The organism is Calidifontibacter indicus, assembly GCF_003386865.1.
Taxonomy (GTDB): Bacteria; Actinomycetota; Actinomycetes; order Actinomycetales; family Dermatophilaceae; genus Yimella; species Yimella indica.
This window is the reverse complement of sequence record NZ_QTUA01000001.1, coordinates 2,843,299-2,957,070: the sequence shown is the minus strand read 5'-3', so window position 1 is coordinate 2,957,070 and position 113,772 is coordinate 2,843,299. Positions and strand designations below refer to the sequence as shown.

The following is a 113,772-nucleotide window of genomic DNA, read 5'->3' as shown; positions in this document are numbered from 1 at the left end:
CCACGAGGTCGTCGGGGTGCATCTGGCGCTGTCGCAGTCGGCCGCGACCCTGCGTGAGTCGGCCCGGGGGTGCTGCACGATCGAGGACGCCGGCGACGCCCGCCGGGTCGCCGACAAGCTCGGCATCCCCTTCTACGTGTGGGACATGGCGCAGCGGTTCCGGGAGGACGTCGTCGACGACTTCGTCGCCGAGTACCGTGCCGGCCGCACCCCGAACCCGTGTCTGCGGTGCAACGAACGGATCAAGTTCGCGGCCCTGCTCGACAAGGCGCTCGCGCTCGGGTTCGACGCCGTCGCCACCGGCCACTACGCGCAGATCGTCGAGGGTTCGAACGGTCGCGAACTGCATCGCGCGGTCGACATGGCCAAGGACCAGTCGTACGTGCTCGGCGTGCTCGATGCCGACCAGCTCGCCCACTCCTTCTTCCCGCTCGGCGACACGACCAAGCCCGACATCCGCAAGGAAGCCGCCGAGCGCGGCTTCTCGGTCGCCAAGAAGCCGGACAGCCACGACATCTGCTTCATCGCCGACGGTGACACGCAGGGCTGGCTCACCCAGCGCCTCGGCGCCGAGACCGGCCCGATCGTCGACGAGACCGGTGAGGTCGTGGGGGAGCACGAAGGTGCGTTCGCCTACACGATCGGCCAGCGGCGCGGCCTCGGGCTGAAGGTGCCACGTGCCGACGGGGCGCGGCGTTTCGTGATCGACGTGCAGCCGAAGACGAACACGGTGGTGGTGGGCACCGAGGAACTGCTCGGGGTCGACGAGATCCACGGCTCGCACACGCGCTGGCCCGGACCACCGCCGGTGGGCGAGGTGCGGCTCGGTGCCCAGCTGCGGGCGCACGGCGAGGAGTTCCCCGCGACCGTCACCGCCGAGGGCGACGACGTCGTCGTCCGGCTCGACCGGCGCACCCGCGGGGTCGCCCCCGGCCAGTCGGTGGTGCTCTACGAGAGCACCCGGGTGGTCGGTTCGGCGACGATCACGCGCACGGCCAGGGCTCGCTGAGCCCGAACTTTCCGCTGCCGGAACCGGACCGGCGTCGCGCGCGTCGATACGCTTGGCCCGAGCCGTCACCAAGGGAGAGAGCAAGATGATGAAGCGGTCGTTCGCTGCGTTCGCAGCTGTGGGGATGTCGGTCGTGCTGGCGGCCTGTGGGGGCAGCGACGGGCCGACCGTCGAAGCCGGTCAGCCGTCGACGACGCAGAGCTCCACGTCCACCAGCAGCAGCTCGAGCAGCGACACCACGTCGAGCTCCAGCTCGACCAGCAGCGAGACGTCGACCTCGTCGAGCACCAGCTCCACCACGACCACGACTGCGCCGGTCGACTTCGCGGTGGGCGACTGCCTGCGCAACAAGACCTACGAGAAGGTCGCCTGCACCGACAACCACGAGCTGGAGGTCAGCGCTGTGGTGCCCAACACGCAGTACACCGACGACCTGGTGAAGCGCACGGCGCTGCGCAATTACACCTGCCTCAGCGCCGCCGGCACCTACACCGGTGGTCCGGCGTACGGCACGTTGTGGCTGGGCGACGGCATCACGCCGTCGAAGGACCCGAAGTCGAACGAGCGCATCGCCTGCGTCGTGATGCTGTACAAGAACGACGACAGCGGCGTGCAGTCGATCAACTACTCGGCCAAGGACGCCATCAAGAAGGACGGCTTCGACAAGTACCAGTTCTGCACCAGCTCGCTGCCGAGCGGCGACTCGGTCAAGCTGACCCCCTGCAACGGCCCGCACGTCGCGGAGTCGACCGGCGGTTTCATGACCGGCAAGTTCGGTGACCCCTACCCGGGCCTCGCGAAGAACAACGCCGCGATGTACGCAAAGTGCAAGCCGATCAGCCAGAAGTACCTCGGCACCACCACCCGGACCGACATCATCCCGTCGCAGAACAGTTCGCCGGAGTCGGGCTGGAAGCGGGGCGTCCAGATCACGGCCTGCTTCGTGGAGACCAACGGCACGAAGGTCACCAAGTCGATGAAGGGCATCGGCAACAAGCCGCTCTCCTCGGTGCAGTGAGCACCTATCAGTGATCTGAACCGCAGGGATCCGAACGCCAGGGAACCGAACGGCAGTGGCCGGCCCGCACCGGGCCGGCCACTGCCGTAGTGTCTGGCCGTGACCCAACCGACCTTCAGCGCGATCGGCAGCATGCCGGGCACAGATGTGCGTGACACCGTCCGGATGGTGCGGGATCTTGTGGGGGACAAGGGAATACCGTTCCTGCCCGAGCTTCCTGCGCGTGGTCCGGGGGCAGACATGATCGGTCGCGCCGCGTCGCATCTGGTCGGTCTCGGGGTCGACCTGCAGCCTTCGGGGTGGCGGCTGGCCGACAGTTCGGGCCTCGACGCGCGCCGCGGTGCGGCCTACCTGCGACAGGACCTCGACGAGCTGGCGGAGGCGTTCGACGGCTGGAGCGGCCGGCTCAAGGTGCAGTGGTGCGGCCCGTGGACGTTGGCGGCCTCGCTCGCCCTACCGCGCGGAGAACGGGTGCTCACCGACCCGGGGGCCGCGCGCGATCTCGTGCAGTCGGTGGCCGAATCGGTGCGCGAACACCTGCAGCAGGTGGCCCGACTCGTGCCGGACGCCGAACTCGTCCTGCAATGGGATGAACCCTCGTTGCCGGCGGTGCTCGCCGGTGCGCTGCCCACGGCATCGGGCTTTGGACGTGTGCGCCCGGTCGAACAGGGCGTCGTCGTCGACGGTCTGGAGCACGTGCGAGACGCGGTGGCCGAACTGGTGGTGGCGCAGGTGCTGCACTGCTGCGCACCGAACGTGCCGGTGCCGCTGGTGCGGCGGGTCGACGGGCTCGACCTGGCGATCGACATCTCGTTGGTCAAACCCCGGCAATGGGACGGCATCGCCGAACTCGTCGAGTCGGGCCGCACGCTGTGGGCGGGCGCCCTCGCCACCGACGCGGGTGCGGTGCGGCCGGAGAAGGTCGTCGACCCGCTGCTGAGGTCGTGGCGCGAGATCGGGCTCACCGGGGCCGACCTGCACCGCGTGGTGCTGACCCCGGCCTGTGGCCTGGCGGCCGTCGCGCCGACGAGCGTGCCGGGCCACCTGCGCACGCTGGCGCAGGCCACCGAACTGCTCGGCGAAGCGAGCGAGAGCCTGTCGGCGGGCTGAGGCAGGATGGTCGTCGTGCAGAACGAGACGACCGACGTGCCCGAGCAGGCCCGCCACGAGTGGGCCGAACTGGTCGAGCAGATCAACGACCACCAGTTCGCCTACTACGTTCGCAACGCACCCACGGTCAGCGACGCCGACTACGACACCTTGCTGCGCCGACTCGAGGCGCTGGAGCAGGAGCACCCAACGCTGCGGGTGCCCGAGAGCCCGACCCAGCGGGTCGGTGGCACGTTCAGCACCGAGTTCGCCCCGGTCGACCACCTCGAGCGGATGCTGAGCCTCGACAATGTCTTCGACGAGACCGAACTGCGCGAGTGGCTCGCCCGCGCGCAGCGTGAGGCGGGCGGCGACATCCACTTCCTGTGCGAGCTGAAGATCGATGGGCTGGCGATCAACCTGCTCTACGAGGACGGCGCGCTGGTGCGCGCCGCGACGCGCGGTGATGGTTCGACGGGTGAGGACATCACCCTCAACGCGCGCACCATCGAGGGCATCCCGCATCGGCTGAATGCCACCGGCGATGTCGCGGTGCCGAAGGTCGTCGAGATCCGCGGCGAGGTGTTCCTGCCGGTCGAGGCGTTCGAGCAGCTGAACGCCGACTTGGTCGAGCAGGGCAAGCCGCCCTATGCCAACCCGCGCAACACGGCGTCCGGCTCGCTGCGCCAGAAAGACCCGCGGGTCACCGCGTCGCGCCCGCTGCGGATGTTGGTCCACGGCATCGGTCACCGCGAGGGCCTCACCATCGAGCGGCAGAGCCGGGCGTATGAGTTGCTGCGGGCGTGGGGCCTGCCGGTCACCGACACCGCGAAGGTGGTGTCGAGCCCCGACGAGGTGATCGCGTTCGTCGACTACTACGGCGACCACCGCCACGACGTCGAGCACGAACTCGACGGCATCGTGATCAAGATCGACGAGGTGCCCGCGCAGCGTGCCCTCGGCAACACCTCCCGCGCACCGCGCTGGGCGATCGCGTACAAGTACCCGCCGCAGGAGGTCAACACCAAGCTGCTCGACATCCGGGTCAACGTCGGCCGCACCGGCCGCGTCACCCCGTTCGGGGTGATGGAGCCGGTGAAGGTGGCCGGGTCGACCGTCGAGATGGCCACCCTGCACAACGCGTTCGAGGTGAAACGCAAGGGCGTGCTCATCGGCGACACGGTGGTGTTGCGCAAAGCGGGCGACGTCATCCCGGAGATCGTCGGGCCGGTCGCCGAGTTGCGTGACGGCACCGAGCGCGAGTTCGTGATGCCGACCGAATGCCCTTCCTGCGGAACGACATTGGCATACGAGAAGGAGGGCGACAAAGACATACGTTGCCCCAACTCGCGCGCCTGCCCGGCGCAGCTGAGGGAGCGGATGTTCTCGCTCGCGTCGCGGGGAGCGTTCGACATCGAGGCGATGGGTTGGGAGGCCGCGATCGCGCTCACCGACCCCGACTACGGCCGCCCCGACGACGCCGACCCCGAGGTCGACCCACCGCAGCAGCCGGTGCTCGCCAACGAGGCGGGGCTGTTCGACCTGGTGCCCGACGACCTCGCCGAGGTCATGGTGTGGCGCCGACGCAAGAAGGCCGGTGTCGAGCAGCCGCCCAAACGCGAGCCTTTCTTCTTCACCAAGGCCACCGCGGCCAAGCCGGCCGTTCCCCGGGCCACCACCGGCAAACTGATGGACGAGCTGGAGAAGGCCAAACAGCAGCCGCTGTGGCGGGTGCTGGTCGCCCTGTCGATCCGGCACGTCGGCCCGACGGCTGCGCGGGCGCTGGCCACCGAGTTCGGATCGCTCGAGGCGATCCGCGAGGCCGAGGTGGAGCAACTGTCCGCCACCGAGGGTGTCGGTCCGGTGATCGCCGAGGCCGTGCGCGCCTGGTTCGACGGCGACGGCAGCGACTGGCACCGCGAGATCGTCGAGCGGTGGGCGGCCGCGGGCGTGCGGGTGGCCGACGAACGTGACGAGTCGATCGAGCGTACCCTCGAGGGCCTGACCGTGGTGGTCACCGGGTCGCTCGAAGGATTCACCCGCGACGGCGCCAAGGAAGCGATCATCTCCCGCGGCGGCAAGGCGGCCGGGTCGGTCTCGAAGAAGACCGACTACGTCGTGATCGGGGCCAACGCCGGATCGAAGGCGGCCAAGGCCGAGGAACTCGGTGTGCCGATCCTCGACGAGGACGGTTTCAAACAGCTTCTGGAGAACGGTCCTGCGCAGACGGCTGATTTCGATGACTGACAACGCGATCGGCCTGCAGGACGTCCTGTGCCACATCGACCTCGCTCTCGACGGAATGTGCGCCACGCTCGAAGGACTCGGTGACGACTTGGTCAACGTCCGTCCCGACCTGCCCGGGGCCAACTCGCCGTACGTGCTCGTCCGGCACTGCTGCGGCGTGATGGAGCACTGGGGCGCAACGGAACTGGCCGGTCGCACGACCGGTCGCGACCGCGACGCCGAGTTCACGTCGTCCGGCACCGTCGCCGACCTGGTCGCCCTCGTGCGCTCGCAGCGCGCGCAACTGCACAGCGATCTGGCCGCCTTCGACGGTGAAGCCTCCGCGCTCAGAGCAGGGGAGCGCGACGGCTACACCGCACCCGAACGGGCTGCGGTGGCGACGAAGGGCGGCGTTCTGATGCACATCTACGAGGAGCTTGCCCAGCACCGCGGTCACCTCGACATCACCGCCGACCTCCTGCGCCGGATGCCCGCGACCGACTCGCCGACTTCTCTCTAGTCTGCATTCATGCAGAGTCAGTGGGCGCGCGACGCAGTCGCACATGTCGACCCTCGCTGTGCAGGGGAGCCCCTTGCGAGGCATCACCGCATCACCTTCAACTTTCACCCTGATCGCGGGTTCGGCGGAGTCGAGATCCTCGAAGCGATGCTCGCCGACGGCGAGTACCGCTCCCAGTTCGTCACAGGCACGTCCAACGGCGGATTGACCGCACACATCGGGGGCGACCGGTGGCGTTGGGAGCAGTCGCTGTTCGGCGGCGCCTACGACGAAGCACCGGCAGGAGAGCGTCCGAAGTACGGCGCGTTGAACCACCGGTATCGGACGCTCGGCGGTGCGCCACGATTCGGATCGGCCCATCTTCGGTTGAAGGAACACATGCTCGACCGGGCCACCTTCTGCTTCCCGGACTCTGCGCTGTCGCCCGCGAGGTTCGCCACCGCGCGCCGATTCGGACTCTGGGACGCCGTGACCCATCACGAGGAGTCGATGCAGACCGGCGACAACAACCAGGAAGTCCTGTACGACCCGCTGGACGGTTACGTCGAAGCCCAGGTGCACGGGCGAGTGCTGCTCGATCAGGATGTCGAGGCGCTCGTCCTCGACCCCTGCTTCCGAGCAACTCCCGTCGAAAGGCGGGCACAGGCCCTCGGCCTGCCGATCGAGTGGCACGAGGGCCAGGTGCTGCACACCGACGTCCTGCAACACCAGATCGACTATCGCGGCGGCGAGCCGGTCCGCATCGGCCTGCAGATCGCCGAGCGTGATCTGATCGACGCCCGCATCATCGGCGACGCCGTCAGCACGGGTCGCTTCGAGGTGCAGCCCATGAAGCAGTTGTGGCACCTGACCGCGCAGTGGGGTTCGCCGGCCGGGAGCGCCGACCAGATCCGCAGGCGTGTCGGCGACGTCTGGTAGACCGGCGCCATGCACTTCACCGAGTACGACACCCGGCTCGCCGCGTACGCCGCGGTCGTCGACGACAACGACCGGATCCTGCTGAGCTATTCGAACGGGGAAGGCCGGTTCACGCCGTCCTGGACGATGCCGGGCGGCGGGGTGGAGTTCGACGAGAACATCCCGTCGGCGATCGTGCGGGAGGTCTACGAGGAGACCGGGTTCGCGGTCGAGCTGGGGGAGTTGCTGCTGGTCGACACCTGGTTCCGCGAGGAGGGTGAGCGAGGGCGACCCTTCAAGGCCGTGCGCGTCGTGCACCACGCCCGCATCACCGGCGGCGGCCTCGGCACCGTCGAAGAGGGTGGCAGCACCGACGAAGCCCGGTGGTTCCCGATCGCCGACGTCGCGGGTTTGGAACGGACGGCGCTGGTCGACGTCGTGATCGCCGCGCTACGGGGCGGCCGGCCCGACTGAGACAGCCGCGCCGGCCACCCGCGAAGCATTGGCGCGCCGACTCAGGTGATCGTCACGTGACCGCGGCCGTCCTGTTGACGTGCGGCGACGATGCTGTCGCGACCGGCTTGGCGCTGACCGAGGATCACCGCGAGTTCGTCGGTGCCGACGATGGTCAGCGGCACGATGTCGACCGGACCGGCGGACGTCGTCACCTGCGCCGCGCGTCCGGCAACAGGCATCCCGATGAGCGCGCCCGCGGTGCCCCGCTCGGTGAGCAGCGCGGGTGGGATGTCGGTGCCCTCCAGCGGCAACTCCATCGACGCCACGCCGTACTGCCGCAGGTGGCCACTGATGCCCTGCATTGCGGCGACGTTCTGCGCGAAGTTCTCGATCGCGGCGAACATCCAGCTGCCCCGCAGCGCTTCGAAATCGGCGCCGACCAGCGCGGGCGACTCGATGTAGACCTCGCAGCCGAAGCCCGGGCCGGGGGAGTCGGCGGACGCGTCGGCGAGACCGTCGGACGCGATGATCACGGTGTTCGGGGTGCGCACCACGCGGTAGGCCTGGCGGGTGTTCGGCCAGGCCGGCGCACCCTGGAACATCGGGTTGATCAGGTAGGTGATGACGTCGGGGTCGACCGTGCCGAGCTGCGCCCAGTAGGCGTCGATCTCCCGATGACCGGCGGCCGGCTCACTGTCCCCTCGGCGCTCCTCACCGCCGCCGTGACCGGTGGTCGGCGGCGGAAACGACTGCGCCTCCTGCGCGTTCGTGGGCGCCGCGTCCTGCTGGTCCTTCTTCTTCCGGCCGAACAAACCCATGAAAATCCTCCTGATGTCCCTGCTGCGACCCCAGCCTAGGTCGGCCATGTCGGCGCACGGGCCTACGCTGCGGTGGTGATTTCTCCTGGCGATGACGAGGGCTCGGGCGCCGCTGGTTCCCCGGGGATCGAGCCGGACGACCTCGCCGCCGCCCTGCGCGTGCTCGAACAGTTGCCCGACCTGCCGGCGGGGCACCCCGACATCGAGACCGTCAAGCGTGCCTCGCAGCGCATGTTCAACCGGGTGCGCAAAGCCCGTCGGGCGGCGGCACGCCAGGAGCGGGAGGCACCGCTGCGGGCCGCCGACGACGAAGTGCTCGCCGCGACCGCGACCGGTTCGCCGATGCGTATCGACGACGAGACGAACGGCATCCTGTTGCAGGCGCACGATCCGGGAAGCGTTGCGGGACAACTGAATTTCCCGCGCGGCTGCTACATCTGCCACGCGAAGTACACCCAGGTCGACGCGTTCTACCACTGGCTGTGTCCCGACTGCGCGGCCACATCGCATGCCAAGCGCGACCTGCACACCGACCTGCGCGGCAAGCGCGCCCTGCTCACCGGCGGGCGGGCCAAGATCGGCATGTACATCGCGCTGATGCTGCTGCGCGACGGCGCAGAACTGACGATCACGACCCGGTTCCCGAAGGACGCCGTCCGCCGATTTCGGTCGATGCCCGACGCAGACGACTGGATCGACCGACTCACGATCGTCGGCATCGACCTGCGTGACCCGGCGCAGGTCGCCGCGCTGGCGCAGGAGGTCGCCGACGCCGGGCCGCTCGACATCCTGATCAACAACGCCGCCCAGACCGTGCGCCGCAGCCCCGGCGCCTATTCGCATCTGGTCAACGCCGAAGCTCTTGCGTTGCAAAGCGATTCGCCGTTGCCGAAGCTGATCACCTTCGACCGCACCAGCCAGGCGCACCCCGCGCAACTGGTCGGCTCGTTGGTCACCGACGCGGTCGCCCACCACGGCGACAACGACACGCACGACAGCCACCACGAGGCGGCGGCGCTCGCCGCGGCGCAGTCGGAGCGGGTGCTGCGGGCCGGCAGCGCCAGTCTCGAGGCCTACCTGGCCGGCACCGCCGTCGACGCCGGGGGACTGCTGCCCGACCTGGCCACCAGCAACTCGTGGACGAACACCGTCGACCAGGTCGACCCCTTGGAGTTGCTCGAGGTGCAGCTGTGCAATTCGGTCGCTCCGTTCATCCTGGTGAGCAGGTTGCGCCCGGCGATGAGAGCCGCGGTCGAGGCCGGGGCCCGGCGCGCGTACGTCGTCAACGTGTCGGCGATGGAGGGCCAGTTCGGCCGCCGGTACAAGGGCGCCGGTCACCCGCACACCAACATGGCCAAGGCCGCGCTCAACATGTTGACCCGCACCAGCGCCCAGGAGATGTTCGAGACCGATCGCATCCTGATGACGGCCGTCGACATCGGCTGGATCACCGACGAGCGGCCGCACGACCAGAAGCTGCGCATCGCCGGCGAGGGATGGCACGCCCCGCTCGATCTCGTCGACGGGGCCGCCCGCGTCTACGACCCGATCGTGCAGGGCGAGCAGGGCACCGACCTCTACGGCGTGTTCCTGAAGGACTTCGAGCCGCACCCCTGGTGACCTTCGCTGCGCGAGCGCCCGCCGCGGACCGGAAGCACCCACCGGGGCACTGTCGGCCGCGCCCTAGACTGACCCGCATGTCTTCGCTGTCCCGCGACGAGGTCGCGCACGTCGCCATGCTTGCCCGCATCCAGTTGTCCGACGCCGAGCTGGACAAGCTCGCCGGCCAACTCGACCAGATCGTCGGGTTCGTCGGCCAGGTGAACGACATCGCGGCCGACGACATCCCGCCGATGTCGCACCCGCTGCCGCTCACCAACGTCGCCCGGCCCGACGAGGTGCGTCCGAGCCTCACCCAGCAGGAGGCGCTGTCCGGCGCCCCCGCGTCCGACCTCGGCCGCTTCGAGGTGCCGCGCATCCTCGACGAGGACTGAGCCTGCGCTCCGTTCCGCCCCAGCCAACGACCTGCCCAGACCGTCACGATTGGTTCTGACTTGACCGACATCATCACCTCGACCGCGGCCGAACTGGCCGATGCGCTCGCCCGCAAGGAGCTCAGCGCCGTCGAAGTCACCCAGGCCCACCTCGACCGCATCGCCGCCGTCGACGGCGACGTCCACGCCTTCCTGCACGTCGACGCCGAAGGCGCGCTCGCGGCCGCCCGCGCCATCGACGAGCGCCGCGCCGGTGGCGCCGAACTGCCGACCCTCGCCGGTGTGCCGATCGCCGTCAAGGACGTCGTCGTCACCAAGGGGCAGCCGACCACGGCCGGCTCGAAGATCCTCGAGGGCTGGATCCCGCCGTACGACGCGACCCTGGTGTCGCGGCTGCGCGAGGTCGGCATGCCGATCCTCGGCAAGACCAACATGGACGAGTTCGCAATGGGTTCCTCCACCGAACACTCCGCCTACGGCCCGACCCGCAACCCGTGGGACCTCGACCGCATCCCCGGCGGTTCGGGTGGTGGCTCGGCCGCGGCTGTCGCCGCGTTCGAGGCACCGCTGGCGATCGGCACCGACACCGGCGGCTCGATCCGCCAGCCGGCCGCCGTCACCGGCACGGTCGGCACCAAGCCGACGTACGGCGGGGTGTCGCGCTACGGACTCATCGCCCTCGCCAGCTCGCTCGACCAGGCCGGCCCGTGCACTCGGTCGGTGCTCGACGCCGCTCTGCTGCACGAGGTCATCGGCGGTCACGACCCGCTGGACTCCACCTCGATCGACGCCCCGGTGCCGCCGGTCGTCGAGGCCGCCCGCCGCGGCGAGGTGAAGGGTCTGCGCATCGGCGTCGTCAAGGAGATCTCCGGCGAAGGCTTCGCCCCGCAGGTGAAGGCCCGCTTCGAGGAATCGCTGCAACTGCTGAAGGACGCAGGCGCCGAGATCGTCGAGGTGTCGTGCCCGTCGTTCGTGCAGGGCCTGGCCGCCTACTACCTGATCCTGCCGAGCGAGGCGAGCTCGAACCTCGCAAGGTTCGACGCGATGCGTTACGGCCTGCGGGTCGGCCCGCAGGGGGTCGACGCGCCGTCGGCCGAGCAGGTGATGGCCGCGACCCGCGACGCCGGCTTCGGCGACGAGGTGAAGCGCCGCATCATCCTCGGCACCTACGCGCTCAGCTCCGGCTACTACGACGCCTACTACGGGCAGGCGCAGAAGGTGCGCACGCTCATCGCGCGCGACTTCGCCGCCGCGTTCGAGAAGGCCGACGTGCTGGTCACCCCGACCGCGCCGACCGTCGCGTTCAAGCTGGGCGAGAAGCTCGACGACCCGATGGCGATGTACCTCAACGACGTCGCGACCATCCCGGCCAACCTCGCCGGTGTGCCCGGCCTGTCGTTGCCGAACGGCATCGCCGAAGACGGTCTGCCCTCCGGATTCCAGATCCTCGCACCGGCCATCAAGGACGAGCGGCTCTACGAAGTGGGCTCGGCGCTGGAGCGAATGTTGTTGTCGCAGTGGGGAGCTCCCATCCTGAGCAACGCCCCGCAGCTCGGTACGAAGGAGGGTGCGCGATGAGCGCTCACGTTGACGAAGTCGTCGACTACGACGAGGCGATCGCCGCCTACGACCCGGTGATCGGTCTGGAGGTGCACGTCGAGCTCAACACCAAGACCAAGATGTTCTGCGGCTGCGCCACCGAGTTCGGTGCCGAGCCCAACACGCAGGTCTGCCCGGTCTGCCTCGGCATGCCCGGCGCGCTGCCGGTGGTCAATGCCAAGGCCGTCGAGTCGGCGATCCGCATCGGTCTCGCGCTCAACTGCGAGATCGCGCAGTGGTGCCGGTTCGCCCGGAAGAACTACTTCTACCCGGACATGCCGAAGAACTTCCAGACCAGCCAGTACGACGAGCCGATCGCGTTCAACGGATACCTCGACGTCGAGTTGGAGGACGGCACGGTCTACCGCGTCGACATCGAGCGCGCCCACATGGAGGAGGACACCGGCAAGGCCACCCACGTCGGTGGCGCAACCGGCCGTATCCAGGGCGCGGAGTACTCCCTCATCGACTACAACCGGGCCGGCATTGCGCTGATCGAGATCGTCACCAAGCCGCTCACCGGTGCCGGCGAGCGGGCGCCGGAGATCGCGAAGGCCTACGTCTCGACGTTGCGCGACCTGATCAAGGCGCTCGACGTCAGCGACGTGCGGATGGAGCAGGGCTCGATGCGCTGCGACGCGAACGTCTCGCTGATGAAGAAGGACGCCGACAAGTTCGGCACCCGCACCGAGACCAAGAACGTCAACTCGCTGCGGTCGGTCGAGCGCGCCGTGCGCTACGAGATCAGCCGGCACGCGGCCGTGCTGAACTCCGGTGGCAGCATCCGGCAGGAGACCCGGCACTGGCACGAGGACACCGGCGTCACGACGTCCGGTCGGCCGAAGTCGGACGCCGACGACTACCGCTACTTCCCCGAGCCCGACCTGGTGCCGGTCGCGCCGAGCCGCGAGACGGTGGAGGAACTGCGCGGCACGCTGCCCGAGCCGCCGGCACAGCGCCGCAAGCGGCTGCAGGGGGAGTGGGGCTACTCCGACCTGGAGATGCGCGACGTCATCAACGCCGGTGCGGTCGAACTCATCGAGGAGACCGTTGCCGCCGGTGCCAGCCCTGCCGCTGCTCGCAAGTGGTGGACCGGTGAGCTGGCTCGCCGTGCCAACTCCGAGGGCAAGGGCGTCGAGGACTTCGGCGTCACGCCCGCCCACATCGCCGAACTCGACGGCCTGGTGAAGGCCGGCCGGCTGAACGACTCGATGGCGCGGCAGGTGCTCGACGGTGTGATCGCCGGCGAAGGCACGCCCACCGAGGTCGCCGACGCCCGCGGGCTCGAACTCATGCAGGACGACGGCGCCCTCGAAGCCGCGGTCGACAAGGTGATCGACGCCAACCCGGACGTCGCGCAGAAGGTACGCGACGGCAAGGTGCAGGCCGCCGGCGCCCTCATCGGTCAGGTCATGAAGGAGATGAAGGGTCAGGCCGACGCCGCCAAGGCGCGCGAGCTGATCATCGCCAAGCTCTCCTGAGCCCTGGCCTCGGGCCGAGGCCGTTCGAAGCACCGAGGGAACTCCCGAACCGGAGTTCCCTCGGTGCTTTCGTGCCTTTGGTGGCCGCGAGGGGCGCGGTCGGAGGTCTGAGTAAGGTCGGGCACTGTGACGCCGACAATCGTGAGCCTTCCGCAGCAGGATTGGGTCGACGAGTTGACCGGACTGCCCGACGTCGAACTCGTCGTCTGGGACATGAAGGACGCACCGCCGCGCGACGACATCGAGCTCGTCGTGCCGCCGTACATGAGCAGCCCGAAGCGCCTGACGCGGCTCAGCGAGTTGCCGGGGCTCAAGGCCGTGCAGTTGGCGACCGCCGGCTTCGAGCACGCGCTGCAGTACCTGCCGAAGGGGGTCTCGCTCGCCAACGGACGCGGCATCCACGACACCTCGACCGCGGAACTGGCGATCGGGCTGGCGATCGCGGCGCAGCGCGCCATCCCCGAGTCGGTGCGTGCGCAGGCGGACGGTGAGTGGTTGCAGATCGCGGGTCGCCCCTCGCTGGCCGACCGCAAGGCCCTCATCGTCGGCTACGGATCGATCGGCCGAGCGATCGTGCAGCGGCTGCAGATGCTCGAGGTGGAGTGCACGGTCGTGGCCTCCCGCGCCCGGGCCGGCGACGACCTCGTCGACAGCGTGCACGGCATCGACGAACTGCCGGGGCTGCTGCCGACCGCCGAGGTGGTGTTCCTGATCCTGCCGCTCACCGACGACACCAGGCACCTCGTCGACGAGAAGTTCCTCGCCGCGCTGCCCGACGACGCCCTCGTCGTCAATGTCGCCCGCGGCGGCATCATCGACACCGACGCGCTCGTGCGCGCCTGCGCGAGCGGACGCGTCCGCGCCGCACTCGATGTCACCGACCCCGAGCCGCTCCCGCCGGACCACCCGTTGTGGACGACGTCCGGCGTGCTCATCACCCCGCACGTCGGCGGGGCGACCACCGCGTTCACGCCGCGACTGATCAAGTTGCTGCGCCAAGAGATCCCGCACTTCGTCGAGACCGGCGAGCTGACCAACACCGTCGCCACCGGGGGCTGAGCGGCGGCGCAGTTGGCTGCGTTCCGGATAGTTGGTGGCGAGTCGTGGAGCTCTACCTCCACCACTCGCCACCAACCACACCGATCGCAGCCAACTCCAGCGGGAGTCGAGGACGGTCGGCTCGAGACCCGTCGCCGTGCCGAGCGAGGTTCGATGGAATGCTGACCCCATGACCGCGCAGCGCACGCTCATCCTGATCCGGCACGCCAAGGCAGAACCGCACGGTTCGCGCCCCGACCACGAGCGCGAACTGGCCGAGCGCGGCGTCCGCGACGCCCGCGAGATCGGACGGCGCCTGAAGGCCGACGGACTGCGCGCCGACTTCGTGTGGTGCTCCACCGCGGCCCGCACCCGGGAGACCTGGGCCGCCATCGTCGAGGGTTCGGGCGACGGCGCCCTCGTCGACCACGACCGACGCATCTACGACGCGTCACCGCGCACGCTGCTCGAGGTGCTGCGCGAGACCGACGCCAACATCGGCACCGTCGTGCTCGTCGGCCATGCCCCCGGCGTTCCGGCACTCGCCGCAGCTCTCACCGAAGGCAACGCCACCACCGACTTCGCCGACCACTTCGTGACCAGCGGGGTTGCCGTGCTCGGCGTCGACGTCGAGTGGGCCGACCTCGCGCCGGGCACCGCCGACCTCGTCGCGGCATTCGTCGGACGCGGGTGACGGCTGACTCCGACCCGGCGCGGTCGCGTGACCACCGTCATGTGACCGCGATGTGAGACGACCGTCTCACAATATTGACCCATCTGCGAGTGCGGGCGAAGATCGAGGCGTGGCTCGGATTCTCGTACTTCCCAAGCGCGTCAGCTGACTCGGTCGGCAGACGCGCTCACCCTCACTGCCCCTGACGGGCCGGAGGGTTTTTTCATGCCCGAGGCTCGGGCGAAACCGATCAAGCAGAAGGTGGTTGCCGTGACAGACACGACGGCTCGACCCGGCCCGGTGCCCACACCGGCCCAAGTGGCGTCTCGCGTTCCGCAGGGGGTGCAGGAGGTAGCCGATGTCACGGGTGCCCAGTCGCTCGTCCTCGCGCTCGAGGCCGTGGGGGTCGACACCGTCTTCGGCATCCCGGGCGGCGCGATCCTGCCCGCCTACGACCCGCTGCTCGACTCGGTGAAGGTGCGCCACATCCTGGTGCGCCACGAGCAGGGCGCCGGGCACGCGGCGCAGGGTTATGCGGCGGCCACCGGGAAGGTCGGCGTCTGCATGGCCACCAGTGGTCCGGGCGCGACCAACCTGGTCACCCCGATCGCCGATGCCTACATGGACTCCGTGCCGATGGTGGCGATCACCGGTCAGGTCAACTCCTCCGTCATCGGCACCGACGCCTTCCAGGAAGCCGACATCCGCGGCATCACGATGCCGATCAGCAAGCACAACTACCTCGTCACCGACGCCGCCGAGATCCCGCGGGCGATCGCCGAGGCGTTCCATGTGGCCAGCAGCGGACGCCCGGGTCCGGTGCTCGTCGACATCACCAAGGACGCACTGACCGGGAAGACGACCTTCCACTGGCCGCCGGTCGTCGACCTGCCCGGCTACCGTCCGGTGACCAAGCCGCACCACAAGCAGATCCGCGCCGCGGTCGAGCTCATCCGCGCGGCCAAGAAGCCGGTCTTCTACGTCGGTGGCGGCGTGATCCGGGCCGGCGCCGCGCAGCAGTTGCGTGAGCTCGTCGAGCTCACCGGCATCCCGCTGGTCACCACCTTGATGGCCCGCGGCGCGGTGCCCGACAGCCACGAACTGCACCTGGGCATGCCGGGCATGCACGGCTCGGTGTCGGCCGTGACCGCGCTGCAGAAGTCCGACCTGCTGATCACGCTCGGTGCCCGCTTCGACGACCGGGTGACCGGTCACCTCGAATCGTTCGCGCCGGAGGCCAAGGTCATCCACGCCGACATCGACCCGGCCGAGATCTCCAAGAACCGTGTCGCGGACGTGCCGATCGTGGGCGACTGCAAGGAGGTCATCGGCGACCTGCTCGAGACGCTGCGTCAGGTCGACGGGCCGATCGGCGACTACCAGGCGTGGCGCGAGCGCACCACCACGTGGAAGCAGGAGTTCCCGCTCGGCTACATCGAGCCGGAGGAGGAAGGCGCCCTCGCCCCGCAGTTCGTGCTCGAACGCCTCGGTGCGATCGCCGGCCCGGACGCCACGTACGTCGCGGGTGTCGGCCAGCACCAGATGTGGGCCGCGCAGTTCGTGCAGTACGAGCGCCCCAACTCCTGGATCAACTCCGGTGGCCTCGGCACGATGGGCTTCTCGGTGCCGGCGGCCATGGGCGCCAAGGTTGCCGAACCCGAGCGCACCGTGTGGGCCATCGACGGCGACGGCTGCTTCCAGATGACCAACCAGGAGCTCGCCACCTGCGTCATCAACAAGATCCCGATCAAGGTCGCGATCATCAACAACAGCTCCCTGGGCATGGTGCGCCAGTGGCAGACCCTGTTCTACGGGGAGCGTTACTCCAACACCGACCTGCACACCGCCATCGGCTCGCGGGTGCCCGACTTCGTCAAGCTGGCCGACGCGTACGGCTGTGTCGGGTTGCGCTGCGAGCGTCCGGAGGACGTCGATGCGACGATCAAGCAGGCGATGGAGATCAACGAGGTGCCGGTTGTCATCGACTTCGTTGTCGAGCGCGACGCGATGGTGTGGCCGATGGTGCCCGCCGGTGTCAGCAACGACATGGTGACGATGGCGCGCAGCATGGCGCCGGTGTTCGACCGCGAGGAGGAGGGCGAATGAGCCGCCGGCCGCTGAGCCCCGACACCGTCCGCACGACCTGCGCAAACCGCACGATCCGCATCGACCGAGGAGACAACTGATGGCACGGCACACCCTGTCGGTGCTGGTCGAGAACAAGCCCGGTGTGCTCGCCCGCATCTCCGGCCTCATCTCCCGACGCGGGTTCAACATCGACTCGCTCGCGGTCGGCCCGACCGAGTTCGAGGAGATCTCCCGGATGACCATCGTGGTCGACGTCCAGGAACAGGCCCTCGAGCAGGTCACCAAGCAGCTCAACAAGCTCATCGAGGTGCTCAAGGTCGTCGAGCTCGAGAACGTCGCGTCGGTGCAGCGCGAGCTGGTGCTGATCAAGGTGCGCAGCGACGCTGCGTCCCGCAGTCAGATCCTCGACATCACCACGATGTTCCGCTGCAACGTCGTCGACGTCACCACCGACTCGGTGGTGCTCGAGGCGACCGGCACCCCGGAGAAGCTGGCCGCGCTGCTGGAGGTGCTCGAGCCGTACGGCGTGCGCGAGCTGGTGCAGTCGGGTCTGGTCGCCGTCGGGCGTGGTGGTCGTTCGATCACCGACCGTGCCCGCAAGGTCAGCTGACCTCACGAATTTCAAATACCTGCAATCGAATTCGAACAAGGAGAAGTACTAGTGGCTGCTGAGATGTTTTACGACGAGGACGCCGACCTGTCGGTGATCCAGGGCCGCAAGGTCGCCGTCATCGGATACGGAAGCCAGGGTCACGCGCACGCGCTCAACCTGCGCGACTCCGGTGTCGAGGTCGTCGTCGGCCTGCGCGAGGGTTCGAGCTCGGTCGCCAAGGCCGAGGCCGAGGGCCTCACGGTGCTGCCGGTCGCCGAGGCCGTGAAGCGCTCCGACTTCATCGTCATCCTCGCGCCCGACCAGGTGCAGCGCACGCTGTACAAGAACGACATCGAGCCGAACCTCGTCGACGGGGCCGTGCTGCTGTTCAGCCACGGCTTCAACATCCGGTTCGACTACATCAAGCCGGGTGCCGACAACGACGTGATCATGGTTGCGCCCAAGGGCCCGGGCCACCTGGTGCGTCGCGAGTACGTCGACGGCCGTGGTGTGCCGGTGATCGTCGCCGTCGAGCAGGACGCGTCGGGCAAGGCGTGGGACCTCGCCAAGTCGTACGCCTCCGCGATCGGTGGCCTGCGCGCCGGTGGCATCAAGACCACCTTCACCGAGGAGACCGAGACCGACCTGTTCGGTGAGCAGGCCGTGCTGTGCGGCGGTGCGTCGCAGCTGGTGCAGTACGGCTTCGAGGTGCTGACCGAGGCCGGTTACCAGCCCGAGGTCGCCTACTTCGAGTGCCTGCACGAGCTGAAGCTCATCGTCGACCTCATGGTCGAGGGCGGCATCGCCAAGCAGCGTTGGTCGATCTCCGACACCGCCGAGTACGGCGACTACGTCTCCGGTCCGCGCGTCATCGACCCGCACGTCAAGGAGAACATGAAGGCGGTGCTGGCCGACATCCAGAACGGCGCCTTCGCCAAGCGCTTCATCGACGACCAGGACGCCGGCGCGCCGGAGTTCAAGGCGCTGCGCGAGAAGGGTGCCCAGCACCCGATCGAGGCGACCGGCAAGAAGCTGCGTGGCCTGATGAGCTGGATCAAGGACGGCGCCACCGACGCCGACTACGTCGAGGGCTCGGCCGCGCGCTGAGTGCCTCACCTCCCGTCCCCGGACGGCGCGTCGCACCAGACGCACCGTCCGAGGAATGGGCAAGGGGTTCCCTGGCTCGGCCGACCCGCCCTAACCTCGAACCCGGCCCGAACGGTCGTCGACCACGACCGGGCCACCCACCGCCGAAGCGCGCAACCCCGCCACGGCTGCCACGAATCACACGAATCACCAGGTCGCGCCCAGCACGCGGCCGCACCACCCGAGGGTTGATGAAGATGACCGAAGAGCAGATGGACGCACGCCGCGCACTCCAGGAGTCCATGGACCTGCGCGACTGAGCCCGACTCACTCGAAAGCGGCCCGACAGCTTGTCTGCTGTCGGGCCGCTTCGCGTTGTGCGGCGGAAGGAGTGGCGTCGAAATATGAGACGGTCGTACCACGATGCAAGACGCGACCGTAGGCTCGGCCCATGACCGAGAACTCGAGCGCTGACACGATCAACCTGGCCGTCATCGGCGGCGACGGTATTGGCCCGGAGGTGGTGGCCGAGGGCCTCAAGGTGCTCGACGCCGTGAGCGAGGCGAAGGTCGCCCGCACCGAGTACGACCTCGGTGCGCGCCGTTGGCACGAGACGGGGGAGGCCCTGCCCGAATCGGTGCTGGAGGAACTGCGCGGCCACGACGCGATCCTGCTCGGCGCCATCGGCGACCCGAGCGTGCCGAGCGGTGTGCTCGAGCGTCAGTTGCTGCTGCGCATCCGTTTCGAACTCGACCACCACGTCAACCTGCGTCCGGCCAAGCTCTACCCCGGCGTCCGCAGCCCGCTCGACGTGGCGGCGGTGGCGCCCGACGGCATCGACTTCGTCGTGGTTCGGGAAGGCACCGAGGGGCCCTACACCGGCAACGGCGGCGCGTTGCGCGTCGGCACCCCGAACGAGTTGGCCACGGAGGTCAGCGTCAACACCCGCTTCGGTGCCGAGCGAGTCGTGCGCGACGCCTTCGCCCGCGCCCAGCAGCGCGACCGCAAGAAGCTGACGTTGCTGCACAAGCACAACGTGCTCTCGTTCGCCGGACACCTGTGGCGGCGCACCGTCGAAGAGGTCGGCGCCGAGTTCCCCGACGTCAGCCACGACTACGCGCACATCGACGCGGCCACCATTTACCTGGTCAACGACCCGAGCCGGTTCGACGTCATCGTCACCGACAACCTGTTCGGCGACATCGTCACCGACCTTGCCGCCGCCGTCACCGGTGGCATCGGGCTCGCGGCGTCCGGCAACATCAACCCCTCGCGTGAGACGCCGTCGATGTTCGAGCCGGTGCACGGTTCGGCCCCCGACATCGCCGGCCAGGGCAAGGCCGACCCGACCGCGACCGTGCTGTCGGTGGCGATGCTGCTCGCCCACCTCGGCCGCACCGACGAGGCCGCCCGCATCGAGTCGGCGGTTGCCGCCGACCTCGCCGAGCGTGGCGACGCCGTCCGCAGCACCTGCGAGGTAGGCGACGCGATCGCGGCCCGTCTCTGAGCTCCTTGTCCGAGCTCTCTCGCTCGAAGCTTCCCGCTCGAACACCCGGACGGCCGACCTGCGCTCAGGCGCGGGGGCCGTTCGGCGTAACCTGAATCACACACGTCCCGCCCGGCGGCGCCCATCTGCGCGCGGCCAATCCCAGGAGGATTTCGATGTCCTTGGAGTTCACCCTCGACGAACGCACCGACCGGCTCAGCGATGCCGACCGTGAGGCGATCCTCGACAACCCCGGCTTCGGCAACTACTTCACCGACCACATGGTGCTGGCCACCTGGACGGCCGACGGTGGATGGCATGACGGCAAGGTCAAGGCGTTCGGGCCGATCAGCCTCAGCCCGGCGGCGGCGGTGCTCCACTACGCCCAGGAGATCTTCGAGGGCATGAAGGCCTACCGGCACGCCGACGGCTCGGTCTGGACGTTCCGTCCGGAGGCCAACGCAGCCCGGTTCGCCCGCAGCGCAAAGCGATTGGCTCTGCCGGAGATGAGCGAGGACGACTTCGTCGACTCCCTCAAGGCGCTCCTCGCCGTCGACTCCGCATGGGTTCCCGAGGCCGCGGACGGCGCGGAGACCTCGCTCTACCTGCGCCCGTTCATGTTCGCGTCCGAGGCGTTCCTCGGGGTGCGTCCGGCGCGAGAGGTCACCTACAGCGTGATCGCGTCCCCGGCCGGCGCCTACTTCTCCGGTGGCGTGAAGCCGGTGTCGCTGTGGATCTCCACCGACTATGCGCGTGCCGGCGAAGGTGGCACGGGTGCGGCGAAGTGCGGTGGCAACTACGCCTCGTCGCTGGCCGGTCAGATGGAAGGCCTCGCGGCCGGCTGTGACCAGGCGGTGTTCCTCGACTCCTCGACCCACACCTACATCGAAGAGCTCGGCGGCATGAACCTCTTCTTCGTCTACAAGGACGGCCGCATCGTCACCCCCGAACTCACCGGCACCATCCTCGAGGGCGTCACGCGCAGCTCGATCCTGGAGCTCGCCAAAGACCTCGGCCTCGAGCCGGAGGAGCGCCGCGTGCCGATCCAGGAGTGGAAGGACGCCGCTGCGTCGGGTGAGCTCGCCGAGGTGTTCGCGTGCGGCACGGCCGCCGTGGTCACTCCCGTCGGTGAGCTCAAGTGGGACGGCGGCTCGTGCGACCACCGCCGCGAGGGACACTCCGACGAGATCGCGCTCAAGATCCGCAAGACGCTGCTCGACATCCAGTACGGCCGGGCCGAGGACAAGCACGGCTGGATGACGCGACTGGCGTAGTTCGCTCGAGCTTGGTGGGCCGGCCTTTGCGGAGTGGCCCTCGCTGCGCCGCCCCAGTGAAGGATTGCTGCTGTCATGGCAGCAGTGATCTTTCACTGGAGCCGGTTGCGGTTGGCTGTGGTCGCCCGTGATGTTGCTCAGGCGGCGTGGGTGCCGGTGGCTTGGTAGTGCCAGGTGACGCTGGTGACGGTGGCGGTGCCGGCGAGGTGGTCGCGGTGGGCGATGCGGTGGTGGGTGTCGCACAACAGGGCGCTGTTGGTGAGGGATGTTTCGCCACCTAGATACCAGGGGATCAGGTGGTGGACTTCGCACATGACGGGTGGTCGGTCGCAGCCGGCGTAGGTGCAGTGTTTGTCACGGTGGATCACCGCGCGTCGTAGTTCGTTGTCGACGAGTCTTCGTTTGCGTCCGACGTTCAGGGGTTGGTTCTTGGACCCGAGGACTATCGGCAGGATGTCTGCGTCGCAGGCGAGTTGTCGGACGGTGTCGGGGGTGACGCCGGTGCCGGTGTCGGTGGTGCCGAGTCCGGCGAGTAGTCCGGCGAGGACGAGGAAGTCGATGGTGACCACGAGGGTGGCACTGCCGCGGTGTGTGATCTCTGGATCGTTGTTGACGGCGGCGGCGCCGAGGCCGAGGAGGAGCAGGAACGCATCGGCGCGGCGTTTGCCGGGGGTGCGGGGGTCGGGTTCCCCGGTTTTCTGGGAGTTGCCGTCTTGGTCGGGGGTGTGTCGGTGGTGCGGGTCGTCGCAACACGCGGATTTCGGGGACGGTGCGGCCAGTGATTGGACGCCGTGGATGAGGGCTTCGGCGTGGTCGGGTGACAGGTCGGCGGTGAACCGGACCATCCCACCGGGCAAATCCGACCAGGACAACGATTCGACTTTCTGGAGGGCGTCTTCGTTCTCGTCGAGCACCTCGTCGCCGTACTCGGCCAGGATCCGTTTGGTCAGTTCCCGCACGGTTTTGGCGCCGGCGCCGGGGCCCAACGTGAGCAACCAGCCGTAGATTTCGTCCCGGCTCGCTTTCGGCAGGACGGCTTTGATCTTGTCGATGGTGTCCAGGCAGGTTTTCCCGATCGTGGTGTTCACCCGCCCGGAGGTCACCGCGTCCGCCAATGCCTGGTTCAACGGGGAGCGGGCAGCTTCGGCGAGCTTCGCGATCCGGGACGCGTGCGACGGCTCCAGACCCGACCGCCACGACTCTGCTTCGTCAGTGGCGGGGTCGCCGGCCCGGTCGTCGGCCTCGTCACTGGCATTGCCCCCGACCCCCGCCGCGCCTTCACTGGTGGCGGTTTCGTCCAGTGGCACCAGCGGACCGGCCACGGACCAGGACTCGGCACCGAGCAACGCGTCCGCACTCTCGCCGGTGGACAGTCGGCGCACCCATTGGGTCGCGTCCGCAGCGGTGGACCGGTACACGACCCCTCGGTCGATCGCGTCACTGGTCACGGCGACCATCGTCGCTTCCGACTGTTGATGAACGAGCGCGAGCGACCTCATGACGGAAGTCAGTTCGGTGTCGGTCAGGTTGCCGGTCAACCGCGCCAACCGGGATACGGCGGCCACCGCGTCGGACACCAGCGCGGCACAGGCGGCGGCTTCCCCCGGATACGAGTCGTACAACGCCTGATCGCGAGGCTGGTCGAGAGACTCCTCGCCAGCGTGCTGATCACGCTGCTGGTCGACGTGCTGATCGCTGCCTTCGTCTGGGGTCATGTCCGGATTCACCCGTTACCGTCTTTGATGGGCCTTGAAGCAAGGCCCCTGGTCGCCGGCCCCGGCATGACTGATCACCCCTGTCGCTTGCATGATCCGGGAGGTGTTGTCACCGGGTGCTGGTGGCGCTGGTGGACCGCTGATAGGGACCGGGCCGCCCGAACGCCTGGGTAGGTCTCTTCGTAACGTGGATGTCGGCTTCCTGCGCCTGATCTGGTGACCAGCCGCTCGGACGCACGAGGAGGGGACCATGTCCCGACCTGACTACGCGGTGTACATCGGGCTCGATGTCGGCAAACAGGCGCACCACGCCTGCGCGCTGAACGTCGATGGCACACGGCTGCACGACAAACCGTTGCCCCAAGACGAGTCGTCGCTGCGTGGCCTGCTGACCGAACTCGGCACGCACGGTCGCCTGCTGGTCGTGGTCGATCAACCCGCAACGATCGGCGCGCTGCCCGTCGCGGTCGCCCGAGCCATGGGTATCGATGTGGCCTATCTGCCCGGGCTGGCGATGCGCCGTATCGCCGACCTGCACCCCGGCAACGCCAAGACCGACGCAAGGGACGCGTACGTCATCGCCGAAGCTGCCCGGTCGATGCCGCACGCCCTGCGACGGGTTGATGTCGGCGACGACACCCTGGCCGACCTGGAAGTCATCGTCGGCTTCGATGACGACCTGGCCGGGCAGGTCACCGCGCAAGCAAACCGGATCAGAGGCCTTCTGACACAAGTGAACCCAGCCCTCGAACGTGTCCTCGGCCCACGCATCCAACACCCGGCAGTCCTCGAACTCCTGACCCGCTTCGGTGGCCCGACCGGCCTGCGCGCGGCCGGCCGGCGACGTCTGCTCGCCGTCGCCAAACCCCGCGCGCCCCGCTCCTACCAACGCCTCGTCGACGACATCCAGACAGCGCTCACCGAGCAGACCGTCACCGTCCCTGGCACCCGTGCCGCCGAGCTGGTCCTGCCCAAACTCGCGACCGGACTGGCGCGCCTGCTGCACGACCGGGACGAGCTGGGAACCCAACTGGAGGACATGCTCGATGCCCACCCTCTTGCCGCGGTCCTGACCTCGATGCCCGGCATCGGCGTCAGGACCGGCGCACGGATCCTGCTCGAAGTCGGCGACGGTTCGAGCTTCCCCACCTCCGGCCACCTCGCCGCGTACGCCGGCCTCGCACCCGTCACCCGCCGATCCGGCACCTCGATCCGCGGTGAGCACCCCGCCCGAGGCGGCAACAAGCACCTCAAACGAGCGATGTTCCTCGCCGCGTTCGCCGCACTGCACGACCCGACCTCGCGGGCGTACTACGACCGCAAACGCGGCCAAGGCAAGAAGCACAACGCCGCCCTCATCTGCCTCGCCCGACGACGCTGCGACGTGCTGTACGCGATGCTTCGCGACGGAACCCTCTACCAACAGAAAACCCCAGCCGCCGCTTGACGAAGACCATAGGGACACCTCCCCAGGTGTGCCGCGCGGAATACCTCAACCGTACACCCGTTCGAACCCTGAAACAAGACTTAGCACCACGAATTCGACTGAAACACAGAAGAATTCGATACCCGTCGGTATCCACAGCCCCCTCGTTGAGTCGATTCATCCACAGGCCAACGCAGGCTCGGTAGGCGGCTGTGGATGGTTGGGACGCGTCCTTTCCTCGCGGGCCTCAACCGATGCGATGGGCCGGCTTCGAGGCGGCACGTTCCTCGGCCCGCAGGGATGGCGGCCGGCCCCGAGACTCATCCGGCGCGCAGGCGCCCGGAACGCAGGGTCGAAATATGAGATGTCGAGCCCACAGGCTGGACAGCCCACCGCGAGGCGGGCCACCATGTCGACATGGCAAAGAAGATGACACCGGTCACCACCGGACTCATTATTTGCTAGCGCGTCGAGCCCGGCTCGACGCGCAACCTCCCGTTACCCCGGGAGGTTTTTCGTTTGCCGGGCCACCCGCCACCCGGAAGCGAAGCGGAGAGCCGGGGCTCGGCCAGACCACCAAGCCCTGAACGCACACCGACAAGGACCGACGATGAGCGCCTTCCACGTCTACGACACCACCCTGCGGGACGGTGCCCAACAGGAGGGCCTGAACCTCTCCGTCGCCGACAAGCTCACGATCGCCGGCTTCCTCGACGACCTCGGTGTGGGCTACATCGAGGGCGGGTGGCCGGGCGCCAACCCGAAGGACACCGAGTTCTTCCGGCGGGCGGCGGCCGGTGAGCTGCGCATGCAGAACGCGGTGCTCGCCGCCTTCGGGTCGACCCGTCGGGCGAATGCCGTCGCTGCCGACGACCCGCAGGTGCGCGCTCTGATCGACGCCCGGGCGCCGGTGGTCACGATCGTCGCGAAGTCGCACATCCGCCACGTGCACGAGGCATTGCACACCACCGCCGACGAAAACCTCGCCATGGTGCAGGACACCGTCGAAACCCTTGTGCGAGAAGGGCGCCGGGTGTTCGTCGACGCCGAGCACTTCTTCGATGGCTACCTCGCCGACCCGGCGTACGCCGTCGACGTGATCCGTGCTGCGAGCGAGGCCGGCGCCGAGGTCGTCGCACTCTGCGACACCAACGGCGGCATGCTGCCCAGCCAGGTCTCGGACGTCGTCGCCAAGGTCTTCGACGCCACCGACGTCGGCCTCGGCATCCACTGCCACAACGACACCGGGTGTGCGGTCGCCAACTCGGTTGCCGCCGTCCAGGCCGGCGCCATGCACGTGCAGGGCACGGTCAACGGTTACGGCGAACGCACCGGCAACGCCGACCTGATCACGGTGGCGAGCAACGTCCAACTCAAGCTCGGGCGCGAGGTGATCGACCCTGATCGGCTCCGGAACGCGCTGCACCTCAGCCACGCGATCAGCGAGGTCACCAATATCGCCCCCTACGGGCGGCAGCCGTACGTCGGTGCGAGCGCGTTCGCGCACAAGGCCGGGCTGCACGCCTCGGCGCTGCGGGTCGACCCCGATCTCTACCAGCACATCGATCCCGCTCTGGTCGGCAACTCGATGCGAACTCTGGTGTCGGACATGGCCGGTCGCGCCAGCATCGAACTCAAGGGCAAGGAACTCGGTTACGACCTCACCGACCGCCCGGAGCTTCTCGCCCGCGTGGTCGAGCGGGTGAAGGGCATGGAGCAGGACGGCTGGACCTTCGACGCCGCGGACGCATCCTTCGAACTCCTGTTGGTGGAGGAGGTGGACGGCGCCCGACCGCGCTACTTCGAGACCGAGTCGTGGCGGTGCATCACCGACTCGTTCTCCGAGGACAGCCCGGCCCTCGCCGAGGCCACCGTCAAGCTCACCGCGGCGGGTGAGCGGCAGGTTGCCACGGGGGAGGGCAACGGCCCGGTGAATGCCCTCGACCACGCATTGCGCAAGGCGCTCAGTGCGACCTACCCCGACCTCGCCGGGTTCGAGCTCATCGACTTCCGGGTGCGCATCCTCGACGCCACCCAGGGCACCGACGCGACCACCCGCGTGCTCATCGAAACCACTGACGGAGAACGCATCTGGAGCACGATCGGGGTCGCGCCGAACATGGTGCACGCCAGTTGGATCGCGCTCACCGACTCGTTCACCTACGGCCTGATGAAGCGTGGGATCGAGCCGCAGTCGGCGGGTTAGGTCAGCATGCCGCGGTGGCGCTAGCATCTGCTCAGGTTCGCGCCGAGGGGGCGCGTCGCAAGGGGATCGAAAACATGGGCTACAGGGCCGCATTCGTCGTGTTCGTCGCATTCGTGCTGGCTGGCTGTTCCGGCGCCGACACCACCGGTTCGAGCACGACGTCATCGACGACCTCCGCCTCGACCACCTCCTCGTCGAGCAGCACGTCGACAGTCAGCACATCTGCGTCGCCGACCTCGACGGGCACGTCGTCGACTGCTCCGTCATCGAGTTCCGTTACGCCGACGGCGACTGCCTCGTCGACCACGCGCAAGCCGGTCGCCACGTCGGCGCAGCGAACGACATCCGCTCCGACACGGACGGCGCAGGTGAAGTCGGAGCGTTGTTACTGGTACGAGAGCACCGAGACGTACGCGTGCACGCCGTCGGAACGTGCTTCAAACCGGATCTTGATGCAGCAGATGCTCGGGCCGACGACTATGTATACGAGGCAGACCTGCACCAACGGGACCCTGGAGGCGTATGCGAGGTACGAGTGCATGGCCATGTTCGACACGTTCAGGGGACAGACGCCGCCCTCGCGCAGGCAGTGCGCTGCGCCGACGACGCATGCCCTGTGGGAGACCTGCACTCGTGTCTACGGATACGACCAGACTGGGCCCGAGCCGGGCGTTCCGACGCCTGCTCAGTGCCTCAACCCGCAGTCTCACGCGCAGTACGAACAGTGCGTGAGCCTCTACAGTGCCAGTCGGACCGGTCGTGATCCGGACACGCCACCGAACGCCGTCCACCCGCAGATCTGCTGGAGTTGGGCACAAGGCACACTCGACTACGAGCTGACTGCCGCGCAGCAGCAGTACTGCCGGGACAACCCCTGAGCGGCCCTAAGCGCGGTCGACTTCGGCGATCAGCGGGTCGGCAACCTGCTCCACCACCTCGAGCAATCGCACCCGCAACGGGCGGGCTCGCTCGGCGAACTCCCGCTGCGCGCGCACGTACTCGGCCTTGCCCTCGGGGGTCTCGACCTGCACCGGATCGTGACCCAGCGCGCTGACGTCGTACGGCGATGCGCGCATGTCGAGTACCCGCACCTCGCGGGCGAGTTCGAAGAAGTCCATCACGAGGTCGCTCGAGACGACCGGGGAGAGTTTGTGGGCCCACTTGTAGAGGTCCATCCCGGCGTGCAGGCACCCGGGCTGCTCGAAGTCGGGCTGTGAATCCCGTTGCAGTGCAGCGCTGTTGCGGGGAACAGCCGGTGGGGTGAAGAAACGGTAGGCGTCGAAGTGGGTGCACCGCAGCTCGTGCGCCTCGACCACGGCATCCGTGCCCCGGTGTCCGAGACGCAGGGGGAGTTGGGTGTGTCGGATCTCCTCGGGCGTCGTGCGGTAGGCCATCGCCCACTCGTGCATTCCGAAGCAGGACAGCAGCATCGGCCGGTCGAGGGTGGCGCGCAGCACCCGTCGTGCCGCGTCGAACACGGGACGGCGGCGGGCCAGGAAGTGCTCGACGTCGACAGACGCCAGGCCGTCGACCACGCGATAGAACGGCCATCGGGCGCGCTCGTCGGCCCCGGCCAGCTGGGCGTCCGCGCCCGGGTGCCACACCCGCAGCTGCGAGGGCTTGTAAGTGTAGTACTGGAACAGGAAGTCGTCGATCGGGTGCTTGAGTCCGCGGTCGCGGCGGTGGATGTGATCGGCGACGGCGTCGTCGACGCGCTGCTCGTGCGCCGCGGCGCGGGCGCGCCAGAGCGGTTCGTCGAGCAGGTGGGCCATGCCACGCACGGTAATGGACGTAGCCGAGGCCGCATCGCAGCCTCCTCGCGCGGGCTTCGGCTGGGAAGTTGCTGAGGCCGCAGCCGAATCCGGCTGCTCGCCCACCCGGAAGTGGCAGAGTGATATGGATCGCATCCCTGCTCGTGAGGAGACCACCATGAAGCGCACCCTCGCCGTCGTCGGCGCGGCAGCACTCGTGTGCAGCCTGGGCGCCGCGCCCGCCCGTGCGGGCGCCGACAACCCACACGCAGCGTCCGGAAGCTATGTGGCACTGGGGGATTCGCTCGCGGCCGGCTACCAGCCGGGGCTCGGCGACAACAAGACCGGAGGCTACGTCGGCGGCGTGTACGCCAACCTGCGCAGCAAGTACCGAGGCGCGAAGCTGGTCAACCTGGCGTGCAGCGGCGAGACCACCACGACGATGGTGGGCGGCGGACGGTGCGACTATCCGGGCGGCGCCACCCAACTGCAGACGGCGGTCGACACGATCAAGGCCGAGAAGGGGAAGGTGCGTCTGATCACGCTCGACATCGGGGCGAACGACGTGCAGACCTGCGTTGCCCGCGCCGGTGCGATCGACGCGGCCTGTCTGCAGGCCGGCATGGTCGCGGTCGCCAACAACACCAAGCGCATCGTCAACGACCTGCGTGCGGCGGCCGGCCCCAAGACCCAGATCGTGCTGCTCAACTACTACAACCCGTTCCTGGTGTTCTGGCTCACCGGCAACCAGCCGCTGGCCCAGGTGTCGGTGCAGTTGCAGGCGCAACTGAGCGGGCTCATCGCGCAGGCCGCCGCTTCGGGTGATGCGAAGGTCGCCGACGTGGCCACGGCGTTCCGCAGCACCGACTGGACCCCGACGGCGTCCGGTGTGCCGACGAATGTCGCCGCGATCTGCGCGCTGACGTGGATGTGCAGCAAGACCGACATCCACGCGAACGACGCCGGCTACGTGTTGATGGCCTCCACCGTGAACCCGCTGGTGGTGGGCCCGATCCGTCCGGCGACGGCGTCAGTAGGCTGAGTGGGTGCGAATCTGCCGATACACAGATGGTGAAGACCCCTTCTTCGGACTGGTCGACGGTGCGGGCGAGAAGATCGCCCAGATCAGCGGCGACCCCCTCTACACCAAGATCGAACTGACGGGCGTCACGACGACCGTCGCCGACGTGCGTCTGCTGGCGCCGGTCATCCCGCGCTCGAAGGTGATCGGCATCGGCCGCAACTACGCCGAGCACGCCCGGGAGATGAACAACGAGGTGCCCGAGGAACCGATGATGTTCCTCATCCCCAACACCGCCGTCATCGGCCCGGACGACCCGGTCGTCATGCCGCCGCAGTCCGAGCGGGTCGACTACGAGGGCGAACTCGCGGTGATCATCGGACGCATGTGCCGCGACGTCTCACCCGAAGACGCAGCGAAGTCGATCTTCGGTTACACCTGCGCCAACGACGTGACCGCGCGCGACCTGCAGAAGAAGGACGGCCAGTGGGCACGGGCCAAGGGCTTCGACACCTTCTGCCCGCTCGGGCCGTGGATCGAGACCGACCTCGACACCTCCGACCTGCGTCTGCGCACGCTGGTCGACGGTGACGTCGCGCAGGACGGCACGACGGCCGACATGGTCCACGACATCCCCAAGCTGATCTCGTACGCCTCGCAGGCCTTCACCTTGCTGCCCGGCGACGTGATCCTCACCGGCACGCCCGAGGGCGTCGGCCCGGTGCAGCCGGGGCAGCGGGTGTCGGTCGAGGTGCAGGACATCGGCACGCTCACCAACCCGTACGTGCGTCACTGACGCGGGACGGTTCCATCACCTCACGGTGTGAGGGGATCCACGACGCGTCGGTACATTTCGCCGTTCCGGTGGGCCTACCCTGGATCGGTGTCTGATGCACCGATCGGAATCTTCGACAGCGGCTACGGCGGGTTGACCGTCGCCCGCGCGGTGCTCGACCAGTTGCCGCACGAGTCCATCGCCTACCTGGGCGACACGGCCCGTGCGCCATACGGTCCGCGTCCGATCGCGCAGACGCGCGAGTTTGCGTTGCAGTGCCTCGACCGGCTCGTCGCACACGGCGTGAAGGCGCTCGTCATCGCGTGCAACACCGCCTCTGCGGCGGTCTTGCACGACGCGCGCGAGCGATACGACGTGCCGCTGGTCGAGGTCATCCGACCCGCTGTCCGGCGTGCCGTCCGGGCCACCCGCAACGACCGGGTCGGTGTCATCTCCACCAAGGGCACCCATCAGTCGGGTGCCTACCTGGACGCGTTCGCCGCCGCCCCGCAGCTGGACGTCCACTCCCAGCCGTGTCCGCGCTTCGTAGAGTTCGTCGAAGCCGGCATCACCGGCGGCCCGGAACTGCTCGAGGTGGCCCGTGAGTATCTCGCGCCGCTGCAGGAGAGGGACGTCGACACGGTCGTGCTCGGCTGCACCCACTACCCGCTGCTGACCGGCGTCATCTCCTACGTGATGGGTGACGGGGTGACCCTCGTGTCGTCCGCCGAGGAGACCGCCAAGGACGTTTACAAGGTGCTCGCCGACCGCGACCTGCTCGCCCCGCCCGCTCAGGGGATGCCCGGTCTGTCGTTCACCACCACCGGAGATCCTGAGGAGTTCCGCCGCTTGTCCAAGAGATTCCTGGGCCTGCCGCCCGAGTTCGACGACGTCTTCGAGAACAACTTCCGACATGTGGGGGTGGGTGCATGAAGCTCACGATCATCGGCTGTTCCGGCTCGTTCGCCGGACCGACCTCACCGGCGTCGTCCTACCTGGTGCAGGCCGAGCACGAGGGCCGCACCTGGAACCTCGTGCTCGACATGGGGCCTGGGTCGCTCGGCGTGCTGCAGAAGTACATCGAGTTGGACGCGATCGATGCGATCGTGATCAGCCATCTGCACCCCGACCACTGCCTCGACCTCACCGGACTGTTCGTCGTCACCAAGTACCACCCCACGCGTGGCCCGTTGCCGAGCGTGCCGGTCTACGGCCCGCAGGACACCGGTGCCCGGATGTCGCGAGCCAACGGTGTCACGCTCTCCGAAGCGGCCGACCCGCACGGGATGGACTCGGAGTTCGACTTCCGCACGGTGCGGTCGGGCCGCACCTTCACGGTCGGGCCGTTCACCATCACCCCTCACCGGGTCAACCACCCGGTCGAAGCGTTCGGCTTCCGGGTCGAGGCCGACGGCAAGGTGCTCACCTACACCGGCGACACCGACGCGACGCCCGCGCTGCTGCCGCTCATGGCGGACGCCGACCTGGTGCTCGCCGACGCGGCGTTCTGCGAGGTGCGTGACACCGTGCGCGACATCCATCTGACCGGCAAGCGGGCGGCCGAGGCGGCGCTCGCCGCGGGCGGGGTGAAGCGGCTGATGCTGACCCACATCCCGTCGTGGAACGACCCGCAGGAATGCCGCGCGCAAGCCGCCGAACTGTGGCCGGGTGAGGTCGAACTCGCCGAGCCGGAAGGCGTTTACGAGCTCTGAGCCTCGGGCGCCCCGTGCCGGACGCAGTGGGCAAGCGCGATCAAGTGTGACCACATGAGCACGAAGCCCTCACGCGTGCCTTCGCATGCAGCTCCGGTCGCGCCCCGCCTGAGGCGGCCGACCGCGGCGGATCGCGCCGGTCATAGGCTGAGCCGCATGACCGACGCAACCCGCCACGACGGCCGCGCCAACGACCAACTCCGCGACATCAAGATCACCCGCAACTGGCTCGACCACGCCGAAGGCAGCGTGCTCGTCGAGTTCGGCAAGACCCGAGTGCTCGTCGCCGCCTCGTTCACCGAGGGCGTGCCGCGCTGGCTCAAGGGCAAGGGCACCGGCTGGGTCACCGCCGAGTACGAGATGCTGCCGCGCTCGACCAACACCCGCTCCGACCGCGAGTCGCGCAAGGGCCGCGTCGGCGGCCGCACGCACGAGATCTCCCGTCTCATCGGACGTTCGCTGCGCGCGATCATCGACACGAAAGCGTTGGGGGAGAACACGATCGTGCTCGACTGCGACGTGCTCCAGGCCGACGGCGGCACCCGGACGGCGTCCATCACCGGTGCTTATGTCGCCCTTGTCGACACGATCGAGGACGCCCGCGCCCGCGGGCTGATCCCGAAGAACGCGCAGCCGCTCACCGGTTCGATCGCCGCGATCAGCGTCGGCGTCGTGAACGGCACACCGGTGCTCGACCTCGACTACCCGGAGGACTCCACCGCCGAGACCGACATGAACGTCGTGATGACCGGGGCGGGCGGTTTCGTCGAGGTGCAGGGCACCGCCGAGGGTGCGCCGTTCGACCGTGACGAGCTCAACGCGCTGCTCGACCTCGCCGCCAAGGGCATCGGCGATCTCACCCGGATGCAGACCGAGGCGCTCGAGGCGCCGGCCCGCGAGCGGCAGCGCTAGTGGCCGACACCCTGGTGCTCGCCACCCGCAACGCCGGCAAGATCGCCGACCTGCAGGGCCTTGTCGACGCCGAACCGGCGCTCGACGGCCTGCGGGTGCGCGGGGTGGGTGAGTTCTCCGAGTTGGACGACGTCGCCGAGACCGGCGTGACCTTCGTCGAGAACGCCACGCTCAAGGCGAAGTACGTCACCGAGCGGCTCGGGCTGCCGGCCGTCGCCGACGACTCCGGGCTCGCCGTCGACGTGCTGGGCGGGTGCCCGGGCGTCTTCAGCGCGCGCTGGGCCGGCACGCACGGCGACGACCAGGCCAACATCGACCTGCTGCTCGCGCAGACCGCCGACGTGCCGGTCGACAAGCTGATCGCGCGGTTCGAGTGCTCGGTGGTGCTCGCTATGCCGGACGGCGCGCTGCACTCCGCGACCGGCACCGTGGAGGGCCGGCTCACCCGCGAGCAGCGAGGCGACAACGGCTTCGGCTACGACCCGATCTTCGAACTGCCCGACGGCCGCACCTTCGCGCAGTACACCCGCGAGGAGAAGAACGCCGTCAGCCACCGCGGCCAGGCGTTCCGGGCGTTGGTACCGACGATCGTCCGACTGTTCACCTGAGCTCGAACCCACACGAAGACCCGCACCGATTCGGTGCGGGTCTTCGTGTGGGTGCGGCCGATGAGATTCGAACTCACACTGTCAGGTACCTAAAACCTGTGCCTCCTGCCAGTTGGGCTACGGCCGCGTGCCACCCAGCTTAGGCGTCACCAGCTTCCGCCCCTCGCGCGGACCGCCGCCGCGAGAAAGTCGGACATTGGGAGTGGCAGTTCGGACAGAGACACCGAAGATTCTCGATAGAGTTGTTCAGGGGGTCGCCGTCGATGTGATCAACCTGCAGCTGAAGCGGTGCCCCGTTCCAGGAGGGTCCCAACGAACAGTTGGTACACAACGGGTCGACGCCGGCCTTGGCCATCGCGACCCGAAGGCGCTCACCGTTTACCCGGGGGGACCCCGGTGGACGACGCCGTAGTAGTTCGAGCGGATCGCCGCGAGTCGTCAACTCGAGTTGGCGGCGTCGCCGAGTGAAGTGCGATGTGTCGATCTGGTACTCGCGCAGCCGCCGACTGATCAGAGCATGCGTGCCACTCGCGATCGGCAGGTCCAGTGCCCGGAGCACGTCAGTGACCGAGTCCGCATCCAGCACCGCGGCCGTGAGAACTTCGCGCGTGTACTTCCGTCGGCTCATGGCATGACGCTAGGACCGACCACTGACACACGATCAGGCCAGGCCGAGGCCCTTCTTCAAGGACGCGACGTGACCGGTGGCCTTGACGTTGTACTTCGCCAGCTCGACCTTGCCCTCGGGGTCGACCACGATCGTCGAGCGGATCACACCGACGACGGTCTTGCCGTAGAGCTTCTTCTCTCCGTAGGCGCCGTAGGCCTCGAGCACCGACTTGTCCTCGTCCGACAGCAGCGGGTAGGTCAGCGACTCCTTCTCGACGAACTTCTCCAGCTTGCTGACCGGGTCGGGGGAGATGCCGACGACGTCGTAGCCGGCCTCGGCCAGACCGGCCAGGCTGTCACGGAAGTCGCAGGCCTCCTTGGTGCAGCCGGGGGTCATCGCGGCGGGGTAGAAGAAGATCACCAGGTGGCGTCCGCGGTAGTCGGACAGCGATACCTCGCCACCCTCGTTCGAAAGCAAGGTGAAGTCGGGTGCGGGCTCGGAAACGGTGAGGCGGCTCATGTGATCCTCCGTGTGATCGTCCAGGTACTCGTCCATGGCTTACTGGCGGGTCGGTCTGCGTTATCGTCTCAGTCAGTCCACGAACCACAAGGAGTGACCCATGGCCGACAAGCCGGCACCGAAGAACGCCAAGGAGATCGAAGCCGAGCTCCAGGCGTCCCGTCAGCGTCTGGCAAGCACCATCGACGAGCTCGCATTCCGCGCGCAGCCCAAGGAGGTCGCCAAGCGGCAGGTCGAGTCGGTGAAGCTCAAGGCCAACGACCTCGCCCGCAGCTCCGACGGTGAGGTTGCCGGGGAGAAGGTCGGCGCGATCGTCGGTGGCGCGGGTGTGGCGTTGCTGCTGCTCGGCCTCCTGCGTCGCGCGCGTGGTTGACGGGAGCACTCTTCCGATCCGGATGCTGCACGACCGTCTGCTGGTCAAGGCGGACGGTGACGGCGGCGAGCGCCGCTCCGGCGGCGGCATCGTGATCCCCGCGACCGCGGCGATGGGCAAGCGGCTCGCCTGGGCGGAGGTCGTCTCGGTCGGTCAGCACGTGCGTCAGGTGCAGCTCGGCGACCGGGTGTTGTACGACCCGGAGGACAGGGCCGAGGTCGAACTCCAGTCGCACACATACATATTGCTGCGCGAGCGGGATCTGCACGCGGTCGCTGCGCAACGGGTCGACGACGGGTCCACCGGGCTCTACCTGTAGCGAATAGCGCGTCATCGAGCGGCATTCCGAGGTCCGTTGTCGCTGTTCGAAATACGATGGCGGGCGCTAGAAAGTGTTCGTCATCAACGCCACGGTCAGCCCCTCGCGCTCCCCGAATTCCGCCTCCCGCTCTCCCTGATACCGCTTGATGGCCACCGAGTCGTGCCATGGCCAGCCGCGTTCCTCTCGGCGTCGTTGATGTAGTCGTGGAAGACCCGTTTCAGCTGCGCGTCACAATCGCATCACGATCGTGCAGCACCGATTGCAAAGCTGGACGATACGAGCGACCTTTTTCCGGCGCGCCGCAATGCGTGGTGGCAAAGGCTAGGGGGTGGGAATGCATTCTGTGCCAGCGATAGGAGGCGGAGTTGGCATACGGATATGGGCGTCTTTCGCGGCGCATACTATAACGCGTCGCTGAAGGTGGGGTAGGAGATGCGAATTCGGTCGGCTGCGTTCACTTCAGGTGCATTGATCTGCATGCTGGCGCTTGCGGCTGGATGCAGCAGCACACCGCCTAAGTCTCAAAATCCCGGCGAGACGGTTATGGAGCCATGGTTTACGGCTTCAAATACCTCCATGCCGGCTTCGCCGGAGGAGTTGGATCGCCGGTACTCGGTGCTCAGGGGCGCGTCTCCTGATGTCTTTGACGGTAGATTCCTGACCGCCTCGGGGCAAATGGTCGTGCTCATGATCGGTGAAAGTCCAACGGATTTCTCCGGGGCATCACGCATGGGTTTGGTTCCAAGGCGAACGGACGTGGGGGAGACGGCGCTGAAGAAGGTGCAGGATGATCTTGAGAGCACCTGGAAGAAGAATTCTGATCCTGCGATTCTCTCGATCGGATTGGCGTTGCAGGACGGCTGTGTCGCAGTCCGATACGACCCAAATGTCCCATCGTCCTGGGTCGCGAGTTTGAAGGCAAAGTCCCACGTCTGCGTGATCGCGACCACGAGCACGCTTGCCAAGGAATGAGGGCTGTGCGGACCATTTCTAGTGGCCCGCGTTAGAGAGTCTTCCGTGAGGCGCACATGTGTGAGCGCCGAATCGCCCATGGCGCGAGCACCTGCTCGCAGCGGTCGTTCGCTCACTGACGCTGGCTCACCTCGTCGCGCGCGTCGACGAACGCCCGCACGCAGGTGCGCACGTCGTCCTCGGAGTGCGCCGCCGACAACTGCACGCGGATGCGCGCCTTGCCCTTCGGCACCACCGGATAGCTGAACGGGATGACGTAGACGCCGCGGGCGAGCATCGCGGCGGCGATCTGCGCGGCCTGGCGAGCGCCGTCGTCGCCGGGGAACATCACCGGGGTGATCGGGTGGCTGCCGGGCAGCAACTCGAATCCGGCGTCGGTCATGAGCGTGCGGAACAACTCGGAGTTGGCGCGCAGCTTGGCGCGCCCCTCGTCGAAGGTGCGGGCGAGCTCGAGGGCCTTGCGTGACCCCGCCACCACCGACGGTGCGACGGCATTCGAGAACAGGTAGGGGCGGGCCCGCTGGCGCAGCAGGTCGACGATCTCCTGGTGGGCGGCGACATAACCACCGGACGCGCCGCCGAGCGCCTTGCCGAGGGTGCCGGTGACGATGTCGACCCGGTCGAGCACACCGCAGTGCTCATGGGTGCCGCGACCGTTCTCGCCGACGAACCCGACGGCGTGCGAGTCGTCGACCAGCACCATCGCCCCGAACTCCTCGGCGAGGTCGCAGATCTGCTCCAACGGCGCGTAGTAGCCGTCCATCGAGAACACGCCGTCGGTGACGATCACCTTGCGCCGGGCCCCTGAGGCAGCCTCCAACTGGGCGCGCAGGTCGGCCATGTCGGCGTTCTTGTAACGGAAGCGCTGCGCCTTCGACAACCGGATGCCGTCGATCAGCGAGGCGTGGTTGAGCTCGTCGGAGATGATCGCGTCCTGCGCCTCGAAGAGCACCTCGAAGACGCCGCCGTTCGCGTCGAAGCACGAGGAGAACAGGATCGCGTCGTCGGTGCCGGTGAACTGGGCGATCTCGCGCTCGAGGTCGCGGTGCTGGCTCTGCGTGCCGCAGATGAACCGCACGCTCGCCATGCCGAAACCCCACTCGTCCAACGCATCTCGTGCGGCGGCGACGATGTCGGGGTGGTCGGCCAGGCCGAGGTAGTTGTTGGCGCAGAAGTTCAGCGCGTCACCGGCGGTGGTCGCCACGTGGGCCGACTGCGGGGTGGTCAGTTCGCGCTCGTGTTTGGTGAGCCCGGCCTCGTCGATCTCGGCGAGAGTGGCCGCCAGTTCGTCCTTGAACCCGTACATTGCCTCAGCTCCAATCCATGATGACCTTGCCGCAGTCGCCCGACCGGGCGGCGGCGAAGGCGTCCTGCCATTGTTCGGCCGGGAAGCGGTGGGTGATCACCGATTCGACCGCGCGCTTGAGTTCGGGGGAGGTCGACAGCATGGCGCTCATCGCGTACCAGGTGTCGTACATCTCCCGACCGTAGATGCCCTTGATGGTCAGCATGTGGGTGATGACCCGGCCCCAGTTGACCGAGAAGTCGTCGCCGGGCAGACCGAGCATCGCGATGCGTCCGCCGTGGTTCATGTTGTCGATCATCTCGGCCATCGCGGTCGGGTTGCCCGACATCTCCAGGCCGATGTCGAAGCCTTCCCGCATGCCGAGGTCGCGTTGCACATCGGCGATGCGCTGCTGAGCCACGTTGACGACGCGGTCGGCGCCGGCACCACGGGCGAGGTCGAGTCGGTAGTCGGAGACATCGGTCACCACGACGTGGCGTGCGCCGACGTGCTTGGCGATCGCGGCGGCCATCACCCCGATCGGCCCGGCGCCGGTGATGAGCACGTCCTCGCCCGCCATCGGGAACGACAACGCGGTGTGGGTGGCGTTGCCGAACGGGTCGAAGACCGCACCGAGGTCGGGGCTGATGTCGTCGGGCTGCACCCACACGTTCGACGCGGGGATGACGACGTAGTCGGCGAAGGCGCCGTCGCGGTCGACGCCGACACTGCTGGTGCGGATGCACAATTGGCGGCGTCCGGCGCGGCAGTTGCGACACTCGTTGCAGACGACGTGACCTTCACCGGACGCGCGTTGTCCGACCTTCACGGCGGTGACATCGGGGGCGATCTCGACGACCTCGCCGTAGAACTCGTGCCCGATCACCAACGGCGGGCGGACGGTGGACGCGGCCCAGTCGTCCCACTGCTCCAGGTGCAGGTCGGTGCCGCACAAGCCGGCCCGCAGCACCTTGATCTTCACCTCGCCGGCACCGACCTCGGGTTCGGCGACATCGATGAGTTCCAGACCTGGACCCGGGTGGGTCTTCGCAAGTGCTCGCACGTCCGATCATCTTGCCAGATGGACACGGTCACGCCGTGACGGAAGTCATCAACGGGCGGGCGCCTCAGTCGAGGGCAGCCCGCGACAGGTGCAGGTAGGCGTCGGTCGACATGGTGAGCACCGGCTTGCCGTCGGCGTTGCGCAGTTCACCGTCGGTGCGCACCAGCGCCCGGTTGCGGTCGGGTTCGGGGCTCAGTTCGACGATTCGCACCGAGCCGGTCAACCGGTCGCCGGGGCGCACGGGCCGCAGGAAGCGGACCTCGGGCAGGCCGCGTCCGGCGATCGCGGCCCAGTGCGTGCTGTCGACGTAGAGCCTGTGGTAGATCGCCATCGTGTGCAGCCCGCTGGCGATGAGGCCGCCGTACGGACCTGCCGCCGCAGCGTCGACATCGAGGTGAAACCACTGCGGATCCCACGACCGCGCGAACTCGAGGATCTCCGCATCGGTGACCTCGTGCGTCCCGAAGGTGACCACGTCGCCGACCGCGAGGTCCTCTGCCAGCTTCAATCCGTCGAGATTCACCAAGGCCGTCCTCCGCATGGTTCTCAACGAGAAGCCCCCGTCCGAGGACGGGGGCTTCTCGACTGGTGCGCCATCAGGGACTCGAACCCCAAACCCGCTGATTAAGAGTCAGCTGCTCTGCCAATTGAGCTAATGGCGCAACGAGGAAGAACATTACCGCACGGTCTGCGGAAGTGCGAAATCGGTTGGGGTGCGGCGTCCGTCACGTCCGGCGCCGCGGCGCAGTCCGCAGCAAATCGCAGGTCGCGACCCGCCCGAAGCCACCGTCCACCGCCCCGGAAGGGGAGGATGATCGGTAGGTTCACCAGTCAGTAGCAAGCTTCATTGTCCAAGATTCGAAGGACCCGAAACTCATGACCGTCCTGTACGACGAAGCGATCGACCGGCCGTTCGACGAGCCGCCCGAGTCACCCGCCAAGCCCGACTGGAAGGTCGCGTTCTCCCGCGCCCGCTCGAAGTTCTCCCAGGACGGCGGCACCGACGTCGCGGCGGCACTCACCTACTACGCGATGCAGTCGCTGTTCCCCGGCCTCATCGCGGTCATCTCGCTGCTGAACATCTTCGGCAACGGCAAGGAGACGACGCGCAAACTGGTCGAGTCGATCGGCCGGATCATCGGCAAGAGCCCGAAGGATCTCAGCGCCGTCACGAGCTTCATCGACAACGTGCAGGCGACCCCCGGCGGTGGCGTCGCCCTGATCGTCGGTATCGGTGGTGCGCTGTGGTCGGCGTCCGGTTATGTCGGTGCGTTCAGTCGTGCACTCAACCGGATCTACGCGGTCGAGGAGGGGCGCTCCTTCGTCAAGCTCAAGGGCACCCTGCTGCTGGTGACTGCCACCGAGATCGTGCTCATCGTGCTGGTGATGCTGTCGCTCGTGGTCAGCGGTGGCGTTGCCAAGGAGGTCGGTGACGCGATCGGGCTGGGTGACACCGCCGTGCAGGTCTGGGACCTCGTGAAGTGGCCGTTCGTGGCGCTCGTGGTCATCGGCATCATCTCGATGCTCTACCGCACGACCCCGAACGTGCGACGTGCCAAGGGCAACCGGCTGTTCAGCTCCGGTGCGATGGTCGGCTTCGTCGTCTGGGTGCTCGCCTCGCTCGCCCTGGTCGCATACGTCGGCTTCACCCAGGGCGCCAGCTACCAGAAGACCTACGGTGCCTTCGCCGCCGCGATCATCCTGTTGCTGTGGCTCTGGATCACCAACATCGCGCTGCTGTTCGGTGCCGAGCTCGACGCCGAGCTGCTGCGCACCCGTCAGCTGAAGTCGGGCTTGCCGGCCGAACGGCTCATCCTGCTGCCGGCCCGCGACACCGACGGCATCGACAAGAAGATCGCCAAGGACGAGAAGCTGGTCGAGGACGCCATCGAGCTGCGGGTCGACTCGACCACCGCCGCCGACGCGGTGGCCGGACGCGGTGGTGCCGAGACCAGCGCGGCCCGCGAGTTCGGCCTCGCGATGGGTCCGGGCCAGCACGGCAAGATCGGCAACGAGTCGGCTCCCGTGCTGCGTGAGCCCGCCGGTGGCAGCCGCGAGCGCGCGCTTTCCTCTTCGGACGCGTCCTCGGATGCTGTCGCCGCGCAGGTGCTCGCGGCGCGCGAGGAGCGCCTGCAGGACGCGCTCGTCGAGGCCGAGCAGGCGCGCAAGGTGCGTGCCCGCAAGGCGGCGCAGGAGGCGAAGATCAAGCAGAAGGAAGCCGCCAAGGCCAAGAAGGCCGCCGCCGAGCAGAAGGCACGCGAGGAGGCGGTGCCGTTGAGCAGCAAATGGGACGCGGTCGACGCCGTCCGCGCGCAGTACGCGCCGACGCCGAGTGCGGAGCGCGACGAGATCCTCGCCGAGCGCGAGTCGCGGCGACAGGCATTCCGCGCCGAGCGGGCCGCGAAGGCGGTCAAGGCGCGCGAGGAAGAGCTGGAGCAGAAGGCGCTCGAGCCGACCCCGGAGTCGCGGGCCTACGAGCTCGGGCGTCACGAGGGGCCGGCGAAGGCCCCCGCGGAGCCGAGCCCGCTGGCGAAGGAGATCGAAGCCGAGCGCGAGCAGCGCCGCAACGAGTGGTACGCGGCGCGCGGCCTCTGAGCCGCCGAGCGACACGACGAAGGCCCCGGAGCACAACTCCGGGGCCTTCGGCTTGGGGTGAGTGACGGGACTTGAACCCGCGACATCCGCGACCACAACGCGACGCTCTACCAGCTGAGCTACACCCACCAAGACTGCCCTTGTGCAGGGCAGCGCGGACTATCGTACCTGCTCCGGAGCAGTGCTCATGACCACCCCGGCGGCAGGCGCCGTGTCCGGCGTCCGCGCACGGTCAGCACGCGGTCGGTGCACGTCAGTCCGAGACGACGTGCTTGTCAGCGATGGCCTTGGCCGCCTTGGAGTCGGGGCCGGGCTGCGGCACGAAGACGGCCTCGCGGTAGTAGCGCAGTTCGGCGATCGACTCGGTGATGTCGGCGAGGGCGCGGTGGCCGCCACCCTTCTTCGGAGCGTTGAAGTAGACCCGCGGGTACCAGCGGCGCGACAGTTCCTTGATCGAGGAGACGTCGATGATGCGGTAGTGCAGGTGCTCGATGAGCTGCGGCATGTCACGGGCGAGGAACGCGCGGTCGGTGCCCACCGAGTTGCCGCCGAGCGGCCACTTGCCGGCCTCCGGCGCGTGCTGGCGCACGTACTTCAGCACCTTGGCTTCGGCGTCGGCCATCGTGAGGCCGCCGTCCAGCTCCTCCAGCAGCCCGCTGGTGGTGTGCATCTCGCGCACGAAGTCGTTCATCTGCTCCAGAGCGGCCGGCTCGGGCTTGATGAGCACATCGATGCCGTCGTCGACCTGGTTCAGATCGAAGTCGGTGATCAGCACCGCCACCTCGATGAGTGCGTCGTTGTCCAGGTCGAGCCCGGTCATCTCGCAGTCGATCCAAACGATGCGGTCGTTGTTCATCTTGACGTCAGCCACGTCGTTCACCCTAGAGCCGTCGAGCCGCGGACGTCGGTAGGGTCGGCGTTCATGGGGATCCAGCCGAACAGCGTCCGCACGCTCTCGCGCGCTGAGCTCGCCCGGGTGACCGGGCAGCGGTCCCTGCTGCGCCGCTCGATCGGGTGGGCGGTCGGCCTCGTGTTCTTCGGCCTGTGCCTCGCGGTCGTTCTCGCCAGCGTGCAGGCCCAGTCGGGTGCCACCGCGACCGTGCTGGGCATCGCGGCATCGGTGGTGGTGCTCGGCATCGTGGTGCCGGTCTTCCTCTGGCTCGACCGGTTCGAACCCGAACCCAAGGGCATGTTGTTGTTCGCCTTCTTGTGGGGCGCGTGCGTCGCCACGCTCGGAGCGGCCCTGCTCAACGAGGTCGGCGGCTACCTGCTCGGCGCCACCGGCGAGTCGGATCCGTTGGTGGCGATCCTCGTCGCGCCGCCGGTCGAGGAAAGCCTCAAGGGCTTCGCGCTGCTCCTGCTCCTGGTCTTCCGGCGTCGCGAGATCGACGGCGTGCTCGACGGGATGGTCTACGCCGGACTGTGCGCGGCCGGGTTCGCGTTCGTCGAGGACATCGTCTACCTCGCCAACGGGTACGCCGACTCCGGTGAGCAGGGACTGGTCGGCACCTTCGTGGTGCGCGTGTTGATGAGCCCCTTTGCGCACCCCATGTTCACGATCTGTACGGGGATCGGCATCGGTATCGCAGCCACCTCACCGGGATTCTTGATGCGGGTCGTGCCGCCCCTGGTCGGGCTCGCCTGCGCGATCGTGCTGCACGCGGGGTGGAACGCGTTGGCGATCCTGTCCGAGCAGGGCTGGCTGGTGGCGTACGTGTTGCTGCAGGTGCCGCTGTTCTGTGCATTCGTCGCGCTCCTGCTCGTCGCTCGCCGACGTGAGTCGGCCAAGATCGGTGAGCAGTTGTCGGCGTACGTCGACACCGCCTGGCTGTCACCGCCGGAGGTGCGGATGCTCGCCTCGATGGGGGAGCGCCGGTATGCCCGGGCATGGGCGAAGGCGCACGGTGGCAGTCAGTTGCGCCGACAGATGGTGCAGTTCCAAGACGTCGCAGGCGAACTGGCGATGTTGCGTGCACGGATGACGCGCGGCGACGTCGGCCACGACTCGCGGGCCCGCGAGCAACTGCTGCTCGAAGCGCTGTGGGTGCTGCGTCGGCCCTTCCTCGGCACCGCGCTCTACCGCGGCGTCGAGTGGGCGCCGATCGGTCGCCGTACGCCGGGCCTGGGCTGATCGCGCGCCGTCGACCCGCGGCTAGACTGGCCCGTCGTTGCCCCCTTAGCTCAGCTGGATAGAGCAAGGGCCTTCTAATCCCTAGGTCGCAGGTTCGAGTCCTGCAGGGGGCGCTCTGACCTGCATGTTTGTCCGAAAGCGGGGAGGCTCGGAAGGGCCATCACCCATTTACGTCCCCACTTTGGTTTGACAGCTCCCGAGGTGAGGGGGACGGGCGTACGTCTTGGGGGCGCTCAGGCGCGCGCCGTCCGCTCCCTGGCCCCGGATTGGACGCCGCGGTAAGGCTGCACTAACCTCCACTCGACTTAGGCAATCCTTGCCTGAGTGCGAGCTGTGGAGGTGCTCCGTGCTGAGCAACTACCTGATCGGGCTGCGCGAGGGCCTCGAGGCGACCCTCGTGGTCGTCATCCTCGTGGCCTACCTGGTGAAGTCCGACCGCCGTCACTTGTTGCCCCGCATCTGGGCCGGCGTCGCAGCCGCGGTGCTGGTCTCGCTGGCCTTCGGCGCCGCGCTCACCTTCGGCCCGCGCGGGCTGACCTTCGAGGCACAGGAGGCCATCGGTGGCACCCTGTCGATCGTCGCTGTCGGCTTCGTCACCTGGATGATCTTCTGGATGGCGCGCTCGGCCCGAGGCCTGTCGGCCGAACTCAAGGGTGCGGTCGACCGGGCCGCCGACGCCTCCCGCTACTCGATGGTCGTCGTCGCGATGCTCGCCGTCGGCCGCGAGGGCCTGGAGACCGCGTTGTTCATCTGGGCGGCCACCCAGGCTGCCGCCACCGAGAACGGTTCCACCACAGCGCCGCTCACCGGCGCGCTGCTCGGTCTGCTCACGGCCGTCGCCCTCGGCTACCTGATGTACAAGGGCACGCTGAAACTCAACCTGTCGAAGTTCTTCATGTGGACCGGCGCCTTCCTGATCCTGGTGGCCGGCGGGGTGCTCTCCTACGGCATCCACGACCTGCAGGAAGCCGGCATCCTGCCCGGTCTGCACGCGGTCGCCTTCGATGTCAGCGGCACGATCCGTCCGACCTCGTTCATCGGCACCCTGCTCAAGGGCACCTTCAACTTCTCGCCGGTGACCACCTGGTTCGAGGCGATCGCCTGGGTCGCCTACGTGGTGCCCGTCATGACCATCTTCTTGCTCAAGGTGACCGGCGGCGGCAAGAACGCCGCCCCGTCGGCGCCGTCCACCTCCTTGAAAGTCGCCGCATGAACCGTCGCCTCAGCCTGCTGCTCGCCGGCCCCGTCATCGCCGGCACGACCCTCGTGGGGTGCACCAGCAACAGCCCCTCCGGTGCCGGCAACGGCGAACTCACGGTCACCTCGACCGCGACCGAATGCCAGGTGTCGGCGAACAGCGCGCCGTCGGGCACCGTCGTGTTCAAGGTGAAGAACACCGGCAACGAGGTGACCGAGTTCTACCTGCTCGCCAGTGACGGGCTGCGCATCGTCGGCGAGATCGAGAACATCACCCCGCAGTTGACCCGCGACCTCGTCGTGCAGGTGCCGCCGGGCAAGTACTACACCTCCTGCAAGCCGGGCATGGTCGGCAACGGCGTCCAGGCGGCGTTCACCGTGACCGACTCGGGCAAGAAGTTGGAGGCGACCGGTGACGACAAGGCGCTGATCACCACCGCCACCGGCCTTTACGCCAGCTACGTCAAGGACCAGACCGACAAGCTGCTGTCGGGCACCGAGTCGTTCGTGAAGGCCTACAAGGCAGGCGATTTCGACAAGGCGCGCGCGCTCTACGCACCAACCCGGATCTACTGGGAGCGCATCGAGACCGTCGCCGAGAGCTTCGGCGACCTCGACCCGAGCATGGACGCACGGGAGGCCGACCTCGAGCCCGGGCAGAAGTGGACCGGCTGGCACAAGATCGAGAAGGACCTCTGGCCGCCGAAGACCGGCTACACCGCGCTCACCGCCGCCGAACGCAACTCCGTCGCCGACCAGTTGCTCAAGGACACCCGCACGCTCCACTCGCGCACCCGCACCCAGACCTACACCGTCGACGGGATGGGCAACGGCTCGAAGGGGCTGCTCGACGAGGTCGCGACCGGCAAGGTCACCGGCGAGGAGGAGACCTGGTCGCACACCGACCTGTGGGATTTCCAGGGCAATGTCGACGGGGCGAAGGTCGCGTTCGAGAACCTGCGGCCGATCCTCACCAAGAAGGATCCAGCCCTCGAGACCTCGGTCGCGACCAAGTTCACGGCCCTGCAGAAGGTGCTCGACAAGCACCGCAAGGGCGACGGCTTCAAGCTGTACACCGAGCTGAGCAAGACCGAGATCAAGGAGCTCTCCGACGCCGTCAACGCACTCTCCGAGCCGCTGTCGAAGGTGACCGCGGCGGTGCTCAAGTGACGTCCGAATCGGACGGTGTGACAACCGAATCCGGCGAAGAGGCCGGACCCCGGGACGCCCGTCGCAGCGGCACCAGTCGGCGCCGGATGCTCGGCCTCACCGGTGCGGGCGCAGCACTGGGTGTGGCCGGGTTCGCCGGTGGGTTCGCGACCCGTGCGGCGACGGCCGACGACACGACACCGCCGGCGAAGTACCCGTTCTTCGGCGCCCACCAGGCCGGCATCGCAACGCCCGCCCAGGACCGCCTGCACTTCGCCGCGTTCGACGTCACGACCACCGACCGGCAGGAGTTGGTGACTCTTCTGCGGGCGTGGTCGATGGCTGCCGCCAGGATGACCGCAGGTGAGTCGGCGAGCGCCGAGGAGACGTCGTACGACGCCCCGCCGGCCGACACCGGTGAGGCCGACGGGCTGCCGGCGTCGGGCCTGACGATCACCATCGGGTTCGGTCCCGGGCTGTTCCGGGACGCGTCCGGCAAGGACCGCTTCGGCATCGCCGCGCGCGCGCCCAAGGCGCTGCGCACCCTGCCGCACTTCCCGGGTGACAACCTCGACGCCGCGCGGTCCGGGGGAGACCTGTGCATCCAGGCCTGTGCCGACGACCCGCAGGTGGCGGTGCATGCGGTGCGCAACCTCGCCCGCATCGGCTTCGGCACGGTCGCCTTGCGCTGGAGCCAACTCGGCTTCGGGCGCACCTCGTCGACCTCGACCAGTCAGGCGACCCCGCGCAATCTGTTCGGTTTCAAGGACGGCACCGCCAACCTGAAAGCCGAAGACCCCGACCTGCTCGACAAGCACGTGTGGGTGGCGCGTGGCGACGACTCGGGCGCCGAATGGCTCGCCGGGGGCAGCTACCTGGTGGCGCGCCGGATCAACATGCAGATCGAGACGTGGGACCGCACCTCGCTGCGCGAGCAGGAGACCAATATCGGTCGCGACCGGGCGAACGGCGCCCCGCTGTCGGGTGGCACCGAGTTCAGTGCGGTCGACTTCGCGATGAAGGGTCGTGGCGGCACGCCGATCATCGACCCTCGCTCCCACGTGCGGCTGGCCCACCCGAGCACCAACGGTGGGGTGCAGATGCTGCGCCGCGGCTACAACTTCACCGACGGATCGAATGCGCTGGGTCGGATCGACGCGGGCTTGTTCTTCATCGCGTTCGTGCGCAACCCCGACACGCACTACATCCCGATGCAGACCCGACTGGCCAGCCAGGATCGGCTCCAGGAATACCTGCAGCACACCGGTTCCGGGCTCTTCGCGGTGCCGCCCGGAGCCGACGAAGGATCCTACGTCGGTGCGTCATTGTTCGAGGGGCGCTGACCTTAGACTCCTACCCGTGAGTCCTGCCCCCGACGCCTCCCGCCTGCCGACCGCGCTCGACGGTCTGCGAGTTGCTGTCGAAGGCACCCGTTTTCCGTTGGAGACGCCCAACGCCGCGGCCGCCCGCAGTGGCCGGGGCGAGCTGCTGAATCAGCTGCGTGACTACATCATTCCGCGCGCCAACTCCCTCGATGCGCCGCTGCTGGCTGTCGTCGGAGGCTCGACCGGTGCCGGGAAGTCGACCCTGGTCAACTCGATCGTGGGGGAGACGGTCACCACCCCGGGCGTGCTGCGTCCGACGACGCGTGCCTCGACGTTGATCCACAACCCGGCCGACGAACGCTGGTTCACCGGCCACCGCATCCTGCCCGAGCTGGCCCGGTTGACCGGCGAGTCGGCCGGTGCGCACGACCCGAACACCTTGCGTCTGGTCAGCAGCGCGTCCGTGCCCGCGGGGCTCGCGCTGCTCGACGCGCCCGACATCGACTCGGTCGTGTCGGCCAACCGCGACCTCGCGCGGCAGTTGCTGAGCGCCGCCGACCTCTGGATCTTCGTCACCACCGCCACGCGCTACGCCGACGCCGTGCCCTGGGAACTGCTGCAGCAGGCGATCAAGCGCGGCACCTCAGTGGCCGTCGTGCTCGACCGGGTGCCGATGGACGTCATGGAGGAGGTGCGCGCCGACCTCGCCGAAATGCTTGCGCGGCAGGGCCTTGGCCAATCACCGGTGTTCGCGGTGGCCGAGTCGAAGCTGTCGAAGAGCGGAATGCTGCCGGTGAGCGAGGTGACCCGCATCCGCGGCTGGTTGGGCTCGCTGGCGGCCGACGCGCTGGCCCGCAGCATCGTCATCCGCCGCACCCTCGACGGTGCGCTCGACTCCCTCGACTCCCGGGCCCGTGTGCTCACCGAGGCCGTGCGCGAACAACAGACCATCGCCCACGAACTGCAGGAGGCGCCGCGCACCGCCTACACGGCGGCGCACCAGGCCGTGCAGGAAGGCATGCAGGACGGCTCCCTCCTGCGCGGCGAGGTGCTGGCCCGCTGGCAGGAGTTCGTCGGCACCGGCGAACTGCTGCGGCAGCTCGAAGCGGGTGTCGGTCGGATGCGCGATCGTGTCGTGTCGGCGCTACGCGGACGCGGCCGGGCCGAGCCCGCCGAGAACCTCGGCGAGGCGCTGCACACCGGCGTCGCGGCCCTGCTCGTGTCGCACGCGGAGACCGCCGCGATCACGTCGGCGCGCGCCTGGCGGGCGACGCCCGGTGGTGCGCGGCTCGTCGAGCAACATCGCGAACTGGCAACGGCCTCACCCGATTTCGGCGCGCGGGTCGAGCGTGCCGTGCGTGACTGGCAGAGTGACGTCATGGAGTTGGTGCGTCAGGAGGCAGGTTCGCGCCGCACCACTGCCCGCTTCCTCGCCTTCGGCGTCAACGGCATCGCCGTGATGCTCATGCTCATCACCTTCTCGGCGACCGCCGGCATCACCGGCGCCGAGGTCGGTATCGCCGGTGGCTCGGCGGTGCTCGCCCAGCGCCTGCTCGAAGCGATCTTCGGTGATCAGGCGGTGCGCACGCTGAGCGTGAAGGCCCGCAAGATGTTGATGGAACGCGCCGACGCGCTGTTCTCGGCCGAGCAGGAGCGGTACACCCAGGTGCTCGCCGAGGTCGTCGGTGACACCTCGGTGCCCGACCGGCTCACCCCGGCGCTCGCGGCAGTGAAGGCGGCGCGATGAGTCCCGATCTGTTCAAGCGCAAGGCGTCGAAGGCCGGCGCCGTGAGCAACGAGGCACTGCAGGAGCGCGGCAAGGCACTGGCCGAGGCGATCGAGCAGGGCGGCGACCGGCTGCCCGCGGCCAACGTGGCCGTCGCTCGTGACCTCGACCGCAAGGTCGCCGAGCGCAGCGACATCGCCGGCGGGCGCACCGTGGTCGCGCTCGCCGGTGCCACCGGAAGCGGCAAGTCCAGCCTGTTCAATGCCCTTGTGGGAGAGCCGGTTTCCCGCATCGGTGCGCGACGTCCCACCACCTCGAAGGCGGCTGCTGCGGTGTGGGGCGAGGAGGCGTCCGGCCCGTTGCTCGACTGGGTGGGCGTCGGTGCTCGGCATCAGGTGCCGCTCGTGGCCCGCAGCACCGAACAGCTCGACGGGCTGGTGCTGCTCGACCTGCCCGACTTCGACTCCAATGTGTCGGCGCACCGCACCGAGGCCGACCGGGTGCTCAAACTGTCCGACGTCTTCATCTGGGTGACCGACCCGCAGAAGTACGCCGACGCGGTGCTGCACGACGACTACATCCGCACGATGGCGCAGCACGCCGCGGTGACCATCGTCGTGCTCAACCAGATCGACCGGCTCTCCCGCGAGGACGCGCGCGCCTGCGTGGCCGACCTTGAGCAGTTGTTGCAGCGTGACGGGCTGACCGGGGTGCGCGTGTTGCCGACATCGGCCGCGCGCGGCATCGGCCTCGACGCGCTGCGCGCCGAACTGGCCGGTGTGGTGTCGCATCGCAATGCCGCGAACCAGCGGCTGGCCGCCGATCTGCGCACGCAGGCGTTGGAGTTGCGCCGACACGTCGGCGACACCGAACCCGACCTCGGCAAACGGGCCGGCGCCGAACTCACTGACGCGTTGGCGAAGGCCGCCGCGGTTCCGGTCGTCGGCCACGCGGTCGAGCGTGACTACCGCATGCGCGCCGGGATGCACGGTGGTTGGCCGTTCACCCGGTGGGCCAACAAGTTGCGTCCGGCGCCGCTGTCGCGGCTGGGCCTCGACAAGGTGGCCTCGCAGCTGACCCGTTCGGAGGGGCAGCGGGCGCTCGGACGTTCGTCGTTGCCCCCGGCCTCGCCGGCGGCGCTCGCGGCGGTCGATCTCGCCACCCGGCGGCTGGGTGAGCAGGCCGCCGAGGGGCTTCCGCAGCCGTGGGCCGACGCCGTCTACGACGCGGCCACCCCGCACGACGACGACCTGCGCGACAGCCTCGACCAGGCCGTACTCGGCACCCCGCTGCGGGACAAGGACCCGTTCTGGTGGCCGCTGTTCTCGGCGCTGCAGTGGCTGTTCGCCGCGATCGCGCTGGTTGGCCTCGGGTGGCTGTTGGTGCTCGCCGGCCTGGGCTTCGCGCAGATCCACGTCGACGTGCCGAACTGGGGTTGGATCCCGATCCCGTTGCTGCTGTTGGTCGGTGGGTTGCTGCTCGGCTTGTTGCTCGCCTTGCTGTCACGCGTGCTTGCCGCCCGCGGTGGCCGCCGGCGCAGGGAAGCGGCCGAACGGCGGTTGCGCGACGCGGTCGAGCAGGTCGGACGCGACAAGCTGGTCGCCCCGGTGCGTGAGGTGCTCGGTCAGCACCGCGCGACCCGCGAGGCGCTCGAGCGCGCCGCCCGCTGATAGGTCGTCCCGGTTTCCCCAGCCCACCTGCAGACCCGCCGTCGTCCACAACCGGACGGCGGCGGGTTTCGCGTATTCGCCGACCGGCGCACCCTCTGGTCAGGCCACCGTCCCGGTGGCCGGGACGCATTCAACAGGAGGCAGCAACATGGGCAGCTCGATCATCACGATCACCGGCAACGTCACCGCCGACCCGCAGGTGCACGAGTTCGACACCGGCACCCGCAAGTCGAAGTTCTCGGTGGCCTGCACCCCCTCGGTGCGCGACCGCAACACCGGTGAATACCGCGACGGCACCACCACCTTCTACGACGTGGAGTGCTGGAACCGGCTCGCGCACAACGCCACCGTGTCGCTGCACAAGGGCGACCCGGTCGTCGTGACCGGCCGGCTCAGCGTCGAGACCTGGCAGGGTCAGGACGGTGGGCGGCGTCAGAGCGTCATTATCACCGCCAGCGCCGTCGGGCACGACCTGGCCCGCGGCACCGCGCTGTTCGAGCGACAGCAACAGGCGCCGGTGCAGTCGGCACCCGACGACGGTGCCGACTTCTCGGGCCCGAGCCCGGCGTCCGGTGGTGTGGTGGCCGAGGACGAGGAGCCCGCCGCCTGAGCCTGCTGTCTGGGCCCGCTGTCTGGGCCCCGGGGCGGGCGGGGCCGCCGATTGGGAGAGGGGCACCGCCCACCGATAGCCTGGCGCGCATGGCTGAGTTCATCTACACCATGACCAAGGCGCGCAAGGCCGTCGGCGACAAGGTCATCCTCGACGACGTGAGCATGTCGTTCTTCCCCGGCGCCAAGATCGGCGTCGTCGGGCCGAACGGCGCCGGAAAGTCGACGATCCTCAAGATCATGGCCGGGATCGACCAGCCGTCCAACGGTGAAGCCCGCCTGTCCCCGGGTTACAGCGTCGGCATCCTGTTGCAGGAGCCGCCGCTGAACGAGGAGAAGGACGTCAGGGGCAACGTCGAGGAGGGCATGGGTCAGATCAAGCGCGACCTCGACCGCTTCAACGAGATCTCCGAGGAGATGGCGCAGCCCGACGCTGACTTCGACGCTCTCATGGAGGAGATGGGCAAGCTCCAGGAGAAGATCGACAACGCCGATGCGTGGGACCTCGACTCCCAGATCGAGCAGGCGATGGACGCGCTGCGCTGCCCCCCGGGAGACGCCGACGTCACCGTGCTCTCCGGCGGTGAGCGCCGCCGCGTGGCCCTGTGCAAGCTGCTGCTCAGCAAGCCCGACCTGCTGCTGCTCGACGAACCGACCAACCACCTCGACGCCGAGTCGGTCACCTGGCTCGAGCAGCACCTCGAGAGCTACCACGGCGCCGTCCTGGCCGTCACCCACGACCGGTACTTCCTCGACAACGTCGCCCAGTGGATCTGTGAGGTCGACCGCGGACGCCTGTACCCCTACGAGGGCAACTACTCCACCTACCTGGAGAAGAAGCAGGAACGTCTGCAGGTGCAGGGCAAGAAGGACGCCAAGCTCGCCAAGCGCCTGAAGAACGAGCTCGAGTGGGTGCGTTCGAACGCCAAGGCCCGCCAGACCAAGAGCAAGGCCCGTCTGGCCCGTTACGAGGAAATGGCGGCCGAGGCCGACCGCACCCGCAAGCTCGACTTCGAGGAGATCCAGATCCCGCCGGGCCCGCGTCTGGGTTCGCAGGTGATCGAGGTCAAGAACCTCAAGAAGGGCTTCGGCGACCGCACGCTCATCGACGACCTGTCGTTCACGTTGCCGCGCAACGGCATCGTCGGTGTCATCGGCCCGAACGGTGTCGGCAAGACCACGCTGTTCAAGACCATCGTCGGCCTCGAGGAGCCCGACAGCGGTGAGGTCAAGATCGGTGACACGGTCAAGATCTCCTACGTCGACCAGACCCGTGGCGGCATCGACTCGGAGAAGACACTGTGGGAGGTCGTCTCCGACGGGCTCGACCACATCCAGGTCGGTCAGGTCGAGATCCCGTCCCGCGCCTACGTCTCGCAGTTCGGCTTCAAGGGGCCCGACCAGCAGAAGAAGGCCGGCGTGCTCTCCGGTGGTGAGCGCAACCGCCTCAACCTGGCGCTGACCCTCAAGCAGGGCGGCAACCTGCTGCTGCTCGACGAGCCGACCAACGACCTCGACGTCGAAACCCTCGGTTCGCTGGAGAACGCACTGCTCGACTTCCCGGGCTGCGCTGTGGTCATCAGCCACGACCGGTGGTTCCTCGACCGCGTCGCGACGCACATCCTCGCCTACGAAGGCGACGACGAGAACCCCGCCAAGTGGTACTGGTTCGAGGGCAACTTCGCCGCCTACGAGGAGAACAAGGTGGAGCGGCTCGGTCCCGACGCCGCGCGTCCGCACCGCGTCACCTACCGCAAACTCACCCGCGACTGATCGACGTCGCAGCGCCAGACGCCCCGCAACCGGTTCGCCGGTGGCGGGGCGTTCCCGTTCGCATGACATAGGTTCGGCCACATGCGACTTCCGATCGGTGCCAGCGACGTCACTCCCAGCGGGGGCACCGTGACCCTCATCGGACGCCGAGCGGAGGGCTGGCAGCAGGTCGGTCCGCGGATGTCACTCGAGGAGGCGCTCGCGGTCATCGGTTCGCACCGGCCGAGCGACCTACCCGGCGCCACACCGCGGGAAGCCGGCAACGCGCCGTACCTCGAGCCCGGCGCAGAGATCACTTGGCACTACCAACGCAGCATCGACACCGCTCGGGTCGTGCGCGACGACGAACGTGGGCTGGTCGCGTGGATCCCTTCCGGCTCCGCCCGGCTCGGTGCCACGCCGGCGACCGGCGGTCATGTGCGCGACGTCGAGTTGGCCGAGCGGTTCCGCACGCCCTGGGTGATGCAGGAATCGACGTGGCACGGATCGGGCGTGCTGCGGGTAGCCCCGACGAGGCGTCCGTGGTCGGTGTGGTTCTTCCGCGACAGCAACGGGGACTACTCCGGCACGTATGTCAATCTCGAACTGCCGCACCGGCGTCCGGGGGAGGGCGACCCGATGCCGTTGCGCACCCACACCTGCGACCTCGTGCTCGACGTGTGGATGGATGCGGAGCCCGCGGGTGACGAGGACGTCTGGTTGAAGGATGCGGACGAGCTCGACGCCGCGGTCGAACAGCTCCGGTACACCGGCCGGCAACGCGACGCGGTGCGCGCCCTGGCCGACCACGCCTGCCGCGAACTGTTCCGCGACTGGGCGTGGCCGATGGACGAGGGCTGGCAGCAGTGGCAGCCGACCCCCGAGCTGGATACACCGATTACGTTGCCCGACAACGAGATTGTCGCCTGGGCGGGGGCTCGGCACGGTGTCGACAGCCTCGACGGCTGACCTACTCCAAGCCGTCGAAGTTGGACGGATCGCGAGTGGGTCGTCGAAGCCGATCCGTGATTGCGGCCACGCCCTCGAGATCGAGGTGATGAAATTCGGTCAAGCGTCGTGGAGCCGCTCCAACACGGCTGCAAGATTGATGGTTCACCCGAGCCCGTCGAATGACGGTGGGTAGACCACTCGCCCGCGCAAGGTCACGTCGTCCGGGTTGTAGGTCGACAGCAGCGCCACCTGCGCCGCTGCGCGCGGCGCCCAGTCGGGCAGTGGCAACGACAGCCCATGGTCGCCGGCGAACTCGAAGCCGCGCGCGCCGTAGTAGTCGGGGCTGCCTTCGAGCACCACGAGAGGTTCGCCCGCCCGGTCGGCCGCCGCCAGCGCATGCTCTATCAGCGCCGTGCCCGCGCCCGAGCGTTGACGATCAGGTGCGACCGCCAGCGGAGAGAGCATCACGATCTCCCGCTCCCCGCCCTCGCCGCGCACCATGCAGCCGTCGATCATCACGTGGCCGACGACCTCGCCGCTATCGGCGGCGACGAACGACAGTTCGGGGCGGTACTCGTCCGACGCACGGATGCGCTCGACGAGGTCGGCCTCGGTGTCGCTGCCGAACGCCGCCGCGACCACTCGTCGGACGGCGGGAAAGTCGCTCGCGCGCTCCGGCCGGATCTCCAAGCCCATCTCGGGATCGTCTCGGCTGCGCGCGGCTTCAGCAAGCCGTTTCAGCGGGCTGTTCAGCCGAGCGCGTCCGCGACCGGGGTGTCGCCGTCGTTGAACGGCAGATCGGCACCGATGGTCGACGGGTGGTCGACGGCCGCGACGATCACCTGTGCCACCGCCTCGCGGGACGCCGAACGACCCTCCGTGGGGTTGAGGTCGATGCCGCGGGCCGGTTCCAAAGTCAGTGAGCTCGGCATGACGATGGTCCAGTCAAGTCCACTGGATCGCAGGTGGGTGTCTGCAGCGGCCTTCGCCTCCGCGTAGGCGAAGAACGAGTTGTCTTCCGGCACACCGTGGTCGGGCTTGGCGCCGAGGTAGGACACCATCACGTAACGCTTGATGCCGGCGGCCTTCGCCGCGTCCATCGAACGGATCGCGGCATCGCGGTCGACGGCGTAGGTGCGGTCGGGCTTGCCGCCACCGGCACCGGCCGACCAGACGACGACGTCGTGGTCGCCCAGCAACTGCGTGAGCGCCTCGGTGTCCATCGTCTCGACGTCGGCCACCACCGGGGTCGCACCGGTTGCCTCGATGTCAGCGCGGTGGTCGGGGTTTCGGATGATCGCGCTCACCGAGTGTCCGGCGTCGACCAGGAGCGGTTCGGCGAGCAAAGCGACCTTGCCGTGTCCGCCGATCAGAGCGATGCGTGCCATGAGGTTCCTTCCGTTGCGGGAATGTCCTTCCTTTGGTCCAACGCACGTGCGCGGGAGAAATTCCGTCAGCTCAGCGCCCTCAGCGGTGACGCAGTCGGTGCTCGAGGCCCGCCCGCACCGACGGCCATTCGTGCGCCATCACCGAGTAGACGACCGTGTCCCGCAGCGCACCGTTCGACTCCAGTCGGTCGGCCCGCAGCACACCGTCGAGCCGCGCGCCGAGACGCTCGATCGCCGAGCGTGACTGCTGATTCGACCAACTCGTCTCGTAGCGCACGGCCTTGCAGCCGAGCGCCTCGAAGGCATGCGTCATGAGCAGCAGCTTCGACTCGGGGTTGGTGCCGGTGCCGTGGGTCGACTCGCGGTTCCAGGTGTAGCCGATCGAGACCCGAGGCACGTCGGCGCGAATGTCGTAGAACGACGTCATGCCGAGCACCACGTCGTCCGACTGGCGAATCGCGGTGAACGGCAGCATGTTTCCCTGCGCCTGCAAGTCGAGGCGTTGCTCGATGGCCGTCTCGACCCCCTCGATGGTGGGAGCCGAGGTGTACCAGCGGTCCCACATCCGACCGTCCTGGGTGGCCTCGACCAGCCCGTCGTGGTGCTCGCGTGAGAGCGGTTCGAGACGCACGAGACGACCGATCAGCGTGGGTGTGGTGAGGTCCATGCCGGCAAGTCTGGCAACCGAGAGTTTGCGTGGTCGAGCCTGTTCGGCGCGTGTCGCGCAAACTTTCGGTGGGCGTCAGTCGAGGTCCTTGACCCGGATCATGCCTTCCTGGGCGACGGTGCAGATCAGGGTGCCGTCGAGGCTGAACATCTTGCCGATGCCCAGGCCGCGTCCACCGGACGCGGACGGCGACTCCTGCTGGTAGAGCAGCCACTCGTCGACGCGCCCGGGCCGGTGGAACCACATCGAGTGATCGAGGCTCGCCGGACGCAGCCGGCGGTCCGCCCACACCAGACCGTGCCGCCGCAGGTTCGACTCCAGGATCGTGTAGTCGGAGGAGTAGGCCATGACCGCCGCGTGAATCAACGGATCGTCCGGCAACGCACCGGCGGTCTTCATCCACACGTTCTGGCTGGCGTTGTGCTGTCGACCGGGACGGAAGAATAGTGCGCCTTCAACCGTCCGGACGTCGACGGCGCGGCTGCGCCAGTGGTCGGCGACCGGGTGGTCGATGCCCTCGAGTTCCTCGGCGGTGGTGCGCACGCGGTCGGGGTCGGGGACGGCGGGCATCTGCGCCTGGTGTTCGAGCCCGGGAGCCGGCACCTGGAAGGAGAGCGTCGCCGACAGGAGCGTCTTGCCCTCCTGCATCGCGTAGACCCGGCGCACCGAGAAGGAGTTGCCGTCGCGCAGGTTCTCGACCGCGAAGTTGATCGGTTGGAACGAGTCGCCGGGACGGATGAAATAGGCGTGCAGGGAGTGGACATCGCGTTCGCCCAACTCGGGGTTGCCGCGCACGGACAGCCCGGCCGCCATCAGCGACTGCGCGAGCACCTGCCCGCCGAACGCCCGCTTCTGCGGCGTCTCCTGGCTGCGCCCGACGAACATCTCGAGTTCGTGGGTGTGCTCGGAGTCGGGGTCCATGGCCGCATCGAGCGGTCCGAACCGGGTCTTGCCCTGCGGCTCGAGGTTGAGCACATCGAGGAGGTCGACGACCGGGTCGCGATCTGCGTCGGCGGTGGACGCGGTGGGGTCCTGGGAGTTCACCCGGCAGACTCTATCGATCGGCCCCGCGTCACGTCCCGAGCCGCGGACGGGATGATGGACACATGCCGAAACGCCCGTATTACCTCGATGTGCCGCTGCGCTGGTCCGACATGGACGCCAATCGGCACGTGAACAACGTCCAGTTCCTGCGCCTGCTGGAGGAAGCCCGCGTGCTCGGCATGCGCGAGTGGTTCGGCGACCTCGGCCACGACAAGCAGCCGCTGCTGGTGGCCCGCAGCGAGATCGACTACCTGCAGCAGTTGCCCTACCGTGGCCCGCTGATCACGGTCGCGATGTGGTGTTCGCGCATCGCCGGTGCGTCGTTCGACCTGTCGTACGAGGTGCTGTCGTCCCGTGACGACGACGCCGTGGTCTATGCGCGCTCCGAAAGCACGCTCGTCACCTTCGACGTGGAAACCCAACGGCCGCAACGCATCACAGCCGAGACGCGGGCCGACCTGGAGCGCTACTTCGCCGACCCGGTGCCGATGAAGCGCCGCACCCGATGACCGAACTCCGACTCGAGGACGACCGCGCCGCCGCCGACTTCGCCACCTTCGTCGGTCGTGCGCTGCGGGTGAACCCCGACGGCGCACTGCGGCTGCAGGCGGCGGGGGAGGTGCTCGCCTGCTGGGTCGAGGTGTTGCCCGGACGCGGGTTGATGCACTCCGGTCTCGCGCTCGCGCTGCGCGTGCAGCGACTGGCCGCACCCGCCGCTCTCGACACCGCCGTCGCGCTCGTGGCCCTGCGTGACCGCATCGCGCGCGGCATCACCGACACGATTCCCGTTCCGCCGCAGGAGGTTTCGGCTCCGTGGCTGGCGATCAGTCCGCCGCGCTCAGGCTGGGAGCCCGCGGCAACGGTCACCGTCGAGCGGTTGCGGGAAGCGGCCCGGATGGGTGTGCTCGAGGTGGCCGACGGCACGCCGGACGGCGCCGGTGCGGCCGCCGTCGCGGCCCTGCGACAGCGGGTGTGGTCGCGGCCGGTCGACGAGGTGGTACCCGCCGGCGCCGCATTCGCTGCCGACGCCCTCGGGTTCCTGGTGGGTGAGGCGGCCCAGGTGCACCGTGTCGGCCCCTGGACCCGCCTCAGCACGCCGGCCGGCTACGTCCTCACCCGCTGAAACCTCGTCGGGCTGTTCGGGCCGTTCGCCGTCCGGCCGGTGTGCCGGACGGCGCGACGTCGCGTCAGACGGTGAACCAGACCGCGGTGTCGGTCGGCAGGGTGGTGTCGACGTCAGGCTCGCTGGCAACGAGAACCGTTGCGCCCGAGGGGATCTCGACCGGTTCGGCGCCGAAGTTGACGAGCACCTGGGTAGTGCCGGCGCGCGTCTCGACCCGCGCGGCGAGCACGTCGGCGCCCTCGTCGAGCACGCTGAGTGCGCCCTCGCCGAGGTCGCGCTCCTTGCGAATGCGCAACAGCTCGCGGTAGAGCTCCAGCGTCGAACCCGCCACGCCCTCTTGCTGGTCGACGGCGAGGTCGCCGTAGACGGTCGGCTGCGGCAGCCAGGCGTTGCCGGTGCGGTTGAACCCGAAGGCCGGCTCGTCCTTGCTCCACGGCAGCGGCACCCGGCACCCGTCGCGACCGAGTTCCTTGCCGTGTGTGCGGGCGAATGTCGGGTCCTGGCGGACGGCGTCGGGCATCGTCGTGTGGTCGGGCAGGCCGAGCTCCTCGCCCTGGTAGAGGTAAGCACCTCCGGGCAGCGCGAGCATCAGGGTCGTCGCGGCGCGGGCGCGGCGCAGACCCGCCACCGCGTCGGGCTGCGCGTCGTCGGCGCCGATTCCGTTCGGTCGCGGGGTGCCGATCGGCAGGCCGAGGCGGCTGGCGTGACGCACCACGTCGTGGTTGCTGAGCACCCAGGTGGTCGGCGCGCCGACCTTGTCGTTCGCGGCGTACGACGACGCGATGACCTCACGCAGATCCGTTGCCCGCCAGGGGGTTTGCAGGAAGTCGAAGTTGAAGGCCTGGTGGAACTCGTCGTCCCGCACGAAGAGCGCGGCGCGCTCCGGCGGGTCGACCCACGCCTCGGCGCACATCGCGCGGTCGTTCGCCGCGTCGCCCGTGGTGTTGTACGAGTCGAGGATCTTGCGCCAGCCGCGGTAGATCTCGTGCACACCGTCCTGATCCCACATCGGCGGGTGCTGCTTGTCGAGGTCGGTGAGGTCGAGCATGTTCATCGCGCCGGTCCAGTCGGGCAGGCCCGCCTCCTTGATGAGGCCGTGTGCGACGTCGACCCGGAAACCGTCGACCCCGAGGTCGAGCCAGAACCGCAGCACCGACTCGAACTCCGCGCGCACCGCCGGGTTCTCCCAGTTGAAGTCGGGCTGCTTCGGGTCGAACAGGTGCAGATACCACTGGCCCGGCGTGCCGTCGGCCTCGGTGACGCGGGTCCAGGCCGGGCCGCCGAAGACGCTCTGCCAGTTGTTCGGCGGCTGCGAACCGTCGTCACCCTTGCCCTCACGGAACATGTAGAGGTCGCGCTCGGGGGAGCCCGGCGCGGCGGCGAGGGCCGCCTTGAACCATTCGTGCTCGTCGGACGAGTGGTTCGGCACGAGGTCGACGATCACTCGGATGCCGAGCGAGTGAGCCTGGGAGACAAGGGTTTTCGCGTCATCGAGCGCGCCGAACAGCGGGTCGATGTCGCGGTAGTCGGCCACGTCGTAGCCGGCGTCGGCCTGAGGCGAGGTGTAGAAGGGCGACAGCCACACCGCGTCGACACCGAGGTTGCGCAGGTACGGAAGGTGCGCGGTGATGCCGGGCAGGTCACCGACGCCGTCACCCGACGCGTCCGCCCACGAACGCGGGTAGATCTGGTAGATCACCGCGCTGCGCCACCAGGCGGAGTCGGGGGATCCGCGGTGCAGGAGAGTGCCGTCGGCGGACAGGTCGAGTTCTGCGGAAGTCACGGTCGACAAGTCTCCGCCTTGCGGGCGGCCGGACACAAATCCGGCCGTCGACGAGAACCCCTGGTCACGCGTGGGTCACGGTGTGGTGGTGCTAGTGGGGGCGGCGGAGCCTGGCATGACCGCCACCTCCACGACCCAGTTCCCGCGGTTGTCCTTGGCGTCGACCACGACCGTGATCGGCACGCCGGCCTTCGCGTCGACCGTCTTCCCGAACACGATGGTCAACCCGGGCTTCCAGACCGGAGACCAACCGTCGGTGGCCGCTGCGGGAACGCCGGCAATTGTGTCGGCGCCGTCGACACGCGCACGGAACTGGCCCACCGAACCCGATGTCAGGTTCACGAACAAGCTGAGCTTTCCCGAGGTCTGCGGTGTGATCGTGACAGATGTCGTGCCCGCGGCGTTCCCGTGCCCGTTGGCCGTTATCACGTCGGCGGACGGCGTCGGCGGCGGTTGTTCTTCGACGTTGACCGTTGTGGTCGGGGTGGGAAAGGTGCCCCACTTCGCGGGCACGTAGATACCGACAGGTACCTTCGCGCGGATCTTGCCGTCCGCTGAGATCAGGCCGACCCGCGACGTGGAGAGCTCGAGCGATGAGACCACAGGGCCGAACGCAGGCTGCTGCAGTTCGGGCTCGTCCGCGGAGTAGCAGCCTGTGCGCCCGGCACCGTCCCCTGTCACCAGCATCGCCGTGTCGATCATTCCGGTGCCGGTCGTGAGCATGTCGTCGCACGAGAACACTGCGAAAGCTCCCGCACTCGTCCTGGCGCGAAGGTCGGTGATCATCGACGCCGTCGGCGCTTGCTCGTGGGGGTCTCCGGAATGTGTCGCTACCTCCTGCACTCCGATCAGTCTGTAGCCGCCGACGAACAACGGTAGGTGCGCGCCGGCCTTCTTCACCTGTTCGGCCGGGGTGAGCGTCTGCTCCGGCCACACGTGGTTCACACCGACGGCCGCGCCGACGGCGAGCACCCCGGCGGCGACAGCGGCCACCAAGCGGGTGCGCCCGCGTCGGCGGTCGGCCCGCACCCGGTCGCGTACGCCGGCGAGCATGGCTTCGCTGTTCGGCACGCGCACCTCGTCGACGTACGCGTCCATCGCGTCGCGCAGATCCTGAGTCGTGAGAGTCATCGGCGGCCTCCTTCGGACGTCGCGGCGAGGTGGGGACTGATCCGCAGCGCCGAGAGGGCGCGCGAGGTGTGCGACTTGACCGTGCCGACGGAGATGCCGAGGGTGCGGGCGGTCTGCTCCTCGGTGTAATCTTGGTAGTAGCGCAACACCACAACCGCTCGCTGCTGGCGGGGGAGACGGGCGAGCGCGTCGATCAGTCCGGCGCGGGTATCAAGCCGATCGCCGTCGTCGAGCGGCCGCTCGGGAAGCTCGTCGGTCGGCACCTCGCCGCGCCACTTCCGCCGCCACCCCGAGGCGAACTCGTTGACGAGTATCCGCCGGACGTACGCCTCCGGCTGGTCGGCCCGGTGCCAGTTCTGCCATGCCTTGGCGAGGGCGGTCTGTACGAGATCTTCGGCGGCGGCGTGATCGTGCGTGAGCAGCATCGCGGTGCGATGCAGCGAGCCGCCGCGGGCTCGCACGAACTCGGTGAAGCCGTCGGGTTCACCTCGGGTCGAAGCGATCATGTCTACGGGACGACCTGGGTGCCGCAGATGGTTGTCACGACCCGCGAAGGGGCTCGGTTCAGAGCTGCGTCAGGTCGGGACGCTGGTCGTCGCCCGGCGCGTTCACCATCGAGTACGCGGCGCGGGTCAGGTAGTCGCGCAGCAGGTCGTCCAGCGACTTCTCCAGGCCGATCGTGTCGACCGCGTTCATCATGTGCAGCAGCCAGCGGTCGCGCTGCGCGGGAGTCACGACGAACGGCATGTGCCGCATCCGCAGGCGCGGGTGGCCGCGCTCCTGGGAGTACGTGGTCGGGCCACCCCAGTACTGCTCCAGGAACATCCGCAGCCGACGCTCAGCAGGGCCGAGGTCTTCCTCGGGGTACATGGCGCGCAGATCGGGGTCGTCGGCCACGCCCAGGTAGAACTCGTGCACCAGCTTCTCGAAGGTGGCGGCACCGCCCATGAGCTCGTAGTACGTCGTCTGCTCGGTCACTCGGCCAGTCTCGCAAACCGTCCGTCCGGCGTCCGAACCGCCCACAAACGCTGCACCTCCCTCCGCAGACGCTGTTGCGTGCAGACGCTGCTGCTGCAACGGCAGCGGCTGCCGGGAAGCGCAGCGTTTGCGGGAGGGGAGTTGCGGGGGAGGGGTCGGGTCAGATGCCGGCGCCGGCCGAATACGGCGGGAGGGCCGGACCGCGGATGCCGGCCCCGTCGAGGGCGACCTTGGCGCGCTCACGCAGTTCGCGTGACAACGCGTACTGCTCGCCGGGTGCGGTCTTGGCGATGATCCGCAGCGTGACCACACCGCCCGCGACCGACTCGACACCGGCCACCTCGGGTTCGGCGAGCAGGACGTTCTTCCACGGCTCGTCGTCGTCGATGGCGGCGGTCACCGTGCGCAGCACGCCGAGCGCCCGCTCGACCGATTGGTCGTAGGCGATCGGGATGTCGATCAGGGCGACCGACCAGCCCTGCGACCTGTTGCCGATGCGGATGATCTCGCCGTTGCGCACGTACCAAACGACGCCGGACGCGTCCCGCAGCCGGGTGACCCGCAGGGTGACCTCCTCGACGGTGCCGATCGCCTCACCCGTGTCGATGACGTCGCCCACGCCGTACTGGTCCTCCATGATCATGAAGATTCCGGAGAGGAAGTCCTTCACCAGCGACTGCGCGCCGAAACCGAGGGCCACGCCACCGACGCCGGCCGAGGCCAACAACGGAGCCAGCGGCACCCCGAGTTCGGCCATGATCGTCAGCGCGGCGATGGTGAAGATGACCACGGTGGTGATCGAGCGCAGCAACGACCCCACGGTCGCGGCGCGCTGCTTGCGTCGTTCGTTGTCGAGGCCGGCCGCCTGGCGGATCACCCGCGTCGCGCGCCCGCCGGAGGAGTCGCGCTCGGCGGATCGCTGCTCCATCATCGTGGTGACCTTGCGGATCGCGCGATGCACCAGCCATCGCGCGAGCAATGCCACCACCACGATGCCGGCGATCATCAACGGCCGGCCGAGCAGCTTGTCCCAGACGGTTTCCGAGCCGGTGTCCGGCGCGAGCAACTCGAGCATGCGGGTCAGTCTCGCAGGGCAGCGGCCCACGCCTCGAAGACCCTTCGGAACGTGCGAAACTTGCGGCCATGTCCGACGCGCCTTCCAGCCCGCTCATCGATCTCGCCCGCGCCTACGGCGTGGCCACCGACTACTGGGACTGGAAGGGCAATCACGTGATGGTGTCGGCCGACACCATCAGCACCGTGCTCAGCGTGTTCGGGGTCGAGGCCGACGACGAGCAGTCGGCGCGGGCCGCTCTCGCAGCGCGCGAACTCGAGCCGTGGCGCCGGGTGCTGCCGCGCGCGGTGGTGCTGCGCGAGGGCTGGACGCCGTGGGTGGCGCTGCACGCGCCGCAGGGTGCTCCGGTGACGGCGAAGCTCGTGCTGGAGAACGGCCGCACCCGCGACGTCACCGTCGTCGACCGTTACGTCGAGCCCCGGGAGGTCGACGGCGACCTCGTGGCGGAGACCACGATCGAACTGCCCGGCGACCTGCCGCTGGGGTATCACGAGCTCGTCGTCACCGTGGGTGCGGTGGTCGAGGAGCCGGCGCAGGTCGCCGAAGCGGCCGACGCCTCCGACGCCTCCGGCGCGGACGACGCCTCCGACGCCTCCGGCGCGGACGACGCCTCCGACGCGGACGACTCCGGTGAGGAGAACGCCGCGCACGTTCCCGGCACCGTCTCGGCCCCCACCGAGAAGCCGGAAACCGTCGAATCACCCTCCACGGCAAGCGGATCCACGGTGGAGGCGGATGCTGCAGAGGTCGAACATCGCGCGCCGGTGATCGTCACCCCGGAGAAGCTGGCGTTACCGAAGGCCCTGCAGGACGACCGGGTGTGGGGTCTGATGACCCAGCTCTACACCGTGCGGTCGGAGCGCTCGTGGGGCATCGGCGACGCCGCCGACCTCGCCGAGCTCGGCACCTGGGGTGCTCGCCAGGGCGCCGACTTCGTGCTCATCAACCCGGTGCACGCGGCCGAGCCGGTCGCCACGATGGAGCCGTCGCCCTACCTGCCGACGTCGCGCCGGTTCGTCAACCCGATGTACATCCGGGTCGAGGAGGTGCCGGAGATCGGCTACCTGTCCGCGGCCGAACACCAGTTGGTGGAGTGGCACAGCGACGATGCCCGCCGGCTCAACAAGCTCGCCCAGCTCGACCGTGACGGTTCGTGGGAAGCGAAGCGGGCCGCGCTGCGGATGATCTTCCGCACCGAGCGCACCCACCGTCGCGCCCGCGACTTCGAGGAGTTCATGGCCCGCGAGGGGCAGGGCCTGATCGACTTCGCGACCTGGTCGGCGATCGTCGTCGACCGCGGATTGCCCTGGGAGACATGGCCGCAGGAGTTGCGTGACCCGCGCAGCGAAGCCGTCGCGAAGGAACGGGAGCGGCTCGCCGACGAGGTGGAGTTCCAGTGCTGGCTGCAGTGGATCGTGCAGTCGCAACTGGCCGACGCACAGCGTGAACTCCTCGCCGCGGGCATGGGCGTCGGTGTCGTGCACGACCTCGCGGTGGGTGTGCACCCCGGCGGTGCGGACGCGTGGGCCCTCGGTGACGTGCTCGCCCACCAGGTGAGCGTGGGCGCGCCGCCAGACGACTACAACCAGATGGGTCAGGACTGGAGCCAACCGCCGTGGCGGCCCGACCGTCTGGCCGAGCTCGGGTACGCGCCGTTCCGCGACATGCTGCGCACCGGGTTGCGGATGGCGGGCGGCCTGCGCGTCGACCACATCCTCGGGTTGTTCCGGCTGTGGTGGGTGCCCCGGGGGGAGTCTGCGAAGAACGGCACCTACGTGCGCTACGACCACGAGGCGATGGTCGGCATCCTCGCGCTCGAGGCGCACCGCGCCGGCGCGGTGATCATCGGCGAAGACCTCGGCACGGTCGAGGACTGGGTGCGCGACTACCTGCTCGAGCGCGGGCTGCTCGGCACCTCGATCCTGTGGTTCGAGCGCAAGGACGGCTCGGCGCCGCGGGCGCCGGAGACCTACCGGTCGCTGTGTCTGGCGAGCGTGACCACCCACGACCTGCCGCCGACCGCCGGCTACCTGCAGGGCGAACATATCGCGGTGCGGCACGAACTCGGTCTGCTGACCCGTCCGTTGGAGGAGGAGATCGCCGAGGACGACGCCCAACGGGAGGCCGTGCTCTCGGCGTTGCGTGAGCGCGGACTGCTCAAGGCGAACGCGGGCATCGAGGAACAGGTCGACGCGCTGCACAAGTACCTTGCGTGGGCTCCGAGCAAGATGCTCGGCGTCTCGGTCAACGACCTCGTCGGGGACGTGCGCACGATCAACCAGCCGGGCACCGACGAGGAATACCCCAACTGGCGGCTGCCGCTGGCCGACGGCAACCACAAGCTGGTGACCCTCGACGAGGTGATGATCAGCCGCCGGGCCAAGCGCCTCATCCGCTGCGTCAACCGCCGCGACGCCGGACCGGCCGTCTAGGTCTGCGCACGACGAAGCCCCCGCTCCGAACCGGAGCGGGGGCTTCGTCGTGAAGGGCGGCGACTCAGGAGGCGTCGAAGGCCTGCGCTGTCAGTGCCCGAGCGACGTCGTCGCGGTGCTCGGTGACCACGCGCACCAGCCCTGCAGAGGCAGAACCGTTGTCCTGCAACCACTTCTCGCAGCCGGTCAGCAGCTCGGTCGACGCCAGCCGCACCGGGAACGCCAGCTGGGCGATGGACTGCCCGATGTGGAAGGTGCGGGTGCTCCACATGTCGGTGAGCATCGCGAAGTACTTGTCGACGTACGGCGTGAGCAAGGCGTTGTCGTGCACCCGCTGGAACCCGATGCCGACCTCCTCGATGGTCTGGTTCGCCAGGTCGGGGGTGTCGACGAGCAAGGTCCACGCGGCGGCCTTCGCCTCCGCGGTCGGCACGGCCGCCCGTGCGCAGGCAGCCTTCTCCTTGCCGGTGGCGGTCGCGTCGCGCTCCTGCTCGGCCGCGATCTCCGCTTCGCCGGCGACGCCGCCGGTGACCAGGGCGATGAGCAGGTTCCAGCGCAGGTCCTGGCCGACGACGAGCCCCTCGAAGGTCTCCTCGCCGGTGAACAGGCCCTGGATCAGCGCGAGGTCGTCGTCGGACGACGCGAAGGTCGCGAACGCCTCGGTGAGCTGCAGTTGCGCGTCCGATCCCGGCTCGGCCGCCGTGGCCGCGGCGCGCAGCGAGGCGGTGACGTGGGCGCGGATCTCCTCGCGCGCCGCCGGGTCGATGTAGAGCGCGGTCAGCTGGCGCAGCAGGTTGAGCATCATGCGCAGGATGCCGGCGTGCGTCTCGGCGCCCAGCAGCACCTGCACCACCGACACCAGCTCGCGGCCGCGCATCTGTGCGTCGCGGGTCATGTCCCACAGCGCGCCGAGCACGAGTGCGCGGGGGAGTGACCCGAAGCCGTCCGGACGCTCGACGATCGCGGCCAGCGACGCCTCGTCGAGACGGATCTTGCAGTAGGCGAGGTCGTCGTCGTTGACCAGCACGACGCCGGGGTGCTTGCTGCCGACGAGTTCGTCGACCGAGGTCGACGGGCCGTCGACGTCGACCTCGATCCGCTTCACCCGCACCCACGAATCTGCCTGGCGCTCATAGCAACCCACGGCGAGACGGTGCGGGCGCAGGGTCGGCAGCTGCTCCGTCGCGGTCTGCTCGATGCTGAAGGAAGTGATCGTGCCATCGGCGTCGACCTCGACCTTCGGGGTCAGGGTGTTGACGCCCGCGGTCTCCAGCCAAGCCGCCGACCACGCGTCGAGGTCGCGGCCCGATGCGTCGGCCAGCTCACCGAGCAGCTGGGGCAGGGTGGTGTTGCCCCACGCGTACTTCGCGAAGTAGCTGCGCAAACCCTGCACGAACGCCTCGCGCCCGACGTACGCGACGAGCTGCTTGAGCACGGAGGCGCCCTTGGCGTAGGTGATGCCGTCGAAGTTCGACTCGACGTCCTCCAGGTCGCGGATCTCGGCGACGATCGGGTGGGTCGAGCTGAGTTGGTCCTGGTTGTAGGCCCAGGTCTTCTCCAGGATCGAGAAGGTCGTCCACGCCTCGGCCCACTCGGTGGCCTCGGCCTGGCACACGGTGGAAGCCCACTCGGCGAACGACTCGTTCAGCCAGAGGTCGTTCCACCACTGCATCGTCACCAGGTCGCCGAACCACATGTGCGCCAGTTCGTGCAGGATCGTCAGCGCGCGGCGCTCGACCTTCGCGTCGGAGACCTTCGACCGGAAGATGTAGATCTCGTTGATCGTGACGCAGCCGGCGTTCTCCATCGCCCCCATGTTGTATTCGGGGGTGAAGATCTGGTCGTACTTCTCGAACGGGTACTCGCAGTCGAACTCCTTCTCGAAGAAGTCGAATCCGCGCTTGGTGCAGTCGAACACGTTGTCGGCGTCGAGGTACTCGCGCAGCGAGCGACGGCAGTAGAGCGCCAGCGGCACCTCGCCGCGGCGGGTGGTGACGCTGTCGCGCACGACGTCGTAGGGGCCGGCCACCAGCGCGGTGATGTACGACGACATGACCGGTGTGGCCGAGAACTTCCAGGTGGCGGTCGGGCGCTCATTGCCGGACGGGTCGGTCCAGACCTGCGACGACTCCACCGGCTCGGGGGTCGGCTGGTTGGACACGACCTGCCAGTGCGCGGGAGCGGTCACGGTGAACGCGAAGGTCGCCTTCAGGTCGGGCTGGTCGAAGACCGCGAACATGCGGCGGCAATCGGCGACCTCGAACTGGGAGTACAGGTAGACCTCGGAGTCGACCGGGTCGACGAACCGGTGCAGACCCTCGCCGGTGTTCATGTAGGTGCCGGTGCCGGTGACGACCAACTGGTTGTCGCCGGCCTTGAGCGACAACGGGATCCGTGCACCGTCGTAGCCTCCGGCGTCGATGCTCTCGCCGTTGAGCTCGAGGGAGGACACGGTGCCGCCGACGAAGTCGATGAAGGTGTCGGCGTCGTGCGCGGCGTTGAACCGCACGGATGTGACCGACCCGAATGTCGCCGCGTCGGTGGTCAGATCGAGGCTCACGTCGTAGGACGCGACATCGACGAGTCCCGAGCGGGACTCCGCCTCGGTGCGGGTCAGGTTGGTGGTCGACACCTGGTCTCCTTCGTGGGGATCGCGCACGCACCATCGGTCGGTCTCGTGCGCAGCCATGCTGCCACGCAACGCCTCGACGGCTTTGGCAGGATGGGCACGTGACTGACAACAACGCCTCGAACGGCGGCCGCTCGGCGGCAGAGATGTTCTTCGATCCGATGTGCCCGTGGGCATGGATGACCTCCCGCTGGATGATGGAGGTGGAGAAGGTGCGCGACGTCGACGTGACCTGGTCGGTCATGTCGTTGAGTGTGCTCAACGAGGGCCGTGACGTGCCGCAGAGCTACCGCGACATGCTCGACCGCGGCTGGTTGCCGGTGCGCACCGTGATCGCCGCCGAGCAGTCGGTGCCCGAGGCCGAGCGCAACACCGTCCGCAAGAAGTTGTACGACGCCATGGGTCGGCGCATTCACCTCCAGGAGCGTGGCCGTACCGGTGACGAACTGCGTGAGATCTGCGTCGAGGCGCTCGCCGAGGCCGGACTGCCTGCCGAACTCATCGAGCAGGCGCAGAACGTTCCGGGTGACGACATCGACACCCGGCTGCGCGAGTCGCACCAGCGTGCGATCGACCTGGTCGGTGACGACGTGGGCACGCCCGTGGTGTCCTTCCAAGATGTCGCCTTCTTCGGTCCGGTCGTCACCCCGGCGCCGAAGGGCGAGGCCGCCGGCCGCCTGTTCGACGGCTGCTTGCTCGTCGCCGGCACCCCCGGCTTCTACGAGCTCAAGCGCAGCCGCAGCGCTGACCCCGACTTCAGCTGAGGTATCACGACAATGCGAGTTCACATCGGTGGCGACCACGCCGCCTACGAGATGCAGCGCGGCCTGGTCGACTGGCTGGCCGAGCAGGGATACGACGTCGTTGACCACGGACCCAAGGAGTACGACGAGCTCGACGACTACCCGGTCTTCGTGCTGCGTGCCGCCGAGGCGGTCGCTGCCGAACCGGGTTCGCTCGGCGTGGTGCTGGGCGGCTCCGGCAACGGTGAGCAGATGGCTGCGAACAAGGTGAAGGGCATCCGTGCTGCGCTCTGTTACTCCACCGAGTTGGCGCAGCTCGCCCGGGAGCACAACGACGCGCAGATCATCTCCCTCGGCGGGCGTTTCCACACCCAGGAGCAGGCTCAGGCGATGGTGAAGGTCTTCCTCGAGACGCCGTTCTCCGGAGTCGAGCGACACCAGCGTCGGCTCGACATGGTGTCGACCTATGAGCAGGACGGCACACTTCCGGCGTCCTGAACCCTTGCGGTCCGCCCGCAGGAGTGCTATCGGTCGCCGGCTGAAACGGCGAAGGATACGCCCCGCCGGGTGAAAAGTGGGGTTTGAAGGTAAGAAGTTGGTCAAGTTCCTTTGGCGTTACCGATCGGTACCTATAGCGTTGCCGGTATGGGGATCGAACAGCCGTTGCCGCACGGGCTCTTCGCTCGGCGTGCCCGATGGCTCGCCGAGCCGGCTGATCGTGTCGTAGGCCGCACGACGGCCGTCCCTCGCATCGGCGTCATCGCCGCGGGAGCGCTCGTTCTGGCGAGTTCTGTTCTGGTCGGCATCTTCGTCGTCCGACCGAGCCTCAGTTACGCGTTGTTCGTGCCGCTGGTCGCGGCGGCCGGTCTGCTGCTGCGCGGCCGGCTGATGGCGACGGTGCTCGCCTACATCTGCGTGTCCTTCGTGGTGGTGTCGGTCGTGCTGCACACCGGTGAGTTGAGTGATCGCGTCGTGTCGAGTGCGCTGGCGCTCGGGGCGACGGTTGCGATCGTCGCGCTCATCAACCGGTTGTGGGGCCGCCCCGGTGGGGTGACCCAGGAGGTCGCCGCGAACATGCTGACCGACCTGCGGCGCCGGCACGCCGTACAGACCCACATGCCGACCCTGCCTGCGCAGTGGACGCTCGACACCGCCGTCCTGCCCGCGCACGGCGAGGCCCTCTGCGGCGACGTCGTGGTGGGTTGTGAGGTGAAGGGCATCTTCAACGCCGCCGTGCTGGACGTCTCGGGCAAGGGCTTGACCGCGGCGTCGCGTGCGGTGCTGTTGGGCGGTGCCGTGTCGGGTCTGCTGGGTGCTCTCGAACCCAACCGGGTGCTCCCTGCGACCAACGACTACCTGGTGCGCCAGGGGTGGACCGACGGTTTCGCGACCGCGACCCATGTCGCGGTCGATCTGGAGTCGGGTGCCTTCTGCCTCGGCTCGGCCGGCCACCCGGCGGCCGTGCAGTTCCACGCGGGCACCGGACGCTGGGAGCCGTTGCGCACCGGCGCCGGGGTGGTGCTCGGCATCCTGGAGGACCTCAACGAGGCCGACTACCCGCGTCTAGAAGGTCGACTCGACCGCGGTGACGTGTTGGTGCTCTACAGCGACGGTGTCGTCGAGCACAAGGACGTCGACATCTCCCAGGGCATCGACCGCATGCTGGGTGTCGCCGACCGCGAGATCACGGCCTGCCTCGACGGCTCCGCCCGTCGTATCTGCGAAATGGCCCGCGCCGGCGAGTCTGACGACCGCACCGTCGTCGTCCTCAAACGAAACTGACCGTCGGTCACCGCAGCCGACCGGGGAGTCCGTGCCCGGCATCGAGGTGCGATAGGCGACCAACACGATCACCCGCCCGCAGCGCAAGCGGACTATGTGAGATCTGCCGGAGAGTCGGCACGGCCGACCGGGCGAGCCTGCGAGCCCGGGAAGGCCGGGACGGCCGGAGGGAGTCGAACGATGAACATAGGGCCGCAGGCCCGGCGTCGGGGTAGCCGGATTCGAACCGGCGGCCTTCCGCTCCCAAAGCGGACGCGCTACCAAGCTGCGCCATACCCCGTGGTGGTGTCTGCGACCGGCCCGTTTTGGGCGCTGTCGGCAGAGTAGGTAGGCTAACCCCTCGGTACATCACGCCGGACGTCGGGCCACCCTGTCGCTCGCGCGTGCTGAGCCGTGCGGGCGTAGCTCAATGGTAGAGCCTCAGTCTTCCAAACTGATTACGCGAGTTCGATTCTCGTCGCCCGCTCCAGCAAGTGCGGAACCGATTCCCAACCTTTTGGAGTGCCTGTAGTGAAGAGCGCCGTCGAGACCCTCAACCCGACCCGGGTCAAGCTGACCGTCGAGGTGCCGTTCGAGGAGCTCAAGCCGAGCTTGGACGCCGCGTACGCCGCGATCGGCAACCAGGTGCAGATCCCCGGTTTCCGTAAGGGCAAGGTGCCGGCTCGCATCATCGAGCAGCGTTTCGGCCGTGGCGCGGTCGTCAGCGAGGCGATCAACGAGGCGCTGCCGGAGTTCTACGGTCAGGCGATCGAGGAGAACGACCTGCAGCCGCTGGGTCAGCCGGAGGTCGACATCACCGGTGCGCCGACCGAGGGCGACGACCCGCTGGTCTTCACCGCCGAGGTCGATGTGCGTCCGGAGTTCGACCTGCCGGAGTTCGGCGACATCAAGATCGAGGTCGACCCGCTGAAGGTCACCGACGAGGACGTCGATGCCGAGGTCAGCGCGCTGCGTGAGCGTTTCGGCACCTTGAAGACCGTCGAGCGCGCGGCGAAGTCGGGCGACTTCGTCACCGTCGACCTCACCGCCACCATCGGCGACGAGGAGATCGACTCGGTCGAGGGCATCTCCTACGAGATCGGTTCGGGCAACATGCTCCCGGGCATGGACGAGGCGCTCGAGGGCCTGTCGCTCGATGAGTCGAAGACCTTCACAGCGCCGTTGGCCGGTGGCGAGCACGAGGGCGAGGACGCCGACTGCGTCATCACGCTGCGTAGCGTCAAGGAGCGCGAGCTGCCCGAGCTCGACGACGACTTCGCCCAGCTGGCGTCGGAGCACGACACGATGGACGAGCTGCGCGCGCAGCTGACCACCCAAGCGGAGACCACCAAGCGTTTCCAGCAGGGTGTGCAGGCTCGCGACAAGGTGCTCGACCACCTGCTCGACAACGTCGAGATCCCGCTGCCGGAGAAGATCATCGAGGCCGAGGTGCACAGCCACCTCGAGGCCGAGGGTCGCCTGGAGGACGACGAGCACCGCGCGGAGGTCGACGAGTCGACCCGCAAGGCCCTGAAGTCGCAGCTGCTGCTCGACAAGATCGTCGCTCAGGACGAGGTGCAGGTCTCGCAGGAGGAGCTCATCGAGTACCTCATCATGCAGGCGCAGCAGTACGGCATGGACCCGAACACCTTCGCGCAGGCGCTCGACCAGCAGGGTCAGGTGCCGCAGGTGCTGTCCGAGGTGGCCCGCCGCAAGGCGCTGGCCTCGGTGCTGGAGAAGGTGCAGGTTGTCGACACCGACGGCAACACCGTCGACCTGAACCAGGAGATGGAGCTCGAGGGCGACGAGGCGTCGGACGACGACGAGGCTCCCGCCGCTGACGCGACGGACGAGGCCGCGACCGACGAGGCCGCGACCGAGGAAGCTTCCACCGAAGAGGCCTGATCGGCCTCCCCACGGGGACACGTGCGAAAGGCGTCCGGGCAACTGCCCGGGCGCCTTTCGCCGTCCGGGCAAGGGCCCGCATCAGGACCGTCTCGGGGACGCCGGCGGGTGCCTCTTCCGCTGACGGCGAACATCGGTCCGGGTCGGGACGAAACCCTCGGTGGCTGACGTTAGGGTCAAATGGAAGCGGACACCAGCGTCCGCACGCGAACGACAGATGGAGTCACGATGACGGAGCGCAGTAACGCGCCGGTCGGCATGGCCACCCAGCCGGTGGCCGGCCTCGACGATCAGATCTACAACCGCCTGCTCAAGGAGCGCATCATCTTCCTGGGCTCGGACGTCCGCGACGACAACGCGAACGCCATCTGCGCGCAGCTGCTGCTGCTCGCCGCCGAAGACCCGGAGAAGGACATCTGGCTGTACATCAACAGCCCGGGTGGTTCGGTCACCGCGGGCATGGCGATCTACGACACGATGAACTGGATCCCCAACGACGTCGCCACCGTGGCCATGGGCCTCGCCGCGTCGATGGGTCAGTTCCTGCTGTCCGCCGGTGCGAAGGGCAAGCGTTACGCCACCCCGCACGCGCGGATCATGATGCACCAGCCGTCCGGCGGCATCGGCGGCACCGCGTCCGACATCAAGACGCAGGCCGAACTGCTGCTCGGCATGAAGAAGGAGCTCGCGCAGCTCATCGCCGACCACACCGGCCAGACCGCGGAGCAGATCGAGCGCGACTCCGACCGCGACCGCTGGTTCTCGGCCAAGGAAGCCCAGGAGTACGGCTTCGTCGACCACGTCTTCGAGCGTTCCACCGACGCTCCGGGTGAGGTGCAGGCATGACGTACCCGTTGAATCCGTTGGGAGCACAGATGAATTCCACCCGCACCCCGGGCGGCCTGCAGGTGCCGAGCAGCCGCTACATCCTGCCGCAGTTCGAGGAGCGCACGTCCTACGGGATGAAGCGGTCCGACCCCTACAACAAGCTGTTCGAAGACCGCATCATCTTCCTCGGTGTGCAGGTCGACGACGCGTCGGCCGACGACATCATCGCGCAGCTGATCGTGCTGGAGTCGCAAGACCCCGACCGCGACATCCTCATGTACATCAACAGCCCGGGTGGTTCGTTCACCGCGCTGACCGCGATCTACGACACGATGCAGTACATCCAGCCCGATGTGCAGACCTTCGTGATCGGCCAGGCCGCCTCCGCCGCAGCCGTGCTGCTCGGCGCCGGCGCCAACGGCAAGCGGTTCGCGCTGCCGAACGCCCGCATCCTGATCCACCAGCCGGCGATGGAGGGTTCGGGCGGCACCGCCTCCGACCTCGAGATCACCGCGAACGAGATCTTCCGGATGCGCGCCTGGTTGGAGGAGACCATCGCCAACCACACCGGCCGCACCAAGGAGCAGGTCGAGAAGGACATCGAGCGCGACAAGATCCTCACCGCCGCCGAGGCCAAGGAGTACGGCCTCATCGACGAGGTGCTGTCCTCCCGCAAGGCGAGCCTTCAGAACTGACGGCTCCTTCGCGGTTCGGGCCCCCGGCAGGCGCTTCGCTTCTGCCGGGGGCCCGACGCGTCCCGCCGTCGTGAGCCTTCCAGCGTGGTCGGCTCGGATGCCACCACCGGCAGTGCGGCTCGGGTCGTGGCTGGCGCTTCGCTTCTGCCGGGGGCCTGACGCGTCCCGCCGTCGTGAGCCTTCCAGCGTGGTCGGCTCGGGTGCCACCAGCGGCAGTGCGGCTCGGGTCGTGGTGGCGCTTCGCTTCGGATGGCACCAGCGGCAGTGCGGCTCGGGTCGTGGTGGCGCTTCGCTTCTGCCAGGGCCCGACGGGGTCCCGCCGCGTGACGGCTGGAGCGGTTGCGGCGCGGATTTCAGCCCTCGGCGTACTGGCGTGACTCGCCGCCCGACACCGGGGTTCAATAAGAGTGGTTGTCGCACGTCGGGGGTAACGTCGGCGCAGTCACCCAGCAACGTAGGGAAGAGGGAAGTCGAGTGGCACGTATGGGAGAGAGCAGCGATCTGCTGAAGTGCTCGTTCTGCGGGAAGAGCCAGAAGCAGGTCAAGAAGCTCATCGCCGGTCCGGGTGTCTACATCTGCGACGAGTGCATCGACCTCTGCAACGAGATCATCGAGGAAGAGCTCGCCGAGACCAGTGAGCTGGGGTTGGAGAAGCTGCCCAAGCCGAAGGAGATCTTCGAGTTCCTCGACCAGTACGTCATCGGGCAGAGCAACGCCAAGCGTTCGCTCGCGGTGGCCGTCTACAACCACTACAAGCGCATCCAGGCCGCCGAGCAGGCGCCGAAGAAGGACGCCGACGGCGTCGAGATCGCCAAGAGCAACATCCTGCTGATCGGCCCGACCGGCTGCGGCAAGACCTACCTGGCGCAGACCCTCGCCCGCATGCTCAACGTGCCGTTCGCGATCGCCGACGCGACCGCGCTGACCGAGGCCGGTTATGTCGGTGAAGACGTCGAGAACATCCTGCTCAAGCTGATCCAGGCCGCCGACTTCGATGTGAAGAAGGCCGAGACCGGCATCATCTACATCGACGAAATCGACAAGGTCGCCCGCAAGAGCGAAAACCCGTCGATCACCCGTGACGTCTCCGGTGAGGGCGTGCAGCAGGCGCTGCTGAAGATCCTCGAGGGCACCAGCGCGTCGGTGCCGCCGCAGGGTGGCCGCAAGCACCCGCACCAGGAGTTCATCCAGATCGACACCACCAACGTGCTGTTCATCGTCGGTGGCGCGTTCGCCGGCCTGGAGAAGATCATCGAGGCCCGTTCCGGCCGGCAGGGTCTGGGCTTCGGCTCCGAGCTGCGCCAGGCCAGCGACCCGATGGCCAGCTTCGGCGAGGTCGTGCCCGAAGACCTGATGAAGTTCGGACTCATCCCCGAGTTCATCGGTCGCCTGCCGGTGATCACCACCGTCGAACCGATCGACCGCGAGGGCCTGGTCTCGATCCTCACCGAGCCGCGCAACGCCCTGGTGAAGCAGTACCAGAAGATGTTCGAGATCGACGGCGTGGAACTCGAGTTCACGCCCGACGCGGTCGAGGCCATCGCCGACCAGGCCACCCTGCGCGGCACCGGCGCCCGCGGCCTGCGCGCGATCATGGAGGAGGTGCTCCTCCCGGTGATGTTCGACGCGCCCAGCGACGACGACATCGCCCGGGTCGTGGTCACCCGTGAGGTCGTGCTCGACAACGTGTTGCCGACGGTCGTCCGGCGCGATACCCGCAAGCGCGCCCCGCGCAAGGAGAGCGCCTGACGCCCACCCGTCCCAGACAGACCGACAGCCCCCGCGAACCAGGTTCGCGGGGGCTGTCGGCTTCGGTGTGTGGGACGGCTACTCGAAGTAGACGGCCACCCGGCGCCCACGCGTGTGGAGCACCTCGACGTCGACCTCGTACACCTCGCAGAGCACGTCCGGTTCGATGATGAGCTCGGGGGTTCCCTGAGCCAACACCCGTCCGTCGCGCATGGCGATGATCTCGTCGCAGTAGGCCGCCGCGATGTTGATGTCGTGCAGCACCACGACCACGGTCTTGCCGAAGTCGTGCACCAACGACCGCAGCCGCTGCATCATCGCGACCGAGTGCTTGATGTCGAGGTTGTTCAACGGTTCGTCCAGCAGGATGTGCGGGGTGTCCTGGGCGAGCACCATCGCGATGAACGCACGCTGCCGCTGACCGCCGGAGAGCTGGTCGAGGTAACGGTCGCGCAGGTCGACCAGGTCGGCGAACCGGATCGCCTCCTCGACCTGGCGATGATCGTCGGCACCGAGCCGTCCCTTGGAGTGCGGGAAGCGCCCGAAGCGCACCAGGTCGGCGACGGTGAGGCGCGCGGTCAGGTGGTTCTCCTGGCGCAGCACCGCCACCACCTTGCTCACCTCGCAGTTCGCGGTGCGGTGGACGTCGAGGCCGCCGACCAGGGCGCTGCCCGACGTCGGCTTGAGCAGCCGTCCGGCCACCGACAGCATCGTCGACTTGCCGGCGCCGTTCGGCCCGACGAGCGCGGTCAGCCGACCGTCGGGGATGCGCAGGGACGGGACGTCGAGCACCGTCGCCGTGTCGTATCGGACAGTGACGTCCCGGAGTTCGATCACAGTCGCACTCTCCTCATGAGCAGGAAGATGAAGTAGGCGCCGCCGACCAGGTTGATGACAACCGACAGGGGAGCGGCGAAGTCGAGCACCCGGCTGACCAGCAGTTGCCCGAGCACCGTGGCGATGGCACCGACGAGCAGCGCCCCGAGCAGCAACGGTCCGTGGCGTGGTGTGCCCACCACCTGGCGGGCGACATTGGCGACGATGAGTCCGAGGAAGGTCATCGGGCCGACGAGCGCGGTCGAGCTCGCCACCAGCACGGTGATCAGCGCCAGCGTCGAGCCGACGACCACGCGATCGGGCAACCCCAGGCCGATGGCCCGCTCCGCGCCGAGGTTCAACAGGTCGAGGTATCGCACCAGCGGGATGCAGCAGGCGATCGCGGCCGCGGTGAGCAGCGCGGTCACCATCAGCACCGACTCGTCGGCCGTGCTGAACGAGGCGAACATGATGTCCTGCACGGTCAGGAAGTCGGTCGGCGAGAGCATCCGCGACGCGAACGACCCCAGCGACGAGAACAGCGCGCTGCAGACCATGCCGATGAGCACCATCACGACCAGGTTGCGTCCCGAGACCTTCAACAGCAGACCGAAGATCAGCACGCCGAAGACACACAGGGCTCCCGCGTTCATCACGGTCGTCGTGACCGGCGACATACCGGCCAGGGTGTCGCTGCCGAACAGCAAGACGATGAGCGTGCCGAGCAGCACGTACAGCGCGTCGAAGCCCATCACGCCAGGGGTGAGCAGCGGTGAGCCGGCGAGGGTCTGGAACAGGATCGCCGACACGCCGCAGGAGGCGCCGGCGATCACGAGGGTGAGCAGTTGCCGGCGGCGCAGGTCGAGCGCGTACGAGCTCGCGTTCGACAGGTCCCAGAACTGGTAGATCGCCACCGCGGCGACCGCGACCGCCGCGAGCACGAGCAGACCGGTGCGGACGCGACGGCGCCGGGCGCGCTCGAAGTCGGTCTCGACGGGCACCGCGGCGGTGTCGTCGACGGGGCGGGTGGTCGCAACGGTCATCGCAGATCACCCCGTGCAGCGCGCAGGATCAGCACGATGAAGACGGCCGCCCCGATGATGCCGGCGATCGTGGCGAAGGGCACCTCGTAGGGGTAGCGCACGAGGCGTCCGAGCAGGTCGCAGGCGACGACGAAACCGGCCCCGGCCAGTGCCGTGATCGGCAGCACCCGGCGCACATTGTCGCCGAGCATCATCGACACGATGTTCGGCACGATCAGGCCGAGGAACGGTATCGCGCCCACCACCACGACGACCAACGCGGCCATCATCGATACCACGACGAGTCCGACGTACAACACGCTGCGGTACTTCACGCCGAGGTTGGTGGCGACGTCCTCGCCCATGCCGACGACCGTGAACCGGTCGGCGAACAGGTAGCCGATGGCGCCGACGGCCAACACCAGATACAGGGGTTCGTAGGTGCCCTCACGCAGGGAGGATCCGGCGCCGGTCGTCCAGAGTTCCAGCATCTGCATCAGATCGGCCTGGTAGGCCAGGTAGGCGCCGATCGCTCCCAGCACCCCGCCGTACATCATGCCGACGAGCGCCACGGTGAGCGTGTCGGCGCGACGCAAGGTCTGCAGCAGACACAGGAAGCCGATCGTGCCGAGCACGGCCGCCCCGATGGCGAAACCGATCTGAGGCAGCAGGCCGGCCGACGGCACCAGCACCGCGCACGCGATGACGCCGAGCACCGCGGCCTCGACCGTGCCCGACGTGCTCGGGGAGACGAACCGGTTGCCGGTGATCCGCTGCATGATGAGGCCGGCGACGGCCATGGCCGCCCCCGCCAACAACAGCGCGACCAGCCGCGGGATACGGGAGATCCGCAGGATCTCCCACTGCGCGGCGTCCGGACTGAACACGTCGAGTGGCCCGACGCCCGCGACGCCGACACCGAGCGAGAGCACGCTGAGCGCGACGACGGTGACGGCCGCGATCGCCACCACCGGCGGGCGGCGCCGACGACCGGACGCCGGACCGCCGCTGTTCTCCTGCACGTGGTCGTGCGGGTGCTCCTCCTGGTACTCCTCCGGGCGCTCCTCCGGGCGCTCGGCCGGATACTCCTGGCTGCGCGCGGCGGTGCTCGCCGGCGAACTCACAGCACCTTGGCGAGGTCGTTCGCGGCAGCGATGTACGACAGCGGGGTGTCGGTGGCGAGGTACCAGGAGAAGCCGTCGACGGTCGAGATCTTCTTGTTCTTGGCGGCGTCGGTCTTGTTGACCAGCCCCGAGTTGAGCACGTCGAGGGCCGGCTTGGCCGACTCACCGATGGTGCGGCTGCGGTCGAGCACCAGCACGCGGCTCGGGTTGTACTTCAGGAAGAATTCCTGGTTGATCTCGTCACCGTGCCCGCCGTCGCTCTTCAGTGGGGCATTGACCGGCTTGAACCCGAAGTCGGTCCACACGGTGCCGAAGCGCGAGCCCGGACCGTAGGCCCCGACCTTGCTGCCCGAGACCTGCACGAACATCGTCGTGCCACCGGCGTTCGTCGCCTTGGTGCGCACATCGCCGATCGCCTTGTTCATCGACGCGAGGTGGGTGTCGGCCTGGCTCGACTTGCCCCAGATCGAGGCGAGCGTCTTGTACTGGTCGGAGACGGCGGACAGGTGCTTGGTCGCGTCGTCCTCACGCACCGACATGTCGATGACGTTGGGGGAGATCTTGGTCATCTCCTTGAGTACCTTCGCGTTGCCGGAACGGCCACCGATGATGATCAGGTCGGGTTCGAGCTCGGCGATCGCCTCGTAGTCGGGTTCGAACAACGTGCCGACCGTCTTCACCGACTTCAGTGCGGCCATGTCGGCCGGAAGCTCCCCGCTCGCCTTGGGCAGCGCCGCGATCGGCACCCCGAGCTGGGTGAGGCTGCGCGCCACGCTCCAGTCGAGCACCACGACCTTGCCGGGGTTGGCGGCAACCTTCACCGAGCGGCCCTGGGCGTCCTTCACGGTGACCGGACCGGTGGCCTGCGCCGCCGCACCGGAGGTGGACGCGGACGAGCCGTTCGAGGTGGAGGAGCTGTTCGAAGAATCGGACGAACCGCAGGCGGCGAGGCCGAGGGCGAGCGCCGCGGTGAGTGCGACGGTGCGGGTCGGGCGGGCGAGAGCAACGGGCACGATGAAACCTTCCGAGGTGGCTGTAAGGGGAGGCTAAGTTAACTTAGGAGCGCCTAACGACTTTCTCCCGGGTGGGTATCACCGATCGGGACGGCGCACCGATTCGCTGAAGACGACGGTGACCGCAGCGAGCACGACGAGGGCCACCGGCACCGGCCACCACGGGCCGTCGAGAGCCACCGATCGGACGGCGAGCACGAGCGATCCGGCGACCGCGCAGCCCCCTGCGACCAGCGCGGTGCGGCGCAGCCAGCGCACGGCGAGTGCGCGCGGGACGGGTGCGCTGTCGGGGCCCGACGCGACCAAGGTGACGGCGCTGTGCAGAGCCAGGAGGCAGGTGGCGGCGGGAACGCTCCACCAACTCACCCGATCGGTGGCACCCCACCACTCCAGGGCCAGCAGCGCGAGCAACATCACTTCGGTGGCGCCGTCGGTGCGTGCGGCGAGGCCCACGGTGGCCACCAACACCAGCGCGAACACGAACCAGGACGGGTCGCCCGCAGCGACCGCGCACACGTGGAAGCCGACCACGGCGGCGGCTGCCACCAGCAGCACGCGCAATCGTGTCGGGTCGATGCGCACCAGCCGGTCGAGTCGCGGAAGGAGCGTCATCGCCGCCGCTCCCGCGCCGGCGAACGGCGGCCGAGCACCTGCAGCGCCGCATCGAGGCTGCCGGGCCCGCGCCAGGGGGTGATCGGCACACCGCGCAGGGACAGCCCGTCGATGTCCATCTGCCGTTCGAGGGCCCGGATCCGCCACGCCATCCGGTCGACCAGATCTTCGTCGAGGTGGTCGGGTTCCATTGGGAGACAGTCGATCACGACGACGGGCAGACCGCGCCGCGACAGGTCGGCGGCCACCGCCGTGCCGAGTTCGGTGAGCAGGGTGGTGACGAGGAAGACGGTCGCGCCGGGGGAGACCCGCAGCCGCACCCGGTCGGCGTGGGCGTCCGAGGATCGCCCGACCCGCACCCGGCTGAGCACGTCGAGAATGCTGTGCTGCTGACGTGCGCCCAGGGAGACCGGCACGTGCCGCAGCGAGCCGGTGCCGATCACGTCGAGGCCGACGCGGTCGCCGCGGCCGAGGAAATAGTGCGCGAGCGACGCGCAGGCTCGCAGGCCCAGGTCGAGCGAACTGTCGGTGTCACCGTGCCCCCGACGTCGATCGACCCGTCGAGCACGAGCACGATCTCCGCGTCCTGCTCGGCGTAGCTGGTGCGCACATGCAGTTGCCCGGTGCGGGTGGTGACCGGCCAATGGATCGTGCGCAGCTTGTCGCCGGCTCGGAAGGCGCGGATGTCGGCGAACTCGGTGCCGTCGCCCGTGCGTCTGCTGCGGTTGGACCCGACTAGACCGATCGGGTGCGGCACCGGCGCGCGGCCGCTGAACCGGTCGACCCGGGGTAGCGCGTGCAGGTCGCTGCCGGGCAGGTGCACCGGCCCCCACACGTACGCCGCCCAGGGCGAGGCGGCGACGATCTCGACCGAGCCGGTCTGGGCGGGGCCCCAGCGGCGCAACGCGAAGGTCAGATCGATGCGGTCGGTGGCGGAGGTCGGCATCGAGGTCTGCGCGGGGCGTCCGCCGTCCCAGACGACCCCGGGAGTCGGCTCGACGACCGCATGCCACTGTTCCGCACCGGCGGCGTCGTGCAGCGTTGCGGTCCACGCGACCGATTCCTGTTCGGTGGGTGTGCGGTTGCCGAGCCGAACCCGCACCGCCGGATCTCCTGTCGGACGGGTCGCGAAGGCCCACGCGGTGACGACGATCAACGGCAGCGCCAACACCAGGAGGTCGGCTCGCGCGGTGATCACGGCCAGGGTGCACAGGCCCACCGCGGCGGCGGCCGCAGCAAGCATGGTCGGCCCGGGCACCCACGAGTTCGCTGTGTCTCCCGGGTCTCCCGTGCCGATTTCCGGGTCGTCAGGTGCCATGAAGCGCCTGCGGTGCGGGCACGGTGTCGAGCAGCGCACGGACGACGCCGGCGCCGGCGACGTTCGCCATCCAGAGCTCGGGTTTGACGGTGACGCGATGGCCGAGCACCGCGACCGCGACCCGCTTGACGTCTTCCGGGCTGACGAAGTCGCGTCCGCGGATCACCGCGATCGCACGGGCGAGGAGCATCAGCGCGAGCGAGCCGCGCGGCGAGGCGCCGAGCATGAGCTGCGGGTGTGACCGCGTGGCCGTGGTCAGGTCAACGCAGTACTTCTGCACGCTGGTCTCCACCGCGACCTGCTCGACGACCTGCTGCATCGCCAGCAGGCCGGTCGCATCGGTGACGGCGGGCAGCTCGACGGCCTCCTGACGGCGCGCGATGCGCCGCTGCAGGACGTCCAATTCCTGTTCCGCAGAGGGATATCCGAAGGAGACCCGGGCGAGGAAACGGTCGAGTTGCGCTTCGGGCAGCGGGTAGGTGCCCTCGTACTCGACCGGGTTGGCCGTGGCGATCACATGGAAGGGCTCGGGCAGCGCGAAGGTGTGTCCTTCGATCGTCACCTGGCGTTCCTGCATCGCCTCCAACAGCGCGGCCTGGGTCTTCGGTGGCGTGCGGTTGACCTCGTCCGCGAGCAGGAGCCCGGTGAAGACCGGACCGTGCCGGAACGCGAACTCGCCCTTCGCCTGGTCGTAGATGTAGGCGCCGGTGAGGTCGGCCGGCAGGAGATCGGGGGTGAACTGAGCGCGCTTGAACTCCAGCCCGAGCGACTGGGCGAGCGATCTCGCCGCCAGTGTCTTGCCCAGGCCGGGGTTGTCCTCCAGCAGCACGTGACCACCGGCCAGCACCGCCGCCAGGACGAGTTCGAGGGACGCACGCTTGCCGACCACCACCTGCTCGACCTGGTCGAGCACGCGCGCGGCAGTCTCGGTCGTCGTCGCAATGTCGGTCACAGAGTCTCGATGCGTCGGATCAGATCGTCCAACCGGTGTTGGTCGATCGGGGGTGGTGTTGTCGCACAAAGGTATTCGGAAAGGTCTGGGTCGAGGTGCCGGGCGAGCACGGTGCGGTCCTCCGGGTCGAGCACGATGCCGAGGTGCTGACCGGTGCGATGGGCGGCGACGGCACGCAGGGTGCGTTGCAGGGTGGCGGCGGAGGTGCGGACGGGTTCGCCGTGGCGTCCCCGCGTGGTGTCGTCGACGATGCGGCGCAGCAACGACCGGCGGGGGTCTTGCACCGTGCGGCTGCGTGCGTCGGCGGGCGGGTCGGTCGGCATCGACATCGCCCACGCGGGTCCGGTGTCGGCAGCCAGTCCGAGCAGCGCGGTCGCCACGAGGGCGAGGGCGACATCGACCGCCAACCGGGTGTGCATGCCGACCAGACCGGCGATCCACCACAAGGCCGCCGCGAGCACGACCGCGCGTAGCAGTCGGACACCCCAGCGGCGCACGGGCTCAGGCATGGGAAACCGCCGCATCCGGCAGCGACCGCCTGATGGCGGTCAGCGCTGCGAGCGCCGCCGCACGGTCGTCCTCGGTCAGATCGTGGGTGGAGAACCGCGCTTCGCGGTACAACGCGGCCAGGCGACTCACCGAAGCGCGGTCGACCGACAACTCGTCGAGCAACCGGACGGTGAGCTCGGCCGACGTCTCGCTCGGCCGGGGCTCGACGCCGGCCGCGCGGGCGGCGTCCTGCAGGCCCACCCAGCACCGGATGATCGCGTTGTCCGGGGTGCCGACCGACAGGTCGGTGAGCGAGTGTTCGACCGACTCCGCGACGAGCGTGGCCAGCGGCGGGGCGAGCGCCACCGGAGGCGTGTGCAGCCGGCGATGCCGCAGACCGATGGCCCGCACGAGCGCGACGACCAGCCAACAGGTTGCGGCGAGAGCAACTACCGCACAACCGAACACGAACAGTCGGGTCAGGTCGGGGCCGTACCCGCTCAGATCGGGGACCGGGACCGTTGGGGCCTGACCCGCACCCGGTAGAGGAGTCGACGTCGTGGTGGGCGACGGGGAGGGGCGTACCGGCGGGGTGACGTCGGTGTAGGTGACCAGTGCCGGACGTCGGTACACCACGGCGACCGCCGCAGCCATGACGACCACCGCGGTCACCGCGACGACATTCGTCACTCGAGCGCGATCGCCGGCTACAGCACCGGCTCCCGGCTCCACCTCGTCACCCCCGCATCGTCGCGCGACCCTACTCGTTGTCGGGAGCCGGGCATCAGCTCTTCGGCGGCGGCGGGATCAGCTGCGCGTCACGCACCTCGAAGGCGTCGGCATCGGCGTACGCCAGCCCGGTCACCTTGCCGGCGGCGCGCAGGTCGGCCTCGCCGCTACGCACCCGGTCGAGCGTTTCGGCCGGACCGGCGAAGGTGATCGAGCTGACCTCGGCACGCATGCCGAGCTTGGCGTCGGACTTCGCCTTGCGCACACCCGCCAGCGCCGCGCCGACGGCGTCGAGCACCGCGGAATCACCTGCGGCCGAAGACAATTCGTCGACCGACGGCCACGCGGCCTTGTGCACCGAACCCTGCTTGAACCACGACCACACCTCCTCGGCCGAGTAGCACAGCACCGGCGCGAGCAGACGCAGCTGCACATCGAGGGCCAGCCGCAGGGCAGCCCGCGCGGAGGCAGCTGCCTCGGGTGCGACCGGGTTGTCACGACCGCCGTAGGCGCGGTCCTTCACCAGCTCGATGTAGTCGTCGCAGAAGGTCCAGAAGAAGGTCTCGGTCACGTCGAGCGCGCGGGCGTAGTCCCACGCCTCGTACGCCCGGGTGGCCTGCTCCACAACCTGCGCGAGACCGGCGATCATCGCGCGGTCGAGCGGCTCGGTGATCGCCTCGACGCCGCCGACGGGTTCACCCTCGGTGCCCATCGTCAGCGCGAACTTGCTCGCGTTGAGCAGCTTCATCGCGAGGCGGCGGCCGATCTTGATCTGCTGCGGGTCGTCGACGGTGTCGGTGCCCGGGCGCGCGATGGCGGCCCAGTAGCGCACGGCGTCGGTGCCGTTGGCCTCGAGCATGTCGCTCGGGGTGGTGGCGTTGCCCTTCGACTTCGACATCTTCTTGCGGTCGGGGTCGAGGATCCAGCCGTTGATGTAGGCGTCGGTCCACGGCGCACTGCCGTGTTCGTAGTGGGCGCGCACCACAGTGGCGAACAGCCAGGTGCGGATGATGTCGTGCCCCTGCGGACGCATGTTCATCGGGAAGATCTTGGCGAACAGCTCCGGGTCGTTCTTGCCGAGCGGATCGGCCGCCACCGGCCACCCGGCCGCGATCTGCGGCGAGAGCGACGACGTCGCCCAGGTGTCCATGATGTCGGTGTCGGCGGTGAACCCACCCGGCTGGTCGCGCTGTTCCTCGGTGTAGCCGTCCGGCACCTCGCTGGTGGGGTCGACCGGCAGCCGCGACTCCTCGGCGAGCAGCGGGTCGTCGTGCACGACCTCGCCCTGCTCGTCGAGGCGGTACCAGACCGGGAACTGCACACCGAAGAAGCGCTGCCGGCTGATCAACCAGTCGCCGTTGAGCCCGGTGATCCAGTTGGTGTAGCGGCTGCGCATGAACGTCGGGTGGAAGTCGATCTCCTGGCCGCGGGCCACGAGGTCGTCGCGCAACTGCTCGCTGCGGCCGCCGTTGCGGATGTACCACTGGCGGCTGGTGACGATCTCCAGCGGCTTGTCACCCTTCTCGAAGAAGTTCGCCTTGCGCTGGGTCTTCACCGGTTCGCCGACCAGGTCGCCCGACTCGCGCAGCGCGGCGACGATCGCCTCGCGCGCCGAGTGCACGGTCTTGGTCGCGAGCTCTTCGGTGTAGAGCTGCTCGCCCGGGCCGCCCGCGATCCACTCCGGTAGATCGCCGGTGATGCGGCCGTTGCGGGTGATGATCGAGCGGATCGGCAACTGCAGCTCGCGCCACCACTGCACGTCGGTGAGGTCACCGAAGGTGCAGCACATCGCGATGCCGGCGCCCTTGTCGGGCTCGGCCGCCGGGTGGGCGAGCACCGGGATCTCCACGCCGAACAGCGGCGAGGTGACCGTGCTGCCGATCAGCGGCTGGTAACGCTCGTCGTCCGGGTGGGCGATGAGCGCCACGACGGCCGGGATGAGCTCGGGGCGGGTGGTCTCGATCTCGACGGTGGAGCCGTCGGGCTTGTGGAAGCTGACCTTGTGGAAGGCGCCCGGGTAGTCGCGGGCCTCGAGCTCGGCCTGGGCTACCGCGGTCTGGAAGGTGACGTCCCACAGCCCCGGCGCCTCCGCCTGGTAGGCCTCACCGCGGGCCAGGTTGCGCAGGAAGGCCTGCTGGGCGACGGCCCGGGAGCGGTCGTCGATGGTGCGGTACTGCACGTTCCAGTCGATGGAGAGCCCGAGCCGGCGGAAGGTGTCCTCGAAGGCCACCTCGTCGATCGCGGTGAGCTTCTCGCACAGCTCGATGAAGTTGGCGCGCCCGACCGGCTTCTGGTCGGCGGCCTTCACCGACTTGCCCTCCGCGCCCTCGGTCGGCGGGGTGAAGTCGGGGTCGTAGGGCAGGGTCGCGTCGCCGCGCACGCCGTAGTAGTTCTGCACCCGACGCTCGGTCGGCAGGCCGTTGTCGTCCCAACCGATCGGGTAGAACACCTCCTTGCCGGTCATCCGGTGGTAGCGCGCCAGGCAGTCGGCCTGGGTGTAACCGAAGACGTGGCCGAGGTGGAGTGCGCCGCTGGCCGTGGGCGGGGGAGTGTCGACCGCGAAGATCTGCTCACGCGGCAACTGCATCGCACGCTCGCGGTCGAACGCGTAGGTGTCCTGCTCACGCCATACCTGTCCCCACTTGTCCTCCAAGCCGTCGACGGTGGGCTTGTCCGGGACCTGGATAGCGGGGGTACTGGCGTCAGTCATGGCGCCTATGTTCCCATCCCGCCAGGGGTGGTTTCACCCGGGTTTGCGCGAGTGCCGGGAGTGTGGACCCCTGTACCGCCGGGCGCGCTGGTTAGCATGTGGCGCATGACGATCACCGTGCAGCGCTTCCTCGACTCCTACGCGCCCGACCCGGACGTCCGGGTGCCCGGTCGCGCGTTCCTGGAGTACGCAGCAGCGAACGCCCCGGCCGAACTCGTCGAACTCTGGACCCGGCACGGCCTCGGTTTCTACGGCCAGCAGCGTCTCGCCCTCGTCGACCCGGCGCAGTGGTCGCCCGTGCTGCAGCGCTGGCTCGGCAGCGACGTCCGCAGTTTCCCCTTCGCGGTCACCAGCTTCGGCCACGTCTACCACGTCCAGGGCGACGGGCCGGTGCAGTGCCTCGACCCGCACTTCCTCACCAACAACTTCGTCGCTCCCGATGTCGTCGGTTTCTTCAACGACCACCTGCCGAGCCCGCAGTCGCACCTGTCCGACCTCGAGGGTCCGCGCGGCGGGGCCCGTGCCAAGTTCGGTGACCTCGCCGAGGGTGAGATCTACTGTTTCGACCTGCCGCTGTCGCTCGGCGGTCAGGTCGCACCAGACGCGCTCGCGAAGGCCGCTGGCATCGAGAAACTGATCGAGATCCACGAACAGACCGCGGCCCGTCGCTGACACGAGCACGAAGAAAGACCGCCGCCGCGCACGAGCGTGGCGGCGGTCTTCGTGAGCTGCGACCGCACGCCTACCGCAGGAACCAGTCGGTGGTCCACTTGTCGGTGCGCGAGTCGCGGTAGTCGTTCCAGATCGATACCCGCAGGTAGGTGCGTCCGTACCAGCTCTCGGTGCGCACCCACACCGTGCGGGTGGCGAAGCCCTGGTCGTAGAAAGCCGTCGACCAGCCGTCGCTGCGCAGGGTCAACTTGCGTGAACCCCAGGCACAGTCGGTCGGATAGCACTTGCCCCACAGTTGCACGTACCGGGCGACGCCGTACGTCGTCGAGCAGATGTTGCCGTTGCAGACCGTCTGGGTGTCGTCGCCGCAGTAGACGCGGGTTCTCGTGATCGATTGCGTCGCCGAGTCGCTGTTGTACCAGGTGCCGTCGAGCGGGCTGGTGGTGCACAGACCGGCGTGCGCCGGCGGTGCCGCACCGAAACCGACACCGATGAGCCCGAGGCTCAACAGCATTGGCGCGAGGAGCAACGGGACGATACGACGGGTGGCGGATGTCTGCATGACGGTTCCTTCCGTGGACGGCTGCGAGGTGGCTGGGTGCGCCTCATGTAGGGGAGCCGCCCGGACCCTCGCTGATACCGCCCGTCGCAATGCGGTTGCCGGGCAGCCGCGGCAGCCGCGTAGACTGAACACACAGCGTCTGAGCCGTCATCAGCGGCGAGCTTCCGGAAGAACAGCGGTCACCGCCGCCCAGTAGAACCGGACGGGACGAGCCCGTCACAGCTCACGATCGAGCGGCCACACCCTTCGCACCGAAGGGCGGGGCAAGCGAGGTGGTACCGCGGTGCCGTCGGAAGTCCGGCGTCGTCGTCCTCGAACCCGACGGACGAACGACCCGCGAAGGAAGCCGCGATGACCTACCCCAAGGTTGATCTCACCGCACCCGCCGAGCAGCAGGCTGCCGGCGTCTCGTCGACCCCGAACTTTCCGGCGATCGAGCAGGCGGTGCTGCGTTACTGGGACGCCGACGGCACCTTCCGTGCGTCCGTCGCCCAGCGTGACGCGGGCGTCGACGGGGCCAACGAGTTCGTGTTCTACGACGGTCCGCCGTTCGCGAACGGTCTGCCGCACTACGGCCACCTGCTCACCGGCTACGTCAAGGACATCGTGCCGCGGTTCCAAACGATGCGCGGCAAGAAGGTCGAGCGCCGCTTCGGTTGGGACACCCACGGCCTGCCCGCCGAGCTCGAGGCGATGCGCCAACTCGGGCTGAAGACCAAGGACGAGATCCTCGAGATGGGGATCGACAAGTTCAACGCGGCCGCCCGCGCGTCGGTGCTGAAGTACACCGGCGAATGGGAGGCCTACGTCAACCGGATGGGTCGCTGGGTCGACTTCGAGAACGACTACAAGACCCTCAACGCGACCTTCATGGAGTCGGTGCTGTGGGTCTTCAAGCAGCTCTACGACAAGGGCTTGGCCTACCAGGGCTTCCGGGTGCTGCCGTACTGCTGGAACGACGAGACCCCGCTGTCGAACCACGAGCTGCGGATGGACGACGACGTCTACCAGATGCGGCAAGACCCGGCTGTGACCGTCGGGTTCCGTTGCGACAGTGGTGAACTCGAAGGTGCGCTCTTCCTGATCTGGACCACGACGCCGTGGACGCTGCCGAGCAACCTCGCGGTGATGGTGCACCCCGACATCGATTACGTCGTCGTGGAGTCGGATGTCACCGGCAGCACCGAGCGCTACGTGATCGCCGAGCCGCGGGTGCAGGCGTACGCCAAGGAACTCTTCGGTGACGCCAAGGCCGACTGGTCGGACAAGGTGGTGCGCCGGCTGAAGGGCCGCGAGATGTTCGGCGCCACCTACACGCCGCCGTTCTCCTACTACCTCGGCCACGAGAACTCCTTCCGGGTCGTCGAGGCCGACTTCGTCACCACCACCGATGGCACCGGGCTGGTGCACAGCGCCGGCGCCTTCGGTGAGGACGACATGATGGTCACCGACCGCGAGGGCATGGCCCCGGTGATCCCGGTCGGCCCGAACGGCCGGTTCACCTACCCGGTGGGCGAATACGAAGGCATGCAGGTCTTCGATGCCAACCCGCACATCATCGACCACCTCAAGGCGGCCACGCGGGGCGAGGGCGCGAGCGGCTCGGTCAGCCCCGGCACCGTCCTGCTGCGTCGAGAGACCTACGACCACAGCTACCCGCACTGCTGGCGCTGCCGTAACCCGCTGATCTACATGGCGGTCTCGTCGTGGTTCGTCTCGGTCACCGAGTTCAAGGACAAGATGCTGGCGAACAACCAGCAGATCAACTGGGTGCCGGGCAACGTCAAGGACGGCCAGTTCGGCAAGTGGTTGGAGAACGCCCGCGACTGGTCGATCTCGCGAAACCGCTTCTGGGGCAGCCCGATCCCGATCTGGAAGTCCGACGACCCGCAGTACCCGCGGATCGACGTCTACGGCTCGTTCGCCGAGTTGGAGCGCGACTTCGGCCGGGTGCCGACCAACGCCGACGGCGAACCCGACCTGCACCGTCCGTACATCGACGAGCTCACCCGGCCCAACCCCGACGACCCCACCGGCAAGTCGACGATGCGCCGCGTCGAGGACGTCATGGACGTCTGGTTCGACTCCGGCTCGATGCCGTACGGCCAGGTGCACTACCCGTTCGAGAACGCGCAGTGGTTCGAGCACCACTACCCGGCCGACTTCATCGTCGAGTACATCGGTCAGACCCGCGGCTGGTTCTACACGCTGCACGTGCTGGCCAGCGCGCTGTTCGACCGTCCCGCCTTCGAGAACGTCATCTGCCACGGCATCGTGCTCGGCTCCGACGGGCAGAAGATGAGCAAGTCGCTGCGCAACTACCCCGACGTCAACGAGGTCTTCGACCGCGACGGTGCGGACGCGATGCGGTGGTTCCTCATGTCGTCGTCGATTCTGCGCGGCGGCAACCTCATCGTTTCCGAGGAAGGCATCCGCGGCGGCGTGCGTCAGGTGATGCTGCCGCTGTGGAGCAGTTGGTACTTCTTCAGCCTGTACGCGAACGCGGCCGGTTACGAGGCGAAGTGGTCGACCGCGTCACAGAACGTGCTCGACCGGTATCTGCTGGCCAAGACCCGTGACCTGGTCACGCAGGTCACCGCCTACCTCGACGAATACGACGTGGCGAGCGCGTGCGAGGCCACCGCCGGCTTCGCCGACGTGCTCACCAACTGGTACATCCGTCGCTCCCGCGACCGGTTCTGGTCGGTGGGCAAGGACGGCGACAACGGTGCCGACACCGAGGCCTTCGACACGCTCTACACGGTGTTGGAGACCCTCACCCGGGTCGCGGCGCCGCTGCTTCCCTTCACGGCCGAGCAGGTCTGGCGCGGCCTGACCGGCGGACGTTCGGTGCACCTCGCCGACTACCCGGTCGCCGACGACCTGCCGGCCGACGACGCGCTGGTCACCGCGATGGACCGCGTGCGCGCGGTCTGCTCAACGACCTCGAGTCTGCGCAAGGCCGAGGGACTGCGGGTGCGTCTGCCGCTCGGCGGACTCACCGTGGTCGTGCCGGACGCCGCCGCGGTGCAGCCGTTCGCCGACCTGATCGCCGATGAGGTCAACGTCAAGAAGGTCGACCTCGTCGACCTCGCGTCGGCCGCGGAGGAAGACTTCGGTCTCACCCGCCGGCTCACCGTCAACGCGCGTGCGGCCGGTCCGCGGCTCGGCAAGGACGTGCAGCTCGCGATCAAGGGCAGCAAGTCGGGCGACTGGTCGGTGGCCGACGACGGCACTGTCACCAGTGGCGGACTCGCCCTCGTCGAGGGCGAGTACACGCTCGAAACCGTTGTCGCGCAAGGGGAGTCGGGATCGACCGCACCGGCGAAGCTGCCCGGTGGCGGGTTCGTCGTGCTCGACACCGAGGTGACCGACGCGCTGCGCGCAGAGGGCGTCGCCCGCGACGTCATCCGCGGCATCCAGCAGGCGCGCCGCGACGCCGCGCTCGACGTGAGCGACCGGATCAGCGTCGCGATCGTCGGGGACGAACCGGTTTGGCAGGCGGTGCTGGAGCACCAGGGCTTGATCATGGGCGAGACGCTCGCGGTGCAACTCGGTGCCGCCGGTGGCGACCAGGTGTTGCCGGGTGCGACCCCGATGACGCTCTCCGACGGGCTGAGTGCGAATGTCGCGCTGAAGAAGGTGGAGCCGCGATGACGGGTTCGCCGACGGTGGTGCTGCGCCAAGCGACCGGCGACGACCTGCACGCGGTGCTCGAGGTCGGGCGGCGCACGTGGCCTGCCACCTACGCGCCGATCGCCGGCAAGGACTACGTGGCGATGGGCCTGGCGAAGTGGTGGACCGAGGAAGCGACCATCCCCGCGATCCGGGCGGGTCGGGTGCTGGTCACCGAGGTCGACGGTGCGGTCGTCGGGATGGTCTCGTTCTCGCCGCAGGACGGCCACTTCATGATCTGGAAGCTGTACGTGCTGCCTGAGTTCCACGGGCAGGGTCTCGGCCACCGGTTGCTCACCGCAGCCATCAACCGGGCCCACGCCGAGGAGTTCGCCGACGTGCGGTTGTCCTACCTGGTCGGCAACGACCACGCCGGGGAGTTCTACCGCCGGCACGGTTTCATCGAATACGACCGGGAGCACGGCGGGTCGGGCATGCCCGACTCGGTCTGGATCCGCAAGCCGCTGCGCGATGAGCCGCAGCAGGAGGAGAAGGCATGAGCCCCCGTCCGGACGCCGCCCAGGTGGAGGCCGCTCGCAAGCTCGAGGTGCACCGCCGGGTGCGCGAGATCGAGGCCGAGATCCTCGCCCGCACTCCCGAGAACAACCCCGAGCCCTCGCTCGACCGGGTGGCCGAGTGCATGAGTCTGCTGGGCGACCCGCAGCACAACTTCCCGTTGATCCACCTCACCGGCACCAACGGCAAGACCACCACCACCCGCATCATCGAGCGCATCCTGCGCGAGATGGGACTGTCGACCGGGCGGTTCACCTCCCCGCACCTGCACGATATGCGCGAGCGGATCTCGTTGAACGGCAACCCGATCGAACCCGAGAGGCTGATCGACGTCTACGACGACGTGCTGCCCTTCATCGAGATGGTCGACCAGCGTTCGCAGGCCGAGGGCGGCCCGCGGATGACCTACTTCGAGGTGATGGTCGTGCTGGCCTACGCCGCGTTCTCCGACGCGCCGGTCGACGTCGCGATCGTCGAGGTCGGCCTCGGCGGGGTGTGGGACGCCACCAACGTCGCCGACGGCAAGGTGGCCGTCGTGACGCCCATCTCGATCGACCACCAACGTCTGCTCGGCAACACGGTCGAGGACATCGCCGGTGAGAAGCGCGGCATCATCAAGCCCGACGCGATCGCGATCGTCGGACGCCAGGTGCCCGAGGCCGACGAGATCCTGCGCCTGCACGCGCAGGAGGTCGGCGCCCGACTCGAACGCGAGGACGACGCCTTCGGGGTCACCGAGCGCGACACCGCGGTCGGCGGCCAGCAGATCACCGTCCGCGGGTTGACGGGGGAGTACGCCGACCTGTTCCTGCCGCTGTTCGGTGAGCACCAGGCGCACAACGCCGCGATGGCGATCGCCGCCGTCGAGGCGTTCGTCGGCGGTGGCGAGCAGCCGCTCGACCGGGACGTGCTGCAGACGGCGCTCGCTGAGGTGACCTCGCCCGGACGGCTGGAGATCGTGCGGCGCTCGCCCACGGTCGTCGTCGACGCGGCACACAACGCGGGCGGAGTGGAAGCGCTGCGCGCGGCGCTCAACGACTCGTTCACCTTCACCCGACTCATCGGCCTCATCGCGATCATGGGCGACAAGGACGCCGAGTCAATGCTCGAGGCGCTCGAGCCGGTGCTCGACGAGGTCGTGATCACCCGCAACTCCTCGCCGCGCTCGATGAGCGTGGGCGAGCTCGGCGAACTCGCCACCGAGGTGTTCGGGGCCGACCGGGTGCACGTCGAGCCGCACCTCGTGGAGGCCATCGACAAGGCCGCCGCACTGGCCGACGAGCAGGGTGGCGTCGGCGGCGGCGTGCTCGCCACCGGATCGGTCGTCACCGCGGCCGACGTCCGCGCAGCACTCGGGGTGACGACCACGTGAAAGACCTCATCTACTACGGCGTCGGGGAGAAGATGACCCGGCGCTTCGCCGCGATCGTCGTCGGTTCGCAGTCGCTGGTGGTGTTCTTCGGTGCCCTGGTCGCCTTCGCGATCGCCAAGGCGAAGGACGACTCCTCGCACACCGCCTACCTGGTGGTCGGGTGCGTGCTGGCGCTGCTGTGTATCGTCGCGGCTGGAGCGATGCGCCGACCATGGGGCGTCACTCTCGGCTGGGCGATCCAGATCGCCACTCTCGCAGCGACATTCATCGTGCCGATGATGTTCTTCGTCGGTTTGGTGTTCGGCGCGCTGTGGATCACCGCCCTCGTGCAGGGCGCCAAGATGGACCGACTGACCCGCGAATTCTCCGGAGCCGCCCAGTGAACTTCTTCCAAGCCGTCGTGCTCGGCCTCGTGCAGGGCCTGACCGAGTTCCTGCCGATCTCGTCATCGGCCCACCAACTCATCGTCAGCCGACTGTTCTTCGACAACGACGGCGGCGGCGCCGCGTTCACCGCGGTCACCCAGCTCGGCACCGAGACCGCGGTGCTCGTCTACTTCTGGCGCGACATCGTCCGCATCGTCAAGGCGTGGGCGCTGTCGCTCGTCGGCAAGGTGCCGCGCAGCGACCCCGACGCCAGGATGGGCTGGTGGGTGATCATCGGCACCATCCCGATCGGCGTGCTCGGCGTGGTGCTGAAGGACGCGATCCACGGTCCGGTGCGCAACCTGTGGGTCACCGCGACGATGTTGCTGGTGTTCGCACTGATCATCGCGGTCGCCGACTCGACCGCCAGTCAGCGCAAGACGCTCAACGATCTGAACGCGGCCGACGGCGTGAAGTTCGGTCTGTTCCAGGCCTGCGCGCTCATCCCGGGTGTCTCCCGCTCCGGCGGCACCATCGCCGGTGGTCTGTTCATGGGATACCGCCGTGAGGACGCCGCCCGCTACTCCTTCCTGCTGGCCGTGCCGGCCGTGCTCGCGTCCGGTTTCTTCGAACTGCTCGACATCGCCGGCAAACCCAACCCGGACGGCTGGACGCCGATCGTCATCGCCACCGTGTTGGCGGGCATCGTCGGCTACGCGGTCATCGCCTGGCTGATGCGCTACATCTCGACCCACGACTTCAAGCCGTTCGTGTTCTACCGGATCGCGCTCGCGGTGATCCTGTTCGCGCTGCTCGGCTTCGGTGTCATCGACAGCGGGGCACCCACCGCCTAGCCGTACCCAGCCCACTCACACCCCGCACGCACACCCCGCAGCGTTTGCGTTGGGGGCGGTGTTAGCGTTGGGGGCGGTGGCCTAGGCTCTGCATCGTGAGCGCGCAGATCGAACGGACCCTGGTCATCGTCAAGCCCGACGGCTACTCCCGTGGACTCACCGGGGAGGTGCTGCGCCGCATCGAAGCCAAGGGCTACACGCTGGCCGAGTTGCAGGTCATCAGCCCCGACCGTGAGCGCCTCGCGAAGCACTACGCCGAGCACGAGGGCAAGCCCTTCTACGAGCCGCTGGTCGACTTCATGAGCAGCGGCCCCGCGGTCTTCGCGATCGTCGAGGGACACCGTTGCATCGAGGGCTTCCGCGCCCTGGCCGGCGCGACCGACCCGACCGCGGCGCTGCCGGGCACCATCCGGGGCGACCTCGGCCGCGACTGGGGCCTGCCGGTGCAGCAGAACATCGTGCACGGCTCCGACTCGCCGGAGTCGGCCGAGCGTGAGATCAACATCTGGTTCGCGGGCTGATCGTCTGATCGGCCGGCCATAGTCGCACCGCGGGCGCCGCTGAGCCCCGGTTCGTCGGGCGGCGCGTCGGCGATGCGGTGCGATGGTCGCGCTAGGAAGCGGCCGCCTGGTCGCGACTCGCGGCCAGGTCGTCGAGTCCGGCGATCGCCTTCTCCAGCAGGGTCGCAAGCTGCTCGCGCTGCGGGCCGGTGAGGCGGGACAGCACATCCGACTCCAGCAGGTCGCTCTCGCGGACCACCTGTCGGAAGGTCTCCCAACCGGCGGCCGTGAGCGTGACCAGCACGCGGGTGCGGTTGCTCGGGTCGGGGGTGCGATCGATGAGGCCGCGCTCGGCCATCTTGTCGAGGCGGTGGGTCATCGACGACGGTGCCACCGCGACCACTTCGGCCAGCTGTGACGGCGTGGTCGTGGTGTCGCGCGGACGCAGGGCGAGGTTGGACAGCACCGACCACTCACCGGTGGTGAGGCCCACGTCGGACAGCGCGAACCCGTACCACTGCGACAGTTTGCGGGTGAGGCCCTGCACCGCGGTGATGACCCGCTGCACCTGCTCGTTGCCGCCCGCTTCGACGTATGCGGCGACCTCGGCCTCGTACTCCTGACGGACCGACTTACGTTTCGATTTGGAAGGACTCATTGCCTCCAGTGTGCCACCGTCAGGGGTCGGAACGGTCGCGACCACCAGGAGACGGCAACTGATCTACGATCACCGGGTGACCCGTCGACTGCTGCCTACCGGGCGTGACCTCGCAGTCGATCTGGGCACCGCGAACACCCTCGTGTACGAGCGCGGACGCGGCGTCGTGCTCGACGAGCCGTCCGCCGTCGCGCTCGAGGTCGGCACCGGACGACTCATCGCCGCCGGCGCGAAGGCGCGCGAGATGCTCGGCCGCACACCCGGCCACGTCGACGTCACCCGTCCGCTGCGCGACGGTGTCATCAACGACGCCGACGTCGCCGAGCGGATGCTGCGTTACTTCATCGCCCAGGTGCACCCGTCCCGGCTGCTGCGACCCCGCATGGTGGTGTGCGTGCCCAGCGAGGTGACCGGGGTCGAGCGCCGCGCACTGGAGGACGCCGCGACCCGAGCCGGCGCGCGCCGGGTCTACGTGATCGAGGAGGCGATGGCGGCCGCACTGGGTGCCGACCTGCCGGTCGAGGAGGCCACCGCGAGCATGGTCGTCGACGTCGGCGGCGGCACCAGCGACGTCGCGGTGATCAGCCTCGGCGGCATCGTGCAGGCCCGATCGATCCGGGTCGGCGGCGACGAGATCGACGAGGCGATCGTCGCCTTCGTGAAGAACGAGTACGCACTGCTGCTGGGGGAGCGCAGCAGCGAGGACATCAAGGTGCAGATCGGGTCGGCCTTCCCGTTGCGCGAGGAACTGTCGATGCGGGTGCGCGGACGCGACCTGGTCAGCGGGCTGCCGAAGACGGTCACCGTCACCTCCCAGGAGGTGCGCCGGGCGATCGACGCCCCACTGTTGCAGATCTGCGAACTGGTGCGCGCGACCCTCGACGTCTGCCCGCCCGAACTCGCCGGCGACGTGCTCGACCACGGCATCATGCTCACCGGCGGCGGGTCACTGCTGCGGGGCGTCGACGCCCGGCTGCGGCACGAACTCGGGGTGCCGGTGCGGATCGCCGAGGAGCCGCTGCGCGCGGTGGCCCGAGGGGCGGGACGATGTGTCGAGGAGTTCGGCACCCTGCAACGAGTTTTGGTAGACAGCAAGAGGTACTGAGCAAAAGTACTGAGCAGAAGTACTGACCCGTGCGCCCACCCGGAATGCGCGCGGTCGGCTGAGGAAGGATGTCCCGATGAGCAACTCCCGCGCCTACGAACTGGACCGCGCCCACGTCTTTCACTCGTGGTCGGCCCAGCGCAAGATCAGCCCGATGGTGGTCGACCGCGCCGAGGGCTCCCACCTGTGGGACGACCAGGGCAACCGCTACCTCGACTTCACCTCCCAGTTGGTCTACACCAACATCGGCCACCAGCACCCCAAGGTGGTCAAGGCGATCCAGGACCAGGCCGCGAAGCTGTGCACGATCGCCCCGGCCCACGCCAACGCCGAACGCTCCGAGGCGGCCCGGTTGATCGCCGAGATCTCGCCCGAGGGCATGGAGTACACCTTCTTCACCAACGCCGGCGCCGAGGCGATCGAGCACGCGATCCGGATGGCCCGCCTGCACACCGGCAAGATCAAGGTGCTCACCCGCTACCGCAGCTACCACGGCGGCACCCAGACCGCGCTCAACGCGACCGGCGACCCGCGCCGTTGGGCCAGCGACTACGGCAACGCCGGCATCGTCCACTTCCGCGGACCGTTCCTCTACCGCTCGGAGTTCCACGCGACCACCGAGCAGCAGGAGTGCGAGCGGGCACTGGCGCACCTGCGCAGCACCATCGAACTCGAGGGCCCCTCGACGATCGCCGCCATCCTGCTGGAGACCATCCCGGGCACCGCCGGGATCATGCCCCCGCCGCCCGGCTACCTCAAGGGGGTGCGCGAGTTGTGCGACGAATTCGGTCTCGTCTACATCGCCGACGAGGTGATGGCCGGGTTCGGTCGCACCGGTGAATGGCTGGCGCTCGACGCCCACGACGTGGTGCCCGACCTCGTGACCTTCGCCAAGGGCGTCACCTCGGGTTATGTGCCGCTCGGCGGCGTCATGGTCGGGCCGACGGTGTTCGAGTCGTTCGCCGAGAAGCCCTACCCGGGCGGCCTCACCTACTCCGGCCACCCGCTGGCCGCCGCGGCCGCGATCGCGACGATCGGTGCGATGCGCGAGGAGGGCATGGTCGAGAACGCCGCGCGCGTCGGCCGCGACATCATCGGGCCGACCCTGACCAAGATGGCCGACGACCACGCCTGTCTCGGCGAGGTGCGCGGCGTCGGTGCGTTCTGGGCGCTGGAACTGGTGCGCGACAAGGAAACCCGCGAACCCCTCGCGCCGTACGGCGGGTCGAGCCCGGCGATGGACGCGGTGGTGGCCGAGTGCAAGAAGAACGGCCTGCTGCCGTTCGTCAACTACAACCGCATCCACGTCGTGCCCGCGCTCAACATTCCTGACGACCAGTTGCAGGAGGGTCTGCAGATCCTCGACGCGGCACTCGCGGTCGGGGACGCCCAGGCCAAGGGCTGACCCATGGCGCTCCGGCCACACACCCGACGGCGGGTGCTCGCCGTCGGGTTGGCCGGATGTCTGTTGGCGGTCGTCGTCGACCAGGCGGCGCCCGGTGCCACGGCACCGGTGCGGCGGGTCGCCGCAGAGGTGTTCTCACCCGCCCAGTCGGCGTTGTCCGGCGGCGACGACGCGAACAGCCTTGCTCGGCAACGTGATTCCGCGCTCCGCGATGCGGGTGACTCCCGTGCGAACGCGGCGACGCTCAGTGCCCTGCGGACCTTGCTCGGGTCGGCACCGGCCGACGGACGCCGGTTCGTGGCGGCGCGCGTCATCGGCTACACCACGGGCACCACGGCGGGCACGGTGCAGCAGGTGACGATCGACGCCGGATCGGCGGACGGCATCCGCACCAACCTGACCGTGATCGCCACCGACGGACTCGTCGGACGCACGGTCGCGGTCAGCACCCACTCGGCGACGGTGCAGTTGCTCACCGACCCGGACAGCGCGGTCGGGGTGCGGGTCGGTGCACCCGGAATGCTCGCGTCGGTGTCGGCGAAGGTGCCCGCCGGGCTGCCCACCCGCGATCCCGGGCGCCTCACGCTCCGGATCGCCGGCACCACCCAGGCGAAGGTCGGCGACCGCGCGACCACCCTCGGCAGCATCGACCAGACGCCGTACGTGTCGGGCGTGCCGGTCGGCACGGTGGTATCCGTCGACCCCGACCGTGGCCAGGGTGCGCCCACCGCGGTGCTGCGGCCCGCGGTCGACGTCAGCCGGCTCGACCTCGTCGGGGTGGTGCTGCCCGGTGACCGGCAGACCCGTCCGACGGTGCAGGGCACCCGGTGACGTCGCGGTGACCTCGTTGATCCCCGCACGGTTGACCGTCGTGCGGACGCTGGAACTGCTGCTTGCGGTGTTGCTGACCGTCACCGTGCTGCCCCGTTGGGGTGTGCCGGTCGATCTCGTGCTGGTGCTCGTCGTCGCGGTCGGGTTGCGCGCCGGCACCCAGGTGGGCGCGTTGTTCGGGCTCGTCGCCGGGCTGCTGGTCGACGTCGTGCCGCCGGGGTCGGTGCCGCTCGGGGCGACCGCGCTGGTCTACGCCGCGATCGGCGCGGGCGCGGGCGTGCTGCATCGTTCGGTGCGGGCGTCGGTGCTGCTGCCGGCAGCATGCCTGCTGCTCGCCGCGGCCGCCGTGCAACTGGTGCGGCTCGGCGTGGCGGCGTCGGCGCGGCAGGGGTTCGACCTCGGTCACGCGGCCGCCCTCGTGGTGTTGACCGCCGTCGTCGGCGCGCTGCTCGTGCCTCCGGTGATGCGGCTGGAACACCACCTCGTTGCCAGGGGGATGGTGTGATTCGGCGGCGCGGCGGCATCGAGTATCCCGACGGCCACCGTCCGGCCGGGCGGGCGCCGTACCCCACCCGCATCTGGGCGCTGCTGCTCGTCGCCGTGCTGGTGTTCGGGGTGCTCGCCGGACGGCTCTTCCAACTGCAGGTGGTCGACGGCCCCCAGATGCGGCAGGCCGCCGAGCGCATCAACACCCGCACGATCACCGTGCCGGCCACCCGCGGTCGCATCCTCGCTGTCGACGGCACCCCGCTGGTCACCAACGGGTCGACCGCCATGCTGACGATCGACCCCACGGTGCTGGCCGACAGCAAGGACGGCGGCCGCGCGCTGCTGACCCGGGTGCAGCAACTCGTCGGCGGCGACGTGGAACAGATGCTGGCCCGCACCCGGGCCTGCGGCACGGCGGGCGCACCGCCGGCCCCCGTCTGCTTCTCCGGGAGCCCGGTCGAACCGATCCCGGTGCTCGGCGACGTCGATCCCGGGCTGGCGATGACCTTGCTCGAACGCCCCGAGGACTTCCCTGGCATCGCCGTCCAGCAGGTGCAGGTGCGCCGCTTCCCGGCGCCGTCGGCGGTCAACGCGGCACAGGTGATCGGCTACCTTGGCCGCACGAACAGCGATGACCTGCAACGCAATCCGTCACTGACCGCCGCCGACGTCATCGGGCGCAGCGGCCTCGAACTCAGTCAGGACAAGGCGTTGCGTGGCACCGCCGGTGAGACGGTGCTTGCCGTCGACGCCCGCGGGTTGCCGGTGAGCACGGTGAGCACCCGGCCCCCGACGTCCGGACGCGATGTCGTCACCCACCTCGACCTGCCGGTGCAGCGGGCCGCCGAGTCGGCGCTGTCGGACACGATCGCCCGGTTGCGGGCCGCGAAGCGTCCGACGACCGGGGGAGCGGCACTGGTGCTCGACGCATCGAGCGGCGCCGTCGTGGCGATGGCCAGCAACCCCAGCTACGACCCCCTGGTCTGGACCGGCGGCATCAGCTCGGCCGACTACGCCCGCCTCACCGCACCCTCGGCGAACAACCCGTTGATGAACCGGGCGATCGCGCAACTGCAACCCCCGGCGTCGACCTTCAAGGCGGTGAGCCTGCCGGCCGCGATCGCCACCGGCATCGATCCGAAGGGGCACTACCAGTGCTCGTCGTCGGTCACCGTCGGCAGCCGGGTCTTCAAGAACTACGAGTCGGCGGCGTTCGGATCGATCGACCTGCCCACCGCGCTCGAGGTCTCCTGCGACACCGTCTTCTACCGCTGGGCCTACGCCCGGTGGATCGCCGAGGGCGGCATCAAGGCCGACGCATCCACCCCGAACCCGTTCACCGACACCGCCGTCTCGTTCGGCTTCGGCAAACCCACCGGCATCGACCTACCGGGCGAGGCAGCCGGCAACGTGCCCGGGCGCCAGTGGAAGGTGAATCAGTGGAACGCGATGAAGGCCACCACCTGCCGCCGTGCGACAACCGGCTACCCCGAGGTGAAGGACAAGGCGCAGGCCGACTACTTCAAGCAGTTGGCGGTCGAGAACTGCCGGTACGGCTACCAGTGGCAGGCCGGTGACGCCGTCAACCTCTCGATCGGTCAGGGCGACATGCTCGTCAGCCCGCTGCAACTGGCGGTAGCGTACGCCGCCGTCGCCAACGGCGGAACGCTCTGGCAGCCGCAGGTGGTCGCGGCCACCCGCACCGCCGACGGTTCCTCCCGCACCGCCGTCACCCCGCACCGCACCGGCACCGTGTCGATGCCTGCCGAGGCTCGTCCGGTGCTGCTTGACGGCCTGCGGCGCGTGGTCACCGAACCGGCCGGCACCGCGCACGCGGGCTTTGCGACCTTCCCCGCCGACTACCCGGTCTCGGGCAAGACCGGCACCGGCGAGGTCTACGGCAAGGACGCCACCGCATGGTTCGCGTCGTACGGACCCAAGCTGCCCAGCGGCAAGCAGTACGTCGTCGTCGTGATGATCGAACAGGGCGGCCTCGCCGCATCGGCCGCGGTGCCCGCCGCCCGGCAGATCTGGGACGTGCTGCGCACCCGGCCGTGACCTCCCGGTCCCGACGCCTACCCATCTCACACCCACCGGACGCATGTCGGGGGCGCCCGGCGCGCGGCGTAGAGTGACCGGCGTATCCGCGGAGGGAAAGCCGGTCGAAGTCCGGCGCTGACCCGCAACCGTAGGCCCGAGAGGGCGAGCCGGAACGCCGACGCGGAGACGAGCTCACTCCCCGTCGAGGTCTACGGGCGGAGCGTCGGACCCCACCAGGACCGGCTCCCGCACGCCGGCCGTCCTGGAAGGATCACCATGACCCTCAACACCACCGCCCGCGCGGGTCTCGCGGGCACTGCCGCGCTCGCCGCCCTTGCCCTGGCCGGCACGTCGACCGCTCAGGCCGCGACCACCCCCGAGGTCGGTGTCGCGTCCTACCTCGTCTCGCAGCTCGCTGCCGGCGGACACCACCTGTCCACCACCTTCGACGGCACCCCGTACGCCGACTACGGCCTCACCAACGACGCGATCCTCGCGCTCGCCACGACCGGCGCCGGGCAGACCGAGATGGGCCGTGCCGCCGACTACATGGTCGCGAACGGCAGCGCCTACTACGGTGCCGGTGCCGAGCGCTACAGCGGGTCGCTGGCCAAGCAGATCGTCATGCTCAAGGCCACCGGACGCTCGACCGGCGCACTGGTCACTGACCTGCGCGGCCTCGAGGCGGCGAACGGGCGATTCTCCGACAAGTCCGAGTACGGCGACTACTCCAACAACCTGTCCCAGTCGTGGGCGCTCATCGCGCTCAAGCGCTCGGGCGTGAACCCTTCGGCCAATGCCATCGCCTTCCTGAAGTCCCAGCAGTGCACCGACGGCGGGTTCAAGCTCAACCCCGGCGACACCGGCTGCGCCAGCGACCCGGACGCGACCTCCTTCGCGGTGCAGGCGCTCGCAGCCGTGGGCGACAGTGCTGCCGCCACCCGCGGTGCCGACTACCTCGCCGGGAAGCAGCAGGCGTCCGGTGGTGTGGGCGGCGGCTCGACCACCTCCGCCGTGAACAGCAACAGCACCGGCCTGGCCGCCGTCGCCTTCTCGGTGACCGGCAAGTCGGCCAACGCCGCTCGTGCGACCGCGTTCGTGAAGTCGCTGCAGTTCGGCTGCGACGCGCCGGCGCCGTTGCGCGGCGCCATCGCCTACGACCGTGCGACCTACACCACCAAGTTGGCCGCGGGGGCACCCGGTGACCAGGAGAACCGCAGCACCGTGCAGGCGGCGTTCGGGCTCACCCTGCAGCCGTACGTGTCGGTGACCGCGCACGGCGCCGCGACCGCGGCCGTCGACTGCAGCACGACTACCAGCAGCAGCACGTCGAGCACCTCGGCGTCCACCACGTCGTCCACATCGTCCTCGTCAGCGTCCACCACGTCTCCCACCACGTCGGTGGCCGCTTCGTCGACCTCGACCGTGACCGGCCCGGCGGTCGTCACCGACGGCCCGACCGGTGACGGGGGAGCCGACCTCGGCGTGCTGGCCGGGGCCGTGGCGCTCATCGCCACCGTCGGCGCAGGGGCTGGAGCCTATGGCCGCCGTCGCAAGTGATCGTCGCCCGGCGCGCGCCGGGAGCACCGCGCTGAGGCTGTTCGTCGCGCTCGGGCTGGCCCTGGGGTTCGTCGGACTCGTCGGCTTCGTGCAGGCACCGTCGAGCCAGGCAGCCGGTTGCACCGGCAGCACGGGTGTCTCGGTGGTCGTGCAATTCCCCGGTGGCGGCATCGCCACCGGATGCGCTCCAGGGAGTTACTCCAGCGCGCTGCAGGCGACGCAGGCCGCCGGGTTCCAGACCACCCGAGCCGCCCGGGAAGCGGGCTACTTCGTGTGCCGGATCAGTGGGCAGCCGGCCAGTGATCCGTGCCAGCGCGCGGCGCCGAGCACTGCCTACTGGGCCGTCTTCAGTGGCCGTCCGGGCAGTGGCTGGACCTACTCCCAGATGGGTGCGGCCTCGATGCCTGCGCCGCAGGGCAGCAGCGTCGGCTGGCGGTTCGGATCGGGCGCTGCGCCCGGCATCGCGCCGATCACCCCGACCAAGCCGTCCGCGACGAGCACGACGAGCGCCACGAGCACGACACGGCCGACGAGCACGAGCCCGCGGCCCAGCTCCACCTCGACGTGTCCGAGTTCGACTGCGGCGCACCCGAGTTCGACGGCCGCCCGGCCGTCGTCGACGGCGCCCGGCTCGTCCTCGACGGCACCTCGTTCGGGCACCGCTGGTTCGGTGCCCACGTCGGGATCGAGCGCAGGGTCCGGGTCGGCATCGGCCGCTGGGTCGAAGAAGGCCGGCGCGACCTCGTCCACCTCGTCGAGTACGGCTACCGGTTCGTCGTCGCAGAACCGGTCGCAGGATCCGTCGTCGCAGACCTCGGCCTCAGCTGACGCCTCGACGAACGCCTCGACGACCGGTGTCCCGACGGGCACCGATGTCGCCGTCGCGCAGCCCGACAACAACGGCGGCGGTGGCGGCACCAACCTCGGCCTGGTCGCCGGCGGTGGGGCCGTGGCGCTGCTCGGTGCAGGCGCCGTCATCGCCTGGTTCCGCCGTCGTCCGCAGGACTGATCGGGGAGTGGTCGCAGGCAGTACCGGAGGATGGGCGCCCCGCTTCGTGCACCCTGGGGCGTGGTGGCTGTGGGCGTGTTGCCTCGGTGCCGCCGCCACCCAGACCACCAATCCGATGCTGCTTCTGCTCGCGCTCGGCGCGGTCGTCTTCGTGGTGGTCAACCGTCGTCCCAATGCACCGTGGGCTCGGTCGTTCCGGATGTACCTCTACCTCGGCGTGTTCGTCGTGGTCAGCCGGGTGCTCCTGTTCGTGCTCGTCGGCGCCAAGACCGGGCCGACCGTGCTGGTGCGGCTGCCGGCGGTCGACCTTCCCTCGTGGGCTGCCGGCATCCAGTTGCTCGGGCCGATCGCCGTGGAAGACCTGGCCGCGGCGGCGAGCGAGGGCCTGCGATTGGCCACGATGATCACGTGCTTCGGCGCGGCCAACGTGCTCGCCAACCCGCGACGGCTGCTGCGGTCGCTGCCGGCCGCGGTGCGTGACGTCGGCACGGCCGTCGTCATCGCCCTGACCGTGGTGCCGCAGCTGGCCGAGAGCGCGGTGCGGGTGCGGCGCGCGCGGCAGCTGCGGGGGAGCACCGCGTCGGGTTTGCGCGGCGTGCCGCAGATCGCGCTGCCGGTGCTGCAGGACACCCTCGACCGGTCGTTGCTGCTGGCCGCCTCGATGGATGCGCGGGGCTTCGGCAACCGGGCCGAGACCACCCGCCGCGACAGTATCCTGATGGGGGCGCTGTCGCTCGGTGGACTGATGGCGTTGTGTGTCGGGTTGTACGGACTGCTCGGCGAATCGACCTCCGCCGACGGCGAACAGACCGGCACACCGGTGTGGATCGGACGCGGATTCGTCGTACTCGGTCTGCTGCTGGGGGCGCTCGGGCTCTGGTGGGGCGGACGGAAGGTGCCGTACTCGGTCTACCGGCCCGACCCGTGGGGCACCGCGGAATCCCTCGTTGCGTTGTGCGGGGTGGCCGCCTTCGTGCTGGTGCTCGAGGCTCTGCGCGACGATCCCATCGCGGCCTCGTTGGTCGTCGACCCCACCGTCCAGGTGCCGCACGTGCCGTTGCTCGCGGTGGTGGCCTTGCTGGTCGCGGCACTTCCCGGGCTCATCACGCCGGCCCTGCCCGCCACACCGAAACGCGCAGCGCGCGCCAGAGCTTTCGAGGAGAGCGCCGGATGAGTTGGGCCGCAATCAAATTCCAGAACGTCACGATCACCTACTCGGGCGAGGACCGCCCGGCGGTGCGCGACGTGACCTTCGAGCTGGAACAGGGCGAGCTCGCCGTGCTCGTCGGGCGGACGGGTGCGGGCAAGTCGACCGTGCTCGGCGCGATCAACGGGCTGGTGCCGCACTTCACCGGTGGCACCCTCACCGGCCATGTGCGGGTGCACGGGCGCGATACCCGCGATCACCTGCCGCGGCAGATGGCAGATCTCGTGGGCTACGTCGGGCAGGACCCGCTGGCCGGGTTCGTCACCGACACCGTCGAGGAGGAACTCGCCTACGGGATGGAGCAGTTCGGCATCGAGCCGCAGGTGATGCGCAAGCGGGTCGAGGAGACACTCGACCTGCTGGGCATCGCCGACCTGCGCAACATGCCGTTGCGTGACCTGTCCGGCGGGCAGCAGCAACGCGTCGCGATCGGCAGCGTGCTCACCCTGCAGCCCCAGGTGCTCGTGCTCGACGAACCGACCTCGGCGCTCGACCCGACCGGGGCCGAGGACGTGCTCGCCACCATCACCCGGCTGGTGCATGACCTGTCGGTCACCGTCGTTATGGCCGAGCACCGCATCGAGCGGGTGCTGCAGTACGCCGACACTCTCATCCATGTCACCCGCGACGGGTTGGTCGAGGTCGGTGAACCGGCGTCGATCATGCAGCACGCGAGCGTCGCACCCCCGGTGGTCGAACTCGGGCGTGACCAGGGGTGGACGCCACTGCCGCTGTCGGTGCGAGACGCGCGGCGGCGCGCCCGCCCGCTGCAGCAGGAACTCGCCGCCCGCGAGGTCCCTTCCCCGAGCCCTGCGCAGAGCCCGACAGTCGAAGGCCCGACCGTCCTGAGCGCGCACGGGGTGCGGGTCACGTACGGCGACTTCACCGCCGTCCGCGACGTCGACCTCGAGCTGCGGGGCGGGGTCGTCACCGCGCTGATGGGTCGCAACGGGTCGGGCAAGTCGTCGCTGATGTGGGCGCTGCAGGGCGCCGGGAAGCTCAAGGCCGGCGCCGTGCGGGTCGGCGACGTCGAACCGCGCACGCTCGCCGCGCCGCAGCGCCGCACCGTCGTCGGGATGGTGCCGCAGACCGCCGCCGACCTGCTCTACCTGGAGTCGGTGGCCGCCGAATGCGCCCAGGCCGACAAGGAGAGTGAGGCCGAGCCGGGCACCTGTCTGCGGTTGTTACGCGAGATGGTGCCCGACATCGTGCTCGACCGGCACCCGCGTGACCTGTCCGAAGGGCAACGGTTGTCGGTGGTGCTCGCGATCCAGCTGACCGCGCGGCCGCAGGTGGTGCTGCTCGACGAACCGACCCGCGGCCTCGACTACGCCGCGAAAGCCGCGCTACGAAACACGTTGCGGCAGTGCGCAGCTCGCGGCCAGGCGGTGCTCGTGTCGAGTCACGACGTCGAGTTCGTCGCGCAGACCGCCGACGAGGTCGTGTTCATGGCCGACGGCGACGTCGTCTCCACCGGGTCGACGGCCCGGGTGCTGTTGGGGTCACCGGCGTTCGCGCCCCAGGTCGCGAAGATCCTGGCGCCGCTGCCGTTGCTGACGGTCGACGCCGTCCGCGCACTGCGAGGGGCGCCCGCGTGAGGTCAGGTGCGGCGATCCCGCTCAAGCCGCGGTCGGCGCTGGCGATCGCGCTGGTGTCGGTCGTCGGTGTCGTCGGGTTCGCCTGGCCGTTGTTCGTCGACGCGTCGTCGTCGATGGCAGGCAGCCATCGCAGTGATGCGCCGTTCCTGTTCGCGCTCATGTTGCCGCTGCTGCTCATGGTGGTGCTCGCCGAACTGTCCGACGGTGGCATCGACTCCAAGGCCATTGCGATGCTCGGGGTGCTCTCCGCGGTCGATGCGATGCTGCGTCCGCTGGGTGCGGGCACCGGCGGCATCGAGGTGATGTTCTTCCTGCTCGTGCTTGCCGGACGCGTGTTCGGCGCCGGGTTCGGGTTCGTGCTGGGCTGCACGAGCATGTTCGCCTCGGCGGTGCTGACGGCGGGGATCGGCCCGTGGCTGCCGTTCCAGATGCTCGGGGCCGGTTGGGTGGCACTGGGCGCCGGGCTGTTGCCGCCGGTGCGCGGCAAGATCGAGATCGCGCTCCTCGCCGGCTACGGAGCACTGGCCGGGCTGCTCTACGGGTGGGTGCTCAACTTCTGGTTCTGGCCGCTCGGCACCGCGGGGGAGCCCGCCATCTCGGTGGTGCCCGGCGGACCCATTCTGACCAACCTGCAGCACTTCTTCGCGTTCAACCTGGCCACCTCGCTCGGCTGGGACATCGGGCGCGCGATCACCACCCTCGTCCTCATCCTGCTCACCGGCCGACCGATCCTGCTCACGCTGCGGCGGGCGTCGCGCAAGGCCGCGTTCGGTGCGGCCCCGACCACCTGAGCGGAACGGGCCGGGTGGCGGCGAGCGTGGTCGAGAGCGTGACCGGTAGGGCGGCCAAGAGGGGTGCGGGCATTCGAGTAGCGTGCAGCCACCGGCTGGACGGCGGCTGGATTAGGGCGAAACCGCGGACCGCTGGTACCTTTGTCAGTGCCGTCCGAACGGCCGCGGATCCAATCGCCCTGGTGAACAAGCCCAGGTGCGCCGCGCAACAAGATGACGAAAGGGAGTCGCCCAACCATGCCGCTCACCACCGCCCGTAAGGCCGAGATCGTTGCCGAGTACGGCACCAGCAAGGGCGACACCGGTTCGCCCGAGGTGCAGGTCGCACTGCTCACCGAGCGCATTCGCGAGCTCACCGAGCACGCCCGTCAGCACCCGCACGACCACCACAGCCGTCGTGGTCTGCTGCTCCTGGTGGGTCAGCGCAAGCGTCTGCTGCGTTACCTCGAAGACATCGACGTGGAGCGTTACCGCTCGCTGATCAAGCGTCTGGGCCTGCGCCGATAATCAAAGACTTACGACCGAAGGCGGTCCACCAACGGGTGGGTCGCCTTTCGGCGTAGGAGGCGCCGCCCCACAAGGGTGGGCGGCACCACCACAGAAGGAAACCCGTTCGCACACAACGACGATGTGCGACGAGATTTGAGAAGAACAGGAGGGCCCAATGGAGGGTCCAGAAATCACGTTCGCCGAAGCCACCATCGACAACGGCAAGTTCGGCACCCGCACCGTCCGGTTCGAGACCGGACGCCTCGCCAAGCAGGCCGCTGGAGCAGTGCTCTGCTACCTCGACGACGAGACCACCCTGCTGTCGACCACCGCGGCCGGCAAGCAACCGAAAGACCAGTTCGACTTCTTCCCGCTGACGGTCGACGTCGAGGAGCGCATGTACGCCGCGGGCAAGATCCCCGGCAGCTTCTTCCGTCGTGAGGGCCGCCCGTCCACCGACGCGATCCTCACCTGCCGTCTGATCGACCGCCCGCTGCGCCCGGCCTTCGTCAAGGGTCTGCGCAACGAGGTGCAGGTCGTCATCACCGTCCTGTCCCTGAACCCCGACCACCAGTACGACGTGCTGGCGATCAACGGTGCCTCGGCCTCGACCCAGATCTCGGGTCTGCCGTTCTCCGGCCCGATCGGTGCCACCCGCGTGTCGCTGATCGACGGCCAGTGGGTCGCGTTCCCCAACTTCTCCGACATCGAGCGTTCGACCTTCGACATGGTCGTCGCCGGTCGTGTCGTCGGTGACGACGTCGCGATCATGATGGTCGAGGCCGAGTCGACCGAGTCGACCTGGGATCTCGTGAAGCACCAGGGTGCGCAGGCGCCGACCGAAGAGGTCGTCGCTCAGGGCCTGGAAGCCTCGAAGAAGTTCATCCGCGTGCTGTGCGAAGCGCAGGCGGAGCTGGCTTCCAAGGCTGCCAAGGAGGTGCAGGAGTTCCCGCTGTTCCTGGACTACCAGGACGACGCGTACACCGCCGTCGAGCAGGCCGGTTCGACCGACACCGCCGCCGCGCTGCAGATCGCGGACAAGCAGGAGCGCGAGGGTCGCCTCGACGAGATCAAGGAGTCGCTCAAGGCCGACCTGGCCGGCGGGGGACGCCCGCTGGAGGGCCGCGACAAGGAGGTCTCCGCGGCGTTCCGTTCGCTGCAGAAGAAGCTCGTGCGTGAGCGCATCCTGCGCGACAAGGTGCGCATCGACGGCCGCGGTCTGCGCGACATCCGTGCGCTGTCCGCCGAGGTCGAGGTGCTCCCGCGGGTGCACGGTTCGGCCATCTTCGAGCGCGGCGAGACCCAGATCATGGGCGTCACCACGCTGAACATGCTGCGCATGGAGCAGCAGCTGGACACCCTGTCGCCGGTGACCCGCAAGCGCTACATGCACAACTACAACTTCCCGCCGTACTCGACCGGTGAGACCGGCCGCGTGGGTTCGCCCAAGCGCCGCGAGATCGGTCACGGCGCCCTGGCCGAGCGCGCGCTCATGCCGGTGCTGCCCACCCGCGAGGAGTTCCCGTACGCGATCCGTCAGGTGTCCGAGGCGCTCGGCTCCAACGGTTCGACGTCGATGGGTTCGGTCTGCGCGTCCACCCTCGCCCTGCTGAACGCCGGTGTGCCGCTGCGCGCCCCGGTCGCCGGCATCGCGATGGGTCTGGTCTCCGCGGAGGTCGACGGTGAGGTGCAGTACGCCGCACTGACCGACATCCTCGGCGCCGAGGACGCCTTCGGCGACATGGACTTCAAGGTCGCCGGCACCAAGGAGTTCGTCACCGCCATCCAGCTCGACACCAAGCTCGACGGCATCCCCGCCGACGTGCTCGCCGGCGCGCTGACCCAGGCCCGTGACGCCCGCCTGCACATCCTCGACGTGATGAACGAGGCGATCGACGCTCCCGACGAGATGTCGCCGTACGCCCCGCGCGTCATCGCGGTGAAGATCCCGGTCGACAAGATCGGTGAGGTCATCGGCCCGAAGGGCAAGATGATCAACCAGATCCAGGAGGACACCGGCGCGGACCTCTCGATCGAGGACGACGGCACCGTCTACATCGGTGCCACCGACGGTCCGTCGGCCGAGGCCGCCCGCGCCGCGGTCAACGCGATCGCCAACCCGCAGATGCCCGAGGTCGGCGAGCGCTTCCTCGGCACCGTGGTGAAGACGACCACCTTCGGTGCGTTCGTATCGCTGCTGCCGGGCAAGGACGGCCTGCTGCACATCTCCGAGGTGCGCAAGCTGGTCGGCGGCAAGCGGATCGACGCCGTCGAGGACGTCCTGAAGATCGGCCAGAAGGTGCAGGTCGAGCTCAAGGAGATCGACCCGCGCGGCAAGCTGTCGCTGGCTGTGGTGGAGGAGGCCGGCAGCGGTGACGCCGACGCCAAGGCCGAGGCTCCGGCCGCCACCGGCCCGGTCGCCGAGGCTCCGGCCTCGGAAGCTGCCGGTTCGGACGCCGCCGTCGACGCCTCGGACGACGAGGTGCTGGGTGACAACCACGCCGATGCCGAGGGCGAGGGTGGCGAGCGTCGCCGTCGTCGTCGCGGTGGTCGCGGTCGCGGCCGCAAGAACGGTGAAGGGGAGGGCGGCAACGCCGACGAGGGTTCGGACTCCGACTCCGAGTGACTGTCCGCTCAACCGGCGAGGGCCGTCGATCCGCAAGGATCGGCGGCCCTCGCTGTATGCGGGCTACGTGGTGAGCACGTAGCTTCCCGGCGCGTCCATGATCGGCGGGAACTTCTCGGAGCCGACCTCGGTGCCGAGCACGGTCACCCCTCGCGGCTGCGCCAATTTGTTGCCTAACACAAGGCTTGTCCAAGTGGCCGTCACCCTTCTCGACGACTGAGCAATCGGCCAGGGATGCGCCGAGTGGGAACAGACGCAGCCCCTAAGTAGTTGACGTGTCCATGAACGGTTTCGGATTCTTGAGCTTCGGCCACTACGGCTTCCAGGGCTATGGAGCTCGCGAGATGCTGCAACAGGCGGTCGAGCTGTCGGTCGGTGCCGATGAGCTCGGGATCAACGGTGCGTACTTCCGGGTGCACCACTTCGCGAAGCAGGCGGCGTCGCCGATGCCGCTGTTGAGCGCAATTGCCGCGCGTACCAAGCACATCGAGGTGGGCACCGGTGTCATCGACATGCGCTACGAGAACCCGCTTCATCTCGCCGAGGAGGCTGCCGCACTCGATCTGCTGTCCGACGGCAGGGTCGCGCTCGGCGTGAGCCGGGGGTCACCGGAGCCCGCGCTGCGCGGCTGGGAGGCGTTCGGCTACACCGGTTCGACCGACCCCCGCGGCGCCGACATCGCGCGTCCGAAGTTCGATCGCTTCCTCGACGCCGTCCGCGGTGTGCCGCTGGCCGAGGCGGACCCGGCGCAGTTCGGGTCCTCGCAGAAGCTCCGGGTCGAGCCGCACTCGCCCGGGCTCGCCGACCGTGTCTGGTGGGGTGCGGGCAGCCGCGACACCGCCGTGGCCGCCGCGCGTATGGGTGTCAACCTGATGAGCTCGACGCTGCTGACCGAGGCGACCGGCCAGGCCTTCGGCGACCTTCAAGCAGAACAGATCCAGGTCTTCCGCGACGCCTGGAAGGAAGCCGGGCACCAGCGCACTCCACGAGTTTCGGTGAGCCGCAGCGTCTTCCCGATCATGAACAGCCAGGACCAGATGTACTTCGGACTGCGGTCCGGCGACAGCGCCGACCAGATCGGTGTCATCGACGGATTCCGCTCGACGTTCGGTAAGACCTACGCGGCAGAGCCGGACGAGTTGGTGGAGCAGTTGCGCGACGACGCCGCCGTCATGGAGGCCGACACGCTGATGCTGACCATCCCCGCGCAACTGGGTGTGGAGTACAACCTGCACATCCTCGGGTCGTTCGCGGAGCATGTCGCGCCGGGCCTGGGCTGGAAGCCCAACACGCAGGGGCCGGTCGTCGGAAACCCGATCGACTGAGCAACCGAGAACAGTCGAAGGGCCGCACCACCGGTGGTGGTGCGGCCCTTCGACGTGCGGTGGACGGCGATCACTCGCCGCCGAAGGATGCCCCGCAGGTCGTGTACGCGGTGAAGATGTCGCCGCCGTACGCGTCGAAGAGGTGGTCGATGCCCTTCCCGTTGGACATCAGCCCCTTGTTCGGGTTGTTCTCGGCCAGCGTGTTCTTGCCGGCGACGTGGATGGTGAACGACGACGGGTTGCCGCTGGCAGCCCACCACGCCTTGATGCAGTCGGCCTGCGTCTGCGTGATGGTCCCGGTCTCCACGTCGCCCTGGACGGCATCGGCCACGGCGAGCGTGAACCACGCGTTGGAGTTGGCGCCGGCGCTGGCATTGCCCTGGGCCGACCGGCTTGCGTTGAAGCATTCGTGCGCCCATGCGCTGCCGCTGCTGCCCAGAAGTAACCCGGTGCCCACGACGAGCCCGATGCCGGTGCGGCGCAGCTTGTGATCGAACATGAGTTTCCCCTCCGCGATGTGACGGTTTCCCCTGCCCTTCGAGGTTGACACGAGCCATCCGTCCGGGTGTGCGGAACCGGAGAAATTCGTTCCGCCGACGTTTCTCCACAGCCCCTCGCCGCCGAGAACTTCCTCCTGTGGAAACCGGCATTCCCTTGCGTCGACGTCCATGGTGGTGCCTCACCGATGGCGGGAGGCCAGCACATGACGCACCAGGTCCGGCACCAGATCAGGCACGAGACGAGGCGTCCGGGCAGGCCCAGAGCGAGGCTCGAGACCGTGACAGCCGCCACGGCGCTCGCCGTCGCGCTCGCGGGCTGCGGGGGAGCGGCCACTTCGACCAGCACCTCTCGGTCGAGCGTTGCCCCGCCGACCACGTCCGCCGGGTCGGCGACCACGACACCGGTGACCCCGACATCCGTGACAGCGGCGACGACAGGTGTGACGCCGTCACAACTGACCGAACTGTTCAGCGACTACGACCGCCGCAACAACCCTGCTCTCGCCAAAGCCAATCGGGACGACCCGAGCGGCTGGGCCACCGCCGATGACGGCCCGGTGCTCGCCTCCGATCTGTTCAGCACCGCGCTGCGCAAGGCGATGAAGGAGTCGGGCACGAAGGTCGACTCCAGCCCTGCCTGGTACCACCGGCCGGTCGCGTCCGTCGGCGGGGCCGAGAACGCCGACGGGTTGGGGCCGTGGGTGCTCGCGCGGGTGCGCAGCGACGTTCCCGGAGACGACGAGCCGGGGCGCGACGAGGAGTACTTGCGCGTGATGACCGGTGGCTCGGGTACACGAGGCTGGAAGATGTTCGCGTCGCTGCGGCGCGACACACTCGTTCCGGTCCCGGCCGACCTGCCGGCCGGGGCGGACGTGCGGCTGACACCGGAGCAACGGCAAAAGCTTGCGAACACCGCGTCGGAGGTTGTGTATGCGCTGGGCAACGGGAACGTCGACGCGTTCGGTCAGGCGAACGCGATCGTCGACCTGCGCACCGCGGGAATCGAGACCGATTCACGCCCGGACCTGAACGGTCGGATCAGCTACCAGTGCTGGGGGTGGGGTGATCGGACGCGCCAGAATGCTGCCTCGGCTGTGCTCGTCGGCACCCCGGCGCTGCGCTCCCAACGTGCGGTCGGCGCAACCGTCGCACTCCTGACCCTCGACTGCGACTGGACCACCAGCGGGT

At 68.8% G+C, this 113,772-nt stretch carries 107 protein-coding genes and 6 tRNA genes (2 of these 113 cut by a window edge); 73 read left to right on the top strand and 40 right to left on the bottom strand.

The genetic code is table 11. The annotated features are described in order from the left end of the window. From mnmA to DFJ65_RS14000, 7 genes are all read left to right on the top strand, one after another. Window positions 1-1,009, top strand: the 3' portion of a protein-coding gene (gene mnmA, locus DFJ65_RS14030) for a tRNA 2-thiouridine(34) synthase MnmA (protein WP_115923545.1). Its footprint begins 71 nt before the window's first position; the window shows 1,009 of its 1,080 coding nt (coding positions 72-1,080); its start codon lies off the left edge, out of view; its stop codon occupies window positions 1,007-1,009. An 85-nt stretch (window positions 1,010-1,094) separates the two neighbouring features. After that, the gene (locus tag DFJ65_RS14025) at window positions 1,095-2,027 is read left to right on the top strand and encodes a septum formation family protein (RefSeq protein WP_147301406.1); all 933 of its coding nucleotides are present in this window, start codon (window positions 1,095-1,097) and stop codon (window positions 2,025-2,027) included. A 99-nt stretch (window positions 2,028-2,126) separates the two neighbouring features. Beyond that, window positions 2,127-3,137, top strand: coding sequence for a uroporphyrinogen decarboxylase/cobalamine-independent methonine synthase family protein (locus DFJ65_RS14020; protein ID WP_147301405.1), 1,011 nt, complete (start codon window positions 2,127-2,129; stop codon window positions 3,135-3,137). A gap of 6 nt (window positions 3,138-3,143) precedes the next feature. Continuing rightward, entirely contained in the window at window positions 3,144-5,363 is a 2,220-nt protein-coding gene (gene ligA / locus DFJ65_RS14015) for an NAD-dependent DNA ligase LigA (protein WP_115923542.1), read from the top strand. Continuing rightward, entirely contained in the window at window positions 5,356-5,862 is a 507-nt protein-coding gene (locus DFJ65_RS14010; RefSeq protein WP_115923541.1) for a mycothiol transferase, read from the top strand. Before ligA ends, DFJ65_RS14010 begins: the two co-directional genes overlap by 8 nt. A gap of 9 nt (window positions 5,863-5,871) precedes the next feature. Beyond that, window positions 5,872-6,780, top strand: coding sequence for a DUF3626 domain-containing protein (locus tag DFJ65_RS14005; RefSeq protein WP_115923540.1), 909 nt, complete (start codon window positions 5,872-5,874; stop codon window positions 6,778-6,780). Between the two features lie 9 nt (window positions 6,781-6,789). Beyond that, window positions 6,790-7,233, top strand: coding sequence for an NUDIX hydrolase (locus DFJ65_RS14000; protein ID WP_115923539.1), 444 nt, complete (start codon window positions 6,790-6,792; stop codon window positions 7,231-7,233). Window positions 7,234-7,274: 41 nt separating this feature from the next. On the opposite strand, the gene DFJ65_RS13995 is transcribed toward DFJ65_RS14000, so the two are convergent. After that, window positions 7,275-8,033 (bottom strand): hypothetical protein, encoded by a 759-nt coding sequence (locus DFJ65_RS13995; RefSeq protein ID WP_115923538.1) that lies wholly within the window; start codon window positions 8,031-8,033, stop codon window positions 7,275-7,277. Between the two features lie 75 nt (window positions 8,034-8,108). On the opposite strand from DFJ65_RS13995, the gene DFJ65_RS13990 reads away from it, so the two are divergent. The 11 genes from DFJ65_RS13990 (at window position 8,109) to DFJ65_RS13940 (ending at window position 21,344) form a co-directional block, all read left to right on the top strand. Then, complete coding sequence (locus DFJ65_RS13990; protein WP_245950287.1) at window positions 8,109-9,653, top strand: SDR family NAD(P)-dependent oxidoreductase; 1,545 nt, start codon at window positions 8,109-8,111, stop codon at window positions 9,651-9,653. A gap of 77 nt (window positions 9,654-9,730) precedes the next feature. Next, entirely contained in the window at window positions 9,731-10,027 is a 297-nt protein-coding gene (gatC, locus tag DFJ65_RS13985) for an Asp-tRNA(Asn)/Glu-tRNA(Gln) amidotransferase subunit GatC (RefSeq protein ID WP_115923537.1), read from the top strand. A gap of 60 nt (window positions 10,028-10,087) precedes the next feature. Then, window positions 10,088-11,605 carry an Asp-tRNA(Asn)/Glu-tRNA(Gln) amidotransferase subunit GatA gene (gene gatA, locus DFJ65_RS13980; RefSeq protein ID WP_115923536.1) on the top strand — a complete coding sequence of 506 codons (1,518 nt, stop codon included), beginning with the start codon at window positions 10,088-10,090 and terminating at the stop codon, window positions 11,603-11,605. Beyond that, on the top strand, window positions 11,602-13,107 hold the full coding sequence (gene gatB / locus DFJ65_RS13975; RefSeq protein WP_115923535.1) for an Asp-tRNA(Asn)/Glu-tRNA(Gln) amidotransferase subunit GatB: 1,506 nt from the start codon (window positions 11,602-11,604) through the stop codon (window positions 13,105-13,107). Before gatA ends, gatB begins: the two co-directional genes overlap by 4 nt. Window positions 13,108-13,233: 126 nt before the next feature. Beyond that, the gene (locus DFJ65_RS13970; RefSeq protein WP_245950285.1) at window positions 13,234-14,166 is read left to right on the top strand and encodes a 2-hydroxyacid dehydrogenase; all 933 of its coding nucleotides are present in this window, start codon (window positions 13,234-13,236) and stop codon (window positions 14,164-14,166) included. 169 nt (window positions 14,167-14,335) lie between these two features. Beyond that, entirely contained in the window at window positions 14,336-14,839 is a 504-nt protein-coding gene (locus DFJ65_RS13965) for a SixA phosphatase family protein (protein WP_115923534.1), read from the top strand. 204 nt (window positions 14,840-15,043) lie between these two features. Continuing rightward, the gene (locus DFJ65_RS13960) at window positions 15,044-16,924 is read left to right on the top strand and encodes an acetolactate synthase large subunit (RefSeq protein WP_115923533.1); all 1,881 of its coding nucleotides are present in this window, start codon (window positions 15,044-15,046) and stop codon (window positions 16,922-16,924) included. Window positions 16,925-17,003: 79 nt separating this feature from the next. Further along, window positions 17,004-17,516 carry an acetolactate synthase small subunit gene (ilvN, locus tag DFJ65_RS13955; RefSeq protein WP_115923532.1) on the top strand — a complete coding sequence of 171 codons (513 nt, stop codon included), beginning with the start codon at window positions 17,004-17,006 and terminating at the stop codon, window positions 17,514-17,516. Between the two features lie 63 nt (window positions 17,517-17,579). Further along, window positions 17,580-18,605, top strand: a complete 1,026-nt coding sequence (gene ilvC / locus DFJ65_RS13950) for a ketol-acid reductoisomerase (RefSeq protein WP_115923531.1) — start codon at window positions 17,580-17,582, stop codon at window positions 18,603-18,605. Between the two features lie 430 nt (window positions 18,606-19,035). After that, the gene (locus tag DFJ65_RS13945) at window positions 19,036-20,091 is read left to right on the top strand and encodes a 3-isopropylmalate dehydrogenase (protein WP_115923530.1); all 1,056 of its coding nucleotides are present in this window, start codon (window positions 19,036-19,038) and stop codon (window positions 20,089-20,091) included. 155 nt (window positions 20,092-20,246) lie between these two features. Further along, window positions 20,247-21,344, top strand: coding sequence for a branched-chain amino acid aminotransferase (locus DFJ65_RS13940; RefSeq protein ID WP_115923529.1), 1,098 nt, complete (start codon window positions 20,247-20,249; stop codon window positions 21,342-21,344). Window positions 21,345-21,481: 137 nt separating this feature from the next. On the opposite strand, the gene DFJ65_RS13935 is transcribed toward DFJ65_RS13940, so the two are convergent. Next, window positions 21,482-23,059 carry an HNH endonuclease signature motif containing protein gene (locus DFJ65_RS13935; RefSeq protein WP_115923528.1) on the bottom strand — a complete coding sequence of 526 codons (1,578 nt, stop codon included), beginning with the start codon at window positions 23,057-23,059 and terminating at the stop codon, window positions 21,482-21,484. Window positions 23,060-23,309: 250 nt separating this feature from the next. On the opposite strand from DFJ65_RS13935, the gene DFJ65_RS13930 reads away from it, so the two are divergent. Beyond that, the gene (locus DFJ65_RS13930; protein ID WP_115921497.1) at window positions 23,310-24,506 is read left to right on the top strand and encodes an IS110 family RNA-guided transposase; all 1,197 of its coding nucleotides are present in this window, start codon (window positions 23,310-23,312) and stop codon (window positions 24,504-24,506) included. A 589-nt stretch (window positions 24,507-25,095) separates the two neighbouring features. Further along, window positions 25,096-26,691 carry a citramalate synthase gene (gene cimA, locus DFJ65_RS13925; protein WP_115923527.1) on the top strand — a complete coding sequence of 532 codons (1,596 nt, stop codon included), beginning with the start codon at window positions 25,096-25,098 and terminating at the stop codon, window positions 26,689-26,691. A 79-nt stretch (window positions 26,692-26,770) separates the two neighbouring features. Here cimA and DFJ65_RS13920 read toward each other — a convergent pair whose 3' ends face one another. Both DFJ65_RS13920 and DFJ65_RS17550 read right to left on the bottom strand, forming a co-directional pair. Next, on the bottom strand, window positions 26,771-27,016 hold the full coding sequence (locus DFJ65_RS13920) for a hypothetical protein (RefSeq protein WP_115923526.1): 246 nt from the start codon (window positions 27,014-27,016) through the stop codon (window positions 26,771-26,773). A 60-nt stretch (window positions 27,017-27,076) separates the two neighbouring features. Beyond that, the gene (locus DFJ65_RS17550; protein ID WP_170144101.1) at window positions 27,077-27,238 is read right to left on the bottom strand and encodes a hypothetical protein; all 162 of its coding nucleotides are present in this window, start codon (window positions 27,236-27,238) and stop codon (window positions 27,077-27,079) included. Window positions 27,239-27,419: 181 nt separating this feature from the next. Between DFJ65_RS17550 and DFJ65_RS17545 the strand changes: the two genes are divergently transcribed. Next, the gene (locus tag DFJ65_RS17545; RefSeq protein ID WP_170144100.1) at window positions 27,420-27,569 is read left to right on the top strand and encodes a hypothetical protein; all 150 of its coding nucleotides are present in this window, start codon (window positions 27,420-27,422) and stop codon (window positions 27,567-27,569) included. Between the two features lie 6 nt (window positions 27,570-27,575). Here DFJ65_RS17545 and DFJ65_RS13910 read toward each other — a convergent pair whose 3' ends face one another. After that, entirely contained in the window at window positions 27,576-28,463 is an 888-nt protein-coding gene (locus tag DFJ65_RS13910; RefSeq protein WP_115923524.1) for a 3-methyladenine DNA glycosylase, read from the bottom strand. A 157-nt stretch (window positions 28,464-28,620) separates the two neighbouring features. Here DFJ65_RS13910 and DFJ65_RS13905 point away from each other — a divergent pair, with 157 nt between their 5' ends. From DFJ65_RS13905 to rdgB, 6 genes are all read left to right on the top strand, one after another. Beyond that, window positions 28,621-29,484: an SGNH/GDSL hydrolase family protein gene (locus DFJ65_RS13905; protein ID WP_170144099.1), complete on the top strand. Its 864-nt coding sequence runs from the start codon at window positions 28,621-28,623 to the stop codon at window positions 29,482-29,484. 4 nt (window positions 29,485-29,488) lie between these two features. Then, window positions 29,489-30,259, top strand: a complete 771-nt coding sequence (locus DFJ65_RS13900; RefSeq protein ID WP_115923522.1) for a fumarylacetoacetate hydrolase family protein — start codon at window positions 29,489-29,491, stop codon at window positions 30,257-30,259. An 87-nt stretch (window positions 30,260-30,346) separates the two neighbouring features. Next, window positions 30,347-31,171, top strand: a complete 825-nt coding sequence (gene murI / locus DFJ65_RS13895) for a glutamate racemase (RefSeq protein ID WP_115923521.1) — start codon at window positions 30,347-30,349, stop codon at window positions 31,169-31,171. Beyond that, the gene (locus DFJ65_RS13890) at window positions 31,168-31,950 is read left to right on the top strand and encodes an MBL fold metallo-hydrolase (protein ID WP_115923520.1); all 783 of its coding nucleotides are present in this window, start codon (window positions 31,168-31,170) and stop codon (window positions 31,948-31,950) included. The genes murI and DFJ65_RS13890 overlap by 4 nt, the downstream gene beginning before the upstream one ends. A gap of 156 nt (window positions 31,951-32,106) precedes the next feature. After that, window positions 32,107-32,862, top strand: coding sequence for a ribonuclease PH (gene rph / locus DFJ65_RS13885; protein WP_115923519.1), 756 nt, complete (start codon window positions 32,107-32,109; stop codon window positions 32,860-32,862). After that, the gene (gene rdgB / locus DFJ65_RS13880) at window positions 32,862-33,470 is read left to right on the top strand and encodes an RdgB/HAM1 family non-canonical purine NTP pyrophosphatase (protein WP_115923518.1); all 609 of its coding nucleotides are present in this window, start codon (window positions 32,862-32,864) and stop codon (window positions 33,468-33,470) included. The genes rph and rdgB overlap by 1 nt, the downstream gene beginning before the upstream one ends. A 52-nt stretch (window positions 33,471-33,522) precedes the next feature. Here the strand turns inward: rdgB and DFJ65_RS13875 are convergent. The 3 genes from DFJ65_RS13875 to bcp all read right to left on the bottom strand — a co-directional run bounded on the left by DFJ65_RS13875 (window position 33,523) and on the right by bcp (window position 34,599). Then, window positions 33,523-33,597, bottom strand: a tRNA-Leu gene (locus tag DFJ65_RS13875). A gap of 12 nt (window positions 33,598-33,609) precedes the next feature. Further along, entirely contained in the window at window positions 33,610-33,825 is a 216-nt protein-coding gene (locus tag DFJ65_RS18505; protein ID WP_425453030.1) for an HNH endonuclease, read from the bottom strand. Window positions 33,826-34,131: 306 nt separating this feature from the next. Further along, a complete protein-coding gene (gene bcp, locus DFJ65_RS13865; protein WP_115924333.1) occupies window positions 34,132-34,599 on the bottom strand; it encodes a thioredoxin-dependent thiol peroxidase in 468 nt (155 codons plus the stop codon). A 100-nt stretch (window positions 34,600-34,699) separates the two neighbouring features. On the opposite strand from bcp, the gene DFJ65_RS13860 reads away from it, so the two are divergent. The 3 genes from DFJ65_RS13860 (at window position 34,700) to DFJ65_RS13850 (ending at window position 36,266) form a co-directional block, all read left to right on the top strand. After that, window positions 34,700-34,972, top strand: coding sequence for a DUF3618 domain-containing protein (locus DFJ65_RS13860; protein WP_115923516.1), 273 nt, complete (start codon window positions 34,700-34,702; stop codon window positions 34,970-34,972). 22 nt (window positions 34,973-34,994) lie between these two features. Then, a complete protein-coding gene (locus tag DFJ65_RS13855) occupies window positions 34,995-35,291 on the top strand; it encodes a GroES family chaperonin (protein ID WP_115923515.1) in 297 nt (98 codons plus the stop codon). A 480-nt stretch (window positions 35,292-35,771) separates the two neighbouring features. Beyond that, on the top strand, window positions 35,772-36,266 hold the full coding sequence (locus tag DFJ65_RS13850; RefSeq protein WP_147301404.1) for a hypothetical protein: 495 nt from the start codon (window positions 35,772-35,774) through the stop codon (window positions 36,264-36,266). 112 nt (window positions 36,267-36,378) lie between these two features. Here DFJ65_RS13850 and DFJ65_RS13845 read toward each other — a convergent pair whose 3' ends face one another. The 4 genes from DFJ65_RS13845 to DFJ65_RS13830 form a co-directional block, all read right to left on the bottom strand. Further along, on the bottom strand, window positions 36,379-37,572 hold the full coding sequence (locus DFJ65_RS13845) for a glycine C-acetyltransferase (protein ID WP_115923513.1): 1,194 nt from the start codon (window positions 37,570-37,572) through the stop codon (window positions 36,379-36,381). A 4-nt stretch (window positions 37,573-37,576) separates the two neighbouring features. Further along, complete coding sequence (gene tdh, locus DFJ65_RS13840; protein ID WP_115923512.1) at window positions 37,577-38,614, bottom strand: L-threonine 3-dehydrogenase; 1,038 nt, start codon at window positions 38,612-38,614, stop codon at window positions 37,577-37,579. 64 nt (window positions 38,615-38,678) lie between these two features. Then, window positions 38,679-39,137: a MaoC/PaaZ C-terminal domain-containing protein gene (locus DFJ65_RS13835; protein WP_211308450.1), complete on the bottom strand. Its 459-nt coding sequence runs from the start codon at window positions 39,135-39,137 to the stop codon at window positions 38,679-38,681. Between the two features lie 63 nt (window positions 39,138-39,200). Next, window positions 39,201-39,276: transfer RNA gene (locus tag DFJ65_RS13830), tRNA-Lys, on the bottom strand. Window positions 39,277-39,490: 214 nt separating this feature from the next. On the opposite strand from DFJ65_RS13830, the gene DFJ65_RS13825 reads away from it, so the two are divergent. Continuing rightward, window positions 39,491-41,209: a YihY/virulence factor BrkB family protein gene (locus tag DFJ65_RS13825; protein ID WP_115923510.1), complete on the top strand. Its 1,719-nt coding sequence runs from the start codon at window positions 39,491-39,493 to the stop codon at window positions 41,207-41,209. 53 nt (window positions 41,210-41,262) lie between these two features. Here DFJ65_RS13825 and DFJ65_RS13820 read toward each other — a convergent pair. Both DFJ65_RS13820 and orn read right to left on the bottom strand, forming a co-directional pair. Further along, window positions 41,263-41,338: transfer RNA gene (locus DFJ65_RS13820), tRNA-His, on the bottom strand. A gap of 124 nt (window positions 41,339-41,462) precedes the next feature. Then, a complete protein-coding gene (orn, locus tag DFJ65_RS13815; protein ID WP_115924332.1) occupies window positions 41,463-42,065 on the bottom strand; it encodes an oligoribonuclease in 603 nt (200 codons plus the stop codon). A gap of 66 nt (window positions 42,066-42,131) precedes the next feature. Here orn and DFJ65_RS13810 point away from each other — a divergent pair, with 66 nt between their 5' ends. The 10 genes from DFJ65_RS13810 (at window position 42,132) to DFJ65_RS13765 (ending at window position 53,737) form a co-directional block, all read left to right on the top strand. Further along, complete coding sequence (locus DFJ65_RS13810) at window positions 42,132-43,340, top strand: PrsW family intramembrane metalloprotease (RefSeq protein ID WP_115923509.1); 1,209 nt, start codon at window positions 42,132-42,134, stop codon at window positions 43,338-43,340. Window positions 43,341-43,379: 39 nt separating this feature from the next. Then, window positions 43,380-43,453: transfer RNA gene (locus DFJ65_RS13805), tRNA-Arg, on the top strand. Between the two features lie 233 nt (window positions 43,454-43,686). Continuing rightward, window positions 43,687-44,553, top strand: a complete 867-nt coding sequence (gene efeU, locus DFJ65_RS13800; protein WP_115923508.1) for an iron uptake transporter permease EfeU — start codon at window positions 43,687-43,689, stop codon at window positions 44,551-44,553. Further along, window positions 44,550-45,707, top strand: coding sequence for an iron uptake system protein EfeO (gene efeO / locus DFJ65_RS13795; protein ID WP_115923507.1), 1,158 nt, complete (start codon window positions 44,550-44,552; stop codon window positions 45,705-45,707). Before efeU ends, efeO begins: the two co-directional genes overlap by 4 nt. 86 nt (window positions 45,708-45,793) lie before the next feature. After that, window positions 45,794-47,029, top strand: coding sequence for an iron uptake transporter deferrochelatase/peroxidase subunit (gene efeB / locus DFJ65_RS13790; RefSeq protein ID WP_115924331.1), 1,236 nt, complete (start codon window positions 45,794-45,796; stop codon window positions 47,027-47,029). Window positions 47,030-47,045: 16 nt separating this feature from the next. Beyond that, window positions 47,046-48,758: a dynamin family protein gene (locus tag DFJ65_RS13785; RefSeq protein WP_115923506.1), complete on the top strand. Its 1,713-nt coding sequence runs from the start codon at window positions 47,046-47,048 to the stop codon at window positions 48,756-48,758. Beyond that, window positions 48,755-50,407: a GTPase family protein gene (locus DFJ65_RS13780; RefSeq protein WP_115923505.1), complete on the top strand. Its 1,653-nt coding sequence runs from the start codon at window positions 48,755-48,757 to the stop codon at window positions 50,405-50,407. The genes DFJ65_RS13785 and DFJ65_RS13780 overlap by 4 nt, the downstream gene beginning before the upstream one ends. A gap of 148 nt (window positions 50,408-50,555) precedes the next feature. Then, complete coding sequence (locus DFJ65_RS13775) at window positions 50,556-51,017, top strand: single-stranded DNA-binding protein (RefSeq protein ID WP_115923504.1); 462 nt, start codon at window positions 50,556-50,558, stop codon at window positions 51,015-51,017. An 89-nt stretch (window positions 51,018-51,106) separates the two neighbouring features. Then, window positions 51,107-52,789: an energy-dependent translational throttle protein EttA gene (ettA, locus tag DFJ65_RS13770; RefSeq protein ID WP_115923503.1), complete on the top strand. Its 1,683-nt coding sequence runs from the start codon at window positions 51,107-51,109 to the stop codon at window positions 52,787-52,789. Window positions 52,790-52,870: 81 nt separating this feature from the next. Continuing rightward, window positions 52,871-53,737 carry a DUF402 domain-containing protein gene (locus DFJ65_RS13765; protein WP_115923502.1) on the top strand — a complete coding sequence of 289 codons (867 nt, stop codon included), beginning with the start codon at window positions 52,871-52,873 and terminating at the stop codon, window positions 53,735-53,737. A gap of 144 nt (window positions 53,738-53,881) precedes the next feature. Here DFJ65_RS13765 and DFJ65_RS13760 read toward each other — a convergent pair whose 3' ends face one another. From DFJ65_RS13760 to DFJ65_RS13745, 4 genes are all read right to left on the bottom strand, one after another. Further along, window positions 53,882-54,415 carry a GNAT family N-acetyltransferase gene (locus DFJ65_RS13760; protein WP_115923501.1) on the bottom strand — a complete coding sequence of 178 codons (534 nt, stop codon included), beginning with the start codon at window positions 54,413-54,415 and terminating at the stop codon, window positions 53,882-53,884. A gap of 53 nt (window positions 54,416-54,468) precedes the next feature. Beyond that, a complete protein-coding gene (locus tag DFJ65_RS13755) occupies window positions 54,469-55,107 on the bottom strand; it encodes an NAD(P)H-binding protein (RefSeq protein ID WP_115923500.1) in 639 nt (212 codons plus the stop codon). A 79-nt stretch (window positions 55,108-55,186) separates the two neighbouring features. Beyond that, window positions 55,187-55,774, bottom strand: coding sequence for a GNAT family N-acetyltransferase (locus DFJ65_RS13750; protein WP_115923499.1), 588 nt, complete (start codon window positions 55,772-55,774; stop codon window positions 55,187-55,189). Between the two features lie 75 nt (window positions 55,775-55,849). After that, a complete protein-coding gene (locus DFJ65_RS13745; RefSeq protein ID WP_245950281.1) occupies window positions 55,850-56,818 on the bottom strand; it encodes an acyl-CoA thioesterase in 969 nt (322 codons plus the stop codon). Window positions 56,819-56,880: 62 nt separating this feature from the next. Here DFJ65_RS13745 and DFJ65_RS13740 point away from each other — a divergent pair, with 62 nt between their 5' ends. Further along, window positions 56,881-57,327, top strand: a complete 447-nt coding sequence (locus DFJ65_RS13740; RefSeq protein WP_115923498.1) for an acyl-CoA thioesterase — start codon at window positions 56,881-56,883, stop codon at window positions 57,325-57,327. Further along, complete coding sequence (locus DFJ65_RS13735; protein WP_115923497.1) at window positions 57,324-57,941, top strand: DUF8185 domain-containing protein; 618 nt, start codon at window positions 57,324-57,326, stop codon at window positions 57,939-57,941. Before DFJ65_RS13740 ends, DFJ65_RS13735 begins: the two co-directional genes overlap by 4 nt. Before the next feature lie 64 nt (window positions 57,942-58,005). On the opposite strand, the gene DFJ65_RS13730 is transcribed toward DFJ65_RS13735, so the two are convergent. From DFJ65_RS13730 to DFJ65_RS13710, 5 genes are all read right to left on the bottom strand, one after another. Beyond that, window positions 58,006-59,724 carry a glycoside hydrolase family 13 protein gene (locus DFJ65_RS13730; RefSeq protein ID WP_245950278.1) on the bottom strand — a complete coding sequence of 573 codons (1,719 nt, stop codon included), beginning with the start codon at window positions 59,722-59,724 and terminating at the stop codon, window positions 58,006-58,008. A gap of 75 nt (window positions 59,725-59,799) precedes the next feature. Further along, window positions 59,800-60,855, bottom strand: a complete 1,056-nt coding sequence (locus DFJ65_RS13725) for a hypothetical protein (RefSeq protein WP_115923496.1) — start codon at window positions 60,853-60,855, stop codon at window positions 59,800-59,802. Next, window positions 60,852-61,361, bottom strand: coding sequence for a SigE family RNA polymerase sigma factor (locus tag DFJ65_RS13720; RefSeq protein ID WP_115923495.1), 510 nt, complete (start codon window positions 61,359-61,361; stop codon window positions 60,852-60,854). Before DFJ65_RS13720 ends, DFJ65_RS13725 begins: the two co-directional genes overlap by 4 nt. A 58-nt stretch (window positions 61,362-61,419) precedes the next feature. Then, entirely contained in the window at window positions 61,420-61,833 is a 414-nt protein-coding gene (locus tag DFJ65_RS13715) for a globin (protein ID WP_281269880.1), read from the bottom strand. Window positions 61,834-61,993: 160 nt separating this feature from the next. Continuing rightward, a complete protein-coding gene (locus DFJ65_RS13710; RefSeq protein WP_115923494.1) occupies window positions 61,994-62,908 on the bottom strand; it encodes a mechanosensitive ion channel family protein in 915 nt (304 codons plus the stop codon). Between the two features lie 68 nt (window positions 62,909-62,976). On the opposite strand from DFJ65_RS13710, the gene malQ reads away from it, so the two are divergent. Then, complete coding sequence (malQ, locus tag DFJ65_RS13705) at window positions 62,977-65,340, top strand: 4-alpha-glucanotransferase (protein WP_115923493.1); 2,364 nt, start codon at window positions 62,977-62,979, stop codon at window positions 65,338-65,340. Window positions 65,341-65,404: 64 nt separating this feature from the next. Here malQ and pepN read toward each other — a convergent pair whose 3' ends face one another. Beyond that, on the bottom strand, window positions 65,405-67,972 hold the full coding sequence (pepN, locus tag DFJ65_RS13700; protein WP_115924327.1) for an aminopeptidase N: 2,568 nt from the start codon (window positions 67,970-67,972) through the stop codon (window positions 65,405-65,407). 143 nt (window positions 67,973-68,115) lie between these two features. Here pepN and DFJ65_RS13695 point away from each other — a divergent pair, with 143 nt between their 5' ends. The 3 genes from DFJ65_RS13695 to DFJ65_RS13685 all read left to right on the top strand — a co-directional run bounded on the left by DFJ65_RS13695 (window position 68,116) and on the right by DFJ65_RS13685 (window position 70,494). Next, window positions 68,116-68,733 carry a mycothiol-dependent nitroreductase Rv2466c family protein gene (locus DFJ65_RS13695; protein ID WP_115924326.1) on the top strand — a complete coding sequence of 206 codons (618 nt, stop codon included), beginning with the start codon at window positions 68,116-68,118 and terminating at the stop codon, window positions 68,731-68,733. Window positions 68,734-68,745: 12 nt separating this feature from the next. Beyond that, complete coding sequence (locus DFJ65_RS13690) at window positions 68,746-69,210, top strand: ribose-5-phosphate isomerase (protein ID WP_115923492.1); 465 nt, start codon at window positions 68,746-68,748, stop codon at window positions 69,208-69,210. 147 nt (window positions 69,211-69,357) lie between these two features. Beyond that, window positions 69,358-70,494 carry a PP2C family protein-serine/threonine phosphatase gene (locus DFJ65_RS13685; RefSeq protein ID WP_115923491.1) on the top strand — a complete coding sequence of 379 codons (1,137 nt, stop codon included), beginning with the start codon at window positions 69,358-69,360 and terminating at the stop codon, window positions 70,492-70,494. A gap of 206 nt (window positions 70,495-70,700) precedes the next feature. On the opposite strand, the gene DFJ65_RS13680 is transcribed toward DFJ65_RS13685, so the two are convergent. Next, window positions 70,701-70,774 (bottom strand) — tRNA-Pro (locus DFJ65_RS13680). Window positions 70,775-70,889: 115 nt separating this feature from the next. On the opposite strand from DFJ65_RS13680, the gene DFJ65_RS13675 reads away from it, so the two are divergent. The 5 genes from DFJ65_RS13675 (at window position 70,890) to clpX (ending at window position 75,650) form a co-directional block, all read left to right on the top strand. Next, a tRNA-Gly gene (locus DFJ65_RS13675) sits at window positions 70,890-70,963 on the top strand. 32 nt (window positions 70,964-70,995) lie between these two features. Next, window positions 70,996-72,378, top strand: a complete 1,383-nt coding sequence (tig, locus tag DFJ65_RS13670; RefSeq protein WP_425452996.1) for a trigger factor — start codon at window positions 70,996-70,998, stop codon at window positions 72,376-72,378. A gap of 228 nt (window positions 72,379-72,606) precedes the next feature. Next, a complete protein-coding gene (locus tag DFJ65_RS13665; RefSeq protein ID WP_281269879.1) occupies window positions 72,607-73,224 on the top strand; it encodes an ATP-dependent Clp protease proteolytic subunit in 618 nt (205 codons plus the stop codon). 29 nt (window positions 73,225-73,253) lie between these two features. Further along, window positions 73,254-73,901: an ATP-dependent Clp protease proteolytic subunit gene (locus DFJ65_RS13660; RefSeq protein ID WP_170144157.1), complete on the top strand. Its 648-nt coding sequence runs from the start codon at window positions 73,254-73,256 to the stop codon at window positions 73,899-73,901. A gap of 474 nt (window positions 73,902-74,375) precedes the next feature. Beyond that, a complete protein-coding gene (gene clpX / locus DFJ65_RS13655) occupies window positions 74,376-75,650 on the top strand; it encodes an ATP-dependent Clp protease ATP-binding subunit ClpX (protein WP_115923488.1) in 1,275 nt (424 codons plus the stop codon). 78 nt (window positions 75,651-75,728) lie between these two features. On the opposite strand, the gene DFJ65_RS13650 is transcribed toward clpX, so the two are convergent. From DFJ65_RS13650 to valS, 11 genes are all read right to left on the bottom strand, one after another. Beyond that, on the bottom strand, window positions 75,729-76,487 hold the full coding sequence (locus tag DFJ65_RS13650; protein ID WP_115923487.1) for an iron ABC transporter ATP-binding protein: 759 nt from the start codon (window positions 76,485-76,487) through the stop codon (window positions 75,729-75,731). Next, window positions 76,484-77,509 carry an iron chelate uptake ABC transporter family permease subunit gene (locus tag DFJ65_RS13645; RefSeq protein ID WP_115923486.1) on the bottom strand — a complete coding sequence of 342 codons (1,026 nt, stop codon included), beginning with the start codon at window positions 77,507-77,509 and terminating at the stop codon, window positions 76,484-76,486. The genes DFJ65_RS13650 and DFJ65_RS13645 overlap by 4 nt, the downstream gene beginning before the upstream one ends. After that, a complete protein-coding gene (locus DFJ65_RS13640) occupies window positions 77,506-78,612 on the bottom strand; it encodes an ABC transporter permease (protein ID WP_211308449.1) in 1,107 nt (368 codons plus the stop codon). Before DFJ65_RS13640 ends, DFJ65_RS13645 begins: the two co-directional genes overlap by 4 nt. Further along, window positions 78,609-79,625 carry a siderophore ABC transporter substrate-binding protein gene (locus DFJ65_RS13635; protein WP_115923485.1) on the bottom strand — a complete coding sequence of 339 codons (1,017 nt, stop codon included), beginning with the start codon at window positions 79,623-79,625 and terminating at the stop codon, window positions 78,609-78,611. The genes DFJ65_RS13640 and DFJ65_RS13635 overlap by 4 nt, the downstream gene beginning before the upstream one ends. Window positions 79,626-79,703: 78 nt before the next feature. Further along, a complete protein-coding gene (locus tag DFJ65_RS13630; RefSeq protein ID WP_115923484.1) occupies window positions 79,704-80,237 on the bottom strand; it encodes a hypothetical protein in 534 nt (177 codons plus the stop codon). Further along, entirely contained in the window at window positions 80,234-80,653 is a 420-nt protein-coding gene (locus DFJ65_RS13625) for a hypothetical protein (RefSeq protein WP_170144097.1), read from the bottom strand. The genes DFJ65_RS13630 and DFJ65_RS13625 overlap by 4 nt, the downstream gene beginning before the upstream one ends. Window positions 80,654-80,676: 23 nt before the next feature. Then, window positions 80,677-81,555, bottom strand: coding sequence for a DUF58 domain-containing protein (locus tag DFJ65_RS13620; RefSeq protein ID WP_115923482.1), 879 nt, complete (start codon window positions 81,553-81,555; stop codon window positions 80,677-80,679). Beyond that, window positions 81,545-82,507, bottom strand: a complete 963-nt coding sequence (locus DFJ65_RS13615; protein ID WP_115923481.1) for an AAA family ATPase — start codon at window positions 82,505-82,507, stop codon at window positions 81,545-81,547. Before DFJ65_RS13615 ends, DFJ65_RS13620 begins: the two co-directional genes overlap by 11 nt. After that, window positions 82,504-83,016, bottom strand: a complete 513-nt coding sequence (locus DFJ65_RS13610; RefSeq protein WP_147301403.1) for a hypothetical protein — start codon at window positions 83,014-83,016, stop codon at window positions 82,504-82,506. Before DFJ65_RS13610 ends, DFJ65_RS13615 begins: the two co-directional genes overlap by 4 nt. Continuing rightward, a complete protein-coding gene (locus DFJ65_RS13605; RefSeq protein ID WP_115923479.1) occupies window positions 83,009-83,686 on the bottom strand; it encodes a DUF4129 domain-containing protein in 678 nt (225 codons plus the stop codon). The genes DFJ65_RS13610 and DFJ65_RS13605 overlap by 8 nt, the downstream gene beginning before the upstream one ends. 94 nt (window positions 83,687-83,780) lie before the next feature. Further along, on the bottom strand, window positions 83,781-86,435 hold the full coding sequence (gene valS / locus DFJ65_RS13600; protein WP_115923478.1) for a valine--tRNA ligase: 2,655 nt from the start codon (window positions 86,433-86,435) through the stop codon (window positions 83,781-83,783). Window positions 86,436-86,540: 105 nt separating this feature from the next. Between valS and DFJ65_RS13595 the strand changes: the two genes are divergently transcribed. After that, window positions 86,541-87,107 (top strand): GAD-like domain-containing protein, encoded by a 567-nt coding sequence (locus tag DFJ65_RS13595; protein WP_170144096.1) that lies wholly within the window; start codon window positions 86,541-86,543, stop codon window positions 87,105-87,107. Window positions 87,108-87,177: 70 nt separating this feature from the next. Here DFJ65_RS13595 and DFJ65_RS13590 read toward each other — a convergent pair whose 3' ends face one another. Next, on the bottom strand, window positions 87,178-87,669 hold the full coding sequence (locus tag DFJ65_RS13590; RefSeq protein WP_147301402.1) for a hypothetical protein: 492 nt from the start codon (window positions 87,667-87,669) through the stop codon (window positions 87,178-87,180). A 351-nt stretch (window positions 87,670-88,020) separates the two neighbouring features. Here DFJ65_RS13590 and ileS point away from each other — a divergent pair, with 351 nt between their 5' ends. From ileS to ndk, 6 genes are all read left to right on the top strand, one after another. Further along, a complete protein-coding gene (ileS, locus tag DFJ65_RS13585; RefSeq protein WP_115923475.1) occupies window positions 88,021-91,326 on the top strand; it encodes an isoleucine--tRNA ligase in 3,306 nt (1,101 codons plus the stop codon). After that, window positions 91,323-91,844: a GNAT family N-acetyltransferase gene (locus tag DFJ65_RS13580; RefSeq protein ID WP_115923474.1), complete on the top strand. Its 522-nt coding sequence runs from the start codon at window positions 91,323-91,325 to the stop codon at window positions 91,842-91,844. The genes ileS and DFJ65_RS13580 overlap by 4 nt, the downstream gene beginning before the upstream one ends. Next, the gene (locus tag DFJ65_RS13575) at window positions 91,841-93,232 is read left to right on the top strand and encodes a bifunctional folylpolyglutamate synthase/dihydrofolate synthase (protein WP_115923473.1); all 1,392 of its coding nucleotides are present in this window, start codon (window positions 91,841-91,843) and stop codon (window positions 93,230-93,232) included. The genes DFJ65_RS13580 and DFJ65_RS13575 overlap by 4 nt, the downstream gene beginning before the upstream one ends. Beyond that, window positions 93,229-93,615: a DUF4233 domain-containing protein gene (locus DFJ65_RS13570; protein WP_245950277.1), complete on the top strand. Its 387-nt coding sequence runs from the start codon at window positions 93,229-93,231 to the stop codon at window positions 93,613-93,615. The genes DFJ65_RS13575 and DFJ65_RS13570 overlap by 4 nt, the downstream gene beginning before the upstream one ends. Beyond that, window positions 93,612-94,451 (top strand): undecaprenyl-diphosphate phosphatase, encoded by an 840-nt coding sequence (locus tag DFJ65_RS13565; protein ID WP_115923472.1) that lies wholly within the window; start codon window positions 93,612-93,614, stop codon window positions 94,449-94,451. The genes DFJ65_RS13570 and DFJ65_RS13565 overlap by 4 nt, the downstream gene beginning before the upstream one ends. A gap of 95 nt (window positions 94,452-94,546) precedes the next feature. Then, the gene (gene ndk, locus DFJ65_RS13560) at window positions 94,547-94,972 is read left to right on the top strand and encodes a nucleoside-diphosphate kinase (protein ID WP_115923471.1); all 426 of its coding nucleotides are present in this window, start codon (window positions 94,547-94,549) and stop codon (window positions 94,970-94,972) included. 91 nt (window positions 94,973-95,063) lie between these two features. Here ndk and DFJ65_RS13555 read toward each other — a convergent pair whose 3' ends face one another. Then, entirely contained in the window at window positions 95,064-95,609 is a 546-nt protein-coding gene (locus tag DFJ65_RS13555; RefSeq protein WP_115924322.1) for a MarR family winged helix-turn-helix transcriptional regulator, read from the bottom strand. Window positions 95,610-95,685: 76 nt separating this feature from the next. Between DFJ65_RS13555 and mreB the strand changes: the two genes are divergently transcribed. From mreB to DFJ65_RS13525, 6 genes are all read left to right on the top strand, one after another. After that, window positions 95,686-96,714, top strand: coding sequence for a rod shape-determining protein (gene mreB / locus DFJ65_RS13550; protein WP_281269877.1), 1,029 nt, complete (start codon window positions 95,686-95,688; stop codon window positions 96,712-96,714). Between the two features lie 58 nt (window positions 96,715-96,772). Further along, complete coding sequence (locus tag DFJ65_RS13545) at window positions 96,773-98,119, top strand: aspartate aminotransferase family protein (protein ID WP_281269893.1); 1,347 nt, start codon at window positions 96,773-96,775, stop codon at window positions 98,117-98,119. Window positions 98,120-98,122: 3 nt separating this feature from the next. Next, window positions 98,123-98,950: a rod shape-determining protein MreC gene (gene mreC / locus DFJ65_RS13540; RefSeq protein ID WP_115923469.1), complete on the top strand. Its 828-nt coding sequence runs from the start codon at window positions 98,123-98,125 to the stop codon at window positions 98,948-98,950. 7 nt (window positions 98,951-98,957) lie between these two features. Continuing rightward, a complete protein-coding gene (mreD, locus tag DFJ65_RS13535; protein ID WP_170144095.1) occupies window positions 98,958-99,455 on the top strand; it encodes a rod shape-determining protein MreD in 498 nt (165 codons plus the stop codon). Beyond that, complete coding sequence (mrdA, locus tag DFJ65_RS13530) at window positions 99,452-101,497, top strand: penicillin-binding protein 2 (RefSeq protein ID WP_245950274.1); 2,046 nt, start codon at window positions 99,452-99,454, stop codon at window positions 101,495-101,497. The genes mreD and mrdA overlap by 4 nt, the downstream gene beginning before the upstream one ends. A gap of 258 nt (window positions 101,498-101,755) precedes the next feature. Next, complete coding sequence (locus DFJ65_RS13525) at window positions 101,756-103,039, top strand: prenyltransferase/squalene oxidase repeat-containing protein (RefSeq protein ID WP_115923467.1); 1,284 nt, start codon at window positions 101,756-101,758, stop codon at window positions 103,037-103,039. 375 nt (window positions 103,040-103,414) lie between these two features. Here the strand turns inward: DFJ65_RS13525 and DFJ65_RS18145 are convergent, their stop codons facing one another. Continuing rightward, the gene (locus DFJ65_RS18145; protein WP_245950272.1) at window positions 103,415-103,717 is read right to left on the bottom strand and encodes a hypothetical protein; all 303 of its coding nucleotides are present in this window, start codon (window positions 103,715-103,717) and stop codon (window positions 103,415-103,417) included. Here DFJ65_RS18145 and DFJ65_RS18140 point away from each other — a divergent pair. The 7 genes from DFJ65_RS18140 to DFJ65_RS13490 all read left to right on the top strand — a co-directional run bounded on the left by DFJ65_RS18140 (window position 103,710) and on the right by DFJ65_RS13490 (window position 112,084). Continuing rightward, window positions 103,710-104,048, top strand: coding sequence for a hypothetical protein (locus DFJ65_RS18140; RefSeq protein ID WP_245950270.1), 339 nt, complete (start codon window positions 103,710-103,712; stop codon window positions 104,046-104,048). The genes DFJ65_RS18145 and DFJ65_RS18140 overlap by 8 nt on opposite strands. A gap of 7 nt (window positions 104,049-104,055) precedes the next feature. Then, window positions 104,056-105,222 carry an energy-coupling factor transporter transmembrane component T gene (locus tag DFJ65_RS13515; RefSeq protein WP_342767523.1) on the top strand — a complete coding sequence of 389 codons (1,167 nt, stop codon included), beginning with the start codon at window positions 104,056-104,058 and terminating at the stop codon, window positions 105,220-105,222. Further along, on the top strand, window positions 105,219-106,853 hold the full coding sequence (locus tag DFJ65_RS13510; RefSeq protein WP_115923464.1) for an ABC transporter ATP-binding protein: 1,635 nt from the start codon (window positions 105,219-105,221) through the stop codon (window positions 106,851-106,853). The genes DFJ65_RS13515 and DFJ65_RS13510 overlap by 4 nt, the downstream gene beginning before the upstream one ends. Then, the gene (locus DFJ65_RS13505; RefSeq protein ID WP_245950266.1) at window positions 106,850-107,644 is read left to right on the top strand and encodes an ECF transporter S component; all 795 of its coding nucleotides are present in this window, start codon (window positions 106,850-106,852) and stop codon (window positions 107,642-107,644) included. Before DFJ65_RS13510 ends, DFJ65_RS13505 begins: the two co-directional genes overlap by 4 nt. Before the next feature lie 237 nt (window positions 107,645-107,881). Continuing rightward, window positions 107,882-108,151, top strand: a complete 270-nt coding sequence (gene rpsO / locus DFJ65_RS13500; protein ID WP_115923463.1) for a 30S ribosomal protein S15 — start codon at window positions 107,882-107,884, stop codon at window positions 108,149-108,151. A 157-nt stretch (window positions 108,152-108,308) separates the two neighbouring features. Continuing rightward, window positions 108,309-110,759 (top strand): polyribonucleotide nucleotidyltransferase, encoded by a 2,451-nt coding sequence (locus tag DFJ65_RS13495; RefSeq protein ID WP_115923462.1) that lies wholly within the window; start codon window positions 108,309-108,311, stop codon window positions 110,757-110,759. 281 nt (window positions 110,760-111,040) lie between these two features. Continuing rightward, complete coding sequence (locus DFJ65_RS13490; RefSeq protein ID WP_115923461.1) at window positions 111,041-112,084, top strand: LLM class flavin-dependent oxidoreductase; 1,044 nt, start codon at window positions 111,041-111,043, stop codon at window positions 112,082-112,084. A gap of 70 nt (window positions 112,085-112,154) precedes the next feature. Here the strand turns inward: DFJ65_RS13490 and DFJ65_RS13485 are convergent, their stop codons facing one another. Then, window positions 112,155-112,754 carry a hypothetical protein gene (locus DFJ65_RS13485; RefSeq protein WP_147301401.1) on the bottom strand — a complete coding sequence of 200 codons (600 nt, stop codon included), beginning with the start codon at window positions 112,752-112,754 and terminating at the stop codon, window positions 112,155-112,157. Between the two features lie 108 nt (window positions 112,755-112,862). Here DFJ65_RS13485 and DFJ65_RS13480 point away from each other — a divergent pair, with 108 nt between their 5' ends. Continuing rightward, window positions 112,863-113,772, top strand: the 5' portion of a protein-coding gene (locus DFJ65_RS13480; protein WP_147301400.1) for a hypothetical protein. 161 nt of this gene lie beyond the right edge of the window; only the first 910 of its 1,071 coding nucleotides appear in the window; it begins with the start codon at window positions 112,863-112,865; the stop codon falls past the right edge of the window.

What these genes read in the sequence shown, in the direction of transcription:
- DFJ65_RS14025 (WP_147301406.1), top strand. Translation starts at nt 1,095, where the DNA reads ATGATGAAGCGGTCGTTCGCTGCGTTCGCAGCTGTGGGGATGTCGGTC.
- ligA (WP_115923542.1), top strand. Translation starts at nt 3,144, where the DNA reads ATGGTCGTCGTGCAGAACGAGACGACCGACGTGCCCGAGCAGGCCCGC.
- DFJ65_RS14010 (WP_115923541.1), top strand. Translation starts at nt 5,356, where the DNA reads ATGACTGACAACGCGATCGGCCTGCAGGACGTCCTGTGCCACATCGAC.
- DFJ65_RS14005 (WP_115923540.1), top strand. Translation starts at nt 5,872, where the DNA reads ATGCAGAGTCAGTGGGCGCGCGACGCAGTCGCACATGTCGACCCTCGC.
- DFJ65_RS14000 (WP_115923539.1), top strand. Translation starts at nt 6,790, where the DNA reads ATGCACTTCACCGAGTACGACACCCGGCTCGCCGCGTACGCCGCGGTC.
- DFJ65_RS13995 (WP_115923538.1), bottom strand. Translation starts at nt 8,033, where the DNA reads ATGGGTTTGTTCGGCCGGAAGAAGAAGGACCAGCAGGACGCGGCGCCC.
- gatC (WP_115923537.1), top strand. Translation starts at nt 9,731, where the DNA reads ATGTCTTCGCTGTCCCGCGACGAGGTCGCGCACGTCGCCATGCTTGCC.
- gatB (WP_115923535.1), top strand. Translation starts at nt 11,602, where the DNA reads ATGAGCGCTCACGTTGACGAAGTCGTCGACTACGACGAGGCGATCGCC.
- DFJ65_RS13965 (WP_115923534.1), top strand. Translation starts at nt 14,336, where the DNA reads ATGACCGCGCAGCGCACGCTCATCCTGATCCGGCACGCCAAGGCAGAA.
- DFJ65_RS13960 (WP_115923533.1), top strand. Translation starts at nt 15,044, where the DNA reads ATGCCCGAGGCTCGGGCGAAACCGATCAAGCAGAAGGTGGTTGCCGTG.
- ilvN (WP_115923532.1), top strand. Translation starts at nt 17,004, where the DNA reads ATGGCACGGCACACCCTGTCGGTGCTGGTCGAGAACAAGCCCGGTGTG.
- ilvC (WP_115923531.1), top strand. Translation starts at nt 17,580, where the DNA reads ATGTTTTACGACGAGGACGCCGACCTGTCGGTGATCCAGGGCCGCAAG.
- DFJ65_RS13945 (WP_115923530.1), top strand. Translation starts at nt 19,036, where the DNA reads ATGACCGAGAACTCGAGCGCTGACACGATCAACCTGGCCGTCATCGGC.
- DFJ65_RS13940 (WP_115923529.1), top strand. Translation starts at nt 20,247, where the DNA reads ATGTCCTTGGAGTTCACCCTCGACGAACGCACCGACCGGCTCAGCGAT.
- DFJ65_RS13935 (WP_115923528.1), bottom strand. Translation starts at nt 23,059, where the DNA reads ATGACCCCAGACGAAGGCAGCGATCAGCACGTCGACCAGCAGCGTGAT.
- DFJ65_RS13930 (WP_115921497.1), top strand. Translation starts at nt 23,310, where the DNA reads ATGTCCCGACCTGACTACGCGGTGTACATCGGGCTCGATGTCGGCAAA.
- cimA (WP_115923527.1), top strand. Translation starts at nt 25,096, where the DNA reads ATGAGCGCCTTCCACGTCTACGACACCACCCTGCGGGACGGTGCCCAA.
- DFJ65_RS17550 (WP_170144101.1), bottom strand. Translation starts at nt 27,238, where the DNA reads ATGGCCATGCACTCGTACCTCGCATACGCCTCCAGGGTCCCGTTGGTG.
- DFJ65_RS13910 (WP_115923524.1), bottom strand. Translation starts at nt 28,463, where the DNA reads ATGGCCCACCTGCTCGACGAACCGCTCTGGCGCGCCCGCGCCGCGGCG.
- DFJ65_RS13905 (WP_170144099.1), top strand. Translation starts at nt 28,621, where the DNA reads ATGAAGCGCACCCTCGCCGTCGTCGGCGCGGCAGCACTCGTGTGCAGC.
- DFJ65_RS13890 (WP_115923520.1), top strand. Translation starts at nt 31,168, where the DNA reads ATGAAGCTCACGATCATCGGCTGTTCCGGCTCGTTCGCCGGACCGACC.
- rph (WP_115923519.1), top strand. Translation starts at nt 32,107, where the DNA reads ATGACCGACGCAACCCGCCACGACGGCCGCGCCAACGACCAACTCCGC.
- DFJ65_RS18505 (WP_425453030.1), bottom strand. Translation starts at nt 33,825, where the DNA reads ATGGCCAAGGCCGGCGTCGACCCGTTGTGTACCAACTGTTCGTTGGGA.
- bcp (WP_115924333.1), bottom strand. Translation starts at nt 34,599, where the DNA reads ATGAGCCGCCTCACCGTTTCCGAGCCCGCACCCGACTTCACCTTGCTT.
- DFJ65_RS13860 (WP_115923516.1), top strand. Translation starts at nt 34,700, where the DNA reads ATGGCCGACAAGCCGGCACCGAAGAACGCCAAGGAGATCGAAGCCGAG.
- DFJ65_RS13855 (WP_115923515.1), top strand. Translation starts at nt 34,995, where the DNA reads ATGCTGCACGACCGTCTGCTGGTCAAGGCGGACGGTGACGGCGGCGAG.
- DFJ65_RS13850 (WP_147301404.1), top strand. Translation starts at nt 35,772, where the DNA reads ATGCTGGCGCTTGCGGCTGGATGCAGCAGCACACCGCCTAAGTCTCAA.
- DFJ65_RS13845 (WP_115923513.1), bottom strand. Translation starts at nt 37,572, where the DNA reads ATGTACGGGTTCAAGGACGAACTGGCGGCCACTCTCGCCGAGATCGAC.
- DFJ65_RS13825 (WP_115923510.1), top strand. Translation starts at nt 39,491, where the DNA reads ATGACCGTCCTGTACGACGAAGCGATCGACCGGCCGTTCGACGAGCCG.
- orn (WP_115924332.1), bottom strand. Translation starts at nt 42,065, where the DNA reads ATGAACAACGACCGCATCGTTTGGATCGACTGCGAGATGACCGGGCTC.
- DFJ65_RS13810 (WP_115923509.1), top strand. Translation starts at nt 42,132, where the DNA reads ATGGGGATCCAGCCGAACAGCGTCCGCACGCTCTCGCGCGCTGAGCTC.
- efeO (WP_115923507.1), top strand. Translation starts at nt 44,550, where the DNA reads ATGAACCGTCGCCTCAGCCTGCTGCTCGCCGGCCCCGTCATCGCCGGC.
- efeB (WP_115924331.1), top strand. Translation starts at nt 45,794, where the DNA reads ATGCTCGGCCTCACCGGTGCGGGCGCAGCACTGGGTGTGGCCGGGTTC.
- DFJ65_RS13780 (WP_115923505.1), top strand. Translation starts at nt 48,755, where the DNA reads ATGAGTCCCGATCTGTTCAAGCGCAAGGCGTCGAAGGCCGGCGCCGTG.
- DFJ65_RS13775 (WP_115923504.1), top strand. Translation starts at nt 50,556, where the DNA reads ATGGGCAGCTCGATCATCACGATCACCGGCAACGTCACCGCCGACCCG.
- ettA (WP_115923503.1), top strand. Translation starts at nt 51,107, where the DNA reads ATGGCTGAGTTCATCTACACCATGACCAAGGCGCGCAAGGCCGTCGGC.
- DFJ65_RS13765 (WP_115923502.1), top strand. Translation starts at nt 52,871, where the DNA reads ATGCGACTTCCGATCGGTGCCAGCGACGTCACTCCCAGCGGGGGCACC.
- DFJ65_RS13760 (WP_115923501.1), bottom strand. Translation starts at nt 54,415, where the DNA reads ATGGGCTTGGAGATCCGGCCGGAGCGCGCGAGCGACTTTCCCGCCGTC.
- DFJ65_RS13755 (WP_115923500.1), bottom strand. Translation starts at nt 55,107, where the DNA reads ATGGCACGCATCGCTCTGATCGGCGGACACGGCAAGGTCGCTTTGCTC.
- DFJ65_RS13750 (WP_115923499.1), bottom strand. Translation starts at nt 55,774, where the DNA reads ATGGACCTCACCACACCCACGCTGATCGGTCGTCTCGTGCGTCTCGAA.
- DFJ65_RS13740 (WP_115923498.1), top strand. Translation starts at nt 56,881, where the DNA reads ATGCCGAAACGCCCGTATTACCTCGATGTGCCGCTGCGCTGGTCCGAC.
- DFJ65_RS13735 (WP_115923497.1), top strand. Translation starts at nt 57,324, where the DNA reads ATGACCGAACTCCGACTCGAGGACGACCGCGCCGCCGCCGACTTCGCC.
- DFJ65_RS13725 (WP_115923496.1), bottom strand. Translation starts at nt 60,855, where the DNA reads ATGACTCTCACGACTCAGGATCTGCGCGACGCGATGGACGCGTACGTC.
- DFJ65_RS13720 (WP_115923495.1), bottom strand. Translation starts at nt 61,361, where the DNA reads ATGATCGCTTCGACCCGAGGTGAACCCGACGGCTTCACCGAGTTCGTG.
- DFJ65_RS13710 (WP_115923494.1), bottom strand. Translation starts at nt 62,908, where the DNA reads ATGCTCGAGTTGCTCGCGCCGGACACCGGCTCGGAAACCGTCTGGGAC.
- malQ (WP_115923493.1), top strand. Translation starts at nt 62,977, where the DNA reads ATGTCCGACGCGCCTTCCAGCCCGCTCATCGATCTCGCCCGCGCCTAC.
- DFJ65_RS13695 (WP_115924326.1), top strand. Translation starts at nt 68,116, where the DNA reads ATGTTCTTCGATCCGATGTGCCCGTGGGCATGGATGACCTCCCGCTGG.
- DFJ65_RS13690 (WP_115923492.1), top strand. Translation starts at nt 68,746, where the DNA reads ATGCGAGTTCACATCGGTGGCGACCACGCCGCCTACGAGATGCAGCGC.
- DFJ65_RS13685 (WP_115923491.1), top strand. Translation starts at nt 69,358, where the DNA reads ATGGGGATCGAACAGCCGTTGCCGCACGGGCTCTTCGCTCGGCGTGCC.
- DFJ65_RS13665 (WP_281269879.1), top strand. Translation starts at nt 72,607, where the DNA reads ATGACGGAGCGCAGTAACGCGCCGGTCGGCATGGCCACCCAGCCGGTG.
- DFJ65_RS13660 (WP_170144157.1), top strand. Translation starts at nt 73,254, where the DNA reads ATGAATTCCACCCGCACCCCGGGCGGCCTGCAGGTGCCGAGCAGCCGC.
- DFJ65_RS13645 (WP_115923486.1), bottom strand. Translation starts at nt 77,509, where the DNA reads ATGACCGTTGCGACCACCCGCCCCGTCGACGACACCGCCGCGGTGCCC.
- DFJ65_RS13630 (WP_115923484.1), bottom strand. Translation starts at nt 80,237, where the DNA reads ATGACGCTCCTTCCGCGACTCGACCGGCTGGTGCGCATCGACCCGACA.
- DFJ65_RS13620 (WP_115923482.1), bottom strand. Translation starts at nt 81,555, where the DNA reads ATGGCACCTGACGACCCGGAAATCGGCACGGGAGACCCGGGAGACACA.
- DFJ65_RS13610 (WP_147301403.1), bottom strand. Translation starts at nt 83,016, where the DNA reads ATGCCTGAGCCCGTGCGCCGCTGGGGTGTCCGACTGCTACGCGCGGTC.
- valS (WP_115923478.1), bottom strand. Translation starts at nt 86,435, where the DNA reads ATGACTGACGCCAGTACCCCCGCTATCCAGGTCCCGGACAAGCCCACC.
- DFJ65_RS13595 (WP_170144096.1), top strand. Translation starts at nt 86,541, where the DNA reads ATGACGATCACCGTGCAGCGCTTCCTCGACTCCTACGCGCCCGACCCG.
- DFJ65_RS13590 (WP_147301402.1), bottom strand. Translation starts at nt 87,669, where the DNA reads ATGCAGACATCCGCCACCCGTCGTATCGTCCCGTTGCTCCTCGCGCCA.
- ileS (WP_115923475.1), top strand. Translation starts at nt 88,021, where the DNA reads ATGACCTACCCCAAGGTTGATCTCACCGCACCCGCCGAGCAGCAGGCT.
- DFJ65_RS13580 (WP_115923474.1), top strand. Translation starts at nt 91,323, where the DNA reads ATGACGGGTTCGCCGACGGTGGTGCTGCGCCAAGCGACCGGCGACGAC.
- DFJ65_RS13575 (WP_115923473.1), top strand. Translation starts at nt 91,841, where the DNA reads ATGAGCCCCCGTCCGGACGCCGCCCAGGTGGAGGCCGCTCGCAAGCTC.
- DFJ65_RS13555 (WP_115924322.1), bottom strand. Translation starts at nt 95,609, where the DNA reads ATGAGTCCTTCCAAATCGAAACGTAAGTCGGTCCGTCAGGAGTACGAG.
- mreC (WP_115923469.1), top strand. Translation starts at nt 98,123, where the DNA reads ATGGCGCTCCGGCCACACACCCGACGGCGGGTGCTCGCCGTCGGGTTG.
- DFJ65_RS13525 (WP_115923467.1), top strand. Translation starts at nt 101,756, where the DNA reads ATGACCCTCAACACCACCGCCCGCGCGGGTCTCGCGGGCACTGCCGCG.
- DFJ65_RS13510 (WP_115923464.1), top strand. Translation starts at nt 105,219, where the DNA reads ATGAGTTGGGCCGCAATCAAATTCCAGAACGTCACGATCACCTACTCG.
- rpsO (WP_115923463.1), top strand. Translation starts at nt 107,882, where the DNA reads ATGCCGCTCACCACCGCCCGTAAGGCCGAGATCGTTGCCGAGTACGGC.
- DFJ65_RS13495 (WP_115923462.1), top strand. Translation starts at nt 108,309, where the DNA reads ATGGAGGGTCCAGAAATCACGTTCGCCGAAGCCACCATCGACAACGGC.
- DFJ65_RS13490 (WP_115923461.1), top strand. Translation starts at nt 111,041, where the DNA reads ATGAACGGTTTCGGATTCTTGAGCTTCGGCCACTACGGCTTCCAGGGC.
- DFJ65_RS13485 (WP_147301401.1), bottom strand. Translation starts at nt 112,754, where the DNA reads ATGGACGTCGACGCAAGGGAATGCCGGTTTCCACAGGAGGAAGTTCTC.